The sequence below is a fragment of the Candidatus Nitrosopumilus sp. genome, assembly GCF_965263415.1.
In the GTDB taxonomy this organism is placed as follows: domain Archaea; phylum Thermoproteota; class Nitrososphaeria; order Nitrososphaerales; family Nitrosopumilaceae; genus Nitrosopumilus.
The window spans coordinates 509,920-624,234 of sequence record NZ_OZ253671.1; the positions used below are offsets into that span (position 1 = coordinate 509,920).

At 33.8% G+C, this 114,315-nt stretch carries 136 protein-coding genes and 3 tRNA genes (2 of these 139 cut by a window edge); 98 read left to right on the forward strand and 41 right to left on the reverse strand.

Features of this window, described 5'->3' with window-relative positions:
• Together ACQY22_RS03595 and ACQY22_RS03600 are read right to left on the reverse strand one after the other, a co-directional pair.
• A protein-coding gene (locus ACQY22_RS03595; RefSeq protein WP_428325174.1) for a PfkB family carbohydrate kinase crosses the window boundary here: on the reverse strand, positions 1-210 show its beginning. Its footprint begins 684 nt before the window's first position; 210 of the gene's 894 nt are visible here — the first part of the coding sequence; it begins with the start codon at positions 208-210; its stop codon lies beyond the left edge, outside the window.
• A gap of 11 nt (positions 211-221) precedes the next feature.
• Positions 222-671, reverse strand: coding sequence for a hypothetical protein (locus ACQY22_RS03600; protein ID WP_428325175.1), 450 nt, complete (start codon positions 669-671; stop codon positions 222-224).
• 131 nt (positions 672-802) lie between these two features.
• On the opposite strand from ACQY22_RS03600, the gene ACQY22_RS03605 reads away from it, so the two are divergent.
• Complete coding sequence (locus ACQY22_RS03605) at positions 803-1,282, forward strand: hypothetical protein (protein WP_428325514.1); 480 nt, start codon at positions 803-805, stop codon at positions 1,280-1,282.
• A 229-nt stretch (positions 1,283-1,511) separates the two neighbouring features.
• Positions 1,512-1,667 (forward strand): hypothetical protein, encoded by a 156-nt coding sequence (locus tag ACQY22_RS03610; protein ID WP_185736579.1) that lies wholly within the window; start codon positions 1,512-1,514, stop codon positions 1,665-1,667.
• On the opposite strand, the gene ACQY22_RS03615 is transcribed toward ACQY22_RS03610, so the two are convergent.
• Positions 1,654-2,550, reverse strand: coding sequence for a hypothetical protein (locus ACQY22_RS03615; protein WP_428325176.1), 897 nt, complete (start codon positions 2,548-2,550; stop codon positions 1,654-1,656). The genes ACQY22_RS03610 and ACQY22_RS03615 overlap by 14 nt on opposite strands.
• Complete coding sequence (locus ACQY22_RS03620) at positions 2,551-3,027, reverse strand: peptidylprolyl isomerase (RefSeq protein WP_428325177.1); 477 nt, start codon at positions 3,025-3,027, stop codon at positions 2,551-2,553.
• 236 nt (positions 3,028-3,263) lie between these two features.
• On the opposite strand from ACQY22_RS03620, the gene ACQY22_RS03625 reads away from it, so the two are divergent.
• Positions 3,264-3,494: a hypothetical protein gene (locus ACQY22_RS03625; protein ID WP_428325178.1), complete on the forward strand. Its 231-nt coding sequence runs from the start codon at positions 3,264-3,266 to the stop codon at positions 3,492-3,494.
• An 83-nt stretch (positions 3,495-3,577) separates the two neighbouring features.
• Complete coding sequence (locus ACQY22_RS03630) at positions 3,578-4,039, forward strand: hypothetical protein (protein ID WP_428325179.1); 462 nt, start codon at positions 3,578-3,580, stop codon at positions 4,037-4,039.
• A 371-nt stretch (positions 4,040-4,410) separates the two neighbouring features.
• Here the strand turns inward: ACQY22_RS03630 and ACQY22_RS03635 are convergent, their stop codons facing one another.
• The 3 genes from ACQY22_RS03635 to bluB form a co-directional block, all read right to left on the reverse strand.
• Complete coding sequence (locus ACQY22_RS03635) at positions 4,411-4,935, reverse strand: NADPH-dependent FMN reductase (RefSeq protein WP_428325180.1); 525 nt, start codon at positions 4,933-4,935, stop codon at positions 4,411-4,413.
• Between the two features lie 50 nt (positions 4,936-4,985).
• Positions 4,986-5,078 (reverse strand) — tRNA-Arg (locus tag ACQY22_RS03640).
• 24 nt (positions 5,079-5,102) lie between these two features.
• Positions 5,103-5,813 (reverse strand): 5,6-dimethylbenzimidazole synthase, encoded by a 711-nt coding sequence (gene bluB, locus ACQY22_RS03645; protein ID WP_428325181.1) that lies wholly within the window; start codon positions 5,811-5,813, stop codon positions 5,103-5,105.
• A gap of 82 nt (positions 5,814-5,895) precedes the next feature.
• Here bluB and ACQY22_RS03650 point away from each other — a divergent pair.
• Positions 5,896-5,969: transfer RNA gene (locus ACQY22_RS03650), tRNA-Val, on the forward strand.
• 4 nt (positions 5,970-5,973) lie between these two features.
• On the opposite strand, the gene ACQY22_RS03655 is transcribed toward ACQY22_RS03650, so the two are convergent.
• The gene (locus ACQY22_RS03655) at positions 5,974-6,453 is read right to left on the reverse strand and encodes a hypothetical protein (RefSeq protein WP_428325515.1); all 480 of its coding nucleotides are present in this window, start codon (positions 6,451-6,453) and stop codon (positions 5,974-5,976) included.
• Positions 6,454-6,552: 99 nt separating this feature from the next.
• On the opposite strand from ACQY22_RS03655, the gene ACQY22_RS03660 reads away from it, so the two are divergent.
• Complete coding sequence (locus tag ACQY22_RS03660) at positions 6,553-7,050, forward strand: CopD family protein (RefSeq protein WP_428325182.1); 498 nt, start codon at positions 6,553-6,555, stop codon at positions 7,048-7,050.
• Here the strand turns inward: ACQY22_RS03660 and rtcA are convergent.
• Positions 7,030-8,052 (reverse strand): RNA 3'-terminal phosphate cyclase, encoded by a 1,023-nt coding sequence (rtcA, locus tag ACQY22_RS03665; RefSeq protein ID WP_428325183.1) that lies wholly within the window; start codon positions 8,050-8,052, stop codon positions 7,030-7,032. The two genes, ACQY22_RS03660 and rtcA, sit on opposite strands and share 21 nt — an antisense overlap.
• A 63-nt stretch (positions 8,053-8,115) precedes the next feature.
• On the opposite strand from rtcA, the gene ACQY22_RS03670 reads away from it, so the two are divergent.
• From ACQY22_RS03670 to ACQY22_RS03680, 3 genes are read left to right on the forward strand one after another with little or no spacing between them, the layout of a single operon-like run.
• Positions 8,116-8,610 (forward strand): nicotinamide-nucleotide adenylyltransferase, encoded by a 495-nt coding sequence (locus tag ACQY22_RS03670; RefSeq protein ID WP_428325184.1) that lies wholly within the window; start codon positions 8,116-8,118, stop codon positions 8,608-8,610.
• Between the two features lie 41 nt (positions 8,611-8,651).
• Positions 8,652-9,797, forward strand: coding sequence for a pyridoxal-phosphate-dependent aminotransferase family protein (locus ACQY22_RS03675; RefSeq protein ID WP_428325185.1), 1,146 nt, complete (start codon positions 8,652-8,654; stop codon positions 9,795-9,797).
• Positions 9,798-9,839: 42 nt separating this feature from the next.
• Complete coding sequence (locus ACQY22_RS03680) at positions 9,840-10,586, forward strand: FKBP-type peptidyl-prolyl cis-trans isomerase (RefSeq protein WP_428325186.1); 747 nt, start codon at positions 9,840-9,842, stop codon at positions 10,584-10,586.
• A 1-nt stretch (position 10,587) separates the two neighbouring features.
• Here ACQY22_RS03680 and ACQY22_RS03685 read toward each other — a convergent pair whose 3' ends face one another.
• Complete coding sequence (locus tag ACQY22_RS03685; RefSeq protein WP_428325187.1) at positions 10,588-11,652, reverse strand: sn-glycerol-1-phosphate dehydrogenase; 1,065 nt, start codon at positions 11,650-11,652, stop codon at positions 10,588-10,590.
• A gap of 68 nt (positions 11,653-11,720) precedes the next feature.
• On the opposite strand from ACQY22_RS03685, the gene psmB reads away from it, so the two are divergent.
• Together psmB and ACQY22_RS03695 are read left to right on the forward strand one after the other, a co-directional pair.
• Positions 11,721-12,362, forward strand: coding sequence for an archaeal proteasome endopeptidase complex subunit beta (gene psmB, locus ACQY22_RS03690; RefSeq protein ID WP_428325188.1), 642 nt, complete (start codon positions 11,721-11,723; stop codon positions 12,360-12,362).
• Between the two features lie 7 nt (positions 12,363-12,369).
• Positions 12,370-14,310 (forward strand): beta-CASP ribonuclease aCPSF1, encoded by a 1,941-nt coding sequence (locus ACQY22_RS03695; protein WP_428325189.1) that lies wholly within the window; start codon positions 12,370-12,372, stop codon positions 14,308-14,310.
• Here ACQY22_RS03695 and sepF read toward each other — a convergent pair.
• The gene (sepF, locus tag ACQY22_RS03700; RefSeq protein ID WP_014964061.1) at positions 14,302-14,580 is read right to left on the reverse strand and encodes a cell division protein SepF; all 279 of its coding nucleotides are present in this window, start codon (positions 14,578-14,580) and stop codon (positions 14,302-14,304) included. The two genes, ACQY22_RS03695 and sepF, sit on opposite strands and share 9 nt — an antisense overlap.
• A 73-nt stretch (positions 14,581-14,653) precedes the next feature.
• Positions 14,654-15,667: a tRNA (5-methylaminomethyl-2-thiouridylate)-methyltransferase gene (locus tag ACQY22_RS03705; protein ID WP_428325190.1), complete on the reverse strand. Its 1,014-nt coding sequence runs from the start codon at positions 15,665-15,667 to the stop codon at positions 14,654-14,656.
• 72 nt (positions 15,668-15,739) lie between these two features.
• Here ACQY22_RS03705 and ACQY22_RS03710 point away from each other — a divergent pair, with 72 nt between their 5' ends.
• Positions 15,740-16,804, forward strand: a complete 1,065-nt coding sequence (locus ACQY22_RS03710; RefSeq protein WP_428325191.1) for a M24 family metallopeptidase — start codon at positions 15,740-15,742, stop codon at positions 16,802-16,804.
• A gap of 2 nt (positions 16,805-16,806) precedes the next feature.
• Here ACQY22_RS03710 and ACQY22_RS03715 read toward each other — a convergent pair whose 3' ends face one another.
• From ACQY22_RS03715 to ACQY22_RS03745, 7 genes are read right to left on the reverse strand one after another with little or no spacing between them, the layout of a single operon-like run.
• On the reverse strand, positions 16,807-17,289 hold the full coding sequence (locus ACQY22_RS03715; RefSeq protein WP_428325192.1) for a hypothetical protein: 483 nt from the start codon (positions 17,287-17,289) through the stop codon (positions 16,807-16,809).
• A 13-nt stretch (positions 17,290-17,302) separates the two neighbouring features.
• Positions 17,303-18,145, reverse strand: a complete 843-nt coding sequence (locus ACQY22_RS03720) for a methyltransferase domain-containing protein (protein WP_428325193.1) — start codon at positions 18,143-18,145, stop codon at positions 17,303-17,305.
• Entirely contained in the window at positions 18,142-18,321 is a 180-nt protein-coding gene (locus tag ACQY22_RS03725) for a hypothetical protein (RefSeq protein WP_428325194.1), read from the reverse strand. The genes ACQY22_RS03720 and ACQY22_RS03725 overlap by 4 nt, the downstream gene beginning before the upstream one ends.
• Entirely contained in the window at positions 18,318-19,562 is a 1,245-nt protein-coding gene (gene coaBC / locus ACQY22_RS03730; protein ID WP_428325195.1) for a bifunctional phosphopantothenoylcysteine decarboxylase/phosphopantothenate--cysteine ligase CoaBC, read from the reverse strand. Before coaBC ends, ACQY22_RS03725 begins: the two co-directional genes overlap by 4 nt.
• The gene (gene panB, locus ACQY22_RS03735) at positions 19,552-20,391 is read right to left on the reverse strand and encodes a 3-methyl-2-oxobutanoate hydroxymethyltransferase (protein ID WP_428325196.1); all 840 of its coding nucleotides are present in this window, start codon (positions 20,389-20,391) and stop codon (positions 19,552-19,554) included. The genes coaBC and panB overlap by 11 nt, the downstream gene beginning before the upstream one ends.
• Positions 20,384-21,148, reverse strand: coding sequence for a 4-phosphopantoate--beta-alanine ligase (locus tag ACQY22_RS03740; protein WP_428325197.1), 765 nt, complete (start codon positions 21,146-21,148; stop codon positions 20,384-20,386). Before ACQY22_RS03740 ends, panB begins: the two co-directional genes overlap by 8 nt.
• Positions 21,149-21,158: 10 nt before the next feature.
• Positions 21,159-22,070 (reverse strand): pantoate kinase, encoded by a 912-nt coding sequence (locus ACQY22_RS03745; RefSeq protein WP_428325198.1) that lies wholly within the window; start codon positions 22,068-22,070, stop codon positions 21,159-21,161.
• Positions 22,071-22,135: 65 nt separating this feature from the next.
• Between ACQY22_RS03745 and ACQY22_RS03750 the strand changes: the two genes are divergently transcribed.
• Entirely contained in the window at positions 22,136-23,116 is a 981-nt protein-coding gene (locus ACQY22_RS03750; RefSeq protein ID WP_428325199.1) for a PhoU domain-containing protein, read from the forward strand.
• On the opposite strand, the gene ACQY22_RS03755 is transcribed toward ACQY22_RS03750, so the two are convergent.
• Both ACQY22_RS03755 and ACQY22_RS03760 read right to left on the reverse strand, forming a co-directional pair.
• Complete coding sequence (locus ACQY22_RS03755; RefSeq protein ID WP_428325200.1) at positions 23,117-23,632, reverse strand: NUDIX hydrolase; 516 nt, start codon at positions 23,630-23,632, stop codon at positions 23,117-23,119.
• A gap of 24 nt (positions 23,633-23,656) precedes the next feature.
• Positions 23,657-24,559: a winged helix-turn-helix transcriptional regulator gene (locus tag ACQY22_RS03760; protein ID WP_428325201.1), complete on the reverse strand. Its 903-nt coding sequence runs from the start codon at positions 24,557-24,559 to the stop codon at positions 23,657-23,659.
• Between the two features lie 146 nt (positions 24,560-24,705).
• On the opposite strand from ACQY22_RS03760, the gene ACQY22_RS03765 reads away from it, so the two are divergent.
• From ACQY22_RS03765 to ACQY22_RS03795, 7 genes are all read left to right on the forward strand, one after another.
• A complete protein-coding gene (locus ACQY22_RS03765; protein ID WP_428325516.1) occupies positions 24,706-25,863 on the forward strand; it encodes an ABC transporter permease in 1,158 nt (385 codons plus the stop codon).
• A gap of 19 nt (positions 25,864-25,882) precedes the next feature.
• The gene (locus ACQY22_RS03770; RefSeq protein ID WP_428325202.1) at positions 25,883-26,560 is read left to right on the forward strand and encodes an ABC transporter ATP-binding protein; all 678 of its coding nucleotides are present in this window, start codon (positions 25,883-25,885) and stop codon (positions 26,558-26,560) included.
• Positions 26,560-27,855, forward strand: coding sequence for a COG1361 S-layer family protein (locus ACQY22_RS03775; protein WP_428325203.1), 1,296 nt, complete (start codon positions 26,560-26,562; stop codon positions 27,853-27,855). Before ACQY22_RS03770 ends, ACQY22_RS03775 begins: the two co-directional genes overlap by 1 nt.
• A 49-nt stretch (positions 27,856-27,904) precedes the next feature.
• On the forward strand, positions 27,905-28,246 hold the full coding sequence (locus ACQY22_RS03780) for a hypothetical protein (protein ID WP_428325204.1): 342 nt from the start codon (positions 27,905-27,907) through the stop codon (positions 28,244-28,246).
• 65 nt (positions 28,247-28,311) lie between these two features.
• The gene (locus tag ACQY22_RS03785) at positions 28,312-28,500 is read left to right on the forward strand and encodes a hypothetical protein (RefSeq protein ID WP_428325205.1); all 189 of its coding nucleotides are present in this window, start codon (positions 28,312-28,314) and stop codon (positions 28,498-28,500) included.
• A gap of 55 nt (positions 28,501-28,555) precedes the next feature.
• Positions 28,556-28,939: a hypothetical protein gene (locus tag ACQY22_RS03790; protein ID WP_428325206.1), complete on the forward strand. Its 384-nt coding sequence runs from the start codon at positions 28,556-28,558 to the stop codon at positions 28,937-28,939.
• A gap of 3 nt (positions 28,940-28,942) precedes the next feature.
• Positions 28,943-30,487: an ABC1 kinase family protein gene (locus ACQY22_RS03795; protein WP_428325207.1), complete on the forward strand. Its 1,545-nt coding sequence runs from the start codon at positions 28,943-28,945 to the stop codon at positions 30,485-30,487.
• 2 nt (positions 30,488-30,489) lie between these two features.
• Here the strand turns inward: ACQY22_RS03795 and hsp14 are convergent, their stop codons facing one another.
• Positions 30,490-30,870, reverse strand: coding sequence for an archaeal heat shock protein Hsp14 (gene hsp14, locus ACQY22_RS03800; RefSeq protein WP_428325208.1), 381 nt, complete (start codon positions 30,868-30,870; stop codon positions 30,490-30,492).
• A 287-nt stretch (positions 30,871-31,157) separates the two neighbouring features.
• On the opposite strand from hsp14, the gene tmk reads away from it, so the two are divergent.
• Genes tmk through pyrH form a run of 3 tightly spaced genes read left to right on the forward strand, consistent with a single transcriptional unit; the run spans position 31,158 to position 33,651 of the window.
• Positions 31,158-31,739 carry a dTMP kinase gene (gene tmk, locus ACQY22_RS03805; RefSeq protein ID WP_428325209.1) on the forward strand — a complete coding sequence of 194 codons (582 nt, stop codon included), beginning with the start codon at positions 31,158-31,160 and terminating at the stop codon, positions 31,737-31,739.
• On the forward strand, positions 31,736-32,971 hold the full coding sequence (locus ACQY22_RS03810) for an HD domain-containing protein (protein WP_428325210.1): 1,236 nt from the start codon (positions 31,736-31,738) through the stop codon (positions 32,969-32,971). Before tmk ends, ACQY22_RS03810 begins: the two co-directional genes overlap by 4 nt.
• The gene (pyrH, locus tag ACQY22_RS03815; RefSeq protein WP_428325211.1) at positions 32,968-33,651 is read left to right on the forward strand and encodes a UMP kinase; all 684 of its coding nucleotides are present in this window, start codon (positions 32,968-32,970) and stop codon (positions 33,649-33,651) included. Before ACQY22_RS03810 ends, pyrH begins: the two co-directional genes overlap by 4 nt.
• Positions 33,652-33,653: 2 nt before the next feature.
• Here pyrH and ACQY22_RS03820 read toward each other — a convergent pair whose 3' ends face one another.
• Positions 33,654-34,004, reverse strand: coding sequence for a hypothetical protein (locus tag ACQY22_RS03820; protein WP_428325212.1), 351 nt, complete (start codon positions 34,002-34,004; stop codon positions 33,654-33,656).
• A 71-nt stretch (positions 34,005-34,075) separates the two neighbouring features.
• Here ACQY22_RS03820 and ACQY22_RS03825 point away from each other — a divergent pair, with 71 nt between their 5' ends.
• Positions 34,076-34,627 (forward strand): hypothetical protein, encoded by a 552-nt coding sequence (locus tag ACQY22_RS03825; RefSeq protein WP_428325213.1) that lies wholly within the window; start codon positions 34,076-34,078, stop codon positions 34,625-34,627.
• 244 nt (positions 34,628-34,871) lie between these two features.
• Here the strand turns inward: ACQY22_RS03825 and ACQY22_RS03830 are convergent, their stop codons facing one another.
• The 4 genes from ACQY22_RS03830 to ACQY22_RS03845 are packed head-to-tail and all read right to left on the reverse strand — an operon-like array spanning position 34,872 to position 37,557.
• Positions 34,872-35,519 carry a Dna2/Cas4 domain-containing protein gene (locus ACQY22_RS03830; protein WP_428325214.1) on the reverse strand — a complete coding sequence of 216 codons (648 nt, stop codon included), beginning with the start codon at positions 35,517-35,519 and terminating at the stop codon, positions 34,872-34,874.
• 33 nt (positions 35,520-35,552) lie between these two features.
• On the reverse strand, positions 35,553-35,789 hold the full coding sequence (locus ACQY22_RS03835; RefSeq protein WP_428325215.1) for a hypothetical protein: 237 nt from the start codon (positions 35,787-35,789) through the stop codon (positions 35,553-35,555).
• A gap of 8 nt (positions 35,790-35,797) precedes the next feature.
• On the reverse strand, positions 35,798-36,832 hold the full coding sequence (locus ACQY22_RS03840) for a V0D/AC39 family V-type ATPase subunit (RefSeq protein ID WP_428325216.1): 1,035 nt from the start codon (positions 36,830-36,832) through the stop codon (positions 35,798-35,800).
• A 59-nt stretch (positions 36,833-36,891) separates the two neighbouring features.
• A complete protein-coding gene (locus ACQY22_RS03845) occupies positions 36,892-37,557 on the reverse strand; it encodes a hypothetical protein (protein ID WP_428325217.1) in 666 nt (221 codons plus the stop codon).
• Between the two features lie 128 nt (positions 37,558-37,685).
• On the opposite strand from ACQY22_RS03845, the gene ACQY22_RS03850 reads away from it, so the two are divergent.
• The 3 genes from ACQY22_RS03850 (at position 37,686) to ACQY22_RS03860 (ending at position 40,746) form a co-directional block, all read left to right on the forward strand.
• Complete coding sequence (locus ACQY22_RS03850) at positions 37,686-39,251, forward strand: ammonium transporter (RefSeq protein WP_428325218.1); 1,566 nt, start codon at positions 37,686-37,688, stop codon at positions 39,249-39,251.
• 73 nt (positions 39,252-39,324) lie between these two features.
• Positions 39,325-40,101, forward strand: coding sequence for a sulfurtransferase (locus ACQY22_RS03855; RefSeq protein WP_428325219.1), 777 nt, complete (start codon positions 39,325-39,327; stop codon positions 40,099-40,101).
• Positions 40,102-40,104: 3 nt separating this feature from the next.
• Positions 40,105-40,746 carry a nitroreductase family protein gene (locus ACQY22_RS03860; protein ID WP_428325220.1) on the forward strand — a complete coding sequence of 214 codons (642 nt, stop codon included), beginning with the start codon at positions 40,105-40,107 and terminating at the stop codon, positions 40,744-40,746.
• Positions 40,747-40,748: 2 nt separating this feature from the next.
• On the opposite strand, the gene ACQY22_RS03865 is transcribed toward ACQY22_RS03860, so the two are convergent.
• Positions 40,749-41,741, reverse strand: a complete 993-nt coding sequence (locus ACQY22_RS03865) for a GAF domain-containing protein (protein ID WP_428325221.1) — start codon at positions 41,739-41,741, stop codon at positions 40,749-40,751.
• Positions 41,742-41,894: 153 nt separating this feature from the next.
• Between ACQY22_RS03865 and ACQY22_RS03870 the strand changes: the two genes are divergently transcribed.
• From ACQY22_RS03870 to ACQY22_RS03880, 3 genes are read left to right on the forward strand one after another with little or no spacing between them, the layout of a single operon-like run.
• Entirely contained in the window at positions 41,895-42,035 is a 141-nt protein-coding gene (locus ACQY22_RS03870) for a hypothetical protein (RefSeq protein ID WP_428325222.1), read from the forward strand.
• The gene (locus ACQY22_RS03875) at positions 42,032-42,808 is read left to right on the forward strand and encodes a hypothetical protein (RefSeq protein ID WP_428325223.1); all 777 of its coding nucleotides are present in this window, start codon (positions 42,032-42,034) and stop codon (positions 42,806-42,808) included. The genes ACQY22_RS03870 and ACQY22_RS03875 overlap by 4 nt, the downstream gene beginning before the upstream one ends.
• Positions 42,809-42,862: 54 nt before the next feature.
• A complete protein-coding gene (locus ACQY22_RS03880) occupies positions 42,863-43,027 on the forward strand; it encodes a hypothetical protein (RefSeq protein WP_428325224.1) in 165 nt (54 codons plus the stop codon).
• A gap of 16 nt (positions 43,028-43,043) precedes the next feature.
• Here the strand turns inward: ACQY22_RS03880 and ACQY22_RS03885 are convergent, their stop codons facing one another.
• The gene (locus tag ACQY22_RS03885) at positions 43,044-45,143 is read right to left on the reverse strand and encodes a V-type ATP synthase subunit I (RefSeq protein WP_428325225.1); all 2,100 of its coding nucleotides are present in this window, start codon (positions 45,141-45,143) and stop codon (positions 43,044-43,046) included.
• Positions 45,144-45,232: 89 nt separating this feature from the next.
• Here ACQY22_RS03885 and ACQY22_RS03890 point away from each other — a divergent pair, with 89 nt between their 5' ends.
• From ACQY22_RS03890 to ACQY22_RS03915, 6 genes are read left to right on the forward strand one after another with little or no spacing between them, the layout of a single operon-like run.
• A complete protein-coding gene (locus tag ACQY22_RS03890) occupies positions 45,233-45,829 on the forward strand; it encodes a V-type ATP synthase subunit E (RefSeq protein ID WP_428325226.1) in 597 nt (198 codons plus the stop codon).
• Between the two features lies 1 nt (position 45,830).
• Positions 45,831-47,609 carry a V-type ATP synthase subunit A gene (locus ACQY22_RS03895; RefSeq protein ID WP_428325227.1) on the forward strand — a complete coding sequence of 593 codons (1,779 nt, stop codon included), beginning with the start codon at positions 45,831-45,833 and terminating at the stop codon, positions 47,607-47,609.
• On the forward strand, positions 47,606-48,991 hold the full coding sequence (locus tag ACQY22_RS03900) for a V-type ATP synthase subunit B (protein WP_428325228.1): 1,386 nt from the start codon (positions 47,606-47,608) through the stop codon (positions 48,989-48,991). The genes ACQY22_RS03895 and ACQY22_RS03900 overlap by 4 nt, the downstream gene beginning before the upstream one ends.
• Positions 48,992-48,995: 4 nt before the next feature.
• Complete coding sequence (locus ACQY22_RS03905; RefSeq protein WP_012216071.1) at positions 48,996-49,625, forward strand: V-type ATP synthase subunit D; 630 nt, start codon at positions 48,996-48,998, stop codon at positions 49,623-49,625.
• 2 nt (positions 49,626-49,627) lie between these two features.
• Complete coding sequence (locus ACQY22_RS03910; RefSeq protein WP_428325229.1) at positions 49,628-49,759, forward strand: hypothetical protein; 132 nt, start codon at positions 49,628-49,630, stop codon at positions 49,757-49,759.
• A 49-nt stretch (positions 49,760-49,808) separates the two neighbouring features.
• Positions 49,809-50,117 (forward strand): ATP synthase subunit C, encoded by a 309-nt coding sequence (locus ACQY22_RS03915; RefSeq protein ID WP_428325230.1) that lies wholly within the window; start codon positions 49,809-49,811, stop codon positions 50,115-50,117.
• Positions 50,118-50,152: 35 nt separating this feature from the next.
• Here ACQY22_RS03915 and pyrI read toward each other — a convergent pair whose 3' ends face one another.
• Positions 50,153-50,614: an aspartate carbamoyltransferase regulatory subunit gene (pyrI, locus tag ACQY22_RS03920; RefSeq protein WP_428325231.1), complete on the reverse strand. Its 462-nt coding sequence runs from the start codon at positions 50,612-50,614 to the stop codon at positions 50,153-50,155.
• Between the two features lie 41 nt (positions 50,615-50,655).
• Here pyrI and pyrB point away from each other — a divergent pair, with 41 nt between their 5' ends.
• The 6 genes from pyrB (at position 50,656) to ACQY22_RS03950 (ending at position 55,733) form a co-directional block, all read left to right on the forward strand.
• Positions 50,656-51,585, forward strand: coding sequence for an aspartate carbamoyltransferase (pyrB, locus tag ACQY22_RS03925; protein WP_428325232.1), 930 nt, complete (start codon positions 50,656-50,658; stop codon positions 51,583-51,585).
• 41 nt (positions 51,586-51,626) lie between these two features.
• A complete protein-coding gene (locus tag ACQY22_RS03930; RefSeq protein ID WP_428325233.1) occupies positions 51,627-52,337 on the forward strand; it encodes an LON peptidase substrate-binding domain-containing protein in 711 nt (236 codons plus the stop codon).
• An 18-nt stretch (positions 52,338-52,355) separates the two neighbouring features.
• On the forward strand, positions 52,356-53,723 hold the full coding sequence (locus ACQY22_RS03935) for a PEFG-CTERM sorting domain-containing protein (protein ID WP_428325234.1): 1,368 nt from the start codon (positions 52,356-52,358) through the stop codon (positions 53,721-53,723).
• Between the two features lie 264 nt (positions 53,724-53,987).
• Positions 53,988-55,271, forward strand: coding sequence for a metal ABC transporter solute-binding protein, Zn/Mn family (locus ACQY22_RS03940; RefSeq protein WP_428325235.1), 1,284 nt, complete (start codon positions 53,988-53,990; stop codon positions 55,269-55,271).
• Positions 55,268-55,504, forward strand: coding sequence for a hypothetical protein (locus tag ACQY22_RS03945; protein ID WP_428325236.1), 237 nt, complete (start codon positions 55,268-55,270; stop codon positions 55,502-55,504). Before ACQY22_RS03940 ends, ACQY22_RS03945 begins: the two co-directional genes overlap by 4 nt.
• Positions 55,505-55,535: 31 nt before the next feature.
• Positions 55,536-55,733, forward strand: coding sequence for a hypothetical protein (locus ACQY22_RS03950; protein ID WP_428325237.1), 198 nt, complete (start codon positions 55,536-55,538; stop codon positions 55,731-55,733).
• 15 nt (positions 55,734-55,748) lie between these two features.
• Here ACQY22_RS03950 and ACQY22_RS03955 read toward each other — a convergent pair whose 3' ends face one another.
• Positions 55,749-56,132 (reverse strand): CopG family ribbon-helix-helix protein, encoded by a 384-nt coding sequence (locus ACQY22_RS03955; protein WP_428325238.1) that lies wholly within the window; start codon positions 56,130-56,132, stop codon positions 55,749-55,751.
• Between the two features lie 125 nt (positions 56,133-56,257).
• Between ACQY22_RS03955 and ACQY22_RS03960 the strand changes: the two genes are divergently transcribed.
• Entirely contained in the window at positions 56,258-56,977 is a 720-nt protein-coding gene (locus tag ACQY22_RS03960) for a metal ABC transporter ATP-binding protein (protein ID WP_428325239.1), read from the forward strand.
• 32 nt (positions 56,978-57,009) lie between these two features.
• Complete coding sequence (locus ACQY22_RS03965; protein ID WP_428325517.1) at positions 57,010-57,798, forward strand: metal ABC transporter permease; 789 nt, start codon at positions 57,010-57,012, stop codon at positions 57,796-57,798.
• On the opposite strand, the gene ACQY22_RS03970 is transcribed toward ACQY22_RS03965, so the two are convergent.
• Positions 57,788-60,571, reverse strand: a complete 2,784-nt coding sequence (locus ACQY22_RS03970; RefSeq protein ID WP_428325240.1) for a virginiamycin B lyase family protein — start codon at positions 60,569-60,571, stop codon at positions 57,788-57,790. The two genes, ACQY22_RS03965 and ACQY22_RS03970, sit on opposite strands and share 11 nt — an antisense overlap.
• Positions 60,572-60,664: 93 nt before the next feature.
• Here ACQY22_RS03970 and ACQY22_RS03975 point away from each other — a divergent pair, with 93 nt between their 5' ends.
• Complete coding sequence (locus ACQY22_RS03975; protein WP_428325241.1) at positions 60,665-61,303, forward strand: hypothetical protein; 639 nt, start codon at positions 60,665-60,667, stop codon at positions 61,301-61,303.
• 13 nt (positions 61,304-61,316) lie between these two features.
• On the opposite strand, the gene ACQY22_RS03980 is transcribed toward ACQY22_RS03975, so the two are convergent.
• Both ACQY22_RS03980 and ACQY22_RS03985 read right to left on the reverse strand, forming a co-directional pair.
• Positions 61,317-62,189, reverse strand: a complete 873-nt coding sequence (locus ACQY22_RS03980; protein ID WP_428325242.1) for a PEFG-CTERM sorting domain-containing protein — start codon at positions 62,187-62,189, stop codon at positions 61,317-61,319.
• A 58-nt stretch (positions 62,190-62,247) separates the two neighbouring features.
• A complete protein-coding gene (locus ACQY22_RS03985) occupies positions 62,248-63,087 on the reverse strand; it encodes a CFI-box-CTERM domain-containing protein (protein ID WP_428325243.1) in 840 nt (279 codons plus the stop codon).
• 111 nt (positions 63,088-63,198) lie between these two features.
• Between ACQY22_RS03985 and ACQY22_RS03990 the strand changes: the two genes are divergently transcribed.
• The 18 genes from ACQY22_RS03990 (at position 63,199) to ACQY22_RS04075 (ending at position 83,413) form a co-directional block, all read left to right on the forward strand.
• The gene (locus tag ACQY22_RS03990) at positions 63,199-64,908 is read left to right on the forward strand and encodes a peptidase (protein WP_428325244.1); all 1,710 of its coding nucleotides are present in this window, start codon (positions 63,199-63,201) and stop codon (positions 64,906-64,908) included.
• A gap of 33 nt (positions 64,909-64,941) precedes the next feature.
• Entirely contained in the window at positions 64,942-65,148 is a 207-nt protein-coding gene (locus tag ACQY22_RS03995; protein WP_428325245.1) for a hypothetical protein, read from the forward strand.
• The gene (locus ACQY22_RS04000; RefSeq protein ID WP_428325246.1) at positions 65,105-66,700 is read left to right on the forward strand and encodes a peptidase; all 1,596 of its coding nucleotides are present in this window, start codon (positions 65,105-65,107) and stop codon (positions 66,698-66,700) included. Before ACQY22_RS03995 ends, ACQY22_RS04000 begins: the two co-directional genes overlap by 44 nt.
• A 63-nt stretch (positions 66,701-66,763) precedes the next feature.
• A complete protein-coding gene (locus tag ACQY22_RS04005) occupies positions 66,764-67,156 on the forward strand; it encodes a hypothetical protein (RefSeq protein ID WP_428325247.1) in 393 nt (130 codons plus the stop codon).
• Positions 67,149-67,649 (forward strand): winged helix-turn-helix transcriptional regulator, encoded by a 501-nt coding sequence (locus tag ACQY22_RS04010; RefSeq protein WP_428325248.1) that lies wholly within the window; start codon positions 67,149-67,151, stop codon positions 67,647-67,649. Before ACQY22_RS04005 ends, ACQY22_RS04010 begins: the two co-directional genes overlap by 8 nt.
• A gap of 1 nt (position 67,650) precedes the next feature.
• A complete protein-coding gene (locus tag ACQY22_RS04015; protein WP_428325249.1) occupies positions 67,651-68,874 on the forward strand; it encodes a peptidase in 1,224 nt (407 codons plus the stop codon).
• Between the two features lie 79 nt (positions 68,875-68,953).
• A complete protein-coding gene (locus ACQY22_RS04020; RefSeq protein WP_428325250.1) occupies positions 68,954-70,333 on the forward strand; it encodes a hypothetical protein in 1,380 nt (459 codons plus the stop codon).
• 72 nt (positions 70,334-70,405) lie between these two features.
• The gene (locus ACQY22_RS04025; protein WP_428325251.1) at positions 70,406-71,428 is read left to right on the forward strand and encodes an AAA family ATPase; all 1,023 of its coding nucleotides are present in this window, start codon (positions 70,406-70,408) and stop codon (positions 71,426-71,428) included.
• Positions 71,429-71,437: 9 nt separating this feature from the next.
• Positions 71,438-72,310, forward strand: a complete 873-nt coding sequence (locus ACQY22_RS04030) for a DUF58 domain-containing protein (RefSeq protein WP_428325252.1) — start codon at positions 71,438-71,440, stop codon at positions 72,308-72,310.
• Positions 72,311-73,261: a vWA domain-containing protein gene (locus ACQY22_RS04035; protein WP_428325253.1), complete on the forward strand. Its 951-nt coding sequence runs from the start codon at positions 72,311-72,313 to the stop codon at positions 73,259-73,261.
• A complete protein-coding gene (locus ACQY22_RS04040; protein ID WP_428325254.1) occupies positions 73,236-74,603 on the forward strand; it encodes a hypothetical protein in 1,368 nt (455 codons plus the stop codon). The genes ACQY22_RS04035 and ACQY22_RS04040 overlap by 26 nt, the downstream gene beginning before the upstream one ends.
• Positions 74,600-75,934, forward strand: a complete 1,335-nt coding sequence (locus ACQY22_RS04045) for an FxLYD domain-containing protein (RefSeq protein ID WP_428325255.1) — start codon at positions 74,600-74,602, stop codon at positions 75,932-75,934. The genes ACQY22_RS04040 and ACQY22_RS04045 overlap by 4 nt, the downstream gene beginning before the upstream one ends.
• Positions 75,935-76,002: 68 nt before the next feature.
• A complete protein-coding gene (locus tag ACQY22_RS04050) occupies positions 76,003-77,814 on the forward strand; it encodes a hypothetical protein (protein WP_428325256.1) in 1,812 nt (603 codons plus the stop codon).
• Between the two features lie 43 nt (positions 77,815-77,857).
• Positions 77,858-79,729: a cupredoxin domain-containing protein gene (locus ACQY22_RS04055; protein ID WP_428325257.1), complete on the forward strand. Its 1,872-nt coding sequence runs from the start codon at positions 77,858-77,860 to the stop codon at positions 79,727-79,729.
• Positions 79,730-79,879: 150 nt separating this feature from the next.
• The gene (locus ACQY22_RS04060) at positions 79,880-81,430 is read left to right on the forward strand and encodes a peptidase (RefSeq protein ID WP_428325258.1); all 1,551 of its coding nucleotides are present in this window, start codon (positions 79,880-79,882) and stop codon (positions 81,428-81,430) included.
• 40 nt (positions 81,431-81,470) lie between these two features.
• Positions 81,471-82,229: a rhomboid family intramembrane serine protease gene (locus tag ACQY22_RS04065; RefSeq protein WP_428325259.1), complete on the forward strand. Its 759-nt coding sequence runs from the start codon at positions 81,471-81,473 to the stop codon at positions 82,227-82,229.
• A gap of 33 nt (positions 82,230-82,262) precedes the next feature.
• The gene (locus tag ACQY22_RS04070) at positions 82,263-82,439 is read left to right on the forward strand and encodes a tautomerase family protein (protein WP_008300807.1); all 177 of its coding nucleotides are present in this window, start codon (positions 82,263-82,265) and stop codon (positions 82,437-82,439) included.
• A gap of 167 nt (positions 82,440-82,606) precedes the next feature.
• The gene (locus ACQY22_RS04075) at positions 82,607-83,413 is read left to right on the forward strand and encodes a carbon-nitrogen hydrolase family protein (protein WP_428325260.1); all 807 of its coding nucleotides are present in this window, start codon (positions 82,607-82,609) and stop codon (positions 83,411-83,413) included.
• Here the strand turns inward: ACQY22_RS04075 and ACQY22_RS04080 are convergent.
• Positions 83,397-83,855 carry a DNA topoisomerase gene (locus tag ACQY22_RS04080; protein ID WP_428325261.1) on the reverse strand — a complete coding sequence of 153 codons (459 nt, stop codon included), beginning with the start codon at positions 83,853-83,855 and terminating at the stop codon, positions 83,397-83,399. The genes ACQY22_RS04075 and ACQY22_RS04080 overlap by 17 nt on opposite strands.
• 47 nt (positions 83,856-83,902) lie before the next feature.
• Here ACQY22_RS04080 and ACQY22_RS04085 point away from each other — a divergent pair, with 47 nt between their 5' ends.
• The 13 genes from ACQY22_RS04085 (at position 83,903) to ACQY22_RS04145 (ending at position 95,873) form a co-directional block, all read left to right on the forward strand.
• Positions 83,903-85,066, forward strand: coding sequence for a thiolase domain-containing protein (locus tag ACQY22_RS04085; protein ID WP_428325262.1), 1,164 nt, complete (start codon positions 83,903-83,905; stop codon positions 85,064-85,066).
• 1 nt (position 85,067) lies between these two features.
• Entirely contained in the window at positions 85,068-85,433 is a 366-nt protein-coding gene (locus ACQY22_RS04090) for a Zn-ribbon domain-containing OB-fold protein (RefSeq protein WP_428325263.1), read from the forward strand.
• A gap of 70 nt (positions 85,434-85,503) precedes the next feature.
• Entirely contained in the window at positions 85,504-85,665 is a 162-nt protein-coding gene (locus ACQY22_RS04095) for a hypothetical protein (protein WP_428325264.1), read from the forward strand.
• 137 nt (positions 85,666-85,802) lie between these two features.
• On the forward strand, positions 85,803-87,971 hold the full coding sequence (gene nrdD, locus ACQY22_RS04100; protein WP_428325265.1) for an anaerobic ribonucleoside-triphosphate reductase: 2,169 nt from the start codon (positions 85,803-85,805) through the stop codon (positions 87,969-87,971).
• A 204-nt stretch (positions 87,972-88,175) separates the two neighbouring features.
• Positions 88,176-90,827 carry an adenosylcobalamin-dependent ribonucleoside-diphosphate reductase gene (locus ACQY22_RS04105; RefSeq protein WP_428325266.1) on the forward strand — a complete coding sequence of 884 codons (2,652 nt, stop codon included), beginning with the start codon at positions 88,176-88,178 and terminating at the stop codon, positions 90,825-90,827.
• Positions 90,828-90,873: 46 nt separating this feature from the next.
• A complete protein-coding gene (locus ACQY22_RS04110; protein WP_428325267.1) occupies positions 90,874-91,998 on the forward strand; it encodes a hypothetical protein in 1,125 nt (374 codons plus the stop codon).
• 1 nt (position 91,999) lies between these two features.
• The gene (locus ACQY22_RS04115) at positions 92,000-92,668 is read left to right on the forward strand and encodes a ribosome biogenesis protein (RefSeq protein ID WP_428325268.1); all 669 of its coding nucleotides are present in this window, start codon (positions 92,000-92,002) and stop codon (positions 92,666-92,668) included.
• A gap of 22 nt (positions 92,669-92,690) precedes the next feature.
• Positions 92,691-92,764: transfer RNA gene (locus ACQY22_RS04120), tRNA-Gly, on the forward strand.
• Positions 92,765-92,852: 88 nt separating this feature from the next.
• Entirely contained in the window at positions 92,853-93,119 is a 267-nt protein-coding gene (locus tag ACQY22_RS04125) for a ribonuclease P protein component 4 (protein WP_428325518.1), read from the forward strand.
• Positions 93,120-93,150: 31 nt separating this feature from the next.
• Positions 93,151-93,603 carry a 30S ribosomal protein S19e gene (locus ACQY22_RS04130; RefSeq protein ID WP_428325269.1) on the forward strand — a complete coding sequence of 151 codons (453 nt, stop codon included), beginning with the start codon at positions 93,151-93,153 and terminating at the stop codon, positions 93,601-93,603.
• 7 nt (positions 93,604-93,610) lie between these two features.
• Positions 93,611-93,892, forward strand: a complete 282-nt coding sequence (locus ACQY22_RS04135) for a DNA-binding protein (protein ID WP_148702624.1) — start codon at positions 93,611-93,613, stop codon at positions 93,890-93,892.
• Between the two features lie 42 nt (positions 93,893-93,934).
• On the forward strand, positions 93,935-95,011 hold the full coding sequence (locus tag ACQY22_RS04140; RefSeq protein WP_428325270.1) for a zinc-binding dehydrogenase: 1,077 nt from the start codon (positions 93,935-93,937) through the stop codon (positions 95,009-95,011).
• Between the two features lie 7 nt (positions 95,012-95,018).
• Positions 95,019-95,873 carry an HpcH/HpaI aldolase/citrate lyase family protein gene (locus tag ACQY22_RS04145; protein WP_428325271.1) on the forward strand — a complete coding sequence of 285 codons (855 nt, stop codon included), beginning with the start codon at positions 95,019-95,021 and terminating at the stop codon, positions 95,871-95,873.
• Between the two features lies 1 nt (position 95,874).
• Here the strand turns inward: ACQY22_RS04145 and ACQY22_RS04150 are convergent, their stop codons facing one another.
• The gene (locus tag ACQY22_RS04150) at positions 95,875-96,483 is read right to left on the reverse strand and encodes a transcriptional regulator (protein ID WP_428325272.1); all 609 of its coding nucleotides are present in this window, start codon (positions 96,481-96,483) and stop codon (positions 95,875-95,877) included.
• A gap of 52 nt (positions 96,484-96,535) precedes the next feature.
• On the opposite strand from ACQY22_RS04150, the gene ACQY22_RS04155 reads away from it, so the two are divergent.
• From ACQY22_RS04155 to ACQY22_RS04210, 12 genes are all read left to right on the forward strand, one after another.
• On the forward strand, positions 96,536-96,886 hold the full coding sequence (locus ACQY22_RS04155) for a response regulator (RefSeq protein WP_428325273.1): 351 nt from the start codon (positions 96,536-96,538) through the stop codon (positions 96,884-96,886).
• A gap of 58 nt (positions 96,887-96,944) precedes the next feature.
• Positions 96,945-97,088 (forward strand): hypothetical protein, encoded by a 144-nt coding sequence (locus ACQY22_RS04160; RefSeq protein ID WP_187146538.1) that lies wholly within the window; start codon positions 96,945-96,947, stop codon positions 97,086-97,088.
• A gap of 63 nt (positions 97,089-97,151) precedes the next feature.
• Positions 97,152-97,877 carry a tetratricopeptide repeat protein gene (locus tag ACQY22_RS04165; protein WP_428325274.1) on the forward strand — a complete coding sequence of 242 codons (726 nt, stop codon included), beginning with the start codon at positions 97,152-97,154 and terminating at the stop codon, positions 97,875-97,877.
• A 33-nt stretch (positions 97,878-97,910) separates the two neighbouring features.
• Positions 97,911-98,495 (forward strand): riboflavin synthase, encoded by a 585-nt coding sequence (locus ACQY22_RS04170; RefSeq protein WP_428325276.1) that lies wholly within the window; start codon positions 97,911-97,913, stop codon positions 98,493-98,495.
• Between the two features lie 78 nt (positions 98,496-98,573).
• A complete protein-coding gene (ribB, locus tag ACQY22_RS04175; RefSeq protein WP_428325277.1) occupies positions 98,574-99,239 on the forward strand; it encodes a 3,4-dihydroxy-2-butanone-4-phosphate synthase in 666 nt (221 codons plus the stop codon).
• A gap of 2 nt (positions 99,240-99,241) precedes the next feature.
• On the forward strand, positions 99,242-99,658 hold the full coding sequence (ribH, locus tag ACQY22_RS04180) for a 6,7-dimethyl-8-ribityllumazine synthase (RefSeq protein WP_428325278.1): 417 nt from the start codon (positions 99,242-99,244) through the stop codon (positions 99,656-99,658).
• The gene (locus ACQY22_RS04185; RefSeq protein ID WP_428325279.1) at positions 99,655-100,407 is read left to right on the forward strand and encodes a GTP cyclohydrolase IIa; all 753 of its coding nucleotides are present in this window, start codon (positions 99,655-99,657) and stop codon (positions 100,405-100,407) included. The genes ribH and ACQY22_RS04185 overlap by 4 nt, the downstream gene beginning before the upstream one ends.
• Complete coding sequence (locus ACQY22_RS04190) at positions 100,401-101,591, forward strand: amidohydrolase family protein (RefSeq protein WP_428325280.1); 1,191 nt, start codon at positions 100,401-100,403, stop codon at positions 101,589-101,591. Before ACQY22_RS04185 ends, ACQY22_RS04190 begins: the two co-directional genes overlap by 7 nt.
• Positions 101,578-102,234 carry a 2,5-diamino-6-(ribosylamino)-4(3H)-pyrimidinone 5'-phosphate reductase gene (locus ACQY22_RS04195; protein ID WP_428325281.1) on the forward strand — a complete coding sequence of 219 codons (657 nt, stop codon included), beginning with the start codon at positions 101,578-101,580 and terminating at the stop codon, positions 102,232-102,234. The genes ACQY22_RS04190 and ACQY22_RS04195 overlap by 14 nt, the downstream gene beginning before the upstream one ends.
• A 36-nt stretch (positions 102,235-102,270) precedes the next feature.
• Entirely contained in the window at positions 102,271-102,525 is a 255-nt protein-coding gene (locus tag ACQY22_RS04200) for a hypothetical protein (RefSeq protein WP_428325282.1), read from the forward strand.
• Between the two features lie 93 nt (positions 102,526-102,618).
• Entirely contained in the window at positions 102,619-103,176 is a 558-nt protein-coding gene (locus tag ACQY22_RS04205; RefSeq protein ID WP_428325283.1) for a hemerythrin domain-containing protein, read from the forward strand.
• A gap of 2 nt (positions 103,177-103,178) precedes the next feature.
• On the forward strand, positions 103,179-103,490 hold the full coding sequence (locus ACQY22_RS04210; RefSeq protein WP_428325284.1) for a hypothetical protein: 312 nt from the start codon (positions 103,179-103,181) through the stop codon (positions 103,488-103,490).
• A 141-nt stretch (positions 103,491-103,631) separates the two neighbouring features.
• Here the strand turns inward: ACQY22_RS04210 and ACQY22_RS04215 are convergent, their stop codons facing one another.
• The 5 genes from ACQY22_RS04215 to ACQY22_RS04235 form a co-directional block, all read right to left on the reverse strand.
• Positions 103,632-105,023, reverse strand: coding sequence for an NAD-dependent succinate-semialdehyde dehydrogenase (locus tag ACQY22_RS04215; RefSeq protein WP_428325519.1), 1,392 nt, complete (start codon positions 105,021-105,023; stop codon positions 103,632-103,634).
• Positions 105,024-105,089: 66 nt separating this feature from the next.
• Positions 105,090-105,605 (reverse strand): transcription factor, encoded by a 516-nt coding sequence (locus ACQY22_RS04220; RefSeq protein WP_016939412.1) that lies wholly within the window; start codon positions 105,603-105,605, stop codon positions 105,090-105,092.
• Between the two features lie 26 nt (positions 105,606-105,631).
• Complete coding sequence (locus tag ACQY22_RS04225; RefSeq protein ID WP_428325285.1) at positions 105,632-106,165, reverse strand: tRNA (cytidine(56)-2'-O)-methyltransferase; 534 nt, start codon at positions 106,163-106,165, stop codon at positions 105,632-105,634.
• Positions 106,155-107,270 (reverse strand): GTPase HflX, encoded by a 1,116-nt coding sequence (gene hflX, locus ACQY22_RS04230; RefSeq protein ID WP_428325286.1) that lies wholly within the window; start codon positions 107,268-107,270, stop codon positions 106,155-106,157. Before hflX ends, ACQY22_RS04225 begins: the two co-directional genes overlap by 11 nt.
• A gap of 55 nt (positions 107,271-107,325) precedes the next feature.
• The gene (locus ACQY22_RS04235) at positions 107,326-108,372 is read right to left on the reverse strand and encodes a PhoU domain-containing protein (RefSeq protein WP_428325287.1); all 1,047 of its coding nucleotides are present in this window, start codon (positions 108,370-108,372) and stop codon (positions 107,326-107,328) included.
• A 90-nt stretch (positions 108,373-108,462) separates the two neighbouring features.
• Here ACQY22_RS04235 and ACQY22_RS04240 point away from each other — a divergent pair, with 90 nt between their 5' ends.
• The 10 genes from ACQY22_RS04240 to ACQY22_RS04285 form a co-directional block, all read left to right on the forward strand.
• Positions 108,463-108,936, forward strand: a complete 474-nt coding sequence (locus ACQY22_RS04240) for a PUA domain-containing protein (RefSeq protein ID WP_428325288.1) — start codon at positions 108,463-108,465, stop codon at positions 108,934-108,936.
• Complete coding sequence (locus ACQY22_RS04245) at positions 108,933-109,274, forward strand: nascent polypeptide-associated complex protein (RefSeq protein ID WP_014963974.1); 342 nt, start codon at positions 108,933-108,935, stop codon at positions 109,272-109,274. The genes ACQY22_RS04240 and ACQY22_RS04245 overlap by 4 nt, the downstream gene beginning before the upstream one ends.
• Positions 109,275-109,342: 68 nt before the next feature.
• Entirely contained in the window at positions 109,343-109,669 is a 327-nt protein-coding gene (locus ACQY22_RS04250) for a hypothetical protein (protein WP_428325289.1), read from the forward strand.
• Between the two features lie 213 nt (positions 109,670-109,882).
• A complete protein-coding gene (locus tag ACQY22_RS04255; protein ID WP_428325290.1) occupies positions 109,883-110,353 on the forward strand; it encodes a hypothetical protein in 471 nt (156 codons plus the stop codon).
• A 311-nt stretch (positions 110,354-110,664) separates the two neighbouring features.
• Positions 110,665-111,111, forward strand: a complete 447-nt coding sequence (locus ACQY22_RS04260) for a hypothetical protein (RefSeq protein WP_428325291.1) — start codon at positions 110,665-110,667, stop codon at positions 111,109-111,111.
• A gap of 17 nt (positions 111,112-111,128) precedes the next feature.
• Complete coding sequence (locus tag ACQY22_RS04265) at positions 111,129-111,470, forward strand: proteasome assembly chaperone 4 (protein ID WP_428325292.1); 342 nt, start codon at positions 111,129-111,131, stop codon at positions 111,468-111,470.
• Positions 111,463-112,794 (forward strand): UbiD family decarboxylase, encoded by a 1,332-nt coding sequence (locus ACQY22_RS04270; protein ID WP_428325293.1) that lies wholly within the window; start codon positions 111,463-111,465, stop codon positions 112,792-112,794. The genes ACQY22_RS04265 and ACQY22_RS04270 overlap by 8 nt, the downstream gene beginning before the upstream one ends.
• A gap of 54 nt (positions 112,795-112,848) precedes the next feature.
• Entirely contained in the window at positions 112,849-113,331 is a 483-nt protein-coding gene (locus ACQY22_RS04275; RefSeq protein WP_428325294.1) for an acyl-CoA thioesterase, read from the forward strand.
• 52 nt (positions 113,332-113,383) lie between these two features.
• Positions 113,384-113,797, forward strand: a complete 414-nt coding sequence (locus tag ACQY22_RS04280) for a hypothetical protein (RefSeq protein WP_428325295.1) — start codon at positions 113,384-113,386, stop codon at positions 113,795-113,797.
• Between the two features lie 41 nt (positions 113,798-113,838).
• Positions 113,839-114,315: the 5' portion of a hypothetical protein gene (locus tag ACQY22_RS04285; RefSeq protein WP_428325296.1), read on the forward strand. The gene runs 189 nt beyond the window's last position; the window shows 477 of its 666 coding nt (coding positions 1-477); its start codon is at positions 113,839-113,841; its stop codon lies beyond the right edge, outside the window.

A 114,315-nucleotide genomic window follows, 5' to 3' on the forward strand; every position in this document is an offset into this window, starting at 1 on the left:
TATGGATAATCCTTCTAAATCAAGATATTTTGATAGAGTTTTGTGGTGTTGTTTTGGAAAATCTTTTCCTACAACTGCAATTAATCCTGTATCTACAAAATTACTTGCAGAGATTGCAGCAAAAGTTGCGGCACCTCCTAAAACATTCTTTAGTGTTTTCTTTGGAGTTCTAATTGTATCTAATGCCGTTGAGCCAAAAACAGTAAGCATTTGTGAAGAAATTAATCTTGATGTATAAATTCTATTGCTTGTTCTTCTGTTGGATAATATACAAATGGGATATCAATTGATGTGAAGAATGCATCATATTTTGTCACACCTGTAATTTTTACTGATTGAACATCTTTACCATCTGAATCAGTGTGAAAAATCCCTTTTACCTGAGTGCTATCTAGAGGTTGTACTGTAAATGGTTCTAATTGACCTTTACCAACCATTTGTTCATCTGCAATAACAAAGAATTCAGTTGTGCCTGAAGTTAAGATTAACAATGATGGATTTTCAAATTGTAATTCAATATTATATTCTGCTCCTTTTTCATTTTCATTCAATAATTCACTCTGAGTTACGCTTATTCCTATTTGAGATGCTGAAGCGTATTGTGAATATCCAAAAATACTCATTCCTAGAATGAAGAGAACGATCAATCCTCCCTTCTTTGATGAATTCATGATTAATTTTGAAAAAATTGCATTTTAACCCAAAGGGAAAAAAATCCCAATAAATTGTGTAAAAGATTTGATTTACTCTTAAAGCTCCTTAGAGCTAGTAAAATAAATCAAAATTACATGATTATTTTATGATGGCTAGAATAAAACTCAAGTTAGGTGAGAATGAAATTGAGGTTGATTCTAGAGATTTCTATGTTGATAATCAAACTTTAGGAGAAATTATCGAAAGTATATCAAATCATTTGCCTGAAAGTCATGCTAAAGTTGTTTATGAAACTGAACCTGTTGTAAACTCCTCTGAAATTTCTGCTCAATCTGGATTGGAATCTCTAGATGATGCAGAAATATTTGAGCCAGAATTTAATGAACCTACACGTCTTGCACCAAATGAAGTAAAATCAAAATTACGTATTTTAGAAACTAGTAGATTCTTTGATTCCCCTAGAACAGTTTCAGAAACTGTTGAACAATTACGTGAATATGGCTGGGCAGCAAGTCCTCTAGATGTGTCAAAGGCATTAGCAAAAATGGCATCAAACAAAGAAATTTTAAAAAACTCTAGTGAGAACAGAACTCATTATTTTGTTGAAGAATCTTTAATTGCTAACTAGAAAAATTACATTTTTCACAACTAGAAAAAATCGCTCCATCTAAATGATCAAAATGTGTATTGCATTCATTGCATGTGTGATGCATGTCAAAGTATCCGTCTTTCTCTATTTCCCCAATTCTATTTGATTCAAGATTGGTACTTTTACATTTAATACAATGACATCCACATTCAATTTTCATTATTTTTCTCCAATAATGTATGTATAGTTGCAGGACCTATACAAATTATTGGAAAAGAAACGAGAAATTCCAATAGAGATTGACGATCATTTTAGATTATTTGGAAAAGAACCTTGGGAAGTAGATTATGGTGAAAAATGCCCTGTTTGTGATGTTAGAATTGATGAGTATGGATTCTGTTCCTGTGGATCTAGTGGAGATTAAATTTTTTCATAAAAGGCATAGCAAGAATTACAAAAAATCCTATGATTAAGGGTAGCATTATTGAAAATTCAGGCACCACTGTTGTTCCAATAATGTTAACTTGTCCTGATGTTTCTGGATTGATAATAAGCCAAACATGTGTTCCGTTGCTAATGTGTTGACGAGATGGAATTTCTTCATCGGCAAGAAATACTGTATATGGTTCCCATAGTAATTCTAAAGGAATTATAGTTGTAACAAATCTATTATCTTCAATTAGATCAAATGTAATACTTTTTGTTGGTTGATCAAAAATAAAATTATCAATACCATTCTGATTTCTTATCTCCACAACAAACTCTTTTTCTTCCCATTTTACATTTTCATAAATTCTTGATTCATTTATTGAATATTCTAAAAGCATTTGACATCCATGACATGCAATTCCTTTTTCATCATCTAGAAAAACTGGTCGTTCATTTGCAAATAACAAGTCAACTTCTTCAGGTAAAATGAAATTAGTTGATTGAAGATACAAAAAATCCCATGTCCAGGTGCCGTTTATTTCTGAAATAACATCATCAAGTTGATATTGTAAAATTGAATCTTCTTCTGATGGCATAATTAATACTGCATTATTATCTCCAATTACTGAGAATTGTTTTGTTACGCCTTGTTCATCGGTAACTGAAATATTTGAAACTGTTCCAGGAATCAAGTCAACTTGTTTAGGCGAGTTTGCATTGTCAATAACATGTATAACATGAACATTTCCTTCCAAGTCAATCCTAACTTCAACCAATTTCTGAGAAGCTTTTTCTGCAATTGTGACTTGTGCATAAGCTGTAGGAATAACAGTTACAAGAGAAACAATAACTAAAACTGCAAAAATTTTTGAATTCATTTACTCCACAGTTACGCGAGTCATCTGTACTTTTTCTAAAGGACAATCATTACCATCTCTCTCAAGATTAACAATCTTATCTGCTACATCCATACCCTCAGTTACTTCTCCAAATACAGTGTATTGTCTGTCTAGGAATGTACTGTCAGTTGTAACTATGAAGAATTGTGAGCCTGCACTATCTGGATCTTGTGCTCTAGCCATAGAAACTATTCCACGTAAATGAGATCTAGAACTGAACTCTGCTTTTACATTGTATCCTGGACCACCCATGCCCCATGAATTTTTGTTATCTGTTTTTGTATTTGGGTCTCCACCTTGAATCATAAATCCTGGAATAACTCTGTGGAAGAGTGTTCCATCATAGAACCCATCCTTAGCTAGTTTTTCAAAGTTTCTTACTGTTTCAGGAGCCAAATCCGGTAGAAGTTTAAATGAAATCTTTCCAAAATTTGTTTCAATATTTGCTGTAGTCATTAGGAATGCTCTGTACTATTATCATAAGAGTCTTTTGCGAAAATATTTTTGATAATTCTTATAGATTGCATATCTATTTTGAAAAATCTACAACTCTCAGTACGTTTTTCGTTGTACATAAAATTGTTAGTGACTTAGAATTTTTTTGTAATAGAAAGTATGAATTTCTTATAAATCAAAATTTTGAAATTTCGAAAGTTATAGTCTTATATAGAACAGTTAGAATTTAGAATTCGTTGAATCGCACAAACCAGAGTACGATCATTAAAGAAGCAATTAATTCATATCTTGACAAAGGGGTAACTGACAAACAAGACATCTATACCAAAGTAGTTGATGAGCTTGGTGTTCCAAGACCTACTGTCAGAAGAGTTGCAAGGGATCTGAGAACTGAATTATTACAGAAAATCCAAATTCTACAATCTGATATGCCAAAAACAACAACTGCTTCTGAAGAAGACGAGTAAATCGACTCTTTTTTCTTTTTAATTATTATTATTTTCTGAATTTTACCATTACTATTATAAACAATGAATTTTTCAAATCATTTATGGGATATTTAGGAAACCATTTGGCTACAATCTCCACTGGTGTTTTTGCAGCAGTGCTGACTGGGCTTTGGCCATACTTTGTAGACTTTGCCCCGATACTGAACTTTGTATTCATTATGGCAGTTCCAATAACTTGGTTCCTAGTATTTACTTGCTGGATATCTCAAAAAAGTACAGATTACATGCATGCACATGTCCATCACAGCGAAAAAAAAAGCTTGAGTAGTGCACAAACAGTTCAAACTACAACAACTGGTACACAAGTAAGTCTTTCAGAAATCAAACAAGTTCAAACTGAATTGTCTTCTGAATTAAACAATCTAAAAGAAACTGTAAAGCTAAAAGACAGTGAAATTGAAAGATTAAATCAAGAAATTTCTAATCTCCAAACTCTTGTACAGATTGAATCACTAAAAACTGAATTAGCAAATTTGAAAATGTTGGCATCTAAGAAAAAATAAACTCTAACTTAATCTTTACAATGAGAACAAATAATTCCATGATTACTCTTACAACCTGGACAGCTTTCAGCTCCTCCATAATGGCATTTACATGAGCATAACTCTGTAGGATCTTTTTTGCTATTCAATTGTATTTTTCTTACATATTGTTAGTATTTGACTTTTACAGTTTTGTTAAATGATGTTTGATGAATTAATAGGAAAATCACCTGTAAAAAATTGATTTTACAAAAATATGTTCATGTAAATTTTAGAATTATGTGAATTCTTGAACCAAAATATTTTTTTGAAATAAATTTCCACTAATCTCTAAACAATTTGAAAATTATTTTCTGTTTGAAATTGATATACCTTTAACAAGAAAACTTAGATTAATCTTTTAGTTTTTCTGCCATTTTCAAAGTTTCATTTACCATTTCTTCAAGTCTGGTTTGTCCATCTTCTGAAATATTATTCCCAGTTATTGATTCTGTAGTTAAGAAAACAGCTTTTGGATTTGTGATTACTCTGAAATATGATAATAATTGAGTAATTAATGTCTGAACATCAATAAATCCAATATTTCCTGCAGCTAAAATTGCCATTCCTGCAACCTTTCCTGCAGTTTCCTTGTAATTGATATATTCAAACAAATTTTTGAGCGCAGAACTAAAAAATGAATTGTAAATTGGGGAGCCAATCAGCCATACATCTGCCTCCATAATATCTCGAGCGGCATCTTTTGTTGCTTGATTATATTCTTCCTCAGGACCTCTATAACACTCAACTTGTCCGTCAGATAAGTTGACGAATTTAACATCTTGATTCTTTGATTTTGTGTATTCGTAAACATATTTCATTATGATCTGTGTATTTGCATTTTTTCTTGGACTACCAGAAATCACTACAACTTTCATAACTAAAGCCAATCTTTTTTCTATTTAAATTTCTAGAACAAAAAACAAAACGGGCTTGGAGGGCTTCGATCCCTCGACCTGTAACTTAGGAGGCTACCACGCTATCCATGTTTCGCGTCAAATTGACTCTGCGCCACAAGCCCAGCAGAAAAAACATTCTTAATTATTTAAGCGTAGTCAAGATTTTCTTTGATCATCTTTTGAACACTTTTCCAATTTTCGTTTTGTTGATCATTCCATTTTTCAAAGTATACTACATCTTTTAGATCAAGTCTTGGTAACCACCCAGCAGTTTCAAGATCTGGTTTTTCTGCAAAATCATCTACATATCCTAAACACAAATACGCTACAGGAACAACATGTTCTGGTAATTCTAAATTTTCTTTTAATGTTTCATTTGATAGAATACTTACCCATCCAAGACCAATTCCTTCTGTTCTAGCTGATAACCATAAATTTTGAATTGCGCAGCATACACTATACAATCCTGCTTCAGGTATGCTAGATCTACCTATCACAAATGGACCAAATTTTGATGGATCATATGTTACGCACAAATTTACTGGAGATTCTAAAATCCCTTCTAGTTTGAATGAAAGATACTTTGATCTCTTTGGCTCTTCTACTAATTGCGATGAACGATTCTTTTCTTCTTCAAATGATGCTTTGATCTTCTTTTTTGTTTCAATATCCTTTATCAGAATGAAATTCCATGGTTGTGAGAATCCTACAGATGGCGCATGATGTGCTGCATGAAGAATTTTTGAGAGAACCTCGTCTTCAATAGGCCTTGATGTAAAATGAGACCTTACATCCCTTCTTGAATAAATTGCCTTGTAGAATCCTTTTTTTTCTTCTTCAGTAAAATTATCTTCCAACTAATTCACGCCTTTCCTCTTTTTATTCATCCTTTCTTTTGTTAAACGTTAATAATGCCACAATTTAGTTTTGTATTTCAATGGGCCGGTAGTCTAGCTGGTTAGGATACCGCCTCGACACGGCGGTGATCGTGAGTTCGAATCTCTCTCGGCCCACTTTTTAATTAAAACCAGTACTGAATTCTTTGTCAATAGTACTCCATGAAGTCTGAGTAGTGAGCATTCCTTCAGCAGAAAAACTATTGATTCTTTCATTTATCATATCTTCGTAAATTTCTGGATTTGTTTCAGATTTTGTTAATACAAATATGCTCTTCAATGGTATTTGTTCCCCTGAAGAAAACACTGCTCTTCCTGGTAATGCAACATCCATTGCAGAATATTGACCTGAACCTAATTCAATCTCATCAGTAAAAAGTTGATAATCAATAACTCCAACTGTAAATGCTTTATCACTTGGATTTTTTACAAGAAATGTAACATCAAACTTTGCTTGATTATTTACATTATCTACATCTATCAATTCAACACTAAACAATTCAATCTCTGCTTGTTCCAATTGAGCATTATCTAAACTAGCATAGAAAACAATTCCTCCCATTAAGGCAAGAACTCCTGCTATTGCAACATAAACAGTCATTCTGCTCTGAAGTGCCATTTCAATGTATCAAATTACGTACAACTAAAAAAGGTTGTCAAGATCCAAATACATAATATTTCATTCAAAATATGATAAACTATGGCAGCATTAGAACAAGCGATTCTTACTTGGATTCATCTTGTTGCAGCTGCAATTTGGGTAGGTGGTTCATTATTCATTGGAATAGTTTTTTCTCCACTTCTTAAAACTATGACAAATTCGATTGAAGAAAGAATGCAAATTATGATTCGTGTTGGAAGACGATTTAACAAAGTAGCCGTTCCTTCATTAATAATTTTGATGGCAACAGGATTGTATAGTTCACATGTGTTACTAAGCAAACCAGATCTTCTTGTTGCAACGAGTTATGGGACTTTTCTTATAATCAAAATACTTCTTGTAATTGCATTAATCATTACGTATATTGTTCATGTTAGAGTGATTAGGAAAGATGTTGAAGATAAAATAATGTCAAATCAAATGCCTGAACATCAAATTCAAACATTAAGAAAAAAAATCATTATTCTTGGAGAAATTACTGTAGTTTTATCTGTAGCAATATTGTTCTTTGCAGCATTACTTGATGCTGGAGTATGATATTCCTTCAATAATCACTTCAAAACCATTAGGTAATTTTCCTACTCCGTATTTACAACCAGAAATTTTTGATGTTACAAACAAATTAGTTTCCAAATGTTTTGTAATTTTTTTTATTTGAAATGTGGTTTTACCTTTAGCCAAACTTGCAGGAACTATAATCATGTCTGCCAAATTCTCATCCACTGCTTGATCTTCTAAAAATTCATCAAGATCTATATCAAAACTCTGTGTTTTTTTATCAAACAATGCATCAATTCCTACGATTGAATTCTCATCAATACTGTAAACTAGTAAAGATGCACCAGAATCTAATGCCTCTTGTTCTTTAATTTCTACTTTAACAACAAAATTTTCATTTACTAATTTTTCTTTAATTCTCTTAACCTCATTCTCAATTTTTTCATTTGATATTTTTGAAAATGTACATAGAATATTTACTTGGTTTGTTTTTCTTTTTGTTAGTGAAATGGATTTAACGTTTGATGGATTAATTTCTAATTTGATTTCTCCATTCCCTTTTGGATAATATCCTCTTTTTTTCAACTCTAATGAAAAATTAATTCCCATCTTTGAGTATGTTTCTTTCAAAATATGTTGTGTATAATACATTGTGGGGCTCCATTGTACATCTGTCCCACCTTTGATAATAATCTCTAGTTTTTTTTGTGAAATTGCTACTATTGGAATTAAAACTTGTAAGATTAATGAAATGCTTCCTGCAGTTCCTACATCTTCAAATGATTTTGAATTTTGAATTTCTCCTGGAATAAATTTTAATTCTGTGGAACCAATTTTATCACCAATAACTTTAGAATCTGAAATTTTTTTTAGAATTTTAATTGCTGAAAGATGCTGTGGTTTTAATCCAGGAATTTTTCTATTCTTTCTGATATTTTCAATGTGTATTGGCTGTTTTGTAATACATGAAAGAGTAATTGCAGAACGAATTATTTGTCCTCCTCCTTCCCCATATGCTCCGTTAATTTTTAAAAAATCCATGATTTTTTTCTTCTTGTGACTCTTTATGATAGTTTTTTAAAAAGAAATTTTCTATTCTTTTGTATGAACGGTTTGCTAATAGGACGATTCCAGCCTTTTCATCTAGGTCATCTTGAGGCATTACGATTTGCTTTATCAAAAGTTGATAAACTGTGGCTAGGTTTGGGCAGTTCTAACAAGCCTACTGAAAAGAATAATCCTTTTTCAGCTAAAGAACGTAAAGAAATGATTCTTTCTTCAATAGATGATTCAATGAAAGAAAAAATTTCAATCTATTTTATTCCTGACTTGGACAATCATGTAAAATGGATTGAAAAAATAGATACTATAGTCCCAAAATTTGATATTGTATTTTCAAATGATGAATTGACTAATCATCTGTATTCAAAACGAGATGTCCAAGTGATTTCTATTCCTTTTTTGAAAAGAAATGAATTATCTGGAACAAATGTTAGAGATTTGATTATTAGCGATCAGAATTGGAATGTCCTAGTTCCCAAAGGTACAGAAAATTTTTTAATAAATAATGATGCCAAAGAACGTCTAAAAAATCTCTAATTATAAATAAACCCCGTATAGTACTGTTTGGTAGATAACACATGGAATATCTTTCAATGCTTCCAGGACCAACAAATGTACCTAATCGTGTTATGAGAGCAATGTTGGCACCAATCATCAACCACAGAAGTGATGATTTCGTTGAATTGTACACAGATGTAGTTGACAAAACTCAACAAGTATTTGAAACTAAAAATGATATTGTAGCATTGTCTGCATCTGGAACTGGTGCAGTTGAAGCAGGTGTTGTTAATTTAGTCAAGAAAGGGGATAAAGTAATCATTCCTGTAAATGGTGAATTTAGTAATAGATTATCTCAATTAATTGAAGGACAAGGAGCAAACGTTGTTAAACTTGAAACTCCTCCAGGACAAAATGCAACTTTTGATCAAGTAAAAGAAGCATTTGACAATAACAAAGATGTCAAAGCATTCTATGTTGTTCACAATGAAACTTCAACAGGAACTATGGTCAATTACCTTGATAGAATATCTGATTTGACATCTAGAAATGATGCATTCTATGTAGTAGATTCTGTATCTCTCTTAGGTGGCGCACCACTTCCAGTTGATAAATGGAATATTGATGTATGTATGACTGGAGCACAAAAAGCAATTGCAGCTCCTCCAGGAATTTCTCCAATATCTGTTAGTCCTAGAGCTAAAAAATACATGCAAGAAAATCCTCCATCTACAATGTATTTCAATTTAGCAAGATACTTCAAATATTATGATGAAGAAAAACATACTCCTTTCACACCCGCATTACCTTTACTTTATGCATACCGAGAAGCATTAGCAATCTTACTTGAAGAAGGACTACAAAATGTATTCAACAGACACAAAGTTTGTTCAGATGCATTGTACTCTGGACTTAGTGCTATGGGATTATCTCCATTTGCAAAAGAAGAAGATCGTTCAATCTCTATTGTTGCATTAAACTATCTTGATGGTCTTGAAGATAAGACATTTAGAAATACACTTGCAAACAAATTCAAAGTTCTTGTTGCAGGAGGATTTGGAAATCTCAAAGGCAAAGTGTTTAGAGTTGGATGTATGGGTGAAGTTAGCCCATATCATGTCATGAGAACAATCTCTGCAATTTCATCAACATTAGCAATGATGGGATATGAAGTAGATGCTCAAGCAGGACTAAAGACTGCTGAAGAAAAACTGAAGTCTCTCTAAAACCCTGTTAACTTAATATAAGGAAATTCGAGACCGATCACATTGACTTTCGATAAAGGTTCACTAATCCTAGTTGATTATACAGCTAAGGTAAAAGATAGTGAAGAAGTATTTGATACAACTCGTGAAGATGATGCAAAAAAATATTCAATTCATGAGCAAAATGTCAAGTATCAACCAAAACTAGTTTCTATTGGTGAAGTCTCATATCCAGTTCTAAAAGGACTTGATGAGGCTCTTGCAAAAACAGCTGTCGATGACAAACTTACAGTTGAAGTTACACCTGACAAAGGATTTGGTGAAAGAGATTCTGGCAAAGTCAGAATGATTCCAATAAGAAAACTAGGTGAAGATGCAGAGAAAGTTTCAGTTGGTGATACAATCGAAGTTGATAACAAACGAGGAATTATCCGTTTTATTGGCTCAGGAAGAGTTCAAATTGATTATAATCACCGATATGCAGGTAAAACAATTCTTTTTGATGTAAACGTTCTCAAATCACTTGATTCTCCAAATGATAAAGTTGATGGAATTCTAAAAAATAGACTTCCAGTAGAAGACTCTAAAATTTCATTTGACTTGAAAGATAAAGAAGTAAGTATAACCATTCCTGAAGAAATTCTTCGTGCAGATGGTTTACAAATTATGAAACACTTTATCCAATTAGATATTTTCAAATTTGTTCCTACTTTGGAAAAAGTAAACTTTGTTGAAACACATGTCAACAAACAAACTCAAGAAAAGAAACCTGAAACAAAAGAAAAAGCACCTGAACAAAAGGCTGCTTAAATTAGATCACTTTAGTACTCTTTGCAAGATTAAATGCTCTTTTTTCAGTCATTTTAATTTCTTTTAAGATAGTATATCTTTCAGGTCGTAACTCTTGTGCCATAGTTAGAGCTTTTACAATGACATCTGGTTTTAATCCGATTTGTTTTGCAGTAGTTGGTGCTCCAACATCTTTCAATGTTTTAATAATTTTTTTCCAATCCTGTCCTTGTAATTTTGCAATCATTATAGAACCAATACCACATTTTTCTCCATGGAGTCCAATTCCTGGAGCAATTTTATCTAATGCATGTGAAAACAGATGTTCAGCACCTGAACATGGTCTACTACTTCCTGCAATACATGATGCAACACCTGCACTGATTAGTCCTTCAACAATTACTCTTGCGTCTAATCCTTTTCTTGCAAATTCAGAGGAGTTTTCCATGACTATCTCTGCACTCATCATAGCCAAATCTGCTGCATATCTTCCATAGTATTCTTTCTTCTTTTTGTGACCTAATTGCCAGTCTTTTACTGCTATGATGTTTGCAATTAAATCTCCACAACCGCTAGCTAGTAGTTTTGCTGGAGCCTTTTTTATCACATCAATATCAACAAAAACCCCCATTGGGGCTGTTGCCACAATTGAATGAGGTTTATCACTTTTTACAGAAACAAATGGACTAGCCATTCCATCATGTGATGCGGCAGTTGGTAAGCTAACAAATGGCTTTCCTAAATTATATGAAATCAATTTTGCTGTGTCTACAGAACGACCTCCACCTATTCCTGCAATTAAATCTGAATTGTCTTTTTTAACATCTTTTTGAATCTGATTTAGCGATTTTAATTGATTATCTATTGATGTATGCCAAACAAATTTGATTTTTTTTAATTTTAATGATTTTTCAATTTTTTTTCTTAAAACTTTTTGAACATTTGTTCCAGAAATCAACGATACTTTTTTTGGTTTATTCAATGAATTTAGAAACTTTCCAAAATCCCCGATGTTTCTCTCTCCAATTTCAATGAGCCTGGGTAACTCCATTGTATGTGATTTCATGCGATCTTGATTTTTTGTCATTATTTATGATTTCCAGAGATCAAAAAGTTATTTAAAAGGGTGAAATGCCATTTACTTTATCTTAATAGGTGTATTTTTTGTCAAACAATGTTGAAGAAAAAATTTTGCACGGGACTACCACTGTAGGTATCAAGGCAAAGGATGGTGTAGTTTTATGTGCAGATATGAGGGCAAGTGCTGGTTATTTTATTGCAAACAATAACACAATGAAAATTCAAAAAATTGATGATCATGCTGGATTAACATTAGCAGGTGGTGTTGCTGACGCACAAAACATTGTTGATATTTTACGTTATCATTCTAATCTTCACAGAGTTGAAAAACACGGACCAATTTCAATTCACTCCCTTGCAAGACTTTGCTCATTGATTTTCCATCAAAATAGAGGTTATCCATTTATGGCTGATATTTTGGTTGGTGGTTATGATGCAGAAGGTCCTGCATTGTTTAACATTGACATGTTTGGTTCTGTTGAAAAGAAAGCATATGTTACAACTGGTAGCGGTTCACCAGTAGCTTATGGTTTACTTGAAGAAGAGTATAGAGAAGATCTTACAGTTGAAGAAGCAAAAAAGATTGCTTTAAGAGCTGTAAAAGCAGCAATTGTTAGAAACATTGGTACCGGCGATGGAATTAACATCGCAATTATGGATAAAGATGGATTCCGTCTTTTGACTGAAGAACAAAAGAAAGCAGTCATTGAACTTTAGTGATTTAATGCAAAGAAAACAACAACAAAAAGAATTACCTCCTAGCAGCCAGAATATAATGGCCACCATACTGCAAAGTATACCTAAAGATGCTAATGTTACAAAAATTGAATATGAAGGACCACGTATTGCACTTTACACAAATGCTCCTCGTTATCTAATGGAACATAATGAAACAATTTCAAATCTTGTAAGTATAATCAAAAAACGAATTGTTGTTAGAACTGATGAATCAATTAGAAAACCTGAAGATGATGCTAGAAAAATTATTTCAAGTTTGGTTCCAGAAGATGCCAAATTACAAAATACTCTATTTGATACTGCAACAGGTGAAGTTTCAATTGAAGCAAAACGACCTTGGTTGTTACAAAGAAATGCAAAAGAATTCAATCATGCTGAAGTAACTGAAAAGACAGGCTGGAAAATCCGTGTCAGAAAGGCTACGACTGTTCCATCTCGTACTATTCAAACAATTAATGCAACACTCAAACAAGCTTCTGCTGAAAGAAGCAAACAACTTAAACAAGTTGGAGATGAAATTTTCAGACCTAGATTAACCCAACGAACAGAAGTTTCACTTTATACTCTTGGTGGATTTGGTCAAGTTGGACGTTCTTCACTATTATTATCTACTCCTGAAAGTAAGATACTCATCGATTGTGGAATAAATCCTGGAGCACGTTCTCCAATGGATGCATTTCCTAGATTAGACTCTTTGAATCTCACATTAGATGATCTTGATGCTGTAGTTATTGGTCATGCACACTTGGATCATACTGGATTCTTACCTACATTATGTAAATATGGATACAAAGGACCAATTTATTGTACAGAGCCAACACTTCCTATGATGAATCTAATTCAATTAGATGCAATCAAAGTTGCAGCAGCTCAAGGAAGAACTCCAATCTATTCTGAACGTGATGTCAAACAAATTATGAGACAAACAATTACTTTACCATATGGAACTGTAACTGATATTTCTCCTGACATCAAACTAGTTCTTGCAAATGCAGGTCATATTCTGGGCTCTGCATTATGTCACTTTCACATTGGAAATGGTGATCACAATTTTGTTTATTCTGGCGATATTAAATTTGGAAAAAGTATTTTGTTTGAAGCCGCAGAATGGAGATTTCCTAGAGTAGAAACATTACTTGTCGAAAGTACATATGGTCTTAAAGAAGACATTCAACCTAGTAGACAAGAAGTTGAATCTGCTTTCATTAATGCTGTAAACAACACTCTTGCAGATGGCGGTAAAGTCTTGATTCCTATTCCTGCAGTTGGTCGTGCACAAGAAATCATGATGGTAATTGATCATTATATGAAATCTGGTGAAATGATTGAGGCTCCAGTATTTACTGAGGGGATGATTTCAGAGGCTTCTGCAATTCATGAATCATATCCTGAATATCTTGCACGCGAATTAAAACAAAAAATTCTTGAAACTGATGATAATCCATTTGATTCTGAATACTTTACAAACATTGAGCATGCAGATGCCCGAGAAGAACCTATGCGAGAAGATTCTCCTTGTATAATCTTGGCAACATCTGGTATGTTGGAAGGTGGACCTGTTTTAGAATATTTCAAGAATATTGCCCCTGATAAAAAGAGCAAAGTACTCTTTGTATCTTATCAAGTAAATGGAACTCTGGGACGAAGAGTTCTTGATGGATCAAAACAGGCAACTATGTTAGGAAAAGAAGGTAAGGTTGAAGTTGTAACGATCAATTGTGGTGTGGAAAAATTAGATGGATTTAGTGGACATAGTGATTATAACCAACTCATGTCATTTGTACAACGACTTAGACCAAAACTACGAAGAGTGTTGGTTAATCACGGTGAGAGAAAAAAATCCGAAAACCTTGCTATGAATATTAGAAGAATGCATAGAGTTCCTGCTCATTATCCTCAAATTCAAGAAGCAATAAAATTATTTTAGATCGTACTCTGGTTTCCAAATCTTTATGTTGGATGGAGCAACAATAATTCTTTCTTCACCCAATCTTGCAATATCTGCACCAGCACTTTTTGCAATAGAATACAATTCTTCAACAACCTTTCGAAGCTGATCCACATCTTTTTGAGCTAGCGGTGTTACCCTAAGAATCAAAATCATATCTTTTTTGATATCTTCTTGAATCGAATGTACATCGCTGATATCTCTAATGGTGATAGCCTTTAGAAATGTCGTATTTTCTTGTTTTTGCATTCTGATTGAAAATGTGATCTACTCCCTCAAAAACTCTTCCTTAGTTTTAACTAATTTTTTAAAAATTTTACGCCTAAATTCTAAATTTAATGTAATCTTCTTCTTCTATGCTTTTAGCACTAATTTCTTCACTAATGTCCCCATCTTTTACTAAAACAACTTCTTGTTGATTTTTTGGTGCATCTGAATATCTTAGAGTTACTGATGCTGCAAATTTTGTATGATCTTTTGCATTCTTGCCTCTTAGAATTGATATTGGTCCAACATGATCTTTTGCTTCAAGTAAAATATCATTTGGTAATGCAATTGCTTTGATCATTTCATTTTCATCTTTATTTCTACCAACAACAAATTTTGTTTCTTCATCTAATCTGAAATGTCTTCCAATTTTCAACAAATCAATATCATTTATTGTTGGATTTTCAACATGATTAAAAAGATCTTTAGCTTTAACTCCAAATTGTGGTTCTGTTAATAGACATCCTCCACCAGCATTAGGTGGATTTTCAATTCCATATTGTTTTGCCATGTCTAATTGATTTCTTCTTGTTCTACCTCTTATCATTCCAAGATTTTCTCTCTTGATCAACCCTTCTTTCTCTGGAATTGTTTCTGGTAGTAATGCAGCCGATAATGGTCTTACAATTTTTCCTACAAGATCTGATTCTTTTTCAATAGTTCTTAATGCAGGTCCATGTTGACTCATTGGACGTTGGCCTAATACTTCTCCTGATACAATAAATTCTGCTCCAATCTCTTCCATGTGTTTTTTTGCAGCATCAAACATCATGGCTCTGCAATCAATACATGGATTAAATCCTGCACCAATACCATGTTTTGGATGTTTTAACATCTCGATGTATTCATCACCAAGGTATACTGTTTTCAAATTTACATTAAGATCGTCTGCTCTTTCTCTAATTTCAAATCCACAACCTCTCCCACAATCAAAATCACAAAATGGTGTCTTTATAGCAACTGCAGATACATCAAATCCTTGCTCTTGCATCATTCTTACTGCAAGCTGACTGTCTAGACCTCCAGACAATAATGCAACAACTTTCTTCTTTTCTTTTTCTTCAGTCACAGCGATCTAGACTGAATTTCCATATACAAACTTTGCATCATACATAAATTATGAAACAAGTGTTTTTTGTGTGTGAAACAACGTAGAAAAAATCTACTAAAACATGCCCAAAAGATCGGTTGTGATACTTTGGTTACATTTGAGCCTGAAAATCTCTTTTACATGACTGGATTTTGGGGTGAAGCAATAGGCTTACTAGAAAAAAATGGGAAAACTACCATTATTGCTCCAGAACTTGAGGTTGGTAGAGCCAAAGATGAATCTGAAGACTGTGATGTAATCACTGCAGAACGTGGAACTGGTCTTGTAACTTCACTTGTAAAGAAAATAAAGAAAAATCGTGTTTGTACTGATTGCCAAAATTACTCTATTATGACATCTTTGAAAAAATCGCTTCCAAAAATAAAATCATCTACAGAGCCATTTTACAACTCTCGTATAATCAAAGATGAAAATGAGATCAAAATTCTCAAAAAAGCATCCAAAATCATTGATGAAATGTTTGAAATCTGCTCAAAAAAGATCAAAGAGGGTCAAAAAGAGTCAGAATTACAAACAATTTTGATGACTTATGCAATGGAGCAACAAATGTTTGATACTGGATACAAATCAACTCTAAATCCATTAATTATTGCTGGAGGTCCCAATGGTGCTTTACCCCATGCTCAAGTAACTCAAAGGAAATTCAAAAAAGGTGATCTTGTTGTAACTGATCTTACATTAAGATACAAGGGATATGTTTCTGATGCAACAAGAACATTTGTAATAGGAAATATTTCATCACAAGCTAAAGAAGCATATGAAATTGTTAAAGAATCTCAAAAACTTGGATTAAAAGCTGTAAAACCAAATGCAAATTGTAAAGATGTTGATTTTGCATGTAGAAAATACATTGATGAAAAAAACTATGGTCAATACTTTATCCATTCAACTGGTCATGGAATTGGATTAGAAGTTCATGAACTTCCTACCGTTTCATACAGAAGTGATACAAAACTTAAAGAAAACATGGCAATTACTGTAGAACCTGGAATCTATATCGAAAATAAATTTGGAATACGAATAGAAGATTCTTTGATTGTAAAGAAAAATCCTATTGTTATGCACAAATTTACTAAAGATCTGGTCACAATTTAAGCCTAAGAAAACGTAACTACATCAATTACATGTTTTGATTCAGGATTGTTTGATGTAATTTCTTGAGACTCTACATTAACATTCCAATCAAAATTCATTTCTCCTTTGTATGATTTAAAATTCAAAATTATATTATACTCATCTGAATTTACATTTGTAACTGACAAATCTAGAACTGTTTTCTTATGTCCGTAAATTTTTTCATCTGGATATTCTTCATCTATTTGATTTTTGATGACTTCTTTTACAGTCAGTTTTGATTCTACTCCTGCATTATAGTTTAACAAAGTGTCTAGAGCCATCTGCTCTTCTCCTGAAAATTCTGGTAGACTGTTTTCAAAATTTTTCTCTGATAATACACTTTGAGCTGAAATTACGATTAATGCAACGGCTGCAAGATAAAATGGTGCTCTTTTTTTAAGAAATGCCTGTAACCCTGACTTTTTTGGCTTCTCTTCTTCCTTCTTTTTCTTGTCTTTGACCATTTTCCCTCTTTTCCTAGTGTTTTGCTGTTAAAATTAAAACTTCCCAAGGAAATTGAATTATTCCATTCTTTTTTGTGTAGGGTTTTGTGTTCTCTTTTACCATTTCTTTGAGCTCTTTTCTCTGAGATCTCTCAAGCGAATCTAGTTTTTCTTTGATTGGTTTTGCTACATATCTAAGATAATTGCCCCAGTATTGCTCAAAAGTACCTGGGCTGTATGGGAAATTGTAATCCTTTACTGTGATTTTTCTAAAACCTGATTTTTTTATCTCATCTCTGAGTGCTTTTTTAGTTCCAAATCTATCAAAATCGGGAGTTCCAGGCGGAACGTAATTTGGGATAAACTGAGTTACAGCATTAAAAATACTATCAAAATATGGGACTCTATCTGGATGTCCATGCACAGATATTCCTAATTTACCTGATTCTTTGAGGCTATTTTTCATATTTTTTAGTGCTTTTTGAGCATTTGGAAAAAAAAACAATGCATACTGACATGTTATAATGTCAAATTTTTCTTTAAATGAGAAATTTTCAGCATCAGCATTTACAAATAATAAATTTGGAGATTTTTTGTTCCATTTTTTTGCAACTTTGATTGCAGTAGTTGCTGTATCTGCACCTACTACAAATCCTGATTTTCCCACCTTTTGATTTAATAATTTCGTAACAACACCTGTTCCACTTGCAACATCAAGTATGTGATCTCCTTTTTTGACATCAATTAACTCAACTAATTTTTTTGTGCTCTGAAATGGTCCTTTTTTTGCAGTTGCCCATCTTTTATGATATCTTGGTGCAACTTCATTCCAGACTGACATGTTCCGTTTTTTATAATCAAATGGTTTGACTTTCAATTTTCTTTAAACTCTTTTAGATCTGATTTTAATGTTCTTCCTGTCTCATGAACATACCTGTGTTCTATTTCTTTTAGTTTTTCAGCTAACTTGAAACTATCTGCATATTTCTTTGATTGTTTGTTTTTAATTTCTTTATATTGTGATACCAGTTTTTTTAATTCAGAATTTTTCATTTTATTTTCTTTTCAATTGCGTTTCTAATTATTTTTACAATCTTTTCTTTTTTCTTCCAGCCTGATGTTATAGTGTTTTTTTCATCAACAATTATGATTTGATTGTTGTTTGTATTCTTTTGATATTTTGTTCCAATATCATTTGCAATAATTAAATCTGAATTAGATTCTTTTAGTTTTGTTTTAGCTGATTTGATTAGGGCAGATTTTGATAGATTGGTTTCTGCTTTGAATCCAACTAGTATGGCATTTTTTTGAGATTTTTTTACCTGATCAATGATTTTTGGTGCTTTTTTGAGCCTAATTGTGAGTGATTTTTTGTTACTCTTTATCTTGAATTTTGATGGCTTTTCAGGAGTGTAATCTGATGCAGCTGCTGCCATGATTACAATATCATATTTTTTCTTTAGTTCTTTTTTTGTTGCATCAAACATCTCTTTGTTTGTTGTAACATTGATTATTCTGGCACCTTTTGGTGATTCTTCATTTCCTGGACCATAAATTAAAGTGACTTTGGCACCAGCTGAAATTAATTCTGAAGCTAGTAACACCCCTGTTTTTCCTGAACTGAGATTTGTAATTACTCTAACTGGATCGATGTATTCTATTGTAGGTCCTGCAGTCATTAACACTTTTTTGTTTTGTAATGTAGATGAGAAACCAAATTTCTTTAGTACAAAATCTAAAACATCTTCAGGTTCTGGCGCTTTAGCTTTTCCTTCAATCATTTGTGGAGAAAGAAATTGAATTTTGTTTTTTAGAAATCCAATATTTTTTTTAACAGCTGAATTGTCATACATTGATTCATGCATTGCCAAGCACATCAAAATTGGAATTTTAGAGCCAAATCCTACCGTTAGAACTGTTGAAATTGGAGTATCATCAATACCATTTGCAAGTTTTCCTAATGTATTTGCAGTAGCTGGATACACAATTACTAGATCTGATTGATTATAGTCAGCTATTTTTATGTGCTCTAGTTTACCTGTAAGTTTTGTAATTACGTCATTTCCTGTAGCCCATTTGAAATAATCAGGCTGAATTAGTTTTGTTGCTGCTCCACTTGCTACACATGTTACATCTGCACCATGTCTCATAAGCAATCTAGCAAGCTCTATTGCTTTGTATGCTGCAACACTTCCAGCTACACATAACACAATTTTTTTCCCTGTTAACTCTATTCCGTGTGACGAAACAATGTCTAATGATGGATGATCATTTACTTTATTTTTAGCTGCCAATTTGTTCACGTAATTTTTTTAATTCTTCAGGATCCATTGAAAACCAATTTTCTTCTGCAGGAAATGTACTTGATTCTACATCATTTTTGTAATCTTCAAGGGATTTTACAATATCTTCAGATAGATTCATGTATCTTTTTGCAAATTTTGGCTTTATCTTATCGTACATTCCAAGTAAATCCTGAACCACTAGTACTTGCCCATCGCAATTTACTCCTGAACCAATGCCAATTGTAGGAACACTTACCGTCTCAGAAATTATCTGTGCAACTTCGTGACTTACCATTTCTAATGCAATACTGAACACTCCAGCTTCTTCGAGTTCTTTTGCATCTTGAATTAGTTTCATTGCTGAATCTTTTGTTCTTCCTTGTACTTTGTAACCTTGTGAGAGCATTGTTGTTTGTGGTTGTAATCCAATATGTCCCATTACAGGAATTCCTACATCCACAATTGCACTAATTGTTTCAGCCATAATTGAACCTCCTTCTAGTTTTACAGCATCAGCTCCTGCTTTGATTAATCTACCTGAATTGTTAATTGCATCCTCTATACTTGCTTGATATGACATGAATGGTAAATCTGCAACAAGTAATGCATTGTTTCGTGCTCTGCTAACTGCTTCAGTAAACATACACATTTGATCCATTGTTACTGGAATTGTATTTTCATAACCAAGCATCACCATTCCTGCACTATCTCCAACTAACAAGACATCAATGCCTGTCTTATCACACAGTGATGCTAAGGTGTAATCATAACCTGTAATTACTGAAATTTTCTTCTTTTCTTTTTTCATGTTTGTAATGTCTTGTACTGATTTATGCAACTCTTGCCCTCCTTGTTAGATTATTTTTGATTTGAATTACATTTTCTGTTAAATTTTGCATGTTATCAAAATCTGAAATTATTTTTTGACGACTCTTTTCATTTTTCTTTGCTAATTTTTTAGACTCAGAAATCAGTAATTCAATTGCTCGTGTTACATTATCTACAATTGTAATATTAGCAGTCTGTGAAGTTCGCGAAAGTGGATTTAGATCAAACGTAATGACTGTTTTTCCTGCATTCCTTAGTGCCATAGTTCTATCACCGTCTTCTAGAGGAACAACTACTACATCAGCTGCAAAAATTCCATCTTTATCTACTATTCTTCGTGCTGAATCAATTCCTGGTAATTTTGTAGAATTTGCTAAATTTGCTCCTAGGATTTCTTTTGCTCCATTTTTTTTGAGAGTTTTAATGATAGCTTGCTTTCTCTTTTCATTTGTGTAGAATAGATTTACCTCAAGTTTTGCCTTGACTTGTTTGGATAATCTGATAATCTCCTTTGGACACAAGGCTGCAACATTTCCATTAACTGAGATAACTGGTCTTTGAGCCTGAAGTAACTGTGCAGCTGCTGTCTTTATGGCTCGTTTTGCAGTCTGATTTGTTTTTTCTCCAAGTAAATAATCAAATGCTTCTCCTCGTCCTTGAGCCAAAAGTCCCTCTTTTGCCACCAATCCTTTATCAAATCCAGTTACTAATTTTTCACGAATTAAAAGTGACTTTGCCCTTGGATGTGACTTTGGAATTAATGTCATCTGACTTCAATTAATTATTTAGAACTCGTGCTCCAATATTGTCTAATTCTGAATTTATTATTACTCCATCAGAATATTTTTGTAAAATTTCTAAAACCTTATCTTCATCCTCTTTTGGAATCATTGTGAAAATTGTTTCCCCAAACAATGCAATACCACATTTTATGTTATTTTGAGCAAGTTCATTTACTATTTTTTGCATTCTTGGTGTCATTACATCTACATATTTTGCAAATTCTAATGACATGTCTTGAAAGTGTTGATAATCTTTTGATTCTAGTAATCTGTTAACCATTTTTCCACCAAGTCCATTGATTTGAGAAAGTCTTTCTTTGATGAATTTGTTTGTTGAAATTGGAGAAAAACAAATCATAATAATTGAAATTTTTTCTGTAGAAATTTTTTCAACTGTTCCAATTCCTGGTGCTCCTGGCTTTACACGAATTTCAAATCCTCCATGAAATGATGCTAAAACATCACCTAATCCAGTTTTACAATTAACTTCTGCATTATGTGCAATTTGTCCAATTGTATTTTTATCTAATTTTGTATTAAGTGCTTGATCTAATGCAAATGATAGTGATAGTGCAACAGCACTACTAGAACCTAAACCATATCCAACTGGAATTGAAATTTCATGTTCAATGTCAAAGAACTTGTCTTCAAAATCTCCAATCTTTAGAAATTCATTTAACACAAATTCCGAAACATCTGTTTTATCAGATTGGTATCCTTTTGTTGTAATTTTGAAATTTGAATCATGATTGTTTTTTTTATCAATTATTACTCTAGTTGTGACACCTTGTTTAATTGAAAATCCTGCTCCCATTGAGCCTAGATTTTTAAAATTTTCTTGATTATTCTCCAAGTAAGCCTTGAAGAAACCTGTTACATGTGCAGGACAAAACGCCGTTCCCTCCATTGATCTGAGTTTAAATTTTACACAAAATATAAGAATATGGCTTAAATTAATTAAATTAGTATAAATTGACTAAATTTGTTAGACGCCTACAAAGAATTGGAAGTAGTATTCTAGTTTCCTTGCCAAAAGAATGGGTTGATGCCAACAAGCTAGACAAAAGCAGTCAGGTTGAACTTGAAACTGGTCAAGACAGTATTTCAATTTCTGCAAATAGAGAAACTCGTCCAACAAAAGAACTTGTAATCTCATATCCATTGCCAAAAGAAGAAAATATTGTCGCTGACATCACAGGTGCTTATCTTTTAGGATATGATATAATTGAGATTACTTCTGATTCTATAATCCCGGGTGAAGATAGGGAAAAAATCCGTAATTCAATGAGACGACTTGTTGGGATGGAGATAATTGAAGAAGATGCATCTCACATTAACATGCAGTTTCTATTAGATTCCACCACACTTAATCCTGAAAAAATACTCAAACGTATGAGTTCTATTGCAATTGGAATGTATGATGATGCATCAAATGGATTAATTGCAGATGATAAATCAAATCTGCAAACATTATCAAAACGTGATGTAGAAGTAAATAGACAATACTTCTTACTTGTAAGATTAATTCGTAGTACATTAGTTGATAAAAGATTAGCAAATGCATTTAATTTAGAAAATATTGATGTACTTGATTATAGGGTTGCAGCAAATCTTCTTGAGAATGCTGGAGATTCTATTGTAGAGCTATCTGATTTTATCTATAATTCTTCTCTGTCAAAAGAACAATACAAAAAAATTCATGATATTGTAAAAGATTTCAATAAATTAGCAGAAAAATCAATTGATGCTTTTACAAAACCTGATAGACTTTTAGCAATTGAAGCAATATCTTTACACAAAAAATTTGAAGATCAACTTGGTAAACTTAGAACTTCATTAGGTAATAAAAAAGAAATTCCAATAGATTTTCTTGATATGGTGTTTATGTTCGAACGAATTGCCCAATCATGGGCTGATGTTGCAGATCTCGTCCAACCAATCTATAATGAATAATCAATACAGTTTCTTTTTTGCAGCATATGTCAAAACTGCGCATATGGTCTTTGAATCTTGAATTTTTCCAGATTTTATCATACTGAGAAGTTTTTTTATATCTACTTTCACTACTGATAAAATTTCATCATCATCAAGTTTCAAATCTGCAATTTTCTTTAATCCTGAGGCTACAAAGCAGTGAATTATCTCTGAATTATAGCCAATTGATGGGTAATACGTGATTAATGGAGTCATTTTCTTTGCTCTATACCCTGTCTCTTCTTCTAATTCTCTAAATGCACATTTGATAGGCTGCTCTCTTTTTTCTAACGTTCCTGCTGGAATCTCTAGAACATAACCATGTGGAAATCTATGCTGCTTTACCAAAATCACTTTTTTGTCTTCATCAAAAGCAAGCATAGCAGCAGCTCCTCTATGCTCTATTACTTCTCGTTTTACTTTTCTTCCTTCAATTTTTCCATCATAAACACTAAGACCTAAAATTTTTCCTTCGTAAATTTTCTTTTTTTTCATGTGATTTCATGAAATTATTATTATTTAATTTGTTTGATACGTAAGATGTAATTTTGGTGATTTCTTTGATTCTTCAATTGATTTTTTTACCCAATTTGTATAAAATGAGATTTTTTTAGGAATGAATAAATCTGCTGATTTCACATTTTTACTTGTTCTAACCTTTTGTGTTAGTTCATCCATTTTGAATATGCTATCACTGTACAAAAATAATACAATTTGATTTTTTGCAATAAAAGGAATTTGTAAATAAGATTCTGAAAATGTATTATTCAAGTTTTCTAATGTCTTTTTTAAATCTCCATCAATCCATGTAAGTACTGCATGAGGAATATAATCTTCAATTTTTGTTGGGTCATAAACTAAAGTAAATTGAAAACCCTCATTATCATGTAATTTTTCAATACATCTTGTTACTGTCTTAGTTGATAGATTTGTTTTCTTTGCAGTTTTTTCAATCTTCTGTCTTGGTTCTTTAATTAGCTCTTCTAAAATTTCTAAATCTGTTTTTGTCAAATTAGAATTGAATATTGAATTTTCAGCTTCAAAAATTGACAAGACTCTGAGATCTTTCATTAATTTTTTTGCAAGATCTATCTTTTGCTCTAAATTTTCTTTAATAGCAATACCACATACTGTTACTCCCCCAACACATGGAACTACAATGTATGGTTCACCTACTAGACTTACTTGCTCTAAAATTTCTTGAATATTTTCTCCTGATACTACAAAATACAAAACACCATGACCTAAAGTTGGCGGTTCAATTTTGACGATAAATTTCTCAATAACACCACTTTTTTGCATTTTTTTTATTCTGACTCGAACTGCTCCTCCTGAAAGTCCCAGTTCTTTCCCAATCTGTCTGTCTGATTCCCTGCAATTATTGAGCAATCTACTCAAAATTTTCATATCTAAATTGTCCATTTTGTCATCTCCAATACTATTCTACAATTCATAGATAACTAATATCATATAAAATTGTCTAGATTGTTACCACCAGGCATCATATACATTAAATATCAGACTATTCCACTGATATCGTGGAATATCGGTTAAGATTAGCAAAAAGAATGTTGTTCAACAAAAAAGGGAGTTTGATTGGAGCAGTTTTAGCTGTTACAATTGGAATTTTAGTAATTCATGTAAATTTTGTAATTTTCCAAGGATTGTTTGATGCAATTGTTAGAGATATTAGCGATTACAGAAATGGCGACATTCTTGTTACTGATGAAGCAGACTATATCGATAAATCTGATTTATCAGTTGTAAGTTGGTTTGAAAGAATTCCGTATGTGGAAGCGGCTACACCGCGGCTTTCATCAACTGCCGAAATGAATATGACAAAAAATGGAAAATTAATTGAAGAAACACGAGTCCCTCTAGTTGGAATTGATCCTTTTAGAGATATTAGAGCATCAACTGTTCATGAAACTGTTTCAGAAGGAAGTTATGTTTTTTCAAGAAACTCTATTGTATTAGGTTCTAATGTTGCACGAGATCTTGGAGGAGCACAAGTTGGTGACAGTGTCAAAGTACTAGTGGTTGATAGATGGGGACAAGATGACATAAGAAGATTTACTGTTTCAGGAATTGCAAAGTCACCTGGTGGACAAGGATTTGATTATACAGCAGTTATTCATATTGATACTTTACGTGACATGATGAATAGACAAGGTGATACAGGATCTTTTATGGTAAAACTAAATGATCCTACAAAAGCATTTGAAGTAAAAGAATTTTTCTTACGTTCATTTCCAAATGATGATTTTAAAGCTGAAACAATAGAAGAATCAGCTGAGGAACAACTAGCTGGTTTTAGATCTGGTATTGCAATGATTAACATGATTGGTTATTTTGGAATGATGTCTTCAGCTTTTGCTATTGTAACAATTCAGATGATGTTAGTAAATGGAAAAACTCGCGAAATTGGTGTAATGAGATCCATTGGTGCTAAAAGAAAGGACATTCTAATTATTTTCATTTTCCAAGGAATGATCATAGGTGCAATTGGTGCTGGTGTAGGCACGGCTGCAGGCTTGGGATATACATTCTATGCAAAGGAAACTAAAATGTCATTTAACAATAGTTTGCCACTTGAAGTTACTTACAATTGGGAGAAGATTATCCAAACTGCTTTGACTTCGTTTATTTTAGCAATTATTGCGTCACTCTATCCGTCGTATCGGGCAACAAAACTATTACCAGTGGAGGCGATGAGAACTGTCTAAGGTATTAGAGATTAATAATTTGACCAAAATCTACGGAGAGGGTGAGAATAAAGTAAAAGCTCTTGATAATGCATCTCTTTCTGTTGAACAAGGTCAAATAGTTTTAATTGTTGGAAGTTCTGGTTCAGGAAAATCTACATTACTTAACATGATTGGTTTACTTGATCGTCCTACAAATGGAAAGATCTTCATTGATGGAGTTGATACCACCACCCTTAATGATGATAAAATTTCTTCATTTAGAAATAAAAAACTAGGGTTCATTTTCCAATTTTCAAATTTACTTACTGATCTAACAGTTCTAGAAAATGTTTTGTTGCCACGTCAAATTGGAGGAACAAATAACACTGCTGAAAAAGATGCAAGAGATCTACTAAAAGCAGTTGGATTAGAAGACCAAATGAATAAGCGTGCAAATAAAATTTCAGGTGGACAAGCTCAAAGAGCAGCTATTGCAAGAGGACTAATCAACAAACCATCAATTGTTTTGGCAGATGAACCAACAGGAAACCTTGACTCTGTTACATCTGAAACCATAGTCCAATTGATGAAATCTATGGCCAAAAAACTCAATCAAACATTTGTTATCGTAACACATGATCGTCAACACTTTGGTGATGTAGACAAAGTAATCACAATTAAAGATGGTAAAGCCTTTGAAGGAGACATGCCATCTGAAATGGAGGTTTTAGCATAATGAATCAAAAACTATTCTTTTTGTTATTTTCATTCCTGTTAGTGCCATTTTTAATAGGAAATTCCTATGCCCAGATTACATCTGGTGGATTTGGAGACTCTCCATTTGAGAGAGACTTTGGAGATGTCAAATTCTTAGATGCATACTTTGGTACCCTCAATGAGAAAATAGAAGTTGAATCTGGTGACAGTAATGTTCCATTTACTGTAGTATTTGCAAATGTTGGAACTCAAGACATTACTGGAATTAAAGGACAACTATCATTGCCTCTTGGATTTTCAGCTTCTGATGGACCAGGCTCAATAATTAAAGCTGATAGTGATTCAAACTCTTTGGCAGGAGAAAATTTTCATTTGACATTCTTTGTAAATCTCGATAAAAATGTCAGTATTCAACAATATCCTGGAACAGTAAAAGTTGATTATTCTAGATTAAGAGAATCTGGTGTACGAACTGCATTTGAAGACTTTCAGTTTAAGGTGACTGGTGATAGCGTGATAAATGTAAGAGCATTAGAAACATTTCTCACTTCTCTTAGAACAAACAATGTGATAATTGAAATTGCAAATGATGGAACAGCTCCAATTTCAAGTGTTGACATTGTTGCATCTAACACACAAACAGAACTTGCGTCTACTACAACGTCTACCACTAATGTGGAAAATGTTGTAATCTTAGAATCTAATTGGGATGTTGGAAATATTGAACCAAAATCTACTAGACATCTTACTGCAACAGTCTATGTTCCAGAGGGATTAAAAGACGACACTCTTAGAATTCCATTGAGCATATCATACTATAATGCACATGGTGATCAACATATAATTTCAAAAATTGTTGATTTTTACATTAAAGGATTGATAGAACTTACAATATTCAATGTTGATGTCATTGAGTTATCTGGAACACAGATGGTGATAGGAGAAATCATCAATGAAGGAAATGAAGATGGTTTGTTTGGATTTGTAAGTATTGAGCCTCGTGGTGATTCAAACATTAAACCAAATACTCAATTTATTGATGAAATTGAAATAGATGCGCCGGTACCATTTAACATTCCAATTGAATTTGATGGTGAACCTGAATATGGAGAGCATGACATTACAATTACTGTAAGATACAAAGATGGAGTTAGAGATGAGCTCTTTGTTATTGAAGACACTACTATTTTTGTAAATGAACCTACAACTGATGATGAATCTGGTCTTGATTCTTCAATGATTATCATTCCAGTAATAATTGTCATTGCAGCAGGAATTTTCATAATGCGTAGGCGTAAAAAAACTGAATCTTAGGTAAGTGATTAATTTTTAAATTATTTTGGAGAATTAAAATCAATTAGAAATGAGACTAAGTATTGTTATTATCATTGCAGCATTAGTGATAGGAGGAATCGTTACTATCTCTGGTTTTATGACCAATCAAAAAATTAGTGATATTCCTGAATTTTCAGAAATTTCTAATCAATATGTAAAATTAGAGAAATACAAAAATGAATTAGAAAAAATCAACCAGTATAATCAACAAGTTTTAACAGATTTGGAAAATCAAATAAAAAATTCTGATAATGAACAATTAGAACAAATCAATGAAGAAATTGAAGTTGTAAAACGTGTAATTAATGATAACAAGGAAGAACTTGAACAGGTAATTCAAAGATTATCTCAAATGGAATCCGATCCTTGATCTAAATCAATTCAAACTTTTGCATTTTTTCTAAATTCATATAGTAATTACCAAAATCATAATTATTGGAACTTCACAGAAAATTAACAATAATTGGTTCTATTTTGTTAGTTGCTACATTTATGATAAATAATTATCATGAGGAAGTTCACCCTGGGATTGGATTCAATTATGCATATGTAACTGGAATTGGAATGCTCATAGCATTTGGAATTAGCTTTGTAATATTTACAAAAGACAGGCTCAAAAATTAATTGAGTATTTTGTTTTTTACACTAAAAATATAAGCAATTAGTCGATCTTGCGATCATGCCATTTGATGAGATTGAAGTTCCAAAAGAATTACGTGAATTCATGATTGATGGTGCTGAAGAAACTGTTCTTGGACAAAAAAATGGCGCACTAAAACAATATCGTTATGGTAATTTACACATTAGAGAGTATGATGATAAATTTCTAGTCCATACAGATAAAATTGATCCAAGAAAAGATCCCATTGGTCATCTTGTTTATGATGCACCAGAAGTTTTGGTTGGTTTAGCTTGTGCAATTTTTGGTGGAAGTAAAATTGCAAAATCTGTTTTTAATACTAATTCAAAAAAACTTTCTTTAACATCTGGATTGATATCATCGGTTCTTTCTGGGTACATTGGATATGTTGCATCAAAAAAGATCAAAGATTATTTGGAGTAAGTCATGTCTGCTGGAAGAACAATCTATGTACTGATCAAACTTTTGCCATCTATCTTAGCTCTACGTAAAGATAGAAAAAAATGGACACAACAAGAAAAAAACACAATTGATTCTGAACAATTTAGAAAAAATGCAAGAAAAGCCCTTGATACTTTTGTCTCTTTGGGGCCTGTGTACATTAAACTAGGACAATGGTTGTCATCTAGAGCAGATATTCTACCTCAACCCTATCTTGAAGAATTATCAAAACTACAAGATAGTGTTCCGTCTGCACCATTTGAACAAGTAAAACCAATTATTGAAAAAGATCTTGGACCAATTAACGAAAAATTTGATGATATTGATACAAACTCTATCTCTGGTGCATCTTTAGGACAAGTCTATCGTGGTTCTATTTCTGGACAACAAATTGTCATTAAAGTAAAAAGACCTGGTATTGAACAAGTTGTACGAGAAGATCTAAAAGTTTTAAAAAAAATCCTGCCACTTGCTTTGAGATTTGTTGATCCTAATCTTAGATATTCAGCAAAAGCAATGCTTTCTCAATTTATTGAAACCATCCGAGAAGAGATGGATTACACAAACGAATCTGAAAATCTCAAAAAAATCAAACAAGATATGGAAAACAACGACAAAGTTATTGTTCCTTCAGTTTATGATGATTATTCTTCAAAAAATGTCCTAACTATGGAATATTTACCGGGAATTAAGGTTACAAATGTACAGGCACTTGATGAGAAAGGCGTTGATAGAGAACAACTGGTAATTGATGTTCATAAGGTCTTTTTTACCATGCTTCTCAAACATTCTCTTTTCCATGCAGATCCACATCCAGGGAATATTTCAGTAACTGATGATGGAAAATTAATTCTCTATGATTATGGTATGGTGGGAAGAATAAACAATGAAACACGATACAAACTCATACGGTTATACCTTGCACTAGTTGAAAAAAATCCTCCTAGGGTAGTTAATGCAATGGCAGAACTAGGAATGCTTACTCCTGGATATAACAGACAAGTTATCGAAAAAGGAATTGAACTATCGATTCGTGCGATGCATGGAAACAAACCTGATGATATGGAAGTTCAAAGCTTGATGGAGCTTGCAAATCAAACAATGAGCAAATTCCCATTTGTTTTACCAAAAAATTTGGCTTTGTACATGAGAATGGCATCAATAATTGAAGGAATCTACAAAACACATGATGTTGATTTCAAATTTGTCAAAGTTCTAAGAAATATTCTACAAGAAGAAAATATGATTCCAAAAGCATACGTTGAAGAATTAAAGATATCCTTTGACAAGTTTGCAAAATCAATTGATTCTGCATTACGATTAGGGCCTGAAATGGAAAAATTTATGGATGAAGCTAAATTCTCTATGCAAAAAAGAAAACCAATGGTATTTCTTGGTGGAAGTATTTTTGCATCTGCAATTTTTATTGGTTCAGTATTGTTATATCAAACATATGAAGTTTTTGGCATTTCCGGAATGATTACTTCTGGTCTACTAATGATCGGTTCTGCAATTTTTAGAAAGCACTAGTCTTATTCTATTGAGATATCTTTTCCTTTCTTAGTTACAGGAATTATTAATGTTAAAACACCATCTTCGTATTTTGCTGAATCAATCTTTTCTTCACCTTCTTTGACATCAATTGGGAGTCTAATTTTTTTATCAATGATGTTTGGTCTTTGTTTTGAAATCAATGATTCGGATTCTTTCTCATCTACTTCCTTGCATGCTTGGATTGATAGAATGTCTCCACATAGAGTAAGTTTGATGTCTTTTTTTGAGAATCCTGGAATGTCAATAACCACTTTGAGGCTATCAGAATTAAGATACATGTCAATTGGCGGTAAAACAAATTCGTAAAATTCTCGTGATTTGTTTCCAATTTCTTTTATCACTTCTTTTACTAGTCCCATTTCGTGTTATGTGGTAAATTTTTGGTTATAAACCTTGAGAGAAATTTTGATTTAAACAAAAAAGTTTAGGGTTATTTTGAGCCTTCTAAGATTCCAGAATCTCCATGAATTCTGTCAATGTGCTTTGAAAGATCATCTTTACTCTCAAAAATTGATTCACAATAAGCACATGAATATTCTTCAGCCATATTTTGAATTAGTTTTAGAAGATAATAAACAATTCGTAAATTCTAATGAATTTGCTTTGATAGATTTTTAATCAATTAACTTCTCTGTTTTGATAACTTATGATAATTGTAATTGAAGGTGGAGATCAAGCAGGAAAACTGACACAGTCAACTATGCTAGAAAAAGCACTCAAAAAAAGAAAAATCAAAACTAAATTGTTTCACTTTCCAGATTACAAAACCCCTATTGGAAAAGAGATTAGAAAGTATCTTGATGGAAAAAGGAAATTTCCTCCACAAGTAATTCATTGTTTGTTGTCTGCAAATAGATGGGAAAAACTAGAACAGATCAAAAATGCTCAAGAAAAAAACTCTGTTCTTATAATGAATAGATATTATCATTCAAATCTTGTATATGGTCTGGCAAATGGGATAAAAGAAAAATGGCTTGAAAATCTAGATGTAGGACTTCCCAAAGCAGACCTTGTAATCTTACTTGATGTAACTCAAAAAGAATCCTTTAACAGACAAAAAACCAACCGAGACAAATTTGAGAAAAATGAAGAATTTTTGAAAAAAATTTCTAGAATCTACAAAACCACTGCAAAGAAAAAACGTTGGAAAATAATTGATGCTACAAAATCTAAACAAGAAGTTCATGAAGAAATCATGAAAACATTTTCAAAGAAAATAGGATTATGAAAAAAAATTATCTAGATATTATTGATCCTATTCATGATTTTATTCGAGTTTATGACCATGAACTACCCATAATTGATAATCCTATTTTTCAGAGATTAAGGAGAATTAGACAATTATCAGGAGCCCATTTGACATACCCTGCAGCACAACATACGAGATTTGAACACTCTCTTGGAGTCATGCACATTGCTAGTCAGGCAGGACATGCACTAAATGAAAAAGGATTTTTTAAATCTGATGATATTGAAATTCTCAGATTAGCAGGTCTCTTACATGATATTGGTCATGGACCATTTTCTCATCTGTTTGAAGAAATAATTCAAGAAAAAAAAATTTCTCATGAAGATTTTGGTAAAGAGATTATTCTAAAATCTGAAATTGGTGATATTTTAACAAAAAATGGTTTTGATAAAAAACTTGTAACAAAAATTGCCTTTGGTGATTCAAAATTTCAATACATGAATGAAATTGTTTCAGGTGCTCTTAGTGCAGATATGATGGACTATTTACTTAGAGATGGTTATTTTACAGGAGCAGAACATGCAAAAATTGATCATAAAAGAATAACACAATCCCTTGATGTCCATCAAAAGAAACTTGCGTTAGAACGTTCAGCATTGTATTCATTTGAATCTATGATGCATTCAAGATATCAAATGTTCAAAGCAGTATATTTTCACAAAACAGTAAGAGCAGCAGAAGTGATGTTACTTGAAGCATTAAGATCTTCAGATGATGAATTTGGATTCTCTACTTTTAATCTAGATGAATTTGTTCATCTAACAGATGAACATGTTCTCTCTAGTCTAATATCCTCAAAAACTCCTAAATTAAAACGAGCAAGAAAATTTGCACAAGATTATCAAAATAGAAAATTGCTAAAATGTGTATTTGAGAGCATTTTGACAAGTAGAAAAAATCTAAAGAAAATAAAAACAAATGAACTCAGGTCTGCTATATCCAAAAAATCTAAAGTTGATGAAAATGAGATTTTTGTTGATAGTTCTGTTACCCCTTCTATTCCACTTGCACCATCAAAAAATGAGTCAAAATCGATAATTCTAATTACAAATGAGGGTGGAAAATCTTCTGCAAAAGAGATGCCTATTTCTGAAATACCCGTAGTATCGGCAATTTCTGGCTTTATGAATATCCTAAGAATCTATACTCATCAAAAGAATAGAAAAAAAGTTGAAATTGCCGCAAAATCCATCATTGGTGACCTAGAGTGAAAAAAAGAATTGTAATCAAACTATCTGGCAGAGTTTTTGCCATGGACAATGTTAAACTTCTCAAAGACTGGGCAGAATTTCTAGTAAAGATCAGTAAGGTTTGTCAGCCAATAATTATTGCTGGAGGTGGAAACATTGCTAGACATTACATCAATCATGCAAGATCTTCAGGAGCTGATGAGTCAACCCTTGATGAATTAGGAATTGAAATTTCTAGATTAAATGCAAAACTATTGATTTATGCTCTAAAAAACAGAGCATATTCTCATCCTCCAACTACTCTGCAAGAAGTTAGACATGCAGTAGATGATGGATTAATTGTGGTTGCTGGGGGACTTCATCCTGGTCAAAGCACCAATGGAACTGCTGCATTGATTGCAGAAAAAGTTAAAGCTGAACAATTTCTCAATGCTACTGATGTTGATGGAGTTTATGATATGGATCCCAACAAATTCAAAAAAGCAAAAAAATTCAAACGTATTGAATTGAAAAATCTCAAAAACATGTTAGTTCATGAGGATTCTGTAGCAGGAGGATATGATCTAATGGATATAGTTGCACTAAAAATTATTGAGCGCTCAAAAATTAAAACAAGAATTCTTAAAGCCAGTCCAAAAATTATTGAAAAAGCCATTAAAGGTGGTAATTTTGGAACTGAGATAATTATTCCAAAAAAATAACTTTAGGATTCATTTTGAATTGTGGGTCTAGTTTCAGTCCATATTAGGATCTCTTTTCCAGGATATTCTTCAACTCCTGAATCTCTGAGTTTTTTGTAAATTGAGAGAGCTTCCTCTTTTTCAAGCGCTTTTGATTGAGCCTTGGTATACCCATCATTATCTACAATTATGGCTACATGCCCTTCTTCTGAATTAACAACTGCTGTAAAATCTTCATCTCCTACTGGTTGGAATTTTCCATCTACTTTCTTTGTAGTCAAAGTCAACATTCCAAATCCTGCTGCCTCAAACATCTTCATTTGAGATTTTCCTGCTCTTTGTTTACCTTGTTGTACTGCTTGAAAATATTGCATAATTTTTCTCCCTCCCCAATGGTATAATAACTATCTCAACATTTAAGAAATCAAAGGAGTTTGCAAGAATTATGAATCCTAGAATTTTTGTTGGAGTTGCAGTTGCTGCACTTGCTGCAATATTAGGTGGAATTTTGATTATGGGACCTTCCATTGATATAGAATCTCCACAAACGTCTGGTGATTCAGATATTCCTCAAATTAGACCTCTTGAAATTGAGTTAGAAGAAATTGTTGTTTCAAAAATATCTGAACGTTCTGCAACAATTGATGTTGCATTTGAAATTACAAATCCTAATGATCGTTCTATGATTGTTACAACTATGGATTACCAATTGTATGAAACAGGATATTCTCAATCTGAACAACTTGGCGGCGGACAAATTGGACATAGAGCTGAAGGAATGGTGGAATTTGGTTCCAATTACTACACTCTACTTGGTGGAAACTCTATCATACTACGAGATGAGATTGTGTTAAGAAATTCTGGTAACACTCCTGAATTATGGTCTGCTTTTGAATCAGATACAAACACTTGGAAAGTTTCAGGTGTCGTGTTTTACAATTTAAGTTCCATGACAAGTGGTCAGGAAAACGAACTATTCTTTGAATTTACTCAATAGTATCATAAAATTATAAAATTATGATAATTTGTTTTTAGAGACAAAATATTGGCAAAGTTATAAAAGCAATTTCATTGGGATTTTATCAAATGGCAGAAGCAGGAATGGCCGCTTTCGGCGCAGCAGCAGGAGTCGCAATTGCACTAGCAGTAGTGTGTTTCGCTCTTCGTGGTAAAGGACATCCAGAACCACTAGATTAAACAAAAAGGAAATTATTCCTTTACAATATTTTTCATTTATCTAACTAGTCTTGTTTGCCAAGTCCTAGCATTTCGGCAAGAGACGTCTGTTTGGTATTCTTTCTCTTTGTGAAACATCTCTCGTAATATTGGCATTCGGTACATTCAGCAGATGGTTCTAAGATTGGTGTTTTTTCTTCTTTGAGAAGATTGTTTAGAACCCTTACCCTGCGTATGGTATCTTCAAACATCTTTTTGTTACGTGTTAGTGAAAATGTTGATTCTTTTCTATCTCCTGTGATGTATACTACCATCCCGTCTTCTTTGTCATATATCCACATGCATGCATTAAGATACAAAACATCACTTGCATGAGGATTTTCTAATTCATCAGTAGCTGATCTGAATAAGAGAATTGCATCATCTACAATCATATCTGCTTGTCCGCGAAGCTTTAATTCGTTAATCTCAAAATCTTTTGGATTACTACCATATTCCAATTTTCTTAATAATCCTGAAAGAAGTTCATTGAATCCTCTTCTTTCAATTTCTAGAGGTTCCACTCTATCATAGTATGAGCGTCTCATACATCTAACGACTTCTTGAAGATGGATAGTTTCAAAGTCCTTAGAGTCTATGTCAATTTCTAATTCATTTCCAATTGATTTTATGGCGTTTTGAATAGTAGTTCGAAAATCTCTATCTCCCATCATGGTATTTCACTTAGATAATTGGATCCTTATAGGTTAACTCATTATGTTGGTCAAAAATTTTGAGATTTTGCCTGCAAATGCTAACGTTACAAAATGTACTCCAAAACCTACTATTGCCCCTATGACTAATTCACCTACCCAAAAATAAAATCCCAAAAACAATGCCAAAGGTGGCAATGAAAATATCATGGCCATAAATGCACTAACCCAAATAGTATTGATTACTGTCTCTGTGGTGATCTCATTTTTCTTCTTTGGAAATTTTATCATTTTCAGATCTATTCTTCTTCAAGAATCAATTTTGACATGGTTGTTTCTGTAGGGATTTTTTGTTCTACGGCATATGCAATTGCAGCCAAATTCCTTACCTCAAATCCTGTTAGTTTTGTGATTCCGATAATTGTTGCAAAACTAAACATTTTGGTAAATGCTCTAGCAGATGAATGGTAAATGCTCATCTCAAATGCTCTTTCAAATTCAGCAACTGCATCTAACTCATTTTCATTTTGTGGAATCATGTCTTTGTATTTGGTTGTGGCAAGCTCATTTAGTGCATCTCTGACTGTACCTGTTGCCATCATTCTTCCGAGAAGCTCTCTTGGAACAGTTGGAGTTTGAGTCACAATCAAGTCTTGGATTTGTGATTCTTCTAATCCCCAGAATTTTCCTCTAATTACGCTGAGAAGATTGTAAAAGTCAACATCCATTCCAACAATCTTGATGACATCTCTGTCTCTTGTATTCTTTAAAGCACGTCCTAACTGTTGGTACAAAATTTTATCAAAATATATATCAAAGACCTGTATGTTTTTTGTTTCATTGTAAAGTGTTGCAGCCTTTGCAATCTCATCTCCAAATTGAACTGAATTTAGACTTGCGACTGCTTCTTCAAGATCTTTTGCAACAAGGGATTTGATGATAACATCACGTTGTTTAACTAATTCTTCAGCACGAAGATTGATGTGATTTTCAATCTCTTCTTGTGGTTTTCCTAAGACTTTTCCTTTGAGTATTAATTTTAGATTTGAGATAATGAATTTCATATAATATGCATCAAGAATATCAGAGTCACCTGCAGTCTTTGCAATGGAATAATGAACGTCAGCTAATTGTCCTCTAAAGGCTGATTCGATTCCCTGGGAAGTATATGGTTTTTGAACATCATTTACTGAATCGCCATAAACTGTATTTTTGATTCTGGTCATAAATTCATCAAGATCTCTTGATTCTGCCAAAGTCTGAAAATCAGCTCTTGTGAGTAATTTTCCTCTTTGGCTGTATGACTTTACTGATGCGTAGACGTTTTTGCCCATTTGAAAATCGTTTATGAGTAACGGATTTTAATGTTTGGCGATCTAAACAGGAACAAATCCTAAGTGATTCTATCTAGAAATTTAATGGCATCCTCTTTTTCCTGCTTTGAGAGTTCTACAAAAGCTACCAGAATCTCTTTCTGAATTGCCAATGACTCATCTGAAATATCCTTTAATTTTGTAAGGTCAAATGGGAGCAATTCCTTGATCTTATTATCACAAAATGCCTTGACATATTTCTGAAAAATAGAATATGCAAATTTTGGACTCTTCTCTAATAGACTGGCTAGTATTTTCTCAAATTCTTTTTCTTCAGATTCTGAATCTGAAAAAAACTCTCTTAGCAAATTCTTTCTATTCTTGACATCATTAATTGAAAGGGCAATCAAAACTCCTTTTTTTGTAAGGTGATAGTATGGAATTCCCTTTTCTTGAAGAGCTTTAGGGCCTCTCTGAAGTGGTAATCTCCCATCTTCTTCTGCAATTCCCATAGGAAGAAGTATCTCATCTAGATCTCTAAAAATTCCTGAATAGATATTCTTCCAGGCAATTCCTTGTTTCTTTGCCATTTTTTGTGATAATCCTGTTCTAGTTCTTTCAGCAGGATTAGCATCACTTGCAAGAATTCCAATGATTGCTCTTTGTCGTTGTGCTTCTCCTGTAAGCTCTTCTCCCTTAGTCTTGAAGGTATCAAAAATTGCTAATTTAGTATCTGACTTACCCATTTGCGATCATCTTAACATAATTTCCATATTTTATGTTACTATCAGAATATACTAAAATATAATAATTTACTTTTCTAGACATTCTTGAGTCTCCAACCCTTAAATAAAATCCAATTTCGATAAATTCAATGAATTCTAGGAACTACAAGTATGCTCTATTACTTGTAGCCGCAGTATCCATCACAGCAACAGGTGCAATGTCACAGGCATATGCACAAAGTGTTGAAGATGGTATGGACGGATATGTAAAAGGAACCAGTGGAATTTACACTGGTAACCCTCACGAATGTTGGTTTGATGATGGCGAAGGTGGCATGCTACCTTGTATGATCGATACCGGTGATACAGCATGGATGCTTACCGCAACATCACTCGTTCTCTTCATGTCTCCAGGTGTCGCATTCTTCTATGGCGGTTTAGCCAGATCAAAGAATGTCGTCAATGTTCTTGGTATGACTCTCATTGTTATGGGTCTCATGTCAGTACAATGGATTCTATGGGGATACTCACTAGCATTTGCTCCAAACGCAGATGAAGGCGCAAACATGTTCATGGGAAGTCTAGATTATGCTGGATTTAACATGGTTTCAGCCTGGGCACCAATTGGTGAACTAGGTCCATGTCATGATACGTGGTCAGCTGCCTATCAGATGAATGAATTTAAGGAAGGCGAATATTGTAGTCTATCTTGGCCAGGAACTGTTCCTCACCAAATGTTTGCAATGTTCCAAGGAACCTTTGCAATTATCACACCAATTCTTATCATTGGTGGATTAATTGACAGAATTAAATTCAGTGCGTTAGTCATATTCGTACTCTTATGGGGTACCTTCGTTTACGATCCAATTGCACACTGGGTCTGGGGAGGCGGTTTCATAGGAGGAGGTGGATTAGACCTCGATCCAGACTTATCGCCAACGTTTGCATTAGACTTTGCTGGTGGTACTGTAGTACACATTTCTTCAGGATTTGCAGCATTGGCTGGAGCCTTAGTCCTTGGTCGCAGACTAGGATATGGCAAAGTGCCAATGGAGCCACACAACATCCCAATGGTAGTACTTGGTGCAAGTATTCTCTGGTTCGGATGGTTCGGCTTTAACGCAGGTAGTGAAGTAATGGTAGACGGCATTACCGTCAGCGCATGGACTGTTACAAATACCGCAACTGGTATGGCCGCAGTTACTTGGGTCTTGATGTCATGGGCACATACAGGAAAACCAAGTATTGTTGGTGCAGCATCAGGTGCAGTAGCAGGATTAGTAACAATTACTCCAGCTTCAGGTTGGGTAGGTCCAATGGCTGCAATTATCATGGGAATTGCCGCTGGTACAGTTTGTTATGCATGTGTATCATTCAAGAATGCAAGAAAGTGGGATGACGCATTAGATGTATGGGGAATACATGGAATGGGTGGTCTTACCGGTGCAATTTTGACTGGTACATTAGCAAGTCCACATGTATGGGATACCGGAGACGGTATTGGTGCATGGACTGGCACTGCAGAAGGAATGGAACAGCAAGCAATCAGCATCATCGGTGCTGCAGTATCAATTGCATATGCATTTGGTATAACCATTGTAATCCTAAAGGTAATGGACGCAGTATGGCCAGGCGGAATCAGAGTCACTCCTAAAGAAGAGGAGATTGGTCTCGATTTGGCTCAGCACGGCGAAAGAGCATACGTCAACGAATAGGAAAAACCCTTTTCTTTTCTTCTTTTTATTATTCAATCCAAATCAATTTAGATTTGATCATTTTATCCAAATCATGATAATTTCAACTGATGAACTAAATTCTATACTAAACGATCCTAATCTCATTATAGCTGATACTCGTTCTTTCAAAGAATATTCTGAAGGCCATATTCCTGGAGCAGTTCATTTGGATTTGTTTGCATTTCATTGGATTGATACTACAAAACAAGGAATTGAGAATTTCAATAATCAGTCAAAATCCCTACTGTCTTTTCTTGGAGTAACTCCTGAAAAAAAAGTCATCTTTTATGATTCAGTTTCTGGAATGCTTGCAGCAAGAGGAGTATGGATGCTGATGTATTTTTCTCATCAAGATGTCCTGATGCTTGATGGAGGAATCACAAAATGGCAAAAAGAAAATCTTGCAGTTGAAACAAAACCAAACGGATTCAAACCATCTGATTTTTCAGGCAAAATCAATTCTGCGATAATTTCAGGATTTGAGCATATTCGAGATAATCTTGAAAATATGAAAATTCTTGATGCTCGCTCGTCTGGAGAGTATGATGGTAGTACAATTCGTGCTGCTCAATCAGGTCATATTCCAAATGCCGTCAATATTGACTGGAGTCAGAACCTCAAAGAAGATGGGACTTTCAAAAATGATGAGGAATTATCAAAAATGTATGATTTCCCAAAAGAGACTGAGATTGTGACATATTGCCAGGGCGCCTATAGGGCAGCCAACTCTTTTTTGGTTCTAAAAAAACTTGGATTCTCAAATGTTAAGGTCTATCTGGGCTCTTGGGGTGAATGGGGCAATCGACTAGATCTTCCTGTAAAAAAATAATCTTTGCAAAAACCAATTAATGTTGCAAAATCAATCAAAGTTATGGATACTTTTGATGCAATCAAAGAACGTCGTTCAGTAAAGCACTATGATCCAAATCATAAACTCTCTGAAGATGAAATTGAGAAATTAATGTCTCTGGCAGTTTTATCTCCAACTTCATTTAACATGCAAAACTGGAGATTTGTTTTGGTAAAAGACCCTGAAATACGAAAGAAGATTCGTACTGCATCATGGGATCAAGCTCAGGTAACAGATTCTTCATTACTATTGGTAATTTGTGCTGATTTGAAATCTTGGAAAAAAGAACCTGCACAATACTGGAAGGATGCTCCAAAAGAAGCTCGTGACTTTTTGGTTCCTGCAATGGGAATGTTTTATGAAGGAAAAGAGCAATTGCAAAGAGATGAGGCAATGAGGTCTTGTGGAATTGCAGCTCAGACCATAATGCTTGCTGCCAAATCTATGGGATATGACTCAAATCCTATGATAGGGTTTGATCCAGAAAAAGTTGGACAACTAATCAAGTTACCAGAAGATCATGTGATAACTATGATGATGGCAATTGGAAAGCAAGTCAAACCTGCTATGCCTCGAGGTGGGCAACTTCCATTAGACAAAGTTGTTTTTACTGATAGATTCTAAATTTATTCAGAAAGAAAATCTTTTGTTTCAAAAAATCCTGTTAATTCCTTTGATATTTGGTCTGAAAACATGCCTAAAATCTCAAAATCTGAAGGCGAGAACTGTTTTTTACTAAACAATGCAAGTACTGCAACTACTTTTCTGTTGTACATCAAAGGATAACCTGCAAATGATTTGAGTTTCTCTTTTTTTGCCCAATCATGATATTTTATTCGTGGATCATGTATGACATCATTTGAAACAATTGGTTTTTTCGTAGTAACTATTGCTCCTATCTTCAACGATTTTATTGGAACCTTGGAAAATTCGCCTTTCACGTTTTTGTATTTTCCTGCACTAAATCGTAAAATTAATGATTTCTCAGATTTATCCACAAACCAAACTCTCGCAAATGTTGCATCAAAATATTTTACAAGACTTTCTACTATCGATTGAAGTCTTTCATTTAATGTATCATATTTTTTTATTTGTTGAAGTATCTTCAAAGCTTGAAGCTTCTTTTCATTAATGTGCTCTTGATCAAAAATAGTATATGGCGTATTTTTGACTAAATTTGATTCATAAGATCTATAATCTGATATCAATTCAGAAAATTTGTTCAAGAAATTGTTTGTCTCTAAATCAAATTGTTCTATAGAATCAAAAATAAAATGACAAATCCAATCAAAATCCCCATTTAATCTGCTGGAATATGTGCAAAAATGTGATTCATTAACATATTCTGTAAGTCTGTTGATTAACTCTGGTGTGTCTTTAGTAAATTTGAATTTCAAAACTATTGTACGATTAACTTTTTCTGAAATTAACTCTGGATTCAGTGTAACAGAATAGCCTACAACTGTTTTGTTTTTTTCTAATCTTTGTAATCTGTGTCTTATTCCTCTATCTGTGATATGGTAATTCATATTTTGTAAAATCTTTGTAATGTCTTTAGATGATTTTCTAGCATTCTTTCCTAATTCTGTTAGAATGATTTTATCAATCTCATCTACCATGAATCAAATGCCGATTGCTATTAATTATGATTTTCCAATCTGGACATATTATACCTAATTCATATAATTGAACTTGTTTTTTTGTCCAATCTGGACATTTCTGGAAAAATATTTTTCCGTGAAAAATATATCCATTCTTGTGTATACTATATCATGATTTCAAGTAAAAACTGTCTGAAATGTGGTTCACAAAATATTACCTTTGATGATGATAAATTCTCTTGTGGAAATTGTGGATTATCTTTTTGTAGCTTTACGATGGCAAAAAATATGGGAGATGTAATTAAGGAATGAATATACTTCGTGTTTCATTAATAGTTAGTTTTACTATTCTATTTTCAGTAATTGTTGTAGATGATGCTTTTGGAACTTATAGAGAATCAAGAGATACTGTTAAAATTAGTCAAACAAATGAATATGCAAACTATGTTCATTTTCAACCAGAATGGAAGAGCTATCCTAGAAATCTAATCGTTGATGTTACAACTACATGGGAACGTGAAATAGTTCCTGGAGATGAAGAACAATCTGACATTACTAAACATGGTGCAAAACAAAGACAAAATGGACTTCAGTATGTTAATAGTAAACCCGTAGTTGCAGTACAATATGATTATAGAGATTGCGAATCTCAGTGGTTCCATTATGCAAAGACTGGTCTTGATTTTATTGGATACAGTCTAAATTTCTTTGAAGAAGAATCTTCTATTCCTAATTCTGCTTATTCAGATGAATCTCAAAAACAAAAACTCCAAAACGGATTTGCACAATTTGTTCCAATTTGTACCTCCAAAGAATCAACAAACTACGAGTACACAGTATCTGTTAATGATGATACTATAGGATTTGATGTGTATTTTGTACCATCTCGTGTTCAACAATGGTACTATTTCATGTATCCTGAAAACTTTGAGTATTATTCTAATGATGGATGTTATGCAAACAACTTCCAAAAATTCTCAGGAGAATGTAGTGGGGTTGATAAGAATGGTGGGTTGCTAATTGTAGTTCCTGATGAATTGTCAAGACCTATGACAAAGATTTCTGTTAATATGATAGAAACATAACCAGATTTAGGAAATTCCTGACAGTCTTTTATGTTAGAAAATCTCTAAAAGTTCATGGGCTTTCTAAAGAAACTCAAAGACACTGCAGAATCTGGTGTTGAAAAAGGAACTGACCTTGGCAAGAAAGGTGTTGAGAAAGGTGCAGAACTTGGAACCAAAGGATATGAAGGAACAAAAGATGCTGCTAAAAAGGGACACGATAAAGCTAAAGGCGACTAGATTCTTTTTTTAAATTTTATTTCTTTTTCCAAATGAATTGGTTGTAAATCAATTCTGGTCTAACTTGTCTGAATGGTTGTGCACCACCATCATACCATTTTGTAAAGTATTCGTACAAATGCAATCTGAGTGACTGGATATACACAATCAATCCCTCAATCATCATAATTCCCAAGTTACCTCCAATAATCATTGCCCATGCACCAACTGATTCTGTACCTCCAAGTGAACTAAATGCATTATTTACTGTCAGTAACAGTGCTGCATGCACCAGTAACATAATTCCAAGTCTGGCATAACTAATTGTGTGAGCTAAACTTTCTACTGTCTTGCCAAGGAATACTTCCATTACGACATTTGCAGCCGAACCTCCATCTTCAGGATGTTTCTTTGCATGCATTATGCCTCCAACCATCATCATTGCCATAGATGCAATTACAATTACTACTGCAATTCTTGTAATAATCCAAACTTGTGCCCATTCTCCTAGGAATATTGTAACCCATGGAACAGCTTCTGTGTGTACTTTGGAATACATGTTCATTACGTCATATTGTGAACCAATTGCACACATCATGATAACTACAATACCGCCATAGAGTGTGATGTTTGGAATTGCTTCCAAGTACATGACAATCTTGTGACCTTCTTTAGCTAATCTTCTAATTCTGAGAATCATTGCCCAAACAAGGTGGATAATTCCAATGAATAATGACACTTTGAGAATATTGATTACTTGTTCAAATGTTAATTCTGCAACACTGAGAATACCTACAATGAAACTTACTGAATGCAGCGCTCCTCCTTCTTCTAACAATCCTTCTAATGGTCCCATATGATCAAGGTGATAACCAAACGCTTCTCCTGCACCAACACCTGCAATAGCAGCTGAGGCACCAGAAATAGCAATCAACATTCCCCATCTGGAGAGATTACCTTGTCCTTTGAATTTGAATAGCAATCCCATTCCCATCAATAACAAACCGTGACCCAAATCTGCAAACATTAATCCGTAGAAAATTGGCCACATTAGGGCAATCATCGGTGTAGGATCTGCTTCTCCTTTTCTTGGAATTCCTTGACTTTCTGTAATTACTTCAAAAGTTCTAACGAATTTTTTATTATCAAATAATGTAGGAATTTGCTCTTTGTGTTTAGGATCAGTAATTTCTTCAGTTAATGAAGTCCATTGATCTGTAATGCTCTTGAATTTCTCTTCCATCTTGCTTGGGATGAATCCTTGAATGAGTGCAAAGTGTTTAGTTCCACCTGGCTTTCTCAAAGTCTCAAGAACATCTTTTGCAACAAGTGCTTCTTCATGTAATACTAGGATATCACGTCTAATGCTCTTCTTAATTCCTGCAATCTGTTTTGTAATTTGTGCCTGTTTTGCTGTAAGTTCTTTTAGTTTTGTCTCAGCAGTGGCATATGCCTCTGATGGAATCTGTGACATGCCATCTGGGATGGAAAATGGATTTGCATTGAATCCTCTAAGTACCTTGAGTGCTTTCTCAGAATCATCTATTCCACAAATTACCAAGATTGCGGCTTTTTCTTTACTTTCTAAATCATATTTGTAAAATGTAATACCTTCTAATGCTCTGCTAATTTCTTCAAAGTCTCCAGAATCTATCACAAAGAGATTTGTGTAGAAATACTTCATCAATCCAAATCCTGAAAGATCAATGTTGAGTTTTTTTGCAACTTCCAAAGTCTCTTTTAGTGAACGATACTCTTCAATTCCTCGTTTTGTGTCTGCCTCTTCTTCTAGAAGTTTTGCAGGTTCATCAATTATTGATGGAGTCCTCTTTTTGAGATCCTCTACCATGTCCTCAATTTCTCCAATCTCGTAATCCTTCTTTTTGATGATGGTTCCTTTGAACAAAATCTCTAGAATTCCTACAGTTGGTGGGACTCCTAGTCCTTTTACTACATCATCAATTGATTGGTAGGTTTTTTGTGCCTCTAAGAGAAGATCATCGATTTCTGGTGTGACTAAGTCATTTTCAGTATCGATTTTGTGAAACCATTCAAATTCTGTTAATCTGGAAACTGCACTTGGAGACTCGCTTCTTGGTAAAATTACACTTCCAAGTTTTAGATCGGCTACTACCAAGATAATCCAACGGTAATTCCTTTGATTTTAATATCTTTCTGAATTGCAATTCCCAAACATTAAAATCTATTACGGATTTACGCGACTCATTGGCAAATTCTGCTTTAGAAACCACTATTAGCAAAATTCTTGAACAAACTGAAAAATCAGTCATTTCCAATGTTGAATCTGCTCTAAATGAATCTCTCAAAACCCTTGATGATTCTGTTCCTAAACTTGAACAAGAATTTGATAAAATTATTGCAGATGGAAAGAAAGAAGCCGATAAAATTGAAAAACAGATTATGGGAAGTGCCGATATTGAGGCTAGAAACAAGCAATTAATGGCATTAGAAGATGCAGTCGGCAAAGTATTCTCAAAAGCACTTGAACAAATTGCAAATGCTGATCGCAGTGGTGATTATTCTAATTTAATTAAAACAATGATTGAAGAAGCAACCCAAATTTTGGGAACTTCAGAAATTACAATTACTACAAATGCAAAAGACAAAGACGTAGTTCAATCAACTTTATCTCAATTCTCTGGAGCTGAAATGTCTTCTGACACAATTGATTGTCTTGGTGGAATTGTTGTAAAATCAAAAGATGGTGCAATGACATTTGACAATACTATCGATGCAAGAATTGAACGTCTGAAGCCTTTAATAAGGAAAGAGATTGCATCCAAATTCGGGGTAGGAGAATAAGATGGCAGCTCAAGGTAGAATTGTTTGGGTAAGTGGACCTGCAGTTAGAGCAGACGGTATGTCTGAAGCAAAAATGTATGAAACTGTAACTGTAGGAGATTCAAAATTAGTCGGTGAAGTAATTAGATTAACCGGAGATGTAGCATTCATTCAAGTTTACGAATCAACCAGTGGATTAAAACCAGGTGAACCAGTAATTGGTACCGGAAACCCACTTAGCGTTTTGTTAGGTCCTGGAATTATTGGACAACTCTATGATGGAATTCAAAGACCACTAAGAGCATTATCCGAAGCTTCTGGTTCCTTTATCGGAAGAGGTATTACAACTACTCCAGTTGACATGACCAAAAAGTATCACTTTGTTCCAACAGTTAGTAATGGCGATGAAGTAGCAGCAGGAAATGTCATTGGCACTGTCCAAGAAACTGATCTTATTGAGCACTCTATTATGGTTCCACCAGACCACAAAGGTGGAAAAATTGCAAACATTGTATCCGAAGGAGATTATGATTTAGAAACTGTATTAGCAACAACTGAGGGCGAAGGTGAAACTATCGAACTCAAAATGTATCACAGATGGCCTGTAAGAAAACCACGTCCATACAAGAACAGATACGATCCAACCGTTCCACTACTTACTGGACAACGTGTAATTGACACATTCTTCCCAATTGCAAAGGGAGGAACAGGTTCAATCCCAGGAGCATTTGGAACAGGAAAGACAGTTACACTTCACCAAATTGCAAAATGGGCAAATTCCCAAGTTGTAGTTTACATCGGTTGTGGTGAGAGAGGAAACGAAATGACAGAAGTACTTGTCGAGTTCCCACATCTCAAAGACCCACGTAGTGGAAAACCACTCATGGACAGAACAGTCCTTGTTGCAAATACAAGTAACATGCCAGTAGCAGCAAGAGAAGCAAGTATCTACACTGGTGTAACAATTGCAGAATATTACAGAGATATGGGTAAAGATGTTGTACTTGTAGCAGATTCAACAAGTAGATGGGCAGAAGCACTCAGAGAGATGAGTGGTAGATTAGAAGAGATGCCAGCAGAAGAAGGTTATCCATCATATCTTGCATCAAGATTAGCAGAATTTTATGAAAGAGCAGGTCGTGTTAGAGCAGCAGGAAGTCCAGACCGTGATGGTTCTGTAACTTTGATTGGTGCTGTTTCACCATCTGGTGGTGACTTTACAGAACCAGTTACAACTCACACCATGAGATTTATCAAAACATTCTGGGCTTTGGATGCAAAGCTAGCATACTCTAGACACTACCCATCAATTAACTGGATGAACAGCTACTCTGGTTATCTTGCAGACATTGCAAAGTGGTGGGGAGAAAACATCAGCGAAGACTGGTTAAGTCTTAGAAGTGAAGTTTATGGTGTCTTACAAAGAGAAGATACACTCAAAGAAATTGTTAGACTCTTAGGACCTGAAGCACTTCCAGATGAAGAAAAATTAATTCTTGAAGTTGCAAGAATGGTAAAGATTGGTCTCTTACAACAAAACTCATTTGATGATGTTGACACTTATTGTAGCCCAGAAAAACAATACAAACTAATGAAATTACTAGTTGACTTTTACAAGAAAGGTCAGCAAGCAATCAAGGAAGGAACACCTCTTGCAGATATCCGTGCAATGAAAAGTATTACTTCATTACTCAAAGCAAGAATGGATATCAAAGATGATGAGATGCCAAAACTTGATCAACTAGATTCAGATATGCAAGAAGAATTCAAATCAATTACAGGAGTGAAAGTATCAAATTGACAGCAGAAGGCGGAGTTCAATACAGTAAGATTGCAGAAATCAAAGGTCCTCTAGTTATTGTAGATGACGTTGAGAATGCAGCATTTGACGAATTAGTTGAAGTTGAAACTAGAGATGGGGAAAGAAGATTAGGTAAAGTTCTTGAAGTTGGAAACGGTAAAGCAATCGTCCAAGTTTTCGAGGGAACTACCGGATTATCAATTGCCGCAACAAACGCAAAGTTTGTAGGCAAAGTTATGGAAATGCCAGTTTCAAGAGAAGTACTTGGTAGAGTCTTTGATGGTTTAGGTAGACCAAAAGACGGACTTCCAGATCCTATTGCTGATAAATTTATTGACATTAACGGTGAACCAATGAACCCAGAACAACGTGAATATCCAAAAGATTTCATTCAAACTGGTGTATCTGTAATTGATGGAATGATTACTCTAGTTAGAGGCCAAAAACTTCCAATCTTTTCAGGTTCTGGTATGTCACATAACCTCTTAGCAGCTCAAATTGCAAGACAAGCAAGTGTAATTGGTACACAAGATGATTTCGCTGTAGTCTTTGCAGCAATCGGTGTGCAATACAGTGAAGCAGAATATTTCAGAAGAAGTCTTGAAGAATCTGGCGCTCTAAAAAGAAGTGTTCTTTTCTTAAACACAGCAGATGATCCTGCAATTGAGAGAATTATTACTCCTCGTGTTGCATTAACAGTTGCTGAATATTTGGCATTTGAATTAGGAATGCACGTTCTTGTAATTCTTACAGATATGACAAACTATGCAGAAGCACTCAGAGAGATTAGTGCAGCAAGAGAAGAAGTACCTGGAAGAAAAGGTTATCCTGGTTATCTTTACACTGACCTTTCAACAATTTATGAAAGAGCAGGAAAACTAAACGGAAAGAAAGGAAGTGTTACACAAGTTCCAATCTTGTCAATGCCTTCTGATGACATTACTCACCCAATTCCTGATCTTACTGGTTACATTACAGAAGGACAAATTGTACTTGGTAGAGACTTGTTCAGACAAGGAGTATATCCTCCAGTAAACATCCTGATGAGTCTCTCAAGACTGATGAAAGACGGTATTGGTGAAGGAAGTACCAGAGCAGATCATGGTGAAATTTCAAATCAAGTTTATGATGCATACTCTAGAGCACAGGAAGTCAGAGCACTTGCAGGAATTGTAGGTAAAGCAGGACTTACTGAAATTGATTTGAAATACATGGATGTCGGTGATGTCTTTGAAAATGAGTTCCTCACCCAAGCAACTGATGAGAATAGAACTATTGAAGAAACACTAGGTATCTTATGGAAGATTGTATCCAAACTACCAAAGAACGAAATTACAAAAATCAAAGACAAGTACGTAGATCAATATTACAAGGAAGAGTAGCAAAATGTCGTTTGGACAAAATGTTGCTGCTACAAAAATTGAACTTTTCAAATACAAAAAATCTAGTCAAGTAGCCGTAATGGTGCAGAAAATTCTAGATGACAAGCGTAAAGTCCTTCTAAAAAACATTGAAGAGATGATTGAAGAAGCCTCAAAAGCTAGAGGTGGAATCTGGGAGCCACTCCAAGACATCTACAGTTCTGTAAACGAAGCATACTTGGCATTAGGTTCTTCAACTGTAGACTCTGTTGCCGAATCCACTCCTTCTGTTATGGAAGTAGACGTTAATGTCAGAAGAGTAGTTGATGTAAAAATTCCTGCACTATCTGTCACTGAAAAAGATACAAAATCAATGCCATACGGCTTTGCTGATACAAACTCTTCAATTGATAGAGCAGCAAAACAGATCAAAGAACTATTACCAAAAATCTGTAAAGCTGCAGAATATGAAAATTCAATTTTCAGTCTTGCAAAAGCATTGGAAAAGACTCAGAAATTACTTAACGCACTTGAGAATGTCATTATTCCTCAATATCAACAAAAAGTAAGATTCATCATTGCTACTCTTGAGGAAAGAGAAAGAGAAGAATTCGCAAAGTTAAAAAAAGTCAAGGCTAAGATGGAGAGTAGATAATAATGGGAAAAGAAGAAATCAAAAAAATAATTGAAGATTCTAAAAGATCACTAGAAAGCGAACATGAAAATTTTGCAAAGTCTGTTAAAGACGATCTAAGTTCTTTCAAAAAGAAAGCACTAGAAAAAGTATAATCCAATCTCACCATGATTTAAATATGGACTTTGAGGAGGCACAACATCCATGAAAACTATAGTCTTGTTACTTATGGCAGCAGCTGTAATTTCTATTTCAGGATCTACTAGTCTTGCTTATGCAGCAGAAGGTGACGCAGCAGGAAGTTCAGACTCATTGAAAATTCTCGGTGCTGGTCTAGCATTCGGTCTTGCAGCATTTGGTGCTGGTATCGGTCTTGGTCAAGTAGGTGCAGCAGGTCTTGCAGTCATTAGTGAGAACCCAGCTTTACAATCTAAGGTGTTCATCTTCGTAGGTATGGTCGAATCAATCGCAATCTACGGTATAGTCATGATGTTTATCATCTTAGGACAATAGTCCTAAACAACATATTTTTCAATTTTTAAAATTTTTTAATTATATTTTAGCTGGTTTACATCCAGTACTCTTGCGCAATACCTGCACTTGAGAACAGTTCCTTCCTTGTCAATTACATCCATAATTGACTCTATGTGCTCAGTACTATTTGTAATGCAATCTGGATTTGAGCATCGAAATATCTTGTCAATCTCATTTGGTAGTGACACTCTTCTCTTTTCTACCAACTTGTAGTCTTTTATCATGTTGATAGTAGCTTTAGGTGCAATTACTGCAATCTTGTTTGTGTCATCGTCTTTTAGAAACTTGTTTTCAACTTTGATGATGTCTTTTTTCTTAAATTTTCCACTTGGAACATTCAATGCTATGGTAATTAGACTGCCATCTTTACCGTCAATTCTCAAAGCATTGATTACCTGAAGACCCTTACCTTCATCAATATGGTCAATTACAGTGCCTTCTTTGATTCGTCGAACCATAAGTTCGGACTGTTCCATCAGAATACTTTGTATACCCACCTGTATATATCATTGAGAGAATGAACGAGTTCTACCAAAAAGACATAATCTCAATTAAGGACTTTAGCAAGGATCAACTCGAAAAAGTCTTTGCGTCTACTGACAAAATTATGCAGTTGAATCCCTCTGATAGGAGAGAAATCTGTAAGGGAAAGACATTGGCATATCTGTTCTATGAACCAAGTACTAGAACTCGTCTAAGTTTTGATTCTGCAATGGCTTCCATTGGAGGAAACTCTTTAGGAATTGCTGATACAAATTCCTCATCAACTCAGAAAGGTGAGAGCTTGGCTGATACTGTTAAAATGATGTCGATTTATTCTGATGTCCTAGTTTTACGCCATACATTAGATGGCTCTAGTAGATTTGCAGCTGAAGTTTCAGACAAACCTGTAATCAATGCTGGCAGTGGAACCGAAGAACATCCAACTCAAGCAATTCAGGATTTGTTTACAATTAAAAAAGAAAAGAAAAAGATTGATGGACTAAAAATTGGAATTGTTGGTGATCTAAAGTATGGCAGAACAGTTTACTCTTTGCTATATGGACTTGGAAACTATGATGTTGATGTTCGATTAATTTCTCCAGAATCACTAAGAATTAGATCTGATTCTACTTATGAAATCAAACAGAGATTAGACTATACTGAATCTACAAACATTGAAGATCACATTGATGACTTGGATGTTCTTTATGTGACAAGAATTCAAAAAGAGAGATTCCCTGATGAAGAAGAATATCTCAAAGTAAAGGGCAGCTATGTTGTTGGATTAGACTTGCTAAAACAAATGAAAGAAGATAGCATAATTTTGCATCCTCTTCCAAGAATTGATGAAATCTCAACTGATATTGACAAAACCAAGAATGCAAAATACTTTGAGCAAGCTGAATACGGAAAACACACTCGTGCTGCATTATTGGGCTTGACATTAAACGAAAACGGATTTTAGAATCCGTATTCCATATATCTAGAGACGTTTCATCATGGTTATTGGCTGAAACTAAAGTTATTCCGATTTTTCCTCTAGACTTGGTATTATTCCCAAGACAAGAACTCCCTTTGAGAATTTTTGAGCCTCGCTACAAGCAGCTAGTTGATGACTGTATGTTAGGTGATGGTCAGTTTGGTGTATGTCTAATTGATGAGACAAATTCTGTTAGTGGTTGGAATTCTCCAAAGACTGTAGGAACTATTGCTAAAATTACAAAATGTGAAGACGTTGAAATGGATGGACTGCAACTCCACATTGAAACACTTGGACGAAATTCATTTAAAATTAAAAAAATTATTTCACCTTCAATCCCTCAACCTGAAAACTATGATCCCCTTTCAGTTGAAGGCCATCAACAAATCTCTGAGATACATGAAAAAATTGGAACTGAAGCAAAGATGTACATTCAAGCTGAAGTTGAAATGATTCCTGAAATTGATGAGAACATTTCTCTTGAGCAATGGGAAAAACTAGTAGAGTTATGGAAAAAGAAGATTGTAAAACAAGCACTACCACAAGTAGTTGAACCACATTCATTGGATCATGTATTGGAGCAATATTATCTTACAACTGACACTCCTACAATTGATTACATTTACTCGCTTTCTGCACTTGGAGCAAAAGATCCTCATGACTTACAACCAATATTGGAGGCTACGACAATGCCTGAACTACTTCAAAAGGTTGAAGAACTACTCACAATAAAATAGCCCTGGGTAAGATTTGAGATGATGTCAATTACAAAATTTTCAATATTGGCATTGGCAGCTTGTTTGTTGTTTCCTGTAAGCAGTGTCTATGGTCATGGATTGGGAATTGATACCATATCCTCAGTAGATGTTGCTGGAAAAGAAATCTCAATTTCTGTAGAGATGCCAATGTATTTCGAAAATGAGCAAGAGCAAATCACAATCACTGCAACTGACAAAGAGACAGACGAGCCTGCAAAAAATGTGACATTTCTCATTGGGTTGTTTCATAGCAATGAGATGATTTTCAGAAATTACTTTTTCACAGAAAATGGTGTTTTACCAATAACTGTATTGTCCCAGCAAGGATATGATAATTTTGTAATTAATGGAGAACAAGACTCACTTTTAGGAGCATATCATGGAATTGAATCATCTCCAATAGAGATTGCCGGACCTGTTTTTGATTCAGGTGGATTATTTACTTTTGAAATTGAAGTCAGAACAATTGATGAGCCAACAAATATCATAGAAGATTCAGGCGTATATCGTGCCGATTTGACACTTGTTGAGACTAGTTCTCATCCACAAAAAGACGCTGAAGGAAATGGTGTTGAATTTAGAATGAAATCCTATTTTGACAAAATACAAAATTTCCAGTATGATCCTATTGCAAAAAAAGTAACTTTTGAGATGCCTTTTGATTGGAGTGAGGGCAGCATGTCTCACATTCCAGTTGTGCACGAAGAAGTACATTTTCCTAAAGATTTTGTTGAATTTTTGACTCCTAGTTATTCTGGATACGCAAATGGAATTGAATTATTCAAGGCTTCAGTATCCATTGATGATTATACAGAAGAAGATGAAAGAATAGTTCACTTTGTTTTGTTACAGGATCATCTAAGATTTATAAAAAATGAAATGAAAAAATCTGATGAACCTCTACCTGACAATATTGTTTTTACTTTAACTACAAATGACAAACCATCTTTTCCATTGGAGGCATTTACAAAAAGTGAGGACTTTAAGGTCAATTTGTCATGGGATCCTATAGACCTTGAACCAGGAGTTGAGACAAACTTTGTTTTTACCATTAGAGATGGATGGACAAACGAACCTCTGAGAAACTCTGACTATACATTTGTAATTATCCAAAATGGTCAAGAGATACATCGTGTATCTGGAGTGGCACAAGTTGGTGGTGAATTTGAAAAATACACCTTTGCTGAAGATCAAACAGGTCCTACAATAATTAAATTTGAAAACATACGAAACACTGGACAAGAAACTGAATTTGGAATGGTAGTTGCACCTGAATTTGGTACTATTGCAATTTTGATACTTGTTGTTTCTTTAATTGGAATAATATCCGTTACTAGAAAACGTAACATTTTTGCTTTCAATTAGTTTATTCTATTTTCATTTTTGATACAGAATTCTGTTTTTCCATTATCATTTACAACAATGTGACAATCACATGTTGGACATTTTACAATCTTCGACATATTTCATTTTTGAAATTTTTTGTATTTATTGAATTTCCTATGATTAATAATATACAAAAATTTGTTATTAAACATCTTAATAATTTTTAATAATTATCTGAGTTTAGAATATAGATAGTTATTAAGAATTTACAGGTTTATTAATAACAATTAAAGCATTTCAGGCATGAAAGGTTCACAAATTGCAGCAATTGGAGGTGGAATTGCAGCAGCAGTAATTATTGCTGTATTTCTGACAGTAGGTGAATCACAAAATGAAGTGATTTCAACTGAATCACAAAATGAAGTTACTTTAATTGAAGACAAATTTCTAGTTTATACAACATTTTTCCCATTGCATCAATTTACTCAAAACATTGCAGGAGATACTGCAGAAGTTAAGACACTCATTCCTACAAATGGTGATCCACATGCATTTGAGTTGGGACCAAAAACAATTGTTGATCTATCAAAAGCAGATATGCTAGTTTACAATGGTGTTGATTTTGAACCATACATAGATGAAATCAAATCAGCTCCTGATTTTTCACATCTTATACTAGTTGATTCTTCAGAAGGAATAACTTTTCTTGAAGGCGAAAAACATGATCATGGTTCTCATGGTGGAGATGAAGAACACGATGAGCATACTGAAGAATTTTTAGAAGAAATTGCACACACAATAGAAGAATTTGAACATGGTCACATTACTGAATCACAAACTATTGAATCCATTAAACAAATTTTGAGTGAACATGAAGGTGATGGACATGGACATGGTGAAGGTACGATTGAAAATATTGAAATGTTACTACATGAAATTGAAGATGGACACATGGAAGGTCCAGAAGGAATAGAGAAAATCCACCATTTAGTATCTGGTGAAGATGTACATGATGAAGAACATGAGGATGTACATGAAGATGAACATGAACTTGATCATGTTTATGATCCACACGTTTGGCTTGATCCGTTATTGGCAAAAAAACAGGTAATGAATATCGCTTTCCACATGGCTGAATCTGATCCTGAAAATTCAGAAGTGTATCTTAGCAATGCTAAATCTTATTCTGACCAATTAGACACACTGGATCAAGAAATTAGAACGCAATTATCCACCTGCAATAAAGATACGTTTGTACCATTCCATAATGCATTTTCGTATTTTGCAGAGAGATACAACCTTCACACCCTTGCAGTAATACAGGAATTCAGTCCTGAATCTCCTGTAACTGCAAAGGACATTGAAGAATTAATTCACTTTGCTGAAGATAATGACATCAAGTATTTCTTTACAGAAGAAAATAGAAATCCTAAACTATCTGAAAGGTTGGCATCCGAATTGGGTGGTGACATTCTACTGTTTAGCCCATTAGAGTCACTTGCAGAAGGAGATAGTCCCAACACAACATACTTTGATAAAATGAGATCAAATGTTGATAATCTCAAAATTGCATTAGAGTGCTCTTGACAACTCACATTCCAAAACCTGGAGATTGGAAGATTCTAGGACTTGTTAACAATAATTTGACTTGGCTTGCAATCAAACCTGAAGCAAAATTGTTAGTGTTTGCAGGCCATCAACATCTTGAGACATATCATTTTGAGAAAGGTGCAAGAATTTCATTCAAGTCCGGTGAACATGGACAAGAACTTCATGTAGAGCCAGAAAAAGCCATTACAAAACGGACGGCTGTAGCATAATGCTGGGATGGATTGTAACAAAGGTGATAATTTGAAAATAAAAAAATCTGATAAAGATGAAAAAATTGCAAATGAGCTTAGAATCGAAATAAATGACTCTTCATCTACTCATAACAACAATTTTGCAATAACTCTAAAATCAATCAATATTGATGTTGATAATCTACTTCCTATGGCAGAACAGTGGATTACTGATCATAAACAAAAAGCGTGGCTTGAGAAAAAATAAATTGTATACTTTTTGTCAAATAGCTACCAGTTTGACTGTATCCATGTTTTTATTTGTCTGAAAATCTTTTGTCATAATTGAAACTTTTTCTGCATCTCCATCAATTACAAAAAGCTCCATGCATTTTTCTTTCTCAATTTTACTGTGAAGATGAGTTGTAATGAGATCTTCAAAATTATGAGTTATACCTGAAACAACATGATCATATTCATCATTGTGTACTACCAAAAGAATTGCATGAATATTGCCAGATAAATCTGACTTTTGTTTTTCTTCTGTAACAAATGCTCTAATTCCTGCTCTAATTGCCTCTGACCTTCCAGAGAACCCCATTGTTGATTGTAACTTGTCTAGCTCAGAGAGAATCTCGTCATTTAATGAAATTGAAACAATTGGCATACATCTAATGTTATTAATTATCTTATAAGTTTAGTAGTTAAAATTATTATAATTTTATAAATTTATTAATAATTCGTGCATTACTTGAGCGTGAACACACTGAAGAATATCACAGGAGTATTGATTTGAAAGTAGTAGAAATCAAAGATCTTACTGTAAAGTATCCTGATGTTAAAGCACTTGATAATGTAAGTTTTGAAGTCAATGAAGGGGATTTTCTAGGAATCATTGGTCCAAATGGTGCAGGAAAATCTACATTGTTTGCTGCAATGTTAGGTCTTCATACTGACTATGAAGGAACAATCAAGTTTTTTGGCAAAGATATCAAACAATCAAAAAACTATCTAAAACAAATTGGATACGTTCCACAAAAACCAATTTTTGAAAAAAATTTTCCTGTTACTGTAAAAGATGTAGTTCGAATGGGATTACAAAGTAAATCTGATGCCGACAGAATTGATGAGATTCTACAACAGTTATGGATCCATGAATTAGGTGATAGAAGAATCGGTGAATTATCTGGTGGCCAACAACAAAGAGTCTTTATCGCAAAAGCTTTGGTTCACAAACCAAAATTAATGATTCTTGATGAACCTGTGACGGGAATTGATCAACAAAGTATTGAATTATTTTATAGCATATTACGAGAATTAAATTCTAAACAAAATATTACAATTATCTGGTCATCTCATGATCTTGATGCTGTTAATCAGTTAGCAAATCATGTAGCTTGTCTAAACCGTACACTGTTCTTTCATGGAGAATCTGAAGATTTCTTTTCAAACGATGATCTTGTCAAACAATACTCTGAAGCTTCAATGCAGGAACACATGCATCATCATTAATCATGTCTTTTGAAATTCTAACATACGGATTCATGCATAGAGCATTAATTTCTGGCATTGCCATTGCAATTCTTTGTTCTGTTGTTGGTTTGTTTCTTGTTCTAAGAAGATATTCATTATTTGGAGATGCAATTGCACATGCTTCTTTTGGTGGTGTTGCCGTTGGTTTGCTTGCAGGAGTTTACCCACTTTGGACAGCCTACATTGTTTCAATTGTCAGTGCATTAGTTATTACCAAAATTAAAGACCGATTCAACATATCTGGGGATGCCTCTGTAGCCGTGCTTTTGTCCTCAGGAATAGCAGTTGGACTCGTAATTATTGGATTATCAGGAGGATTTACGCTTGATATCTTTAGTTTTCTGTTTGGAAGCATACTGCTGGTAAGTGTTGATGATACTATTCTCGTTTTGTTCTTGACAGTTGGAATTCTGACTGTAATTACATTACTGTTTAGACAGCTAATTTATTCTACTTTTAATGAAGAACAAGCCAAAGTTAGTGGAATTCCAGTTGAAAAAATTAATTATCTAATCGTGTTTATGGCTGGAATTACTGTTGTTACGTCGATTCAACTAGTTGGTGTCTTGTTAATTTCAGCATTGTTTGTAATTCCAAACGTTTCAGCAATAATGTATGGTAAAGGATTCAAAAAAACTGCATTGATTTCTGTTAGTTTTTCAGTATTTTCTGTTGTTGCAGGAATTTTCATTTCGTATATCTTTGATATTACTCCTGCAGGAACAATTGTTTTAATTTCAATTGCATTACTTGCAGGTACTATGGGAATAAAATCTGCTGGTTTGCTTTCTAAGAATTAATCAAATCGTTTAGTCTTCTTTTGTCTTTAATGCTCTTCACATAAAACAAAGATGTAGCAAGAATTCCTAACGCAACTAATGGTGATGCAAGTTCTGTATACTTTAACTCAAATCCTCCTGATGATTGAACTTGTGATGCAATAACTGGAATCTCTGTCATCTTTATTGTTCCAATTTTTCCTGTTTGTTGTTCTACAAACCAGACATTGTTATCATCATCTGATGTCATAAATTGCACAAAGGATGTTTCTGATGGAACTGGAACCTCAATCAAATTATTGTTGTCAGGATCATATGCACCGATACTGTCTATGGTGTGTTGCGCAAACCACACATTTCCATATCTATCAAATGTCATGCCAAATGGCAGTGCTTCATTATTAGGCACAGTAATTCTTTCAAATGTCTCTAAAACTGGATTAAATCTGGTAATTGCCAAGCCTGTATGCTCTGCTATCCACACATTTCCTTCATCATCAAAGAGTAATGCTTCTGGTCCTAGTAGTGGAGGATCATTTGAAAATTGAGTAATGCTGTTATCTTTTGGATCAATGTATCCAATGTTTCCTGCACCAGTTGTTGTAAACCACACATTTCCATCTACATCAAGTTCTAAAGCATATGGGAAGTTTTCTTTTCCTGGTAGAATGATCTCTTCAAATTCATCACTTTCTGGTATGTATTTTACAATTCTATCTTTGTTAAAAATTGCTATCCAAATGTTTCCATCAAAGTCTGCTTTTATGAAAAGTGGAAAGTTGTCAAAAATAACAGGATCAAATTTTGGAAGTGTTTTTGTTGTAATCTCTTTTGTTTGAGGATCTAAGAATCCAATTTGGTTTCTAGGCTTGTCTACAAACCAAATTTTACCGTCTTTGTCTTGAGTAAGAAATGTAGTATTTACTCCATCAAATGAATGTGATGTAAATTCTTGAGTTTCAAGTGAAAATTCCCACAAACGTGGAGTTAATCCATCGCTTATCCAAAGTGTATCTCGTCCATCATACAATGGGAAGAGTGGTTTTGATTCTTCAGGTATTTCGTATTCAATAATTTGTGTTTGAATGTTTGTTAGTTTTGGTTTTACTAGTAAATTCAATAGTTTTGATTCATTTGCATTCTCAGTTCTTTGTGCTTCCACTTCAACTAACCATTCTCCTGAAAATCCAAATGTCATCTCTCCTTGGAATTCTATTGGCCTATTTTCATCCTGTTTGATAATTTCCATTGGAACTTCTATTGGTGAGATGTTCTTTGATGGATTTGATACCTTGACTTTAAGCTGGTCTGAATCATAGAGTGGATTTCCTTCAAAGTCGCTAACTTTGACTAGAATAGTGTTTGAGCCGCTTGAAAATGGCGAAATATCGATATCAAATTTTGTGTTCTCTGTAAATTCAATAGTTTTGAATCCGTAGATACTTTCCTGTGCGTCAACTTTTTGGATTTCTCCTGCTGGCAATGTTCCATTTGCAAGCAATGCCACTACTCCCAAAAGTATGATTCCTAATGCAGCATCTACTTTGAGTGTTCTCTTTAGTTTTTTGTGTACAGAAATTTTTCCTGATGAAAATTCTTTTTCAGCATTTTTTTGTACTTTGAATTGGAAAAACCACCCTAATCCCACCATTACTGCTGCAATTGCTATTTTGATTATGATTAATTGACCATAAACTGATTCAGTAATCATTCCTACATCGCTTTCTAAGAACCACATCAATGTTGGCCCTGTAATGATTACGATTCCAACTGCAATGATGAATGCAATAGAGAATCTAGGAATGAGTACTAGACTCATCTTTTCTCTACTTGATTCTTTTAGTTGTGAAAATGTTGGAAGTAGTGTAAAAACAAAATAGAAAATTCCTCCAATCCACACTGCTGCAACCAAATTATGTATGTAATCTAATACTAGTGGAGTTGTTTGTCCACTGGCTGCACCGTGTCCAATTAGACTTGTTGTAGATATTAGTACAAGTGATACTGCCAACATTGCAATTTGACTTTTCTTTGATAGTTTCTTCTTCCTGTCAACTCCAAACCAAATTCCTAATAGGATTATTGTTACTATCATTCTGATTAACCAAATATTACCAAAATCAGTTTGTATTGCATCAATTGGCGATGTTTCTAATCTGATTGTTTGAACTGCAATCATCAAAATATCTGAAATAAAAACCAGAACAAGTCCAATCCCTGTAACTGACATGAACTTTCTATGGTGGATAGATTGAATCTTTTCTAATTCTTCTCTTATGGATTGTTTATTTTGTGTGCCCCAAATTATGAGAGATGCAATTACTGCTCCTAACACAATTGTTTGACCTACTAGTCCTGGAAATCTTGCACCAGCTTCAGGCAAAAATATGAGTTCAGATGGTTGCTCTACACCAAGAAGTGAAGGATCAATTACAACATCACCAACTGCAAACAAGAATGCACCAGGAACAAGATGTCCATCTACTTTAGAGAGAACTTTAGTTGAAACAGTATAAACTCCATCTTCTAATGGTGGTGTTGTAACAATGAGAGATAATTCTCCTTCATAGTAAGCTGTATCTTTATTGTCTATCTGATTTCCATTTGTGTCAAATACTTTGAGTGAACTAAAGTTAATGTCAATTGCTTCTGAAAAATACACAATTACTTCAGATGTTCCAGCTGGAGAATTAGATGTTAGACTTGGAATAGTTTCTTCAGTATATGGATGGGCTGCTGCAAATGGAATTGAAATAAATGACATCATTAACAAAACAATTAGAAATTTTTGCATTTACTCTTCAGGGCAACATTGATAATTTAAACAGTTTTCACAGATTCGAATTTTGTACCAATTCACGTAAAGATAATAACGTGTAATTGTAAAATGATAGTAGTGAAAATCGCAGTTTTTGGTATTATTGGTTTATTATTCTCTTTTGGAATGATAGCACCATCATTTGCACACACTACTGTTCATGTTGAGCAATATGAAATTGAAGCAGGTTGGGGAATTGAACCTCCAATTGTAGGTATTAGAAATGATATTGTTTTCAAAATTATAGAACGTGGAGAAAATGAAGGCACGTATTCAGGAATTACTAGTGCATTCAAGGGTGTTGATACGACTGTAATGTTTGGTGGTGCAACAAAGAAAATTGATATAAACTCTGATCCTAGACCTGGATACTATTTTTCACCAATTATCCCAACTAAAACTGGAACTTATCAAGTAGAACTCAAAGGAGAAATTCGAGGTATTCCTGTTGATATTAAAATTCCAATTGAAGATGTAGAGCCTACCGCGGTCTTGGATTTCCCACCTTCAAGTAGTGAAGGCGCTGCTGACGTTGCTGCTCTAAAGAATGCAATCTCCTCATTGCAGCAAGATGTTTCTAAACTAAAGTCTGGTGAGGTGGAAGTAACTTCTGATGGTGGTGCAGCATATGACTTTGCAATATTTGGATTATCCATTGCCGGTGCAGCTATAATCTTAGCGATAATTGCTTTAGTAAAAAGAAAATAGAAAAAGAGGATTCCTAAAATCTTGGAATTACTCTAGATTTTGCAGTGACTGCTACGATGCTTATGATTGCAACAGCTAGTATCATCATTGCGATTGTACCAAATTCTGGGACAACGTTTGTAAATACTACTTCTTCACCAATTGGTCCTGTCTTTTCGTCAATACCATAACCTTGGAAGGTAATAGTAATGTCTACTGGGTCAGAAGAACTTAGTGGTGCTGTTGTGTGCATACCTGTGCCTTCATGATGATGTGCGCCTTCATCGTTTAGTACTTCTTCACCGTCTTGTGTAACCATTATGTCGTGGTTAACATGTTCTGCATCTGCGAACTCAATGGAGATTTCCATTGCTTCACCTGCAGTTGGTGCTGAAGCCCAAATTGAAACCATTGTACCATCAGATAGCATACCTGTTGCGGTTGCATCACCTTCTGGCATCATCATCATTTCATCACCATGATCATCACCATGATCATCTTCAGCAGCTCCGACTTCTTGTACTATGATTGTACCTATCATCCAAGGATGAACCATACAGAAGTAAGGATATTCACCTACAGTATCTGGACTCCATTCAAATGAACTTCCTGCCATAAGCAAGCTGGTATCAAAGATACCATCTGGTCCATCACTTGGATTTCCTGAAGTGTATGTGTGTGCTGCAGTGTCAGTGTTTGACATGATTACAACACCACCAACATCAACTGTTGCAGTGGTTGGAATGTAACATCCATCTGCGGTTTCTTCACAACCTGGTGCACCAGATCCATCTGCTGGTACGATTGTGACTTCTGAATGATCTGCATATGCAGCTGGTGTTGTTGCAACTAATCCAGCTACCATTGCAAATAGTACGAAGAAAGAGCAAATTGCTATAGTCTTCATTAACCAGTTTACTCGGCCAGATACATAAAAACCTCACTGGAATTTTCAGATATAGAATCTAGTTTTTTCTAAATTGATATAATTTTACAATTCCAACTACAGGAATTCCAACATACATTCCAAGATTTAGGAGTACTATAGAGATGCCATAACCCAACATCTCTTGCTCTGAATCAATATCTACATGATTTAGTATTGATAGTGATGATAACATTGGAGTAAGTGTTACTTTCATAACTTCTTTGAATAATGGTTGCTCTCTTTCAAAGTCTGCAACAGCAGGTGAGAATGAATAATAGAATTGATTAAAAGTTGTCATAAATGCAATTCCTGAATTTGTTTTAAGAACAGTATTGTCTCTAAGTTCTCTTAATTGTTGTACTTGTGGTGCAAGTTCTGAACCAAATGTTGCAGTTGCAATTAAGCATCCGCCGTTTTCACTACCGTTATCGCCATTACCTTCACCGTTGTTTTCTTCTGGTGGTGTAATTGGTTGTGCATTTGCTTCACCTACTTGAATATCAAAAGATACAGTTTCTCTTGGAATTGGTTGGAATAATATTCCTTCAACCTCAAAGTCCATTGAATACATTCCTTCGCCAAGGTTAAACTCTATTGGAATTTTCACAGAGCCAAGAGAAGTATGTGTTAGTGGAATTGGTCCAAACACAGTTTCACCATCTTTTGAAACAGCTACTGTATAGTCAATATGTTCTTGAACTTTTTGAGTTTGCGGATTTATGAAATCTATGTTAATTTTAGTTTGAACACCTGGTTCAATTGGATCATATGTTAATTTTACATCCAAGGTATTCTTGTCTGTAGGTAATGTTTGAGTTTCAGCAAATGCTGGAACCATTAAAAGTGGAACAAGAAGTAATGCAAACAGAAATTTCATACTGGATGTTTTTGAATAATAAATAAAAATCATACCCCAATTCTTAAAAAAAAATATCACGCATAGAAATACTCTGCCAGCTTTAAATATGGAATTGACACAATTCTATCATTGTACCATAAGTTTGCTTTATTCATCACAATTATCGGAATTTTCACAATACCTGCATTAATTCCTGATGTCTTTGGACATGGTCTTGGTGGGGATCAAGCTCCTCCAATATCATTTGGTGATATGGAAGTAACTGTTAGTACTCAACTAAGTCCATCTGATATTACTGTGGGTGAAATTAACAATGCAAACATGCAGATTCGTTTCTTTGATACTTTGACTGATACCAATCTTGACAAAGTAACCTATAGAGTAGAAGTCTGGCATAGCGGTGAACTTTTGGCAAGAAACTTGTTTTATGATTTGGATGGACGACTAGATGTAAAACTAACGCCAAAAGCTGATTGTACTGAAGAAAATCTTCATCAATGCACTGTCTATTATGGTTCAGAACATGTTAGCGCTCCTGGTGCTCTATTTGTACAGGGTACAGAATGTAATGATGATAATCTGGATATGTGTGCAAGACCGGGAATTACAGGTCCAATTTTCTTAGAAGGTGGATTATACCAAATTCGTGTTGATATTGAAGCTGCAACTAGTCCAAAATCAATAGTGGCAGAGTTGTTAAGCTATGATACTTTTGTTAGCATTGCACAAGATCAAAACTTTATGGTTCAAACTGCTAATGCAGACATTCCTGTTGTAGTCAAAACATACTACGACGAGGTTAGTAACTTCCAATTTGATCAATCAGATAATTCAATTTCGTTTGACATGCCATTTGACTGGAGTCCAGATTATGTCGATTTGGTTCAAGTAGTTCATGAAGAAGTTAGAGTTCCAAAAACATTTGCACCATATGCAGAAGGTAAACAATTCAAAGGATATGTTAATGGTATAGAGGTTGATCAAAGAGCATTACTAAATGACCCATATTCATATGATGATACTAACATTGTTCATTTCCTAATTACTAACCAAGAATTACAAAGAATTAACGAAACATTAGGTGAATCAAATTACGATAATAAACAAATGGATTTGAAACTAGTCCCACTTAGTGCAGTTGAAAAACAATCCACTGAATTTTATCTAGTAGATACTGCAAACTATGAACCTGTTCCAACTACTGTAAACATCTCATGGGATGGAAGTTATGGTGCAGGTGATGAAATTCCATTTGAAATTACATTCTTTGATGAAAATAGAGAACTTATTCGAGATATGAGATATGTTGTATCATTTATTGATGAAAATGATGAAGTCCTAGAGACATTTTTGGGAGATGACCCACAAATACCAGGTATTGTTGCCACTGAAGGAATTGATGTAAAGAAAATCTATGTTCCATCACAAGGAGTATACCGAATTGATGTTAGAGCTTTGGGCACTGGATTAGTATATGATGAGACTTATGCAGGAATTGGTTCAGCAATAATTGAACTTGGACCTAGCTTAGGAACGACTACAGAACCACAAGCACAACCACCTGCAGCCATCCCCTCTTGGATTAAGAACAATGCCGAGTGGTGGGCTGATGGACAGATAGATGATGGTTCATTTGTACAAGGGATTCAATATCTAGTCGAAGAAGACATTCTACAAATCCCTCCAACATCTCAAGGTGAAGGTACAGGTTCTAATGAAATTCCTGCATGGATTAAGAACAATGCAGGTTGGTGGGCAGAAGGTGCAATCGATGATGACTCTTTCATTCAAGGAATTCAATTCTTGATTAAAGAAGGAATCATGAAAGTTCAATCATAGGTTTTTAAATAAATTCAGTAAGGTGATAATGTAATGAAAGACATCAATGACGTCATGCCAAAAGTTCCTAACATGAGATGGGGTGCATTGATGAACAAAGCTCCAACTAGTGAAAAAGTTGAAGAGATGAACAAAATTTTCCCTAGCAATGGAAAATGGCATACTATCTTTGAGGAAAAAGACTCTGTTACAATTGATGGAAAAGAAATCCGTAAAAAAGATCCAAACAAGTGGACATAATTTGAAAAATCTATTCCTATTACTTTTACTTCCATTGTTGTTTGTATTTACTTTTGATAGTGTGTTTGGTCACGGAGTTGGCAGTGAAACATTTCCTCCTGTAAATCTTGATGGAAAACAAGTAACTGTAGAAGTTTCTTCATCACAAAGTGATCCTGAAGCAGATGATGATCAACAAATCTCTATTTCTTTCATTGATTTTGATTCAAAAATTACCTTACGTGATGTTACATTTCACATAAAATCTGAGAAAGGAAACCAATTTCTCTTTGAACAAGAATTCAAGGCAGATAATGGTTTTCTAGTATTCAATTTTGTTTCAGAAGAAACTGATTCTATTATCATCGAAGAAGAAACTGGTGCTAACATCTTTGGTTCATTACTAGGACTAGATAGTAGACTGATTCATGTGAAGGGTCCAAAACTCAGTGAGGGTGGATTGTACAAATTTGATATCACCATACTTACTGCTGATGGCTATTCAAAAACACTTGATGAGCCACTAGTATTCAATGCAGGAATTTCTATTGCTCAAACCTCTAGACATGATTTTGTTGATCCAAACTTTGGAGAACAAAAATTTGATGTAATTACTTACTATGATGAAATCTCTGATTTTGAATATGATCCTGCTTCAAAAGAAATAAGCTACTCTATGCCTTTTGAATGGAGTCATACAAACATCAACCAAACATCAGTTGTTCATGAAGAACTAGTTATTCCAAAAACCTTTGGTGATATGCTTGTGTCTGGATTTACTATGTACATTAATGGAGTGCAACTCTCTGAAGACATATCTACAATAGATGATTTCTTTTCTGATGGTCGTGTAGTTCATTTTATCATATATCAACAAGAATTACTCAAAGTTCTTGAAAATGGCTCAAATGAAAATGGTATGAATTTTCTAATTACTCCTAATAGAGATTATCCTCACATGAGTTCAGTTACTGAAAATGGACAATTTAGAATTCTTGCATCATGGGAACCTGAAAATCTGCAATCTGATGATGATGCAAAAATATTATTTGATGTTACTGATGTTTTCTTGAAAAACAAACCTGTTTCAACAAATTATGAATTCTCTGTTACACAAAATAACAAAGTCATTTATCAGCAAAGTGGAACAAGTACTGATTCAAGAGAAGAACATAACGTAGCAGAGTTTGTGATTCCACAAGATGTTACAGGAATTGTCAATCTGAATTTTAATAATTTAGATAATAATGATCTTGCAAGAACAACAATTCCAATTGTAATTGACAGAGTTATCTCTCAAAAAGAAATTGCAATTCCTGATTGGATTCGAAATAATGCACTGTGGTGGTCTGAAGAACAAATTGATGATAATACATTTGTTCAAGGAATTGAGTATCTCATCAAAAACAAAATTATCTTAATTCCACCAACACAACAAGAAGATTCTTCATCTCAAGAAATTCCCTCATGGATTAGAAACAATGCAGCATGGTGGGCTGCAGAACAAATTGATGATAACACCTTTGTTCAAGGATTGGAATATTTGATTCAAAAGGGAATCATTCGTGTTTGATCGCTATCTATTCGAGAATTGAACCAGTCGGTTTAAATGAATAATTAAGAAAATTACACTACTTTGTTTAGGCCTGAAAGAATAGTTGAAAAAAAGTCTACATTATTTTCAATTGTAGTTACAGGAGTAGTTGCAATTCTAGCTTTACCAATTATCATTCCTCATCTATTCCATGGATATCATTTAGCACACATTATTTTGCACGTTGGAGGAATCTCTTTGGCCGTATTCATTACAGTTCTTGCAGTATTTGCGTATTACAAATTAAGAACAAAACGACTCTTGCTTAGTGCAATTGCATTTGCCAATTTTATTGGAGCAGAAGTTGTATTGCTAGTTGATGCCACATGGCCAAACGTGTTTGATTTTGATATAATGTCAATTTCAGAAGTAGGACATTTATTGACGTTTGTTACATTGGGACTATTAGCGTTAGGAGTGTTTAGAAATGACTGATAGAGATTCACAAATTCAAGAAATTATTGAAAAAAACCCAGGTATCCAATTCCGTGAAATCATGCGTTCTTCTGGATTAAAAAATGGGGTTCTAAGTCATTATCTAGATAAATTAGAAAGAAATGGAGTTATCAAAGCTGATCGTGGCCCACGACAAGCTAGATTCTATCCTCCACAAATTACTGAAGACGAATCAATTGTTATCAAAGCATTAAGAAAACAAACTCCACGTGATTTGTTACTTGCACTAGTCAAAGAAGATGGTTTAGAGTTTTCTCAATTAGTTAAGGATGTAAACAAATCCCCATCAACCGTATCATTGTATTTGTCACAACTAGTAGATGACGGACTAGTAGAAACCAAAGTTGTTCAACTCAAAAAAAGATATCATATTAAAGTCAGAGACTTGATAGATAAACTAGTTGAAGACTATAGACCAAGCCTACTTGAAAAACCAACTTCTGGATTCGAAGATATCATTAACTCTTTCTAGAGTGTATCCGCCGCAAACTCTTCTGTTACTAGGTCTTTTCTCAATTATTTTATTTGCTCCTAGTCTAGCTTCTGCTGAAGTTTTTGTTCCCTTACATGAGTATCTGGGTTATTTTGATTCAAATGGAATCTATACTGTAGTTGGTAATGTAAAAAATGAAAATAATTTTGCAGTAATTCCTACAATTACTGTATCTGTAATTGAGAATTCCCAAACAATTTCAAAAACAATTAAGCATGTTCCGTTAGCTGCTGGAACTGAAATTCCATTTAAGATAAAATTCCCTGAAATAAAATCAAATACTCCAATTCTAGCTAACCCTGAATTAACTTTTGAAAAAACAATTACTCATGAAATTCCAATTCAAATTATTTATGATAAAACACTAATCAAACATGAAGATGGTCATATCTCAGGAAAAATTCAAAACACAGGAAGTGAAACAATCCATTTTCCAAAAATTTTTGCAGTGGTTCATGGTTATGAAAAGGTCTTAGATATCACTCAAAATATAGAGTACATTGAAAAAATCGAGCCTGGAGAAATTTTAGATTTTACAATGTATCCTGATCCTTCCATAACTGAAGATGTTTTTTACTATAGTTGTTTTGCACCAGTTGATACTACTGTAATTCCTGTAACTACAAAGAAAAATGGTGGAGATTTTGATTTTAGATATGATTCAGGTGCATGGTACTCTGCTGCAAAGTTTGATGAATCTGGAACAACCATGACAATTCGAGGATACAATAGTTATCCACTAGAGACATATGCAAATTTTGAATTTGCTCCAATTTCTGGAAATGAAAAATTTTCTGTTACGCTTAATGATGAGCCTATAGAATTTATCCAAAGTATTGATGATATGGGATTCTGGCACGTTGCATTTACAGTTGGGCCTCAATCTCAAGGTGTTTTGACGATTTCAGGCTTTGATAAAGGATTACCTCCTGAGCTTCCTACAATTCCTGTTTGGATAAAACAAAATGCAGATTGGTGGGCAACTCAACAAATTTCTGATTCAGAATTTTTAGAAGGAATTGATTTTCTTTTTGAAAAACAAATTCTATCTGTTCCAACACGTGAAGTAGTTTCTGAATCTCAATGGAAGATTCCTCAATGGGTACAAATTCCTGCAACTTGGTGGTATCAAGAAAAAATTACTGATGAACAATTCTTAAACATAATTGAGAATTTAGTTCAACGAGAAATTATTGTAATTTGATCTATATAGTTTACAGTGATTTACGAGTACAATAAAACATCTGTTTGTTATGTAAAAAATATAATCGCATCTCATATGTTTGGCAGTTGTACCACATGTATTGATTCCCCTAGAAAATCAATCCAAAAACAGCTTTAGAAAATATTCTTTATTATCACTAACAGCTGTTTTTGTATTGATTTTTGCATATTCCCCAACTCTGGAATCATCCTATGCATCTATGGAGGATGGTATTTTGTCAAAATACACTGCAAATGGCCAATACAAAATTGAAATGAAGTGGTCTCCCTCTGGTGAAATTAAACCTAACATCGACTATTCCTTTGTCTTTCAAGTAAAAGATGCCCAAACTGATACTCTAATTAGTAATAATTCCTTTAATCTAGAACTCACTCAAAACGGAAAATCTATCAATACTCTCACAAAAGAGTTTGATTCAAGCCTATTTTCTAAAAAATTCAATTTTCAGGATTCAGGCGTAATTTCCTTCATTCTGTCTGACATTAATCATTCTGATCAGGACGTAAAATTCTCAATGAAATTAGATTCAGAACCAACTTCTCTTGCTGATAGTAATGGATTTACATCTGTACGTAAAGTTGACGCAAAACCTGTAATCTTTGCATGTGGATTTGAAAAGAATGCAATAACTCTTCAGAAATGTTATCAAACACAAACCTATGATGACTATGGATGGTTTGGAAAAGTAAACTTTTTGATATACGCACCAGGTTGGAATGAAGATCCTGATAAAGTTGAGTCTATTGGAGGTACAGAGGCAGATAAATTACTATTAAGTTCACGTTCAGATAATCACCCTCATCAAGATCTTGGAATATGTAATGGATTTGATGAAACAGGAGCTGACACTGGTTTATTTGTTGGTCGTGTAAAATTAAGCGGACATGATCATGATGTAAATGGAGATGGAATTGTAGATACAAAGTTTGGATCAACAAAATGTTCAAACTCTCCAATTGATGAATATGGAAAAATTGAAGCAGGTAGAGAAGGCTCTGTTACACTATCTTGGCAATATCAAGATGATCCTGTAAAAGTTGTTACAAAAAGTATTAACTTTCATTGGAATGTAGGTGAACTAAACTTTTCACAAGAACAATATCATGTAGATGATACCGTAGAGTTTACATTCTATGATAGAGACATGTACAAAGTAGCTGAAAAAGAATTTGATTTGAACTTTAAAGTATATTCTGATACTGATAGATCAGGAGTTGTAATTCAAACAGGACAGAATTACAAGTTTAAACATCCCTTTAGTTTCACTATGAATACTGAAGAAACTGTAGGAAAATCATTACGTGTTTCAAATGGAGATACAATCTATGTTCAATATGATGATTGTACAATGCCAAAGGCCACTGATGAATATGGATTCACCTATTCAGATGACCATTGTGTAGAAGTAATTGAGAAAGCCACAGTCTATACTTACTGATGCCTATGATATACTGGTACATCTTTCGAATGAACCAGTCTGATATTTATCCAGAAAACGGCATTCTACGACATGGCACTTAGAGAGAATCACGTAAACTATTCGGTATCAAATGAAGATATCAAAAAGCTAAGTGAGCAATCTCAAAAATATGCTGATAAACTAAAAGCAGTTTTTGATGAATCTCACAAAGTTGTGATTGGTCAACAAGATGCTTTACAGGAAATTCTCATTTCAATAATTTCTGATGGACATGTACTTTTGGAGAGTGTTCCTGGTCTGGCAAAGACATTGATGGTAAAGACAATGGCGCAAATTTTCAATGTTGATCATGTTAGAATTCAATTTACACCAGATTTGCTTCCAGCAGATATTTTGGGAACAAAAATTTACAAAAATGCTTCAGGATCTTTTGTAACACAAAAAGGTCCAATATTTCATAATTTTGTACTTGCTGATGAAATTAATCGTGCCCCACCAAAAGTTCAATCAGCATTATTAGAAGCAATGCAAGAAAGAACTGTCAGTATTCATGGAGATACATTTGAATTAAAAAAACCATTTTTAGTTCTTGCAACACAAAACCCAATTGAAAATGAGGGAACATACAAACTTCCTGAGGCACAAGTTGATAGATTTGCTTTGAAAATTTTAATTGATTACCCTTCAAAACAAGAAGAACTTGAAATCATTGAAAAGAATTCATCTGAACAAGAAGATAAAGTAAAAACAATTATCAGCCCTGAAGAAATTTTAGAAATTCAAAAATTCAATGAGAAAATTTATGCTGATAAAGTAGTTACAGAATACATTGCAGATATTGTAAATGCAACGCGAACTCCAAAAGACTATGATCTAGATTTAGAAAACATGATAGAATTTGGAGCATCTCCTAGAGCATCAATTTGGTTAATGAGAACTGCAAAAGCAAATGCTATGCTTAATGGAAGAGGCTTCATTATTCCAGAGGATGTTAAAGCTGTTGCACATGAGGTTCTCAGACATAGAATAATTTTGACATTTGAAGCAGAAGCAAATGGAATTACCTCTGATAAGGTAATTGACTTTGTTTTAGAAAAAATCAATCCGCCTTAGGTTTAGGCCATGACAGAACTCACAGAACTCTTGAAACAGGTAAAAAACCTGGATATCAAGACCAAAAATCTAGTTGAAGGCATGGAATCTGGTGCCTATCGGTCCAGATTTAGAGGTGGAGGCATTGAGTTTTCTGAAGTCAGAGAATATGCTGCAGGTGACGATGCACGAAGAGTGGATTGGAATGTTTCAGCCAGATACAATGATCTTTTTGTAAAAGAGTTTGTTGAAGAAAAAGAGCTTAACGTCTATGTTGTAATGGACATGTCTGCAAGTAATGATTTTGGTTTTGTGAAAAGTAAAAAAGAACTTGGATTTGAGGTAACAGCTTCATTGATGTTTTCTGCATTAAAAAATAACGACAGAGTTGGATTGGGACTTTTTACAGATTCTCTAGAACAGTTTGTTCCTGCAAAAAAAGGTAAAAAACACATGATGGAAATTTTAAAAAAATTATTAAAGTATACTCCAAAAAGTACACAAACAGATATCTTTAGATCATTATCAGAACTACAAAAAAATCTAAAACGCCGAAGTGTTGTATTTGTTGTTTCAGATTTTATGTCAGATTCATTTGTAAAACCATTACAATATCTAAAATTAAAACATCAAATTGTTTTAGTAAATATCTCGGATATTCGTGAAACAGAGATTCCTCAAATTGGTCATGTATATTTAGAGGATGCAGAATCTGGAGAACAAATCCTGGTGAATACTTCTGATAAAAAATTTCAAGAAGAGTATTCTAATTTAATCAAGAAAACAAGAGAAGAAAATGAATATGAAATAAAGAAACTGGGAGTTGATTTTTTGAATCTTTCAAATGAAGAACCATTTGATATTACATTTAATCGCTATATTCATTCTAGAAGGAGAAAGTAAATGGAAATTCATTTTGAATATCTTTATGCACTACTTTTGCTTTTGATAATTCCTGGATTGTATGTTCTTTATTCAAAATACAATTCTGAGAAAAAAGATTCAATCATGAAATTTAGTTCATTAAAAATTGTAAAAAAATCTGTCATGGGCAAAAACTTTCTGCGAAAACATTTGCCATTTGTTTTAATGATGGGTATTCTTGGATTGGCAATAGTGGGACTCGCAAATCCTCAAATTCCAACGTTATCTGTTGAAAATGGCATCAATTTGAGCATAGTTTTAGATGGTTCTGAAAGTATGGCCGCCACAGATTATGAGCCAACACGCCTGGATGCTGCAAAAAACGCCATAAATAATCTGATTCAGAAAATGGGGCCTCAACACAATGTAGGCGTTGTACTCTTTGAATCAGGAGCCACAACTGTTTCTTATCTTACACCTGATAAGGAAAAATCAGTTAATGCAATTTCATCAATAGAGCAAGGACTAGGTGCTACTGCCATTGGAGATGGACTTGCACTTGGAGTAGATATGGCTTCATCAATTCCTGACAAGAAAGGTGTAGTGATCTTACTTAGTGATGGAGTACATAATTCTGGATTAGTAACACCAGAAGAAGCAACAGAATATGCAAAAATCAATGATGTTCAGATTCATACAATTGGATTAGGTTCAGTTGAACCTGTATTTTTACGAGATGATATCTATGGTGAACCACAATATGCAGAATTGGATGAAGAAACACTTGTAATCATTGCACAACAAACTTCTGGAAATTATTACAAATCACTTGATGAGCAAACACTAAGTGAAATTTTTGTAAATCTCAGCTCTAATCTTGCTTATGAAATAGAATATTCTACAATAAGAGATTGGTTTATAGCTGCTGCAATTGGATTATTGTTAATTGATGCTTACATAATTTATGGTAGGTACAGAATTGTCGCATAACTCATTATTTTTTAGCAAAAAAATTATTGGAATTTTCTTTTTATTGCCTTTGATAATTATAAATCCTGCATTTGCAGAATCACCAGAAATTCAAATGGATTGGTTAATTGAAGGTCAACTTGAAGAAGAAAGTGTTACAACACAAGAAGCAGAAATAGTTTCAAATTATGAAGAACTTGTAGTTGAAAATGCAGAACCTGCAAAACCAATCTATGATAAATTCATTACTGGTAACAAATATTCCGTTGGGGATCACAAAATTACAATTGATTCAGAAGAAGGTCAAATTCTAAATGGAATGTTAATTGAACAACGAGATCTTAGGCAAGAAAGTTTCGAGCACAAAATTAGATACTATGATAGATTCTCTGATGGATATATCGAAATTGCAGAAGCTTTACTAGATCCAATTGGTGATAGTAAATATCTGATAAAAGGCCAAACATTTGATTATAACCCTAATTCAAACTTGGAGCTTTTTGTACTTGAGCGTGGATACAGTATGGATAATTTAGCAGCTATTCCAAATGATATCTTTACTCCTAAAGAATTCACACTTGGTAGACAAATGATGGATGATGCCATGCGTAGTGGTGAAGGTGAATTTGATCTAAGAGAATATTCTCCAAACTATCTATTGCTGACTAAAGAACAAATCCAAGAACGAATGAATGATGCATTCTCAGAACAGACTTTGCAACTATTTGATGGTATACTATCTGGCGAACAACTTCCACCTGGTAAATTACCTGATACTGGTATTGCTGTTTCTGCACCTACAAGTGAACCAGAAAACATATTTGATAATTTCAAATTTGAAAAACCAAAATTCGAAAACACAAGACACATACGTGATTCACTACAGACTAATCCATTCCAAGTAACTGCACCTACATCAAACATTGAAAACATTTCATTGCTTTTGATTATTCCAGTGTTTGTTGCATTAGCAGTATTTGGATATCTCTTACGCAAGAAATTATCTGAAAGAAAATCTGAAGAACCACTATTACAAGTGTCAATGCCTCAAACAGACTTTAGAGAATTAACTCAACAAATGATAAGTGAATCACAGAGTTTGTTTGAGAACAATCAAAGAAAAGAAGCATTTGAAACACTCAGTCAAGCAATTCGATATTACTATTCACAAAACATGGAAATTTACAAAGAAATGACAAACCATGAATTACTAAGTGTACTTAATGAATCAAAATCAAATGCATACGATAAGGTAAGAGATTGGTTGTTGCTTTGTGGAAGTGTAGAATATGCAAAATATGATTCCAGTGATGCTGACTTTAGAGATACACTATCAAAGTTCTCAAAGGAGATTTCTATATGATGAATCTCAAAATCAGCTCATTATTTGCAATTGCTGTTATCTTACTTGCAATTTCACTTCAAAGTTCAGCTTTTGCCAATACTTCTGAGGCAAGTGTATTTCCTGATTGGGTAAGACAGTCCATTTCTCTCTGGATAGATGGGCAAATTTCTGATTCTGAATTTTTAGCACTAGTTCAAAATGTACTTGATAAAAACATCTTGCCTGATGAAATAGAATCTCAAGAAATTCTAAAGAATACTGCAAAAACTGTAATTCAGGATATTCCTGAATTATATGAAGAAAAAACTTCTGAATTAATTCCATATTGGGTTAAAGACAGAGCAGAATGGTGGATTGATGGAAAAATAAGTGACTTGCAATTTCTTAGAACAATACATTATTTGAGAGAAGTTGGATATCTAGAATACAATCCTGAACAAAGTATTTTCTCAAATGATGAAACATTCCAATCTAGTCTTGAAAAATATTTGTTAGATGATAAAGAAATTTTGAATATTATAAAAGAAACAAAGTGGAGATTGTTTTCAACTGAATATGAATTTGAAGAAAAAGAGAGCGTTGTAGATTCTGTTAGAATTACATTTAATGATATTACTAGAGTATACGAACCAATTTTTTACAAATTCAAGGTACCTACATTGACAATGCAAATAATTGAATTTAACAACAAAAATGATCTAGATAACTATTGGAACTCTTTTGAAAATAAAGACAAAGTGTTCGAGTCTGCATATCTTAGTGGAAATCCAAATGAAAATTCTGAATGTCTATTTAATTATACTTCAGAAGGTGCATTAACATCGTGTATCTATGAAAATTTCATAATACATGTTATCATATTTGATCAACATAATGAACACTACAATTATGACACCTCTAATCTAATCTTAGATGAAAACGAGCCTACAACTAGATTTATGAATGAAATTTTGAAAAAACTTGCTTTTTACAAAAATGATTATGTAAACTCTCAACTATATGATGTGCTTCAAGGTGATATTCAAGAAAATACTCTTCAAGATTTTTCTAATCCAATTCAAACTGTACCAAAATCTATTGAACCAGAAAAATCTGCAATTCAGGGAGTAGAAAATTTTTCATGTGTACGTGACGATTTTGGACTAGTAACAATTTCAGGTCAATATCATAATGATCATCTAAAACGATCTCAAGTAGAACTCACAATATCATTTTTGGATGCTAAAGGTAACGTAGTTGGAAAAACTAGTACCACTTTTACCGATCTTCAGGAATTTGAATCAAAAAGATTTGTAGGTCATTCAAAATGGAATGAGTATTTCCATTCCTGCAATATTGAGGTAAAATAATAGATCTAATGGTACATTTATCGAATGAACCATTCTCATTATATTCAAAACAAGGTTTTACATTTCATATGGCAAAAAGTATAGGCATAATGGCAATTTTTGCATTTATGGTAATTTTAACATCCACAATTACAATATCCCCCGTCTTAGCTGATACTGGTTTTACAAATGTACAAAAATCTGCAGGAATTATTATGAAATTCTGTGCAAACGAAACTTTCAAACTACAAGATTGTAATGAAAGATATGAAGGAATTGGCTGGACTGATAGAGTAAATGTTTTGATTTATGCTCCAGGATGGAATGAAGATGATGATAAAATTGAACAAATTGGTACTACAACAAATCCAATAGATGTCTACACTGATGCTAACCGTGTAAATGGTGTTGAGTTTACAGAGACTGGTCCTGATACTGGTGTATTCATGGGAGTTGTAAAATTGACAGGTGCAATGCGTTATACTGTTCATGATACCTTCCTTACTACTGTTAAAACACCTGGAATGACTATGGATCCAGACATGCTGAATATTTCAGCCCATGATAGAGCTGTAATGATTGCAACATCTACACAAGATGGTCGATTAACAGTTGATTGGGAGTATAATGAAGATCGACATGTTTACAAAACTGGATATTATACTTGGCAAGTAGGACAAGCTGAATTCCACAAAGACACCTATGATGTAAATGAAAAAGTCACATTTTTCATTCGAGATACTGACTTGTGGAAACATCACAGAGAATTTTTCACAAATTATGTTAAAGTATATTCAGATTCAGATAAGGCAGGAATCTTTGTTGGCGTTCAATTTGTAAAAGATATGGACCATGCAAAGGTTCAGAATGCAGTATATGATCGTCACTTGAGCGAACCAGCTGCAAGCTCATTGACAAAATACACTCCTGATGGAGAATGGAAAACATATCTCTGGACTGAACCAGGTGGTGTTATTGGTGTTGATCAAGATTATGACTTTAACTTAATGGTACATGATGGCTTTACTGATGTCCATGAGATGGGATTATCATATGATATGGACATTTACCTAAACGGTGAATTAGTTGAATCAAGAAATGATAGATATTCTGTAGATGGACAAGGTATAGAGCCAATTCACTTTGATGAGAGAGGCTCTGCTAAAATTGTAGTATCTAACATCTTTGATCAACCTGGTCAGGAAGTAAATTTCTCGTTCCAAGTTGCACCTGAAGCAATTTTAGAAGAAGTTGTACCTAGACATGGTTCCTTTGAAGTAGGAAGTACTCCTAATTACTTTGTAGGATATGAACATCCTCACTATATCAATTACCTTCCAGGAGAGTTCTATATGACTACTGAAGACTCTTCTCAAGAACAAAATCAATTGAGAGTTACAAATGGTGATACAATTTACATTGAATATAATGATATTACATTACCACGACCATATACTAGTGCTGATACTATGGAAATAGTCGCAAGAGCATTAGTTCTTGATACTGGTGTTCACATGGTTTCTGATGATTCAGAAATATTTGTTGAAACGCCAAGACCTACAGTAACCCCAGTTTCAACTGACATTGATATGTCAAAACCTACAATAACTTCTGTTTCAACTGACATTGCTATTCCAGATTGGGTAAAGAAAAATGCAATGTGGTGGTCTGATGGACAAATCAATGATCCAGACTTTGCAAAAGGTATTGAGTATTTAGTTCAAGAAAATATTATTAGTGTATCTGCTGCAGAAGAAATTGTTGATGAAGACGCAAACATAACATCAATTCCAATGTGGGTACGAAACAATGCAATGTGGTGGTCTGAAGGTCATCTTACTGACGTGGAATTTGCAAATGGAATCAAATTCTTGATGGCATCTGGATTAATCAAAGTCTGAAAATTTTTGTTAACTTAAAATAATTTACAATATTTTGATTGACATGAATCAAAAATTATTTCTTGGGGTTTTCTCTCTATTTTTGATTTTTGGATCTACACAAATAGCACATGGTGGAGGTTCTGGTAGTGAGGAAAGTGATATTCTTTTTATCAATCAAAATTACTTCAAAGTACAATTAGAAACAAACCCTTCAATTTTAGAAGGAAATGAAGAACATGTTACTTTTGATATTACTACAATTAATGATGATACTGGACAAGTAGTTTTAGGTGCTGAACATAAAGTTGAGATCTTTGATGGACAAGGAAACCTGATTGTAGAATTTGATGTATATTCTCCTGATGAAAAAATTCGGACGTTAATCATACCTAGTTCTGACGTGAATTTTTCAGGTGAAACTGCAGAAAATGGTGCCTGGCTAGCCTCAAATGATTTTCCGTTATCCATTGAAGCTCCTGTATTTTTGGGAGGGGGACTAGTTGATGTTCAAATGACTTTATTATCAATTGAAAATGAATCTGTATCTGGAACTGAAACACCATTTCAAATTTTGTTTACCATGGGAGAATTCATCCCATTTTCTATTGACATTGATGATGTACCTCATGATTTGATGTTTGCAACTTATTTTGATAAAATAGAAAACTTTCACTATGATCAAAGAGACAAAAAACTTACTGCTCAAATGCCATTTGATTGGAATGAAGACTTTATCGAATCAATCCCATTTGTTCATGCTGAATATTATATTCCAAAGACAGTAGATATTTTTGAAAACCATGAAATTCTATTAACTGTAAATGATATTTCTTATTTTGGAACAATAGATCGTTCTGGTGATGAAGAAATTGTGATTCATTTTTTACTTTCATCTAAAAAATTGTTGAAAATGATTGATGAAAATCCTCCTGAATTAAATGATAAAATGATCTTTGGCATTCAATCAGGCAAACTAAGAGATGTTCAAAAAAGTGACGCTTCATTAGAGAATGGTGATAAAGTAATACAATTATCTTCTGAAGAAGACTGGAAATTTCATTTATCCCTATCGCCTAAAGGAAAAATCAATCCTGGTAATGATGTTACATTGCATATAGAATTCCATGATCCTATTTCGAATGTAATTATTCAACAAAATGTCTATGATCTAGATGTATTTCTTAATGGTAAAATTATAGAATCAAAACAAGGATTGGAAGCACCTGATGGAACTGATTCTGTCAAAGTGAACTTTGAACAAACTGGTGCTGTACTTGTAAGAATTTCCAATGTAAACAACTTTGATACTTCAGGAGAATTTTCATTCAAAGTTACTGAACCAAAAGAAGAATTGATTGGTGATCACTTTGTAGATATTGGTATTGGAACATCATTACCTGGATGTGAGAATGATGATTCTTGCTATCTCCCCTCTAGTCTGAATATTGAGCCTAATCAAGTTGTATTATGGGATAATGATGATAGTTCTGCTCATACAGTCACATCTGGAACTCCTGATGAAGGTTCTTCTGGTATATTTGATAGTGGGGTTATGGGTGCTGGTGAAAAATTCTCTTTCAAATTTGAAGAAAATGGAATATATGATTATTATTGTACCCTTCATCCTTGGATGATTGGATCAATAACTGTTGGAGATACAAAACCTGCTGTCCCTGAATGGATCAAAAACAATGCAGAATGGTGGGCAGAAGGTGCAATTGATGATGATGCCTTTGTACAAGGAATTCAATTTTTAATCAAAGAAAACGTTCTACGAATACCTGCTACATCTTCAGGTGAGGGTTCAGGTTCTAATGAAATTCCAGAATGGATAAAGAACAATGCAGGTTGGTGGGCAGAAGGTGCAATTGATGATGATGCCTTTGTACAAGGAATTCAATTCTTAATAACAAATGGAATTTTGCAAATATAGTATATCCTACGAATGTACCAATTTTGTTTTAATCTATTTTGTATTAGTTAATTTCACAGACCATAGTTGGTGAGAAACTAGGAGGAGTCATCTTGGTTGCCTGTTTCTCATCTTTTATTTTTTATAACAGATTTTCCTAATGAAACAATCTTGAAAATTTCTAGAACTACATTATTTTTATTATTGATATTTTCATTTAGTTTTTCATCAGCATTTGGACATGGATTAGGTGGTGAAGTATTACCTCCTGTTAAAATTGAAAATAAAGATGCAGTGCTTTCAATTTCAATATCTCCATCAGTATATGACCCTAAAGAATATAAAAAATACATTTCACTTCGATTGTTTGATGCAAATACTGATGCAATAATTGAACATGTTACATTTGAGTTTGAGTTAAAAAAAGATGGAAAACAAATTTTCAAAGAAATATTTCATGATGAGTTAGGTGATCTTTCAATTAAAGTAATTACTAATGATTCTAAAAACATCATTATTGAAGGAGGAATTGAGCCTGTTTTAGGTGGCTGGATGAAAAATGACTCTTCTCTAGTTATGAGAGGTCCTATTTTTACATCTGGTGGTTTGTATGAATATAGTGTAAAAATTCTCTCTATTGATTCAGATTCAAATATTTTATCTGATGAAATAAAATTACAAGGCGCAATTAGTCTAGCTGAAACAAAATCATTTCAAATAACGGATTCACAAAATAATGAACAAACTATTCAAGTAATTTCATATTTTGATAAACTTGATTCATTTAGTTTTGATTCCAACAAAGCAACAATTTCTATGCCTTTTGATTGGAATCAAGATTTAGAACAATTAAGTGTAGTTCATCAAGAACTTAGAGTTCCAAATACCTTTGGAGATTTTCTTTTTACAACCTACCAAGCAGTTGTTAATGATGTATCATTACCTGATGATGCTGTAAATATTGATGACTATTCATTTGAAGATAGAACTATTCATATTGTTCTAAATCAGGAATTGTTAAAACAAATTCGTCATGATGCCTCAAAACATTCTGATGATATGATGATTTTTGAACTTCAACCAAGTGATAAAATAAAATTTCCTCTAGAATTTACAACTCCTGATTTAAGATACAAAGTATTCTTGTCATGGGAACCTGAAGTTATCAAATCTGGAGAAGAGATTACATTCTTTCTTAGCTTAGAAGAAATCTTTTCAGATAAAACAAAGAAACTAGTAGAGTACGATCTATCAATAATTCAAAATGATTATGAAATATTTTCAAAACATCTTGTTGGAAATGTAAATTCTGAAACACCAAATTCACATAAAATACAATTTAGTCGTGATCAGACAGGAACCGCAAATTTTGTCTTATCAAATGTTGATGGGAATTCTTTATCCAAAGGTAATTTTATTTTAGTAATTGAGCCTGGAAACCAAGAAATTGATGTTATTCCATCATGGATTAAACAAAATGCATCATGGTGGGCAGAAGGTGCAATCGATGATGACTCTTTCATTCAAGGAATTCAATTTCTAATCAAAGAAGGAATCTTACAAATCCCTTCAACTACACAAGGAACTATCTCTTCTAATGAAATTCCATCATGGATTAAACAAAATGCATCATGGTGGGCAGAAGGTGCAATCGATGATGACTCTTTCATTCAAGGAATTCAATTTCTAATCAAAGAAGGAATCTTACAAATCCAAAATTGAAAAATCTTATTATACAAATTTCATTCAAACTAAACAACTAATGTTACCATTAAGAGATGAAAATCCACATCCTCCAGGATTTAAACCAAAAATTACAATTGGATTAATCATACTAAATGTTGCAATATTTTTCTATGAAGTAATTATCACTGGTCAATTTTGGGAATTTTCTAATCAAAGAGCTGCATTCATGTTTTTTGAATGGGGTGCTGTTCCTAGCTGTATCACTGGTTTCTCATCAATGATTCAACCAGGAATTTCTTGTCCAGACACTCCATACTTTTCATTATTTAGTTCGATGTTCATGCATGGTGGTTTGATGCATTTGGGCGGCAACATGTTGTTTTTGTGGATATTTGGTGATAACATTGAGCTAAAGTTTGGCAAAGTAAAATTTCTTTTAATTTATCTTGCATGGGGAGTTGGTGCAGGTCTAGCTCATATAGTAATTGATCCAACAAGTTCAATTCCTGCAGTTGGTGCATCCGGAGCAATCTCTGGTGTACTTGGTGCATACTTGGCAATGTTCCCAAGAGTTCGAATCACTACTTTTCTTATGTTAGGATTCTTCTGGAGAATGATGCATATTCAAGCAAGGTGGTTTTTGCCATTTTGGCTAGTCTTTCAGAATTTGTTGCCATTTTTCATAGGTGGTTTTGGTGTTGCCGGTGGCGGTGTTGCATATATGGCTCACATTGGAGGATTTGCAATTGGATTTGCAACAGGATATCTCTACAAGAAAACACACAGTTCTGAATACACATATGGTACACGATACGGATACCGCCCAGACTATTGAAAGCATAAATTCCTGATTCTAGTTTGAGTTTTCATGCCATTGATTACGGTGTCAATGTATCCTGGAAGAACTCAGGAACAAAAAGACGAATACGCAAAAGCAATCACAAAATCAGCAGTTGAGATTCTAAAAACAAAAGAAAATCATGTTATTGTTGTTTTTGAAGACAATCCAAAAGAAAATTGGTTTTTGGCAGGAAACCAACTTTAATTATTTTTTAAAAAAATTGACTGGATGATTCCTGCCAGTCGCAGGTTGACATACACACTATGGTCGGTATGATTCTATTAGAACAACTTTGCATAAGAAGAAAATGGTACATTTTGCGATTGTACCATTGGTTTATCCTTTTATTGTCATTTGATTATTGTCCTATCATGAAAGCTGCAGTTATCCAATTCAAAGCATCAACAAACAAAGAAACTAATCTAAAGAAAATTATTTCATACATCGAAAAGGCAGCTTCTAAAGATGCAACACTATGTGCATTTCCAGAATTTATGATGTTTTATACAAATTCAACTCAAACACCAAAACAACTTGCTATTCTATCTGAAACCATTAATGGACACTTTGTAAAAACTATTGCAAAGACTGCAAAAGAAAATCATATTCAAGTTGTAGGTTCATTTTATGAGAAGAGTAGAAAAAAAGACAGAGTCTATGACACTTCGTTTGTAATTGACAAATCTGGTAAAATTATTTCTACATATAGAAAAATTCACCTCTATGACGCATTAGGTTTTAAAGAATCAGACAAGATGGCATCAGGCTCAAAGATTGCAAAGCCTGTAAAAACTACCATTGGTAAGGTTGGAATGATGATTTGTTATGATTTACGTTTTCCTGAAATGTCTCGCTCACTTGCAGCAGCTGGTTCTGAAGTATTGATTGCACCCTCAGCATGGGTGAAAGGTAACATGAAAGAAGAACATTGGCTGACAATTAACAAGACACGTGCAATTGAAAACGGATGTTATGTGATTGCACCTGATCAAGTTGGTAACATCTACTGTGGACGAAGTCTAGTTGTAGATCCCTATGGAAAAATTTTGCTTGACATGAAAAAGAAACAAGGAATTGGATATACTAACATTGATTTGAAAAAAGTCAAACAAACACGCAAAGTTTTACCATTATTAAAGAACAGAAGAACAGATGTCTATCCTACTTTGAAGGCTTGATTCTGCTTTTACAATTGAAATTTGAACACTGTTTAGTCCATTTTTGTTTTCGTGAGTAACGGAAAATTATCATTGGCCATTTACAAACATCACAAGGACTCTTTGTTGCTCTAAGTTTTGCTTTTTGTAGTAAAGGTGATGATGCTTTGCATCCTCCATAAAAGTTAGAACACCCCATGAATCGTTTTCTAGTTGTTCTTGAGCGAATTACCATCAACTCTCCAACTTTGCACTGAGGACATGAAACCAACCCATTTTTTGGAGAGTTTGTTCCAAGAATCATGTATTTTTTGTCTTTTGATGACCACGAAAGATACCCGTTCCCATCCAAATACTGAATTATCTCTTTTTTGAAAACGTTAGTTTTTGACTTTGTAGTTTTTACTGAATGTCTAACTACAGTCTTTTTGATCTGTACAGTCTGAAGTTTCTTTGATGGCATGTTCTACATTGAATTTACTAAAACGATTTTTATAGGGACTTGGGTCAGTGACATTTGTGGAAAAGGTTTGTGTTCTTGGCGCAGGAAGCACCAAGTATGGAAAATTAGCAGATAGTATTGCTGATATTACTACTCAGGCATCAGTTGCAGCCATAGAGAGTGCTGGTATTTCTCCTAAAGAGATCAAAGCATCATACATCTCAAACGTATTTGGAGTTGCAGACAAACAGGTACACATTGGCCCTGTCTTGATGAGTAGACTAGGAATCCCCGATAAACCATCATTAACAATAGAGTCTGCATGTGGAAGTGGTTCTGTATCCTTTAGAGAGGCATATGCCAATGTTGCAGCCGGATTTTATGATTGTCTTTTAGTTACTGGTGTTGAAAAAGTAACTCATACTGGAACTGAATGGACAACAACTTACTTTGCATATTGTTCAGACTTTTTTTATGAAGGTCAAGCAGGTGCATCATTTCCAGGATTGTTTGCATCAATGGCAAGAGCTTACATGACAGAGTTTAACACAACTGAAGAAGACTTTGCAAGAGTTGCAGTAAAGAATCACGATAATGGTGTACTAAATCCAAAAGCTCACATGCAGAAAAAAATTACTGTTGATGATGTATTGAATTCTGCAGTAGTTGCAAGTCCACTAAAACTATTTGATTGTTGTCCATTTTCAGATGGAGCAAGTTCTGTAATTCTATGTTCTGAAAAGTTTGCAAAAGAACATGGTGGTGATTATGTTGAATGTATTGGTTCAGGTCGTGGTGGTTCTCCTGCTGCATTGCAAGGACGTGATCACATGACAACAATCCCAAGTACAAAACTTGCAGCAGCTGATGCATATAAGATGGCAGGTATTACTGCAAAAGATGTAGACTTTGCAGAAGTACATGACTGTTTTACAATTGCCGAAGTTGTTGACACTGAAGATTTGGGTTTCTTTGAAAAAGGAAAAGGTGTTGAAGCTGTACGTGAAGGTAGAACCGCATTAAATTCTGATATCTCAATTAATCCATCAGGTGGTCTTAAATCAAAAGGACATCCAATTGGGGCTACTGGTGTTGGACAAGTAGTTGAAGTATATGATCAATTAACTGGACACGCTGGTGAAAGAACCGTTAAAGATGCAAAGATTGGGTTGACTCATAACTTTGGTGCAACTGGCGCAAGTTGTGCTGTTCATGTTTTCCAGAGTGTATAAAATGTCAATTGAAGAACAAGTAATTGAAAACGCCAAAAATGGTAAACTTCTAACTCACAAATGTACTGATTGTGGATTCCTTCATCTTTCTACGGCCTACTTTTGCCGAAAATGTGGTAGTAAGGGATTTGAAGATGTGCTTTTGGATGGTGTTGGAGAAGTTGCTACATATACCATAATTACTGTGCCTCCTGCGGGCTTTGAAAAATACACCCCATACGCTTTTGTCGTGCTCAAATTGGATAATTCAGATTTGAGAATTTCAGGATTTATGGGTGGAATTGCTACTCCTGCTGATCTTCCAGTTGGAACCCCGGCAAAAATCACAGGTTTTGATGAACGAGGAATCGTCATCGAAAAGCAGTAAAAATATTTGTTTGAATTATTAAAAAAAATCAGAATCGATTTTTAATTATTTTGTGATACTGATCATTTTCATGTCAGTAGAAGTAACATGTGGAAAATGTGGTGAAAAGATTACAAACATGAAGATGTTAAAATCTCTAAAAGATGTAATGAATTCTTATGGTGGAAAATGTCCGTCATGTGGACAAAAACTCTCTACATCCGAGTTTTCATTAGATGTTCAAGAAAAATAATCTATCATATTTGATCTTTTTTTACAATTTTTAAAAATTTGATCTAAAATCTTTCTATGCATTTAGAAAAATGATCAAATTTGATCCAAAATCATACTGTCATAAGTCTTAATTAGTGCGTTTTTTTAGAAAAGTACATGAAAATGAGTGATGAAGAATTAGAAATGGATCTAGATGGTGATCTAGATGCAGACATGGATGATGATCTAGATGCAGATTTAGATGATGATTCAGATTCATCAAAACGCGGCGGAATTTTACAATCTACATCAAAACGTGTCAGAATGATCTTTTCTGTAATGGCAAGTCCTAACAGAATTGATATTTTGAGAATTCTAAATTCAAAAGGTCCTCTGACTTATTCAGAATTAAAATCCCTAGCTGGATTCAAATCAAAAAAAGAGAGTGGAAAATTTGCGTATCACTTGAGAAAATTACTTAGACAATCACTTGTTGCATTAAACAAATCTGAAAGACGTTACACAATTACAAATCTTGGAAAACTAGTTTTAAGCTTAGCAAGACAAATTGAAGAAAGATCAATTATTGAAAGCGGAAAGATGTATGTTAGAACATCACATGAATCAATTGAGGAATTTAATTCTCATAAAATCATTCAATCTTTGGTGCGTGAGGGAAGTCTCCCACTTGAATTAGCACAAAAAATTACTGAAGAAGTTGAAAATAGAATTTACAAGTATCAAACTACCTATCTTACAGGCTCGCTTATTCGAGAAATGGTAAATTCTGTATTACTTGAGCACGGTCATGAGGAATACCGCAACAAGCTTGCACGCCTAGGCTTACCTGTATTTGATGTTCAAGAGATGATTACTAATCTCGATAATGTAGATAATGGAGCAGAAGGTCTCTTGTTTAAAACAGGCCAAAGAGTTTTTGCTGAACATCTTCTTACAAACATCTTACCAAAAGATGTAGCTGACTCTCATCTTTCTGGTGACTTACACATTGCAAATCCTGGAATTTGGTCAATGATACCTGATACAATATTTGTTAACGTTAAAGAGTTAATTGAAGATGGAATTGATCTTGGTGGAAAGTATCTTGATGTTTCAAGAATACCTGCATCAAAACAACTCGATGAAATTACAAGTGCATTATCTGTTGTAATTTCACTTCTTTCAAAAGAAGCTTCAAACGAAATTGTACTTGATGGCTTAGTTTCATTGTTCTCAAAACATTCAAAATCACTTCCAGAACTAGAACAAAAATTAACTGCAGCATTTGCAACTGCATCTACAACTTCTAAATACAATAAATCAAGTACTAACGTTTCAATTAGATTACAATTAGGTTCTGATACAAAGATAATTAATTCAATTATCAATGCATACAAAAATTATACAAAACTAACACCAATTCCAAAAATTGGTCTAATCATAGATAATGAAAAAGGAAAGATCACAGATGTTTCAGCAGCTGCATCAGAAATAATTTCACTTGGTGGAAAAGTAATGTTTGCTAAAGGGCAAACATCAAGTCATGGTGTTACCAATGGATCAACTAAAAACTCTGGACCACTTTCAATTATGCTTGAATCAGTATCGATCAACCTTCCAAGATTAGCATTTGAATCAAACAAAGATGAAACTTACTTTAGAGCAAGACTAGCATTACTTATGAAACCATCATTGTCTTCAATGGCATTGAGAAAGAAAGACATTTCAGATTTGACCAGACGTGGGTTGAATCCAATCTTGGCCAAAAATACACAATACATGCAAAAAAGCAATGTTTCTCTTGTAGTTAATTTGGTGGGACTCAAAGAGGCAGTCTTTAACATTCTTGGATTCCAGGACAATAAAGAAGGACGTGAGATCCTTCACAAGGTAATTGAGACTGCAGTCGACGTTGGAGCCAAAAAAGGCAAAGAATTAGGTGATTCTGTGGCTATTTGCATGACTGAGACTGAGAGTTCTACGCGCTTTGCAACCCTTGATGGTGAGAAATATGGCAAGAATTCCTCCCTAAACGCTATGGAAGGAGATTCATACTCTGAAGGAATTACTCTTGATGCCTCTGAAGTCACTGATTATACTACTAAGAGTGAGCCGATTTCTGAATGTAACAAACTTGCAAAATTGCTAAACGGAGGCTTGTTTGTAACGCTAAAAATTGCTAAAGATGCAAAGCCTGCAGAAATCAAAAAGGCGATTGAGAAAACAGCAGACCTTACAACCTCATTCAAACCAGTTCAAGATATTGCAATTTGTGGTGAGTGTGGTTTCAAAGACGAACCATTTGAAGACAAATGTCCAAAGTGTAAGTCTCCATATGTTGTCTGAAATTCATAATTGAAAAACTAGTTACGATCATTTTTGAAAATTTTTTGATCTGTTTCAGACCTATGCGATCATCGTCTATTGCAGAAGTTATGCCATTATGAAGTTCATAGTAGCGTTGTCAATTTTATTGAACCGAACTTTTAGACAAAAACTGACAAATCATTTATACCCGCATTGATCATAACCCTCTACGGGGAGATTATAATGGATAATTCACAAATAGAAAATACGATCAATGAGATCCGTAAGCGCAGTGGCGCAGTAACGGCTTTCAATAAAGATAAAATTTCAAATGCCATTTTCAGGGCATTGGCTGCCACCTCTAAAGCCGACCGTGGCCTAGCCGATCAACTAGCAGAAAACGTAGTTGACAAATTAGTAGAGCAAGGATTTACTAGCTCTAGAACTCCTACAGTTGAAGATATTCAGGATATTGTAGAGTCTACTTTGATTGATAGCGGTAATAGCGATATTGCAAAAGCATACATCGTCTATCGTCATGAGCGAAGAAAACTCAGAGACGAAAAAATGAAGGTCTTGAATCTAAAAGCACTTGATCCAGTTTCAAAAAAGTTTGACTTGAATTGTCTTAGAGTCTTGGCATCAAGATATCTTTTCAGAAATGGAAAAAATGAGATTATTGAATCTCCAACTCAGATGTTTGAGAGAGTCGCAATCCTTGTTGGTATTGGTGATCTTATGTATGATTCACAAGTCTTTGACGTATCTGGAAACTCAAAACAAGATGTAGAAGAAGCAAAATCTTATCTTGAAAAACTAGATGCCTTTGATTATAAATTCAAAGTTGGAGACTATTTCTTCAACAAATGGCATTTCAGATCCATGATCAATCACTATGTGACTCTTGCAAACAAGAATCAAATGAAAGTAAGCTTCAAAGAACTTTTGACACTGCTTGCAGCAAAGAAACTAGACAACTATTCTGATAAAATCACAGAATACTTTGATCTGATGGTTTCACAAGACTTTTTGCCAAACTCTCCAACAATGATGAATGCAGGTGGTAGACTAGGTCAACTCTCTGCATGCTTTGTACTTGGAATGAATGATGGCATGGAAGAAATCATGAAATCAACTTCTGACGCAGCATTAATCTTCAAATCCGGTGGTGGAGTTGGAATCAACTATTCTGATCTTCGTGAAGAAGGTGATATTGTAGCATCAACATCAGGTGTTGCATCAGGTCCAGTATCTTTCATGAACATCATTAACACTGTAACTGAAGTTGTTAAACAAGGAGGAAAGAGACGTGGTGCAAACATGGGTATTATTGAAGCATGGCATCCAGATGTTGAAAAATTCATTACAAACAAAACAGAACCTGGTGTTTTAGAAAACTTTAACGTCAGTGTTGGTGTTTGGGAAGACTTTTGGCATGCACTAGTAAACACAAGTGATGGTAACTATGTTTTACGTAGTCCCCGTGACAAAAAACCAGTTAAAGAAATTAACGCACATCAACTAATTGACTTGATTGCATTGTCTGCATGGAAGAGTGCAGAGCCTGGTTTGATCTTCTTTGATCAAATTAACAAATACAATGTATTTGCAAAAGCAAGACAAGCACCATTACGTGCAACAAACCCATGTGGTGAACAAAGTCTTTACCCATACGAATCATGCAATCTTGGTTCTATCAATTTAGTAAATCTCGTAAAGAGACAAGCAGATGGAACCTATGAATTTGATTGGCAAAGATATGAAGAGACAATTAGAAAGACTACAAGATTCCTTGATAACATTATTGATGTTAATCACTACCCAGTTCCAGAGATCAATACAGCATCAAAAGAATCTCGAAGAATTGGGCTAGGTGTGATGGGAGTAGCAGATCTCTTGTACAAACTAAGAATCCCATACAACTCTAAAGAGGGATATGAACTACAATCCAAACTTTCTGAAGCCTTAACATACTATTCTATGGAAGAAAGTGTGGCCCTTGCAAAGTCTCGCGGTGAATTCCCACTATGTTCCAAGACCGAGTATCCTGAAGGAAAGATTCCAGTTGCAGGCTATTATGAAAAGCCAAAAGAATCTCACTCCTATGAATGGGATGCATTAATTGAGAAAATAAAACAATATGGAATAAGAAACGTCCTAACAACAACAGTAGCTCCAACAGGTACACTGTCAATGATTGCAGACTGTTCAAACGGAATGGAACCTGCATTTGCATTGGTATTTGAGAAGAGAGTTACTGTAGGAAGATTCTTCTACACAAACAAGATTGTTGAACAAGTCCTAAAAGAAAATAATCTATACACCGATGAAATCCTTGCAAAGATTGCAGACAACTATGGCTCATTGAAAGGAATTGATGAAATTCCTCAATGGATGCAAGATGTCTTTGTAACTGCAATGGATATTCACTGGTCTGATCATTTGATGGCCCAAGGTGTATGGCAAGACTGGATTGGAAATGCAATTGCAAAAACAATCAACATGCCATATGATGTAACTGCAGAAGATGTAAAATCTGCATACCTACTAGCACATGAAATTGGTCTCAAAGGTATTACAGTATATCGTGATGGCTCTAGACACAAACAAGTGCTTCACATGACAAGTGAAAATGCAGAAAAAACATTTGATGTTACCCCAAGTGAACATGTAACAAGCTATGTTACAACACAAATTACAAACCCATACATCAAATCACAAGTTAATGCAGCACTTGCATTGAAAGTACATGACGAGGAAATCAAAGCTGAACCAATACAACAAGAAGAGGTTTCAGAAGATCGTCTATGTCCAACATGTAAGAACAACCTTGTATTTGTAGAAGGTTGCAGTATCTGCATTGAATGTGGATTTAGTGGTTGTACTTCTGGATAGATATCAGAATCACAACTTTTTTACTTTCTTTTCTTTTTGAGTTCGTATGGACAAGAAGATTCTAGGTGTGGGTATAGGCGTGGCCGTAGTCATAGCAATTGCAGCTGGGGTTCTTAGCATTTCTAATGACTCAAGTCCTGAAGTTATACCTGTAAAGACTAATGAGAAAATTGGATTGGTGATAAATTCTCCAAGTCAATCTGTCACCTTGCAAGAACTAGATGAAATCTATTCTACTGCATCTGAATCTGGAATTGGAAGAAGCAATGTCTATCTATTTTGGAATTTAATTGAACCAGAACGTGGTGAATTCAATTGGCAATATTCTGATGCACTGATGAGCTTTAACAAAAAAAATGATCTCAAAGTTACACTTTACTTTTCAATAATTAACGGAGAAACACTAGGACCATTTCCTGATTGGATTGGAAAACCACCGCTTCAATCACTTGGAGAAGATAGAGTAGTTAATGTCCTTGATGCAATTTTGTCACGATATGATATTGTTGATACTGTGATTCTTGCAGGAGAGACAGAGTCACAATTTCGATACTATGAACAAAACATTCCTGTCTACAAAGAACTTTTCACTGGAATCTATGATGGAATTAAAGAAAAACATCCTGATGTAAAAATTGGAAATGCATTTGCATTACACCAAGTTTTGAATAAGAACTTGAGATATATTGTAACTGATTTGGATGTTGGTGATTTTGTTGCATTCTCTTATTCTCCTGTAGATACTGTTGGTGATATGGTCAAAACCCCACAACAAGCACAAGAGGAATTACAAGAAATTATTGATTTGGCAGGTGACAAAAAATCTGCAATTTTTGAGATTAGCTGGAGCACCTCTGATTTTGTTGGAGGAAGTGAAGACTCTCAGATTGAATTTTTAGAAAAATCATTTGAATTTTATGCAGAAAACGAATCAGAATTAGAGTTTTTCACCTGGTATAGGCAAAATGACAAGCCTGAGGGAACCTGTGCATTTGAAGTACAGGGTATTGGAGAAGACAAACTCACCGTAGGTGGTTCAGGTTTTGGTAGTAGTGAGCATGTAATTGAGAGACTAAATCATTATGTCTGCAATGCCGGATTGTTTGATGAGAACGGCAATCCCAAACCAAGTTGGGATGAATTTAAGAATCAAATTCAAATGTTAAACTAAAATGATTTCCATAGTTTTAGCTGAATCAGCATTAGAGCTTGTTCCATCTGATTTGAAACATCATCAATCAGTAGTTTCACATGCAAGAAAACTAGGAAAACTTTCATCTGAAATTCTATTAGACAACTCATGGCACTTTGCAGCAATGAAAGGAATCAATAATGAATTAAAGAGAGGTAGACCTGATCTTGTACACTTTTCAATACTTGAAGCTACTACAATCCCAATTTATCTAAAAAACAAAATCAAACTCTATGTTCATACAATTGATGATAAAGTGATCTATTTTGGTCAAAATGTTCATGTACCAAAATCTTATCATAGATTTGCAGGATTAATTGAAAAATTGTACAAAGAAAAAAGGATAACCGCAAATGATGAGGTACTACTTGAAATAAAAAACAAAACATTCTCAAAACTAATTGATGAAATAAACCCATCAAAAATAATTGGATTTTCTACCAAAGGCACTCAAAATTCGTATGAAAAAATTGCAAGTACGATCATTGATGATTATTGCCTTGTGTTTGGAGGATTCCAAAAAGGACATTTTTCAGATTCTATTGAAAAACAATTCACTCAAATGTATTCTGTTAACAATGAATCCTTTGAAGGTCATACTGTAGTTGCCAGAATGCTCTATGAGTACGAAAAAACCATTTTTATGTAGGCATCAAAATTTGCATTTTGTTGCAGTCATAGTATAGCCTGGTTAGTATTCGGGGTTTCCAACCCTGTGACGCGGGTTCGAATCCCGCTGACTGCATTTCTTTGATTCCAATAAGAAGTAATTTTTAGGTGTGACTTTAGACATTATTGTGAAACCCGCAGTAAGAAAACTTGCAATGGAGAGAATGCAAATTCTAATACAAAATGCAATTAGTAATGCAAAAACAGACCCAGAACTTTCTCAACGTCAAGCTAGTCTTGCTAGGAGAATTAGCACTCGACACAAAATTCGAATGCCCTACGAACTTAGGATGGTCTTTTGCAAAAATTGCAAATCTTTCATTGCACCTGGAGTAAATTCTAGAATTCGTTTGGGCAGGGCATCTGTCAAGTCGATCAGAATATCTTGCTACTTGTGTGGGCACACATACCGCAAAATAATATCTCAATGATTTATAAGACGATTCTCGATTTTTTGTCTTCATGGCAAAGGTATACGATGTACCAGCAGATGTATTGATAGGTAAACTATCTGATACTCTAAAAAATGAAGATATTCCAGCTCCTTCTTGGATACCATTTGTAAAAACTGGAGCTCATGCAGACAAACCCCCACAAAACCGTGATTGGTGGCATACTAGATGTGCTTCAATTATGAGAAAAATTTACCTTCATGGCCCAATTGGAATTAACGAATTAAGAAAAGATTATGGTGGAGGTAAACCATCTGGTTATGGTGCAGCTCATCACAAAGACGCTGGTGGCGCAATTATTAGAAATGCAATCCATGGATTAGAAAAATTAGGTTACTTGGAGAAAGTTGAGAAGAAAGGACGTATAGTTTCTAAACAAGGTATGCAAAAACTTGACAGATTATCAACAGAAATTCTAAAAGAAATGATTGTTGAAAATCCTCAATTGAAAGTTTACACTTAGATTCAAAATGAGTTTTCCTGAATCAAACGATCAACCTCAAGACAATACAAATCATGAATTAGCTGCACAAAAAGAACAGATTCTAAAACAGATTCTAGTACCTGAAGCAAGAATGAGATTAAACAATATCAAAATGGTAAAGCCAGAATTGGCCGATTTAGTTGAACAATATCTTATTGGAATGGCAACTCAGGGAAAAATTCCTGGCCAAATTTCAGACGATCAACTAAAGCAAATCTTGCTTTCAACCCAACAACCAAAACGTGATTTCAAGTTCAATCGTGTCTGATCCCAGATAAAATATAATTATGGGTAACCAGCCTGTTATTCCATGAAAGCAGTCGTATACAATGAATATGCACCAGATGATAATTACGCTAAGATCCTTAAAGTCCAGGATATAGACGAACCAAAACCAAAACCAGATGAGGTAATTTTTACCAATAAAGCATCTGCCCTAAATTATAACGATATTTGGGGAATGAGAGGAGTTCCAGTAGCAGTTCCTCTTCCACACGTTTCAGGTTCTGATGTAGCTGGAGATGTTATCGCCGTAGGCGAAGATGTACAAAATTTCAAAGTAGGTGACAGAGTTGTTTCTCATTCAAATCTTGCATGCAGAGTTTGTAAAGCATGTACTGATGGAAGAGAATTTGATTGTACCCGAAGACAAGTTTGGGGTTTCCAAACTGGACCACTATGGGGTGCATACTCTGAACAAATTCACTTACCAGAAGTCAATGTTTCAAAAATTCCTGATAGTGTCTCGTATGAAGATGCCGCAGCAGCTTCTATGACTCTTCTAACTTCATGGCACATGTTAGTTGGTAGAGCAAACATTACTCCAGGACAAACCGTACTTGTAATGGGTGGTGGTTCTGGTGTTGGAAGCTTTGCAATTCAAATTGCAAAATTATACAACTGTGATGTAATTGCAACTGCAAGTCCAGACAAATTAGATAAATGTCTAGAACTTGGTGCAGATCATGCAGTAGACCACAGAAAAGACGATTGGCAAAAAGAAGTCTTTAAAATTTCAAAAGAAATTGCAAAAACAAAAGGTGAAGCACCTGGAATTGATATTGCATTTGATCACATTGGTCAAACTCACTTCAACAAGCAACTAACCTTACTCAAATATGGTGCATCACTTGTTTCATGTGGTGCCACAACAGGTTATGACGCACAAATAGATCTTAGACACATATTCTTCAAAGGAATTAATGTCTTAGGTTCAACACAAGGAACTAAAGCCGAACTAGACCAAGGTCTTTACTGGATGGGTCAAGGAAAACTAAAATCAATTGTTGATTCTGTCTATACATTTGAGCAAGCAGCAGAGGCTCACACAAAAATGTTAGACGGTAAGTTCTTTGGCAAAATCTTAATGAAGCCTGAAGGCGCTTAGTCATTTAATGACTCAGCTCTTCAGAAGTCTCATTTTTGTTCCTGGAAATAATCCTAGATTTCTAGAGAAAGCAAAAAAGCTTCAGGCTGACATTGTTTGTTTTGATTTAGAGGACTCTGTTCCCGACAATGAAAAAACGAATGCAAGAAATCTAATCAAATCTGCACTCAAATCTCGAAAATCATACGAATCTTCAATTTTTGTTCGTACAAACTCTCCGTTATCTGGTAAAATTCCTGCTGATCTTAAAGAAATCGTTCAAAAAGGAATCGATGGAATTGTTATTCCCAAAGTGAACAATACTAAAGAACTTAAAAAAATTGAAAAAATTATTTCAGGACTGGAAAAAACACGAAAACTCAAACCAATACAACTAATTCCTTCAATAGAATCTGCAGAAGGTGTTGTTAATACATACCAAATTGCATCTGGCAGTAAAAGAGTAGTTGCTGTAGTATTTGGTGTGTTTGATCTTCTAAATGATCTTGGTGTAGAACATACCAAAGATGCTGAAGGTGCAAAATATTCTAGAAGAAAAATACCTGTAGATGCACGAGCTGCAGGTGTATCTGCAATAGATGCTATTTGGCAAGATCTCAAAGATTCAAAGGGGTTGGAAAAAGATTGTAGAGTTGGCAAAAGTTTAGGCTATTCAGGAAAAAGCATTATTCATCCAGATCATATTTCTGTGACTCATAAATTATTTCATCCAAACAAAAGTGAAATTAAATGGGCTGAAAAAGTTTGCAAAATCTATCTTGAATCGACAAAGAAAGGAAAAGGCGCTACTACTGTTGAAGGAAAAATGATTGATGAAGTTCACTTTAAACAGGCAAAAGCGTTACTTGAACTTGTAAAGTAGGTTACAGATTTTTAAGAATAGATTTCATTGTTGTACTCTTTTCAAATGTTTTTTTAGGCACAATTCCACTGACTGTCAGTTTTTCCTTTTTTGCATCTATTAAAATCTCTTGAAACACACATTGAATTTTTGATATTTTTTTACTTTCACTAAGTACTTTTCCTGTTTCTATGAAAAATCCATTGATTAAAAGATTCTCTATCTTTCTGTATCCTGAAGTTTTAGGTATTCCTGATTCTCTTAGAATTTCTGGTATGGTATGTTCACTTTTTAGAATATATGTAATCATTTTTCTAGTTTCATCATCTCCAAACATATCTAAAATCACGTGAATTAGTTTTGAATCAAGTATGGTTAGGTGATAATTTTCTTTTACTTTTTTTACTTGAATAATTTCTTTTAGACACTCATCTTCAAAACTATTGATGTCTAGTTCTAAATTTTTTTTAATAATTTTTAGTAATGTTTGGAAATGTTCAGTAGCAAGTTTGATTGACATTCCATGATCCAAAAATAATTCTCGTTCAATTTTTTTTAGTGTATCTGCATCAATTTTTTTCTTAATTTTATTAGGTATTGATATTGAAATTAATTTGTCTAATCCCGGCATATATGGTATTTAGAGATCTAAAATATAAAGAACACATTTGTTTTATTAATTTATGAGCAAATCTGTTATTATTATTGATGATGATGAAGACACTGTTAGACTATTTTCTGAATTTCTGGAAGAAAAAGGAATCAATATTGTAGGAAATGGATTTGATGGTGTTACTGCTGTGAAACTATATAAAAAATTGAAACCTGATGTTACTCTTATTGATATTAACATGCCTAATGGTTCAGGATTTTATGCAATCAAGAAAATTCAAGGGATAGAACCTAAAGCACGAATAATTGCAGTAACCGCTGATACTAGTACAGTAACTGAAGAAAAACTACAAAAACTGAATGTATCTATAGTTCAAAAACCCTTCAATATTGAAAATGTTATTTCGAGCATAAACACCTAATTCCCAGTTTTGGGACTCCTCACATAATCTTATATTATAAACATCATACTTTTCACACATGGCAAAAAGAGTTACCATTATGATTGATGATGATATTGATAAGAAACTTCGCCTGCGCCAAGCAAAATTAATACAGCAAGAACAATCTTCCTACAGCTATTCTAAAGTATTAAACGAAACCATTCGCAAAGTCCTAAAATAACCAATCATTCTTCTTTATCTCAGAATAGATTAAAGATAATGAGATTCTATCTAATTATTGGAAATGGTTAATCTACTAGATCCTAGCAATGTCATAACTAGAATGTTCAATGCAGGAAAATATGAGGAAATGTATAATTATTGCAAGGGGCTACTTGAAAAAATCCCAAATGACATGGTTGCACTCCAAAACATCTGCCTGTCTCTAATTTATCTGAAAAAATATCAAGAAGCCATATCTTATTGCGATAAGGTTCTTGAAATAAAAGAATCAGATACGTATGCATTAAAAAATAAAATTTATGCATTAGAAAGTTTGGGTGAGTATGAACAAGTTCTAAAATTATGTAAAGGAATTCTTTCTTCTAATCCCAATGATTCATGGGTACTCAACAGTATGGGCCTATCGTTAAATGAATTAAATCAACACAAAGAGGCACTTGAATACTATGAAAAAGCACTTGCAATAGACTCTACCGATGTTACAGCCTTGATGAACAAGGCTATATCTCATAGCCATTTGGGAGATTATGAAATCGCAATTGAATTTTATGACAAGGCCCAAATGGTAGATTCTAGCCTCAAAGAAATACCTCTTGCTAAATCTAAATTATTTGAAAAACTAGGTAATGGTGATAATGCATTTTTGGCAGCTCAAGGAATTCTAAACAAAGATATGGAAAAAATTAAGATTGCAGCAAAAGAAAACAAATGCTCTCTTTTTCATCAAGTTTGTGAAAACGAATTTAAAGAATTAGATTCAAAAAAATCTAAAATGAAAATTAACTAAATGATTTTATACGTCAATTAGTAGGTGATCTTGATGTTTACCGGAATTGTTGAAGGAATAGGTAAAGTAGAAAAAATTTCTAAAAATACAAAAAATCGAAGTGCAGTACAGATGACTGTAAATCTGGGAAAACATGCAAAAGGATTAAAAATTGGGCAAAGTGTTGCTCTAAATGGTGTTTGTCTTACTGCAACAAAACTATCAAAATCTAGTTGTATATTTGAGATGATTGAAGAAACAACAAAGAAAACTGATCTTGGAAATCTTGAGGTTGGTGGAGTAGTAAACATTGAACGAAGTTTAAAGGCTGGAGATAGATTAGAAGGTCATTTTGTTTTAGGTCATGTCGATGGTGTAGGAATAATTAAAAAAATTCTAAAAAAACCCAAGGAAGTTCAAGTTTGGTTTGAAGTACCTAAAAAATTATCAAAATATGTAGTCAAAAAGGGTTCTATTGCCGTAGATGGAATTAGTTTGACAGTAACTGACATCAAAAAAAATCTTGCATCTATTTCATTAATTCCTCATACAATTGAAGTTACAAATTTTCAAACAAAAAAAGTAGGCGACAAAGTTAATATTGAAACTGACATTCTTGGAAAATACATTCTAAAATAAACCTGATAATCTACCACTTTATTGGTAATTACCAATTTTTAAGTAAACTTTATAATCAGTTTGAGGATTTTTTTGTTTATGTCTCTTGAAACTGCACTACAATCTCTAAAAAGAGGGGAATTTGTCCTCTTGTTTGACTCTGCTGGACGAGAAAATGAAATTGATATGATGGTTGCAGCAGAATTTGTTACTCCTGAACATGTTGCACGAATGCGTCAACATGCTGGTGGATTACTTTGTATTGCAATTGACAATCAATTTGCCAATTCACTTGAACTAAAATACATGCATGAAATTTTAGCAGACTCTTCAATCTCTAATAAGGAAATGATCATGGGGTTAGCTCCTTATGGTGATCACCCAACATTTTCATTATCTGTAAATCATTATCAAACTTATACTGGAATTACTGATAATGATAGATCATTAACAATACGAGAAATGGCAAATATTTACAATGTTGAAAATAAACAAAAAAAGTTTGCATCATCTTTTAAAACTCCAGGACATGTTCCTTTACTTATTGCATCAAAAGGTTTGCTAGCAGCGCGTCAAGGCCATACAGAGATGTCTGTTTATCTTTCACAAATTGCAGGTTTAACTCCTGTAACTGCAATATGTGAAATGATGGATGCTGAAACATATACTGCATTATCTGTTGATAAAGCAGAAAAGTTTGCAAAACAAAATGGAATTCCATTAATTGATGGAAAAGAACTACTAGAATACGCTAAGGTGCATTAATTTTGAATATTGCTATAGTAGTTTCGGAATTCAATGACGAAGTGACATCTAGGATGCTTTCAGTAGCACAAGAAAAGGCTGATTCATTGAAATTAAAAATAACTCATACTTGTTCTGTTCCCGGTGCATATGATATGCCCATAATAGTTGATTCCTTATTGCAAAAAAATGACGTTGATGCGGTAGTAACTTTGGGTGCAATTATCAAGGGACAAACCAAACATGATGAAGTTATTTCCCATGCTGCTGCCCAGGCACTTACTGATTTATCCATAAAACACCAAAAACCTGTATCTCTGGGAATATCTGGTCCTGGAATGCAAGAAAGACATGCTCATGCTAGAATTAGACCTGTAGCTGAACGTGCTGTAGAGGCAGTAGTAAAAATTTCATCAGAACTAAAAAGGATTCAAAAATGATTCAACTAAGTATTTTGAAAATAACAGGTTATGGTCCATGGACTTTGACTTTGGGAAGTGACAGAGAACATGAATTACAAATGCTTCAAGCATCACTATACAAACAACTCCAAAAATTATTCTCTGAGAAAAATTGCCTTGTTTTTCTAAACAGGGCTGACGAATTTTTTGTTGTCTCAAATGGCGTTGGATTAAATGAGCATATTGAAATCCAAAAAACACTGGAAAAATCTTTTGAAGTGAATCTCACAATTTCAATTGGTTTTGCCGAATCACCATTTGAAGCAAATTTGAAAGCATATGAAGGAAGGAAAAATGAAGTTGTTTTAGATAAACAATACAATATTTTTGGATTTGTTAATGGTACATCTGACTCTAAAGTCACTGTCATGCATTTGGATGTTGATGATCTTACATCCAAAAGAACAACAAATTCCCCATATGAAATTTCATCTTTAATCTTTCAATTATATTCAAAAATGTCAAAATATTTTCTGGAAAAAAATTCGCTCACATTTTTTATGGGGGGTGATAATTTTATGGTAGTTGCAAGTGATGATGGAAAAAAATCCGTACAAGATTTCATCAACATGATAAAAAATGATGATAAAATTTTTCTAAATTGTGGTATTGGTAATGCTCCTACATGTAGAGATGCTGTAAAATTAGCCACAAAATCACTTGACACAATTCGTGAAATTCGAGATTCAGGAAAAGAAAAGCCTGAAGTTTATGAATTATCATGTTAATCAAAAATATCAGCCTCCTTTTAGGAAAAGAATTAGAATTTGTTTCAAAAACAAATGTACAAATTCAAAATGGTAGGTTCAAACGAATTCAACCTAACATTAAACCAAGTGGCAAAGAAGACTCTGTTGACTGTGAAGGTCTTTTGTTGATTCCAGGATTTATCAACGCACATACTCACATAGGTGATTCAATTGGAAAAGACGTTACTCTGGAAAGTTCTGTTGACAAAAAAATACATCCTGTTTTTGGAGCAAAATCAAAAATTCTAAAAAATACTCCTCCTGAAAATCTGTCCAATTTTATGAAAAATACTTGTCACTCTATGATTAGGAAAGGAATAACCACTTTTGTTGATTTTAGAGAAGGAGGTCTAGATGGTGTTATCTTATTGAAAAAAACATTATCTGAAATTCCTATCCGATCAATTATTTTGGGCAGAGTTGATTTCTACCAAAATTCTGCTGAGATTAAAAAAAACCTGCCAATTTCTAAAGAAAAAGCCCAGGAACTACCTACAATTCTTCAAAAATGTGATGGCATTGGAGTCAGTGGTGCAAATGAGAACAGTAATTCTGTTTTGAATCATTATTCAAAAACATCCAAGATTAGGGCAATTCATTCTGCTGAAACCAAACAAAGTGTTTCAAAATCTAAAAAAATGACTGGAAAATCTGAAACAATTAGAGCATTATCTCTAAAACCTCATTTTCTTGTTCATATGACTCATGCATCAAAAAGTGATCTTCATGTAGCTGCAAAAAAAATTCGGGGAATAGTAGTTTGTCCAAGGGCAAATTCTTCTTTGGCTGAAGGAATTCCTGATATTACTATGATGCAACAGGCAGGTTGTACGCTTGGATTAGGTACAGATAATGTTATGATAAACTCTCCTGACATGTTCAGAGAAATGGATTATCTTTGGAAAGTTACAATGGGTATTCATAAAAAAAGAATCAATCCTAAAGAAATTTTGAAAATGGCTACCGTAAATGGTGGGAAAATTCTAAAAAAAGACATTGGAGTTATTGAAACTAAAAAAATTGCTGATTGTGTGTTTCTTAACAAGCATGCATTAGATTTAGAACCAATGCATGAACCTTATGCTTCTATTGTACATAGAGCATCTGAATCGGCAATACAAGCAGTAATGATTGGAGGTAAAATTGTTCATGGAAAAATCTAGACCACATGTTATTCTAAGTGGAGCAATATCTGTTGATGGAAAAATTGCAACTAAAACAAACGATTCAAAACTTTCATCGCAAAAAGATATTCAAAGACTTCATAAATTACGTTCAAACGTAGATGCAATTCTTGTTGGAAAAAATACTGTATTACGTGACAATCCTCTACTAACTGTTCGTCATGTTAAAGGAAAAAATCCTATTAGAATTGTTTTAGATTCAAAAGGAACTATTTCAAAAACATCAAAAATCCTGCAATCAAGTAATAAAGTTCCAACCATAATTGCGGTATCTAAAAAAATTACTAAAAAAAATCTTGAAAAACTAGAAAAATTTCCTGTCGAAATAATCAGTGTTGGTAATGATGCTGTTAATCTAAAACCATTGTTGAAAAAATTATCAAAAAAGAAAATCAAAACAATATTGGTTGAAGGTGGGGGAACAGTAAATTGGGAATTTGTAAAACAAGAACTCTTTGATGAAATAATACTAACTCTATCTCCATTCTTAATTGGTGGAGAGGATTCTGTTTCTTATCTACGTGGTACTGGATTTAACAGAATTTACAATTCCCCTAATCTTAGACTCAAATCAGTAAAGAGGCTCAAAAATCATCTAGTTTTGCATTACGTAAAGCTCTAAGTTCTTATACTTTATTTCAAATACAACTACAAGAAATTGGCAGTAAAAAAGAAAACAACCAAAAGAAAAACTACCACAAAAAAGAAGGCTGCACCAAAGAAAAAGGCTGCACCAAAAAAGAAAGCAACAAAATCAAAAGCAAAGAAACCAGCATTTGGTGGATATGCCATTAGTTTTGCAGGTCGTAATGAAACTGCTGAACAAATATTTGGTAAAAAACCAATTGCTCCAAGTGAAATGACCAAAAAGATTTGGGCATTTGTAAAATCAAAAGGCCTTTCTAATCGTTAAACCCATCTGTTAACGATGAATCGTTAACATTTTCTATCTTTTAATTATTTTAAAAAAATAAGATATAGATACTGGAAATAATGTGAATTCATTATGTCAACTGCATCATTAAGACGTGATCATGAATTAATTGAAAAAGTTGTTAAAGCAATGGATGCAACTATTCAATTACTAAACGAAAATAAAAAAATCCCAGAGTCAATCTTACTTCCTGTTATTGATTTTTCAAAAAACTTTACAGATGTTTGTCATCACAGTAAAGAAGAAAACTCTTTGTTCCCAGCATTAGAGCAAGCTGGATTGCCAAAAAATATGGGACCTATTGCAATGATGTTAATAGATCATGAACGTTCTAGGGAGATTGCAACAAACATGGAATCTTCTGCAAAAGAATATCTTTCTTCAGGAGAATCTTCAAAATTAATTTCTGATATGAAACAATATGTGGAGCACATTACTGAACATCTTTGGAAAGAAAATAATCGATTGTTTATGATGGCAGAAGCTCGATTGCAATATGTTGCACAGAAGGTTGATGGGGAATTAAATGAAATTGAAGCTTCAAAACTCAAAGATTTAGGAAAATCTAGGCAACATTATGAAGATCTTGCTGAAAATCTTACCAGAGATGTTGCTGAACAAGGAAAATAGGCTTGGTTGACAGTATATTTGGTCAAGTAGTTGCTGTACGAAAATTTGCAAATGGCGATATTGAGTTAGATTTCTATCATGATGATATAGTAACTGAATATAGATATTCATCTGACCCAAGTAGATTAGGAAACTTTCCAAAAGAATTAACTGAAACTTTGGCCTCTACATTATCTACTGATATCTGCATTGAAATTTTCTTTGGAGATGATGGAACTCCTACACATGTAGAATTAGAGGAATGTGATGATGAAGAAAACAACGAAGAAGATGATGAAGAATTTGACGAGGACTTTGTTCCAGAGGAATCATGAACTCTGAATGTATCTCAAAGCTCAAGGCGTTCCCAAGATCTCTTTGATCTTCACTCAATAACACGTCATCAAGTGTCCTCGTCACCATATAATACGCTAAAATTATACTTAAAGGATGCTCATAATTTCAACTATGAAAAATTATTCTACGTAATGATGATGTGTCAAATTATCATAAAATCTAACTGATTTTAGATTTACAAATTCTAACATTCCATATCTCGATAACTCTCTTCCAAACCCACTGTGTTTTATTCCACCAAATGGAATTCTTGGGTCTGAAATTACTACATTGTTTACGCTAACAATTCCCGATTCAATTCTTCTTGACATTTTATCTGCTTTGGCAAGATCTTTTGTCCAAATACTTGCACCTAATCCAAATTCGCTATCGTTTGCCATCTTGATTGCATCACTTTCATTTTCAACAATTGTTATTGGTGCAACTGGTCCAAATGTTTCTTCTTTTGCAATCCTCATATCTGATGTGATGTTTGTTAGAATTGTTGGTTTGTAGAAATACCCGTTTCCATCCATCTCTTCTCCTCCTAGGAGTACTTCGGCACCTTTTGCCTTTGCATCCTCGACAATTCCAGAAATTGTTTCTAACCCATCTTTGCTTGATAATGGTCCGATATCTGTATCAATTGACATTGGATCTCCAACCTTTAACTGGGATGCCTTTTTGATGAATAGTTCAATGAAATCTTCAGCAATATTCTTGCCTACAAAGAATCTTTTTGAGGCGACACAACTTTGTCCACAGTTGATGAATCTTCCCTTTGCTGCACCATCTGCCGCTTTTTCTATGATTGCATCATCTAAAACTATGAAAGGATCACTCCCACCTAATTCTAAAACACATTTTTTTAGATTCATAGCAGCTCTCTCACCAACTTTTGCTCCTGCATTAGTACTTCCGGTAAATGTTACAGCATTAACTTCTGAATCAATAAGATGATTTGCAGAATCTACACTTCCAACTACAGTTGAGAATACTCCTTCAGGTACTCCTGCATCTGCAAATGCTTTTTCAATCTCAATTCCTGACTGCATGGTAACTCTGGATGGTTTCATCACAATTACATTTCCTGCCATCAAACATGGAGCTGCAAATCTTAGAGCTTGCCAATATGGAAAGTTCCATGGCATAATAGAACCAATCACTCCTAGTGGTTCAAATGTTAGAAAACTCTTTCTGGCATCTGTGTTTAGAACTTCGTCAGAAAGAAAACTATCCCCATGATCTGCATAAAATTCTAAAGCCCAAGCACATTTTTCAATTTCACCAATTGATTCTTTTAGTGCCTTTCCCATTTCCATGGTTGCAATTTTTGCCAACTCTGTTTTGTTTTTCTTCAAATGTTCAACTAAATTGTAAATGTAACTTCTACGTTTTTCATAATCTTTTTTCCATTCTGGAAATGCTCTCTTTGCTTTTCTAACTAATTCAAATACTTGTTCTCTATCCATTGCTGAAAATGTAGTGATATCTTCACCTGTTGCAGGATTTGTTGTAGTAATCTGACTCAGGATCTCTCAGAATTATTCCTCTTATTTATTCTAGTAACCTAAAATCCAATATTATTGCTAATTTGATTAGAATATCTGTTGCATATCTTTTTTGATTTCATCAATTTTCTTTTGATATGCTTTTTTAGATTTATCATTCTTTTTTAGATTAAGGACATTTCCACATGAAGGACATTTGAACATCCCTTCAAGTGCGTCTTCAAATGTTACTCTTGGACAATCTTCATTTCCACAGTGATAAAAATCAGATGCATTTTCATAATCTAGTCTTTGTTGTAGTCTCTCTTCGATTTTCTTCTTTTGATTTTCAATGAAATGTTCTACCTCTTCTCTTCGGGTTCTCCACCTGTAGACAAACCATCCTTTCCTTTCATCTTTCACTCTAATTCCTGTGATGAGTGATTTTCCAAAGAGATCATACAGAACCTTTCTTACCATGTTAATTCTGAGTCCTGTAGAACTGGCAATTTCTTCATCAGTTGCATCTTCTGCTTTCAATAATGAACGAGCTACTTTGAGGTATTCGTCTCCTCCAATCATTGAAGCAATTCTAACAAAAGGGTCTTCGTATTTATCTACCAACTCTAATTTCTCCTGATTTTCTATTATTAATCCCTTGTTTCTTTTACCTGTACATTTTTGCCTGTTTTTGTGGGTATGATCTTCCGTTTTGCATTTGGGAATTCTTTTTCAAATTGCTTACCATCTTGAATACGATCTAAAAGAATAGCAAGCGCACTTATCTCAGAATGTGGTTGACTGCCTATTCCTACATTATAATCAGATAATTCGTAAATTTCTCTAGGTACTTTTTCAGCACCTACGATGATTAACAATTTTTCTTCTTTACGAATTTTTTCTTGAACTTCGTTAATTTTTTCACCATACATTGAAAGATGAACTATTTTGAAACCCTCTTCTTTTTTCTTTTTAATAATTGGTTTCCAACTGTCAATGAATTCAATTACAAAATAACCTCCCCACGTTTCGTTAATTTTTCCTAACGTGTCTTTGATTTCTGGATTGACTTCTGTCATGAAAATTGTTTTTGCACCAAATGCTCTTGAGACTAGTGCAACATGAGTTGTAACTCTATCATCTCTTACTAATCTCTGTCCAATACGAACCACTTCAATTTCCAAATGTCTTTTCAACTCCTATTTTTTTTCCAAATTTGTGAGAATCGTAACTCTCTAAAATATCTCGTATCAATTCTTTGAGCTGTTTTACATTTTTGCCTGTTTTTGCAGAAACTGGAATCCATTTTTTATTGTCTACTAGATTTAATGTCTTAATTTTTTCATCAATTTCACTATTTTCTAACAAATCTGATTTGTTTAGCGCATATACCATTCTATCTTTCTCAACTCCTAATTCACTCAATGTTCTCATACAACTTGAAAATTTCTTTTTTAATTCAAATATTGAATCACTAATGTCAATTACCACAATAATGATATCTGTATGACCCAATTCTTCTAGAGTTGATTTGAATGCATCAATCATGTATGCAGGTAATTTGCTGATAAAACCAACAGTATCTGATATCAAAAATGGCTCTTGATTAATTGTAACTCTACGCGTGGTTGTTGACAGTGTTGTAAACAACTCACTGCTTTGGTCTCTTGTCTCACCTGTCATCATGTTAAACAAGGTAGTTTTTCCTGCCGAAGTGTATCCTGCAAGTGAGATTGTCTTGAATCCCATTCTTTTTCTTCCTTGTCTGTGCAGCTCCCTTTGTTTTCCGGCTTTTTCTAATTTTGATCTAACAGTACTCATTCTGTGTTTGATGTCATTATAGTAAACATCAACTTCAAATTTTCCTATTCCCATAAATCCTGGTTGCTCCCCCATACTTGAAAGTCGAACTTTCTCTTTTGCTCTAGCCATTTCATATCTTAGCTGAGCTAACTTTACTTGTAACTTTGATTCTGCACTTGATGCCCTACTTTCAAAAATTTCAAGAATTAGTGCTTCTCTGTCTAAAATCTCCCTATGTAACACTGATGCCAGATTATAATTCTGACTTGGTTTTAGAACCTCATCAAACACGATAACATCGGGTCTAATCTTTTCTGAAATCTCTTCTAGTCTTTCTAAAATTCCACCACTAATGCCGTATTTTGGTTTCTTCAAAAATTTCTGTTTTATTATATGAACTACTTGAAAATCAGCTGCATCACAAAGCCCTTTGGCCTCATTAATCACATCTTCCTTATCATATGTGATTAGAATTGCTGATTTCATTTTGGTTCCATGTTTTTACTATAATTCGAGTTAAAGATTCTAACTGTTCAGTAATCTATGCCACTTTTTTGATTGCTTTTTCTATGTTCATATTTAGTACTATTTCTGCAATATCGCTGGCATATTCAGAAATTCTTCTAATGTTTTCCGCCATTCTTCTGACCCTATAGATCTCTTCATCGTCTTTTAGCGATTTTGAGGCCTCTCTTACTTTTTTCTCAAATTTTACAATCTCACTAGTCTTTTCAATGGTTTTTTCAGCCTGTGTATAATCCTCTTTGAACAAAGCTAGGCAGGCATCATCTAGTGCAGATAAACAGAATTCATTCATGTCTTGTAATTTTTGTAAAATCTCCTTTTTCACTGACTTTTTGAATTCCAAAAGATCTTTTGCAATAAACGCTGCATGATCTCCTGTTCTTTCTATATTTTTTACAACTAGTCTGTATCCCAAACAATTTCTTGGGTTTCTAAATCCCATTTCTTTTAACATATGTTCATTTTGGATTGCTATCTTTAATTGACGAATAATATAGAATCCAAATCTGTCTACTTCATCATCTGTATTGATTACTTCTTGTGCTAAATCCAAATTATTTTCTTTGACAGCTAGTATAGCATCACTAGACATTGATTTTGCCAAGTGAATCATTCTTTTGAATGCGCCATCTACTGATAACTCCAATAAATTTACCAGGACTTGTACTGTAATCCCACTGCTAGAATCTGAAATTATTTCAGACCCCATCAACATTCGCTTAACTGCTTCTTTTACCGTGTTTCTTTGAATTGGACTTAATCTCCCATCTTTTGGTTTTACATTAATTGTCTTAAAGCCCAGAAAATAAAGTGAAATTAATTTTCTTACAATAGAAGATGCTTTTTCTTCAAAATTAATTTCAATTAGTGCTTCTTCTTTTTTCTGACTACGTGCTTCAAATTTTGGAGGATAAAGCTCTAATGTTGATGAACCTTTTCTTACCATTCTAATCTGATCACCTTGTTTTAACGCCAAATCCATGATCCACTGTTTTGGTAGTGAAACTATATACGATGATTTACCTGTAAACTGTATTTTTCTTGTTTCTTCTCTTTCTTCCATAAACTAAATAAAAAAATCCTATCTATATAGTTTTTTGATCTTTTCCTATATCATCACTGAACTAATATTTAGAAGATATGAAGCCAGAATATGGATCATACCCTAAAACTACAATCTTCAATTGACTCCTTATTTGGAAATGGCGTTTCAAAATATCTTCCAAAAGATATTGAAATGACTTTCTCTAGAAAAACTGGTAGAATTAGGACTGTTATGCATAAAGGAAAACTATTGTGCACATTAAGAATAGATGGTGGTCTGGCAATCAGTCCATACTTTGCTCAAATGCTCATGAAGAGCAAAACCTTCAGAGGAAACTGTGTTGAGATAAACAAGGATGCAGCACCATTTGTTCAAGAAGGCAGATCAGTATTTTGTAAACATGTTGTAAAATGTGGAAAAAATGTTAGAATCGCAGCTGACACTCCAGTTTTATTCAAAAATAAAGTGATTGCAGTAGGTAGGGCTGTTTTGTCATATGAGATGATTTCTGATTTTGATAGGGGTGTTGCAATTAAGGTTAGAGATAGTTTAAAAAGTCGTAAAGAGGAAAAAGAACTATGATGCGCGGAGGAAATCGCGAAATGCGAAGAATGATGGACAAGATGGGCTTGGACATGAATGAGATGTCAAATGTTCAAGAAGTTATCATCAAGACTGACAAAAAAGAGATCATCATTTCCAAACCCTCTGTTACTGAAATGAAGGCCAAAGATAATTCCATTTTCACTGTTACTGCAGATAGTTATGAGGAAAGGGAATTGGAAGTTCCTATCTTCTCTGAAGAGGATATTCAACTTGTCAGCCAGCAAGCAGGTGTTGATGAAGAAAAGGCAAAAAGCGCATTAGAAGAAGCAAAAGGCGATCTAGCTAGAGCCATTTTACTGCTAACTACAGGATAATCTCCCATTTTATGCCTAAAAATGAATGATTTAAGTAATGGAATTATAGAAATTCGGATGTAATGAGTATGGCTGAATCTAAAGTTACTGGAATCATCAAATCTCTTAATGTATTAGAAGATGATATTGACTCCTTAAACAGCAAAGTTGGGGACATGAAAAAACAACTCTCAGTAAAGGCCCAAAATGAGATAGATGCTCTTATGGAAAAAACTAGAGAAATGGCTACAAAAGAAGCCGAAGTTATGATTAATACTTCTAAAGAAAAAGCAACTGCAGAATCTGCAAAAATTGCCCAAGAAGGAGAGTCTAAACTATCTGAAATTCAAGCAAAAATTGATGCCAATTTTGATGAAGCAGTAAAGCATGTCGTGTCAACTGTTTTGAAGGCATAATCCTAAATTCTATATTCTGTTTTATCAAATATCGATCCCTTACTTAATTCTCGTATTGGAGTTGCTACTTCCTATGGTAAACCATACTATAGATTTTCAACATATCTAAAAGCTCTCAAATTATCATTTGATTCTATTTTACCTGAAGATATCCAAAACTACTCGGGTCATCTTATACTAACTACTCGCAAAGAGTCTCCAAAGACATGTGAAATGCCAATACTTCATGAGGATATTTTTGAACATCCTCCAACTGTAATTCGTGGAATTATGATGCAAAAACTAAATCTTGATTTTGAAGAAAATGATCTGATTTTAGGAATAGATCCTGGAGAGAGGACAGGTTTGTCTGTATTTTATTATGGAAAAGAAATTGAGAGTTCATTTCATTCCTCTGTTGAAGAATTAGTTGCTCATATTATTCGAGTCCTTGGAGGTCTTAGAGCAAAAAGAAAGATTGTAAAAATTGGAAATGGAAACATGGGAATTGCAAAACAAATTGTAACTATGTTGAATCTCAATTTTTGTTCATCTTTTGAATTGGAATTTGTTGATGAAAGCAAGACTAGTATGAAAATTAAGAATTTCAATCAGAGAGGAAAACGAGATATGTTGTCTGCAAAATACATCTCTCAAAGAGACGGATATAGGCATTCTATATTGCCATTGTCTATGACGGGCTAGTTTTTTCATATTTTACGAATAAACTTTCTATTTATTCAGATCATACTGTATGATTTTCTTCTATTTTCTATATTTTTTTTAGAAAAAACTGAAATTTTTTGTCAAACAACTATATTGACACGTATCATTTTTTCAAAAAAAACGAATTTCAAACAAGCTATACATATTTATTGAAGATTTCTTGTTTTTCGTTGAAACAAATTATTGTGATCGTAAAATTACTTAAAATTTTTACAACTTTTTATGGATTTTTATCTATTTTTCATCGATCCACCCTTATATACCTATGAATTCTATACAATACTACCAAGATGACTTGTAAAGGAATTTGTGTAAGATACAAGGCTCAAAAGCCTGTTGGAACCGGAAGATATGCTTCTGGACAACGTCGATGTCAAATTTGTGAAATATTCATCAAATGGGAAGGACTATGGTGTCCATGCTGTGGCTATAGATTAAGAACTAAACCACGTAATTTGAAATACAAAGCCAAATTGCGTGCAAGAGTTGAAGCTGATGCTGTTGAAGCAAAATCTGTTGAAGTTCAACCAGAAGTTGAAGAGATTGCAGTAACAGCAAAAACTGCAAAATCCAAAACAAAAAAATCAAAAGCTACAAAGACAAAGGAAAAAACTCTATGTGAGTATTGTCAGAAATCTTTTGTTTATCTAGACAAACATCAAAAGAACTGCAAAAAAAATCCAAACAACATGGCTGATGCTTCCCAAGAAAGTGAATCAATAGCAATAAAAGCATAAGACTTGTTCATAGCTTATTGAACTCTCCAAATGGATTTTTCCAAAAATTGGTAAATTTGGAGGGCCGTAACTTTTCTTTATCTATTCAAAAATTTGATAATGGTTATTTTATTTCTGTAGCTGAAGGTTCCAACAAAATTGGCTCCATGGTAGCTTCGATGGCAACTGGACCTACTCCAATCACTACAACAATTATTCCCTCTAGAACCGAATCTCTTTTTCTCAAACTTGTTGCTGAACGAATAAGTACTAGAATGAGAGGCATTGCATTAGTTTCTGCATTTATTCAAAAAGAATTAGAACCAAACACTGCAAAAGACTTAATGTCTGAGATTATGGAGATGATTGAGAATGAGTGATTTAAGAAATTATATCTCTAAAATTAAGAAAAACAAAGAACTCAAAACTGTAAAAACTAAGGTTTCAACAAAATATGAAATTGCAGGCATCACTGCAAAAGTTGACGGTTCACATGCTGTATTGTTTGAAAATATTAAAGAAAGTGATTTTAATTTAGTTGCTAATTTGGTTGGTACTCGAAAAAGATTTGCTCTTGCCGTTGGAGGTACTGAAAATAATATTCATGAAAAGGTTATTTCAGCAATCAAAAAAGCAAAAGCTCCAAAGATTATCTCCTCTGGTAAATTTCAAGAAAATAGCTCAAAAAACCTCCTTTCCATGCCTATTGTTACTCATTTTGAAAAAGAATCAGGTCCTTTTATCACATCTTCAATTGCATATGCAAAGAACCCTGAAACTGGAAAACAAAATTCCTCTTTTCATCGAATGATGCCAATTGACAAAACTCATTTTTCAATACGAATGGTTGAAGGACGTCATTTGCATAGATGTTTTGTTGATGCAAAAGAACATGGTGAAGATCTAAAAATTGCAATAACTGTTGGTGTTCATCCTGCAATTTCTATTGCCGGAGCATATCAAGCAGAATGGGGAAAAGACGAGATTGATATTGCAAACTCTCTGTTGGGTGGAAAATTAACTTTAACAAAACTTCCGTTTACTGGACTAAATGTTCCTTCTGGTTCAGAAATTGTTATGGAAGGAAAAATTCTTCAGGATAAAACCCATCCTGAATGGATGGTAGAAATGCTTCAAACCTATGATCATGAAAGATCCCAACCTGTTTTTGAACTTGAAAATATGTATTTTAGAAACAACCCAATTTTCCATGATGTTTTGTCTGGTTATTCAGAACATAGATTGTTAATGGGCATGCCAATTGAATCAAAATTAAATGGTGAATTGAAAAAAACATTTAGACAAACACAACAGGTGTCTATGACAAATGGTGGATGTAATTGGCTACATGCGGTTGTGCAAATAAAAAAGAAAAATAATTCGGACCCAAAAAAAATTATCAAAAAAACATTTGAATCTCATCGTTCGCTAAAACAAGTTACTGTTGTGGATGAAGATATTGATCCTAATGATGCAGAGGCAGTAGAATATGCTATGGCCACAAGATTCCAGGCAGATAAAGATCTTGTAATCTTGAAAAATGTGCGCGGTTCTAGCCTTGATCCATCAAGTAATCAAAAGAAATTACAAACTGCAAAAATGGGTATTGATGCAACTAGATCCCTTTCAAAGCGTCCTGAGGGATTCGAGTTGGCTAAAATCCCAAAAATTGACAAAATTAAACTCGAAAAATATTTCAAATAACCAAAATCAACTGATTAAATTAAATTTGGATAAATTACAATTGTTTTAGATAACATGTCATCATCAAATCTTAAAGAAAAGAGTCCTGCTGAATCTCATGCTGAAGTTATCGTTAGGATGTTCCCGTCTGATGCAAACCCAGCTGGAAACGTGTTTGGTGGTGAAATTTTAAAACATATTGACATGGTTGCTGGAATTGTTGCTCAAAGGCATTCTCAATCAAATGCCGTTACAGTATCTATGGATAGTGTTAATTTTCTAAAACCTGTTTTTGTTGGAAATGTACTTTCATTAAATGCTAGAATAAACTATGTTCATAATTCTTCTATGGAAATAGAAGTTAGGGCAGAAGCTGAAGATATTGTTACTGGGATTAGAACCACTACTGGAACTGCTTTTGTAACATTTGTTGCACTAGACAAAAATGGCAAACCCATGCATGTTCCAAAACTTTCTTTAAAAACAGACGAAGACCGAGCAAAATTTGAAGAAGGAAAAATCCGAATGGAAAAACGATTGCAAAATCGGCAAAAATAATTTTGTGATTTTCAGGGATCCATTTAAGAATAATGAACTCTATCTTTAGTTAATGTCTGAACAAGAAAAAAATAATGAATGGGATTCATTGTGGCAAGAATACACTAAATCTCTTGAAAATTGGAAATCACTTTTTGAGCAGATTCAAAATGCCAGTAGTGAGATGCAATCTAAATTCAATGAAGTTTGGGAAAAAGCTACTGTTGAATCTAGTAATGAAACCATGAAATTATTTGGTGAAAACTGGCAAAAAGCAATGACTGATGCTGGAATGAATTCTTTCAAAGAATTTAGTGAGAACTGGCAAAGAGCTCTCAATGATAGTAACATGTCTACTTTCAAACAATTTGTTGAAAATTGGCAAAAGAGTCTTAGTTCCTCAGGATTAGAACAGATGAATGCATATGGTGAAATGATGAAAAAATTCACTGAAACTTGGGGCTCTATGTGGCCAAAATCCAAATAAATTTTGAAAGAATAAAAACACCATCTATTCTAAATTTTTTTATGTCCATATCTCAGAATGAGTGTTTTGTTGAATTATCTAGTTTTGATGATTTAGCAAGATATGCTTGTGCATTTAGAGAATATCCTCAGCGAGTCTACTCTCAAGAATTTAACGGAGAGAGAGTTGTTTCATGCAGTATGATTCTTGCTAATACTTTGCTGATTTTTTATACGCCTTTGAAAAAATCTGGACGATACATTTCATATCAAGTAAATAGTGGAAAAGAAATCTGTGACATTGTAGAATCGACAAAAGACATTTCTCATTATGCTCCTGTGGTTCATATGGAATCAGAAATTTCCCCCTTACCTGAAAATAAAAAAGATATTCTAGATCAATTTCATCCAATACCTGTAAAAGATATTGGTAGCTTGGCCAGATTAACGTATGACCCTGAATTTCCTGATGAACAAAATTTAACATTATTTGCTTTACCTAGAAAAAAATCTTGGGTACTTGGTTACATAACTTCTCTA

What these genes read in the sequence shown, in the direction of transcription:
- ACQY22_RS03840 (WP_428325216.1), bottom strand. Translation starts at nt 36,832, where the DNA reads ATGGGCAAAAACGTCTACGCATCAGTAAAGTCATACAGCCAAAGAGGA.
- ACQY22_RS03780 (WP_428325204.1), top strand. Translation starts at nt 27,905, where the DNA reads ATGAGACTAAGTATTGTTATTATCATTGCAGCATTAGTGATAGGAGGA.
- ACQY22_RS03850 (WP_428325218.1), top strand. Translation starts at nt 37,686, where the DNA reads ATGAATTCTAGGAACTACAAGTATGCTCTATTACTTGTAGCCGCAGTA.
- ACQY22_RS03670 (WP_428325184.1), top strand. Translation starts at nt 8,116, where the DNA reads ATGAACGGTTTGCTAATAGGACGATTCCAGCCTTTTCATCTAGGTCAT.
- ACQY22_RS03715 (WP_428325192.1), bottom strand. Translation starts at nt 17,289, where the DNA reads ATGGTCAAAGACAAGAAAAAGAAGGAAGAAGAGAAGCCAAAAAAGTCA.
- pyrB (WP_428325232.1), top strand. Translation starts at nt 50,656, where the DNA reads ATGAACGAGTTCTACCAAAAAGACATAATCTCAATTAAGGACTTTAGC.
- ACQY22_RS03845 (WP_428325217.1), bottom strand. Translation starts at nt 37,557, where the DNA reads ATGGGTAAGTCAGATACTAAATTAGCAATTTTTGATACCTTCAAGACT.
- ACQY22_RS03875 (WP_428325223.1), top strand. Translation starts at nt 42,032, where the DNA reads ATGAATATACTTCGTGTTTCATTAATAGTTAGTTTTACTATTCTATTT.
- ACQY22_RS03810 (WP_428325210.1), top strand. Translation starts at nt 31,736, where the DNA reads ATGAAAAAAAATTATCTAGATATTATTGATCCTATTCATGATTTTATT.
- ACQY22_RS03935 (WP_428325234.1), top strand. Translation starts at nt 52,356, where the DNA reads ATGATGTCAATTACAAAATTTTCAATATTGGCATTGGCAGCTTGTTTG.
- ACQY22_RS03895 (WP_428325227.1), top strand. Translation starts at nt 45,831, where the DNA reads ATGGCAGCTCAAGGTAGAATTGTTTGGGTAAGTGGACCTGCAGTTAGA.
- nrdD (WP_428325265.1), top strand. Translation starts at nt 85,803, where the DNA reads ATGAAAATGAGTGATGAAGAATTAGAAATGGATCTAGATGGTGATCTA.
- ACQY22_RS04065 (WP_428325259.1), top strand. Translation starts at nt 81,471, where the DNA reads ATGTTACCATTAAGAGATGAAAATCCACATCCTCCAGGATTTAAACCA.
- ACQY22_RS04205 (WP_428325283.1), top strand. Translation starts at nt 102,619, where the DNA reads ATGTCAACTGCATCATTAAGACGTGATCATGAATTAATTGAAAAAGTT.
- ACQY22_RS03995 (WP_428325245.1), top strand. Translation starts at nt 64,942, where the DNA reads ATGAAAGACATCAATGACGTCATGCCAAAAGTTCCTAACATGAGATGG.
- ACQY22_RS04190 (WP_428325280.1), top strand. Translation starts at nt 100,401, where the DNA reads ATGTTAATCAAAAATATCAGCCTCCTTTTAGGAAAAGAATTAGAATTT.
- ACQY22_RS04090 (WP_428325263.1), top strand. Translation starts at nt 85,068, where the DNA reads ATGTCAATTGAAGAACAAGTAATTGAAAACGCCAAAAATGGTAAACTT.
- ACQY22_RS03880 (WP_428325224.1), top strand. Translation starts at nt 42,863, where the DNA reads ATGGGCTTTCTAAAGAAACTCAAAGACACTGCAGAATCTGGTGTTGAA.
- tmk (WP_428325209.1), top strand. Translation starts at nt 31,158, where the DNA reads ATGATAATTGTAATTGAAGGTGGAGATCAAGCAGGAAAACTGACACAG.
- ACQY22_RS03820 (WP_428325212.1), bottom strand. Translation starts at nt 34,004, where the DNA reads ATGCAATATTTTCAAGCAGTACAACAAGGTAAACAAAGAGCAGGAAAA.
- hflX (WP_428325286.1), bottom strand. Translation starts at nt 107,270, where the DNA reads ATGAAATCAGCAATTCTAATCACATATGATAAGGAAGATGTGATTAAT.
- sepF (WP_014964061.1), bottom strand. Translation starts at nt 14,580, where the DNA reads ATGCAAAAACAAGAAAATACGACATTTCTAAAGGCTATCACCATTAGA.
- ACQY22_RS04155 (WP_428325273.1), top strand. Translation starts at nt 96,536, where the DNA reads ATGAGCAAATCTGTTATTATTATTGATGATGATGAAGACACTGTTAGA.
- ACQY22_RS03970 (WP_428325240.1), bottom strand. Translation starts at nt 60,571, where the DNA reads ATGCAAAAATTTCTAATTGTTTTGTTAATGATGTCATTTATTTCAATT.
- ACQY22_RS04055 (WP_428325257.1), top strand. Translation starts at nt 77,858, where the DNA reads ATGAATCAAAAATTATTTCTTGGGGTTTTCTCTCTATTTTTGATTTTT.
- ACQY22_RS04170 (WP_428325276.1), top strand. Translation starts at nt 97,911, where the DNA reads ATGTTTACCGGAATTGTTGAAGGAATAGGTAAAGTAGAAAAAATTTCT.
- ACQY22_RS04075 (WP_428325260.1), top strand. Translation starts at nt 82,607, where the DNA reads ATGAAAGCTGCAGTTATCCAATTCAAAGCATCAACAAACAAAGAAACT.
- ACQY22_RS04235 (WP_428325287.1), bottom strand. Translation starts at nt 108,372, where the DNA reads ATGGAAGAAAGAGAAGAAACAAGAAAAATACAGTTTACAGGTAAATCA.
- ACQY22_RS04115 (WP_428325268.1), top strand. Translation starts at nt 92,000, where the DNA reads ATGATTTCCATAGTTTTAGCTGAATCAGCATTAGAGCTTGTTCCATCT.
- ACQY22_RS04275 (WP_428325294.1), top strand. Translation starts at nt 112,849, where the DNA reads ATGTCATCATCAAATCTTAAAGAAAAGAGTCCTGCTGAATCTCATGCT.
- ACQY22_RS03630 (WP_428325179.1), top strand. Translation starts at nt 3,578, where the DNA reads ATGGGATATTTAGGAAACCATTTGGCTACAATCTCCACTGGTGTTTTT.
- ACQY22_RS04105 (WP_428325266.1), top strand. Translation starts at nt 88,176, where the DNA reads ATGGATAATTCACAAATAGAAAATACGATCAATGAGATCCGTAAGCGC.
- ACQY22_RS03790 (WP_428325206.1), top strand. Translation starts at nt 28,556, where the DNA reads ATGCCATTTGATGAGATTGAAGTTCCAAAAGAATTACGTGAATTCATG.
- ACQY22_RS03975 (WP_428325241.1), top strand. Translation starts at nt 60,665, where the DNA reads ATGATAGTAGTGAAAATCGCAGTTTTTGGTATTATTGGTTTATTATTC.
- ACQY22_RS03615 (WP_428325176.1), bottom strand. Translation starts at nt 2,550, where the DNA reads ATGAATTCAAAAATTTTTGCAGTTTTAGTTATTGTTTCTCTTGTAACT.
- ACQY22_RS03685 (WP_428325187.1), bottom strand. Translation starts at nt 11,652, where the DNA reads ATGACAAAAAATCAAGATCGCATGAAATCACATACAATGGAGTTACCC.
- ACQY22_RS03955 (WP_428325238.1), bottom strand. Translation starts at nt 56,132, where the DNA reads ATGCCAATTGTTTCAATTTCATTAAATGACGAGATTCTCTCTGAGCTA.
- ACQY22_RS04010 (WP_428325248.1), top strand. Translation starts at nt 67,149, where the DNA reads ATGACTGATAGAGATTCACAAATTCAAGAAATTATTGAAAAAAACCCA.
- ACQY22_RS03740 (WP_428325197.1), bottom strand. Translation starts at nt 21,148, where the DNA reads ATGACATTAATTCCAAAGTCACATCCAAGGGCAAAGTCACTTTTAATT.
- ACQY22_RS03745 (WP_428325198.1), bottom strand. Translation starts at nt 22,070, where the DNA reads ATGGAGGGAACGGCGTTTTGTCCTGCACATGTAACAGGTTTCTTCAAG.
- ACQY22_RS04080 (WP_428325261.1), bottom strand. Translation starts at nt 83,855, where the DNA reads ATGCCATCAAAGAAACTTCAGACTGTACAGATCAAAAAGACTGTAGTT.
- ACQY22_RS04250 (WP_428325289.1), top strand. Translation starts at nt 109,343, where the DNA reads ATGGCTGAATCTAAAGTTACTGGAATCATCAAATCTCTTAATGTATTA.
- ACQY22_RS03635 (WP_428325180.1), bottom strand. Translation starts at nt 4,935, where the DNA reads ATGAAAGTTGTAGTGATTTCTGGTAGTCCAAGAAAAAATGCAAATACA.
- ACQY22_RS04280 (WP_428325295.1), top strand. Translation starts at nt 113,384, where the DNA reads ATGTCTGAACAAGAAAAAAATAATGAATGGGATTCATTGTGGCAAGAA.
- ACQY22_RS04130 (WP_428325269.1), top strand. Translation starts at nt 93,151, where the DNA reads ATGGCAAAGGTATACGATGTACCAGCAGATGTATTGATAGGTAAACTA.
- ACQY22_RS04095 (WP_428325264.1), top strand. Translation starts at nt 85,504, where the DNA reads ATGTCAGTAGAAGTAACATGTGGAAAATGTGGTGAAAAGATTACAAAC.
- ACQY22_RS04030 (WP_428325252.1), top strand. Translation starts at nt 71,438, where the DNA reads ATGACAGAACTCACAGAACTCTTGAAACAGGTAAAAAACCTGGATATC.
- ACQY22_RS03985 (WP_428325243.1), bottom strand. Translation starts at nt 63,087, where the DNA reads ATGAAATTTCTGTTTGCATTACTTCTTGTTCCACTTTTAATGGTTCCA.
- ACQY22_RS04110 (WP_428325267.1), top strand. Translation starts at nt 90,874, where the DNA reads ATGGACAAGAAGATTCTAGGTGTGGGTATAGGCGTGGCCGTAGTCATA.
- ACQY22_RS03940 (WP_428325235.1), top strand. Translation starts at nt 53,988, where the DNA reads ATGAAAGGTTCACAAATTGCAGCAATTGGAGGTGGAATTGCAGCAGCA.
- ACQY22_RS03980 (WP_428325242.1), bottom strand. Translation starts at nt 62,189, where the DNA reads ATGAAGACTATAGCAATTTGCTCTTTCTTCGTACTATTTGCAATGGTA.
- hsp14 (WP_428325208.1), bottom strand. Translation starts at nt 30,870, where the DNA reads ATGGGACTAGTAAAAGAAGTGATAAAAGAAATTGGAAACAAATCACGA.
- ribB (WP_428325277.1), top strand. Translation starts at nt 98,574, where the DNA reads ATGTCTCTTGAAACTGCACTACAATCTCTAAAAAGAGGGGAATTTGTC.
- ACQY22_RS04270 (WP_428325293.1), top strand. Translation starts at nt 111,463, where the DNA reads ATGAGTGATTTAAGAAATTATATCTCTAAAATTAAGAAAAACAAAGAA.
- ACQY22_RS03695 (WP_428325189.1), top strand. Translation starts at nt 12,370, where the DNA reads ATGCAAAGAAAACAACAACAAAAAGAATTACCTCCTAGCAGCCAGAAT.
- ACQY22_RS03605 (WP_428325514.1), top strand. Translation starts at nt 803, where the DNA reads ATGGCTAGAATAAAACTCAAGTTAGGTGAGAATGAAATTGAGGTTGAT.
- ACQY22_RS04195 (WP_428325281.1), top strand. Translation starts at nt 101,578, where the DNA reads ATGGAAAAATCTAGACCACATGTTATTCTAAGTGGAGCAATATCTGTT.
- ACQY22_RS04240 (WP_428325288.1), top strand. Translation starts at nt 108,463, where the DNA reads ATGGATCATACCCTAAAACTACAATCTTCAATTGACTCCTTATTTGGA.
- ACQY22_RS03905 (WP_012216071.1), top strand. Translation starts at nt 48,996, where the DNA reads ATGTCGTTTGGACAAAATGTTGCTGCTACAAAAATTGAACTTTTCAAA.
- ACQY22_RS03775 (WP_428325203.1), top strand. Translation starts at nt 26,560, where the DNA reads ATGAATCAAAAACTATTCTTTTTGTTATTTTCATTCCTGTTAGTGCCA.
- rtcA (WP_428325183.1), bottom strand. Translation starts at nt 8,052, where the DNA reads ATGGATTTTTTAAAAATTAACGGAGCATATGGGGAAGGAGGAGGACAA.
- ACQY22_RS03825 (WP_428325213.1), top strand. Translation starts at nt 34,076, where the DNA reads ATGAATCCTAGAATTTTTGTTGGAGTTGCAGTTGCTGCACTTGCTGCA.
- ACQY22_RS04260 (WP_428325291.1), top strand. Translation starts at nt 110,665, where the DNA reads ATGACTTGTAAAGGAATTTGTGTAAGATACAAGGCTCAAAAGCCTGTT.
- ACQY22_RS03725 (WP_428325194.1), bottom strand. Translation starts at nt 18,321, where the DNA reads ATGAAAAATTCTGAATTAAAAAAACTGGTATCACAATATAAAGAAATT.
- ACQY22_RS03870 (WP_428325222.1), top strand. Translation starts at nt 41,895, where the DNA reads ATGATTTCAAGTAAAAACTGTCTGAAATGTGGTTCACAAAATATTACC.
- ACQY22_RS03910 (WP_428325229.1), top strand. Translation starts at nt 49,628, where the DNA reads ATGGGAAAAGAAGAAATCAAAAAAATAATTGAAGATTCTAAAAGATCA.
- ACQY22_RS03760 (WP_428325201.1), bottom strand. Translation starts at nt 24,559, where the DNA reads ATGGACAATTTAGATATGAAAATTTTGAGTAGATTGCTCAATAATTGC.
- ACQY22_RS03835 (WP_428325215.1), bottom strand. Translation starts at nt 35,789, where the DNA reads ATGATAAAATTTCCAAAGAAGAAAAATGAGATCACCACAGAGACAGTA.
- ACQY22_RS04045 (WP_428325255.1), top strand. Translation starts at nt 74,600, where the DNA reads ATGATGAATCTCAAAATCAGCTCATTATTTGCAATTGCTGTTATCTTA.
- ACQY22_RS03915 (WP_428325230.1), top strand. Translation starts at nt 49,809, where the DNA reads ATGAAAACTATAGTCTTGTTACTTATGGCAGCAGCTGTAATTTCTATT.
- ACQY22_RS04035 (WP_428325253.1), top strand. Translation starts at nt 72,311, where the DNA reads ATGGAAATTCATTTTGAATATCTTTATGCACTACTTTTGCTTTTGATA.
- ACQY22_RS03765 (WP_428325516.1), top strand. Translation starts at nt 24,706, where the DNA reads ATGTTGTTCAACAAAAAAGGGAGTTTGATTGGAGCAGTTTTAGCTGTT.
- ACQY22_RS03855 (WP_428325219.1), top strand. Translation starts at nt 39,325, where the DNA reads ATGATAATTTCAACTGATGAACTAAATTCTATACTAAACGATCCTAAT.
- ACQY22_RS03830 (WP_428325214.1), bottom strand. Translation starts at nt 35,519, where the DNA reads ATGATGGGAGATAGAGATTTTCGAACTACTATTCAAAACGCCATAAAA.
- ACQY22_RS03600 (WP_428325175.1), bottom strand. Translation starts at nt 671, where the DNA reads ATGAATTCATCAAAGAAGGGAGGATTGATCGTTCTCTTCATTCTAGGA.
- ACQY22_RS03755 (WP_428325200.1), bottom strand. Translation starts at nt 23,632, where the DNA reads ATGAAAAAAAAGAAAATTTACGAAGGAAAAATTTTAGGTCTTAGTGTT.
- ACQY22_RS03965 (WP_428325517.1), top strand. Translation starts at nt 57,010, where the DNA reads ATGCATAGAGCATTAATTTCTGGCATTGCCATTGCAATTCTTTGTTCT.
- ACQY22_RS04125 (WP_428325518.1), top strand. Translation starts at nt 92,853, where the DNA reads ATGCAAATTCTAATACAAAATGCAATTAGTAATGCAAAAACAGACCCA.
- ACQY22_RS04040 (WP_428325254.1), top strand. Translation starts at nt 73,236, where the DNA reads ATGGTAGGTACAGAATTGTCGCATAACTCATTATTTTTTAGCAAAAAA.
- ACQY22_RS04140 (WP_428325270.1), top strand. Translation starts at nt 93,935, where the DNA reads ATGAAAGCAGTCGTATACAATGAATATGCACCAGATGATAATTACGCT.
- ACQY22_RS03655 (WP_428325515.1), bottom strand. Translation starts at nt 6,453, where the DNA reads ATGACTGTTTATGTTGCAATAGCAGGAGTTCTTGCCTTAATGGGAGGA.
- ACQY22_RS04165 (WP_428325274.1), top strand. Translation starts at nt 97,152, where the DNA reads ATGGTTAATCTACTAGATCCTAGCAATGTCATAACTAGAATGTTCAAT.
- ACQY22_RS04160 (WP_187146538.1), top strand. Translation starts at nt 96,945, where the DNA reads ATGGCAAAAAGAGTTACCATTATGATTGATGATGATATTGATAAGAAA.
- ACQY22_RS04150 (WP_428325272.1), bottom strand. Translation starts at nt 96,483, where the DNA reads ATGCCGGGATTAGACAAATTAATTTCAATATCAATACCTAATAAAATT.
- ACQY22_RS03865 (WP_428325221.1), bottom strand. Translation starts at nt 41,741, where the DNA reads ATGGTAGATGAGATTGATAAAATCATTCTAACAGAATTAGGAAAGAAT.
- ACQY22_RS04245 (WP_014963974.1), top strand. Translation starts at nt 108,933, where the DNA reads ATGATGCGCGGAGGAAATCGCGAAATGCGAAGAATGATGGACAAGATG.
- ACQY22_RS03660 (WP_428325182.1), top strand. Translation starts at nt 6,553, where the DNA reads ATGGCAGCATTAGAACAAGCGATTCTTACTTGGATTCATCTTGTTGCA.
- ACQY22_RS04135 (WP_148702624.1), top strand. Translation starts at nt 93,611, where the DNA reads ATGAGTTTTCCTGAATCAAACGATCAACCTCAAGACAATACAAATCAT.
- ACQY22_RS04070 (WP_008300807.1), top strand. Translation starts at nt 82,263, where the DNA reads ATGCCATTGATTACGGTGTCAATGTATCCTGGAAGAACTCAGGAACAA.
- ACQY22_RS04000 (WP_428325246.1), top strand. Translation starts at nt 65,105, where the DNA reads ATGGAAAAGAAATCCGTAAAAAAGATCCAAACAAGTGGACATAATTTG.
- ACQY22_RS04025 (WP_428325251.1), top strand. Translation starts at nt 70,406, where the DNA reads ATGGCACTTAGAGAGAATCACGTAAACTATTCGGTATCAAATGAAGAT.
- pyrI (WP_428325231.1), bottom strand. Translation starts at nt 50,614, where the DNA reads ATGGAACAGTCCGAACTTATGGTTCGACGAATCAAAGAAGGCACTGTA.
- ACQY22_RS04185 (WP_428325279.1), top strand. Translation starts at nt 99,655, where the DNA reads ATGATTCAACTAAGTATTTTGAAAATAACAGGTTATGGTCCATGGACT.
- ACQY22_RS04145 (WP_428325271.1), top strand. Translation starts at nt 95,019, where the DNA reads ATGACTCAGCTCTTCAGAAGTCTCATTTTTGTTCCTGGAAATAATCCT.
- ACQY22_RS03795 (WP_428325207.1), top strand. Translation starts at nt 28,943, where the DNA reads ATGTCTGCTGGAAGAACAATCTATGTACTGATCAAACTTTTGCCATCT.
- ACQY22_RS04050 (WP_428325256.1), top strand. Translation starts at nt 76,003, where the DNA reads ATGGCAAAAAGTATAGGCATAATGGCAATTTTTGCATTTATGGTAATT.
- ACQY22_RS03675 (WP_428325185.1), top strand. Translation starts at nt 8,652, where the DNA reads ATGGAATATCTTTCAATGCTTCCAGGACCAACAAATGTACCTAATCGT.
- ACQY22_RS03620 (WP_428325177.1), bottom strand. Translation starts at nt 3,027, where the DNA reads ATGACTACAGCAAATATTGAAACAAATTTTGGAAAGATTTCATTTAAA.
- ACQY22_RS04255 (WP_428325290.1), top strand. Translation starts at nt 109,883, where the DNA reads ATGCCAATACTTCATGAGGATATTTTTGAACATCCTCCAACTGTAATT.